We start from the raw sequence: 115,343 nt of genomic DNA on the forward strand, positions 1-115,343 counted from the left end.
CTTGCTGAGCATCTTAATCGCTTATGAGCTATGACCTCCTGACGGCATAGAATCTATGCATCTTTAACAGTACCCAAGTATAGAAGCATAGTTTTCAGTAATTATTGAGTATGAAGGACTGATCAAAAGAAACAATATAGGTAATCATCATAAAAGTTATTTCTCTCGAACTAAATAACCGTTATAGACTGAAATCACAGAACGATTGACCGAAGTGAAATCAACATTCAGCAATTCAATTAGCGGGGGAGCGACCATATGGAAATCCACAACCGGACTCCAAATGTATATGACTTGCTTGAAATAAACAAAATCCTACTTTCAACTTCAAATAATGGTGAGTCATTTGAGAAAGACTTACATCTCAATGGATTCATAGAAAAACCATGGGGATATGAGTATAGAGTTTATTGTGATTCTATTTTTGATGTATGGCGCCTTCATATATCAAAGAATCAATCCACTTCAATGCATTGTCATATACTGAAAGACACCGTCCTTATATGCCTACATGGTGATGGCGAGACCAGATTTCTTGATGGTACACATCAGGCGTTAAAATCTGGCGACAGCATATATATTGCAAAAGGTGTATTCCATCAGACTATTTCGGGAAAATCAGGTATCGAGTTAATTGAAGTTGAAAATCCAAGAAACAAATTCGACTTACTCAGACTTAAAGATAATTATGGCCGGCAAAATATGGCATATGAAAAGAAATCACAGGAACATGATCTTTTACCTCCTTTGCAACAGATAGCTGCAGGCACATTGATCAGAGAACATGACCTACACAAATTAGCATACTTTTCCGTCAAAAATCTTGATAGAAAAATGTTGAATGACGAGGATGATTTTATTTTTATTTCATTAGATGTAAAGAGCCACCTAATGGGAAAGATTCATATCCTACGAGCTAAAGACGCCATCTCAGAAATGTACTGTGGTCAGAATGTATTTTTAATTAACGTCCCGTAACGCAATAAGAAGGAAAATAACATGTCTAATCCAACACGAGTAGTGATAATCACTGGTCCAGGTTTTCAGGATCACGATGTAGTTTATACTTACTATCGTTCTAAAGAGGAAGGATACGATATATCTATTGCAACAAAGGATGGAAGTGCAGTGACAGGGAAATATGGCATCACTGTTCCTATGGATAAAAGATCCAAAGACAATATTAATTTCGATCAACTCAACGCCATTGATTTTGATGCTGTTATTCTCACTGGCGGTCATGAAGCGCCTGATAGAGTTCGCCAAGACCAGAGAGTTAAAGATTTTCTAAAGCAGATGGTAACACAGGGGAAAGTTGTGGCTGGGCTCTGCCATGGTCCATGGATTATGATTTCTGCCGGTATTCTAAGAGACAAACTCGCCTGCGCTTACGTTGGTCTGAAAGACGATATGGTTAATTCCGGCGCCAATGTAATTGAAGCAGATGTAGTTGTCGACGGGAATATCATAACTTGCTCCTATTATGCCGAATGTGGAAAATTTATGCGTCAGACATTCGATGCAGTAGATAGATGGAAGCGCGGCGAAACTCTTAAAGAACCGCTGGTGGTATAATTCGATGTTAATAGCAATGGATTTCGACGGTGTCATGGTTGATGGAGTAGACGAATGCATGCTAATTACATGGAATGTATTACATGACAGACCTATAAGTGATTTTAACCAAGATGTACTTCAAAACATCCCACGCCTGATGGCTAAACGGTTCAGGAAATTAAGGAATTTTGTACGCCATGACGGTCACTTTATTGCCTCATTCACTGAATTTGGTAATGAAGCTATAGATAATGACAGATTCACTGCTATATATGAATTAATTCCAACTGAAGATAAGAAAATATTCAGGGATAAGTTCATCCAGTATAGGAAGCTGGCAAGAAGTATCTACCCTAGTTTTTGGGCTGAACTACACCGTCCGCTATTAGATGTTTCAAATTTATTTGAAACATCTAATGATATCTATATTGTATCAGGAAAGGATGAAGAGTCTATATCATTCATTCTAAGTAAATATGGTGTAAACATATCTGTGAATAAAATATATGGGAGGATGACCGACAAAAACAAGACTCTTACCTTGCTAAAATCAATAGCCTTCGATAAAAACGAGGATATTCTATTTATTGATGACAATATCCAAAATGTTATTGATGCATTAGATCATGGCATTCAATCATTTTGGGCTAATTGGGGATACAACATCCCTGAGCATAAATTAATGGCCCTTCAAAAAGGAATTAATGAATTAGATACCGAGGCTCTCTTGAAATTAGTCAAGAAACCCTCTTAACGCAATATTATTTCAATTTTTTCTGTATGAGGAGTAATAACTCATGGCGAAAGAAATACTATGTGGTTTTGGAGTGGGTGTAGATGCCGTTGCAGGCTGGCTATCTTCTTATGGGGGGGAAGATTCTCCAAGCGATATATCTCGCGGTATGTTCGCTGGCGAAGTAGGAACTCCACGTCTTCTGAATCTATTTGACCAGTTTAATATCCCCACCACCTGGTTTATGCCTGGTCATTCCATTGAAACCTTTCCTCGGAAAATGGAAGCAGTTGTCAATGCTGGACATGAGGTAGGGGTTCATAATTACAGTCATGAAAACCCAATATCTATGTCGCCTGATCAAGAAAGAGAAGTCCTTCTAAAAGGCATTGATATGGTCACAAAATTAACAGGGAAGAGACCTACTGGGTATGTCGCTCCATGGTGGGAATTTTCTCCTGTAACCACAGATCTTCTATTAGAAAATGGCATCAAATATGACCATTCACTAATGCATCATGATCATCAGCCTTATTATGTCAGGAAAGGTGATTCCTGGACCAAGATAGATTATTCCAAGACACCGACCGAATGGATGAAACCGCTGGTACGCGGAGAAGAGACGGACCTTATTGAATTACCCGCCAGTTGGACAATCGACGATATTCCCCCTTTTATGTTCATGAAAACAAAACCCAACAGCCAAGGTTTCATGAATCCCAGGGACATCGAACAGTTGTGGAGGGATCAATTCGATTGGGTCTACCGTGAGCATGAATATGCGATCTTTACTTTCACGATTCACCCGGACGTATCTGGACGCCCGCACGTATTAATGATGCTCGAACGCCTCTTAACTCATATGCTTGGTCATCCAGGGGTGAAATTCCTAAAATTGAATGACATTGCAGATGACTTTGTCAAGCGATCGCCACGGATAAAATAATGACACGGCAGCCGATAAGGCTGCCTGTTTTATGTATCTCAAACCATAAATCCGCTATTTTTTGATAGTTCGAGAATTCTGTCTCTGATTCCTGAAACGAGTGGGTTACGTAATGAGCTATCAATCCATACCAAATAGATTGAATTTATGGGGAGTCTCTCATGGACATTGACTTCAACGATCTGACCTCCTGCTATGCTTTGGGCGCATAAATACTCAGGCATCACAGTCCAACCAATATTTTCTCGAATCATTCTTTCTAAAATCCGCAAATCCGGTACAGTAATAGACGGACGAAGCAGTGCAAAAAATCGCGAAGAATCCTGGAAAACCTCCCTTATCAATGGTAACTGTTCATCGTAAGCTATCAGAGGAAGCTTCGACAGCGTATCAATCACGTCCTCGTTTTCTTTGAAGTTGTCTGCTATAAGTGACGCTACCACAACTATTAACTTTTCCATTCCAATTTCAGCATATCCAAATTTTTGTTTATCCGGCATAGAAGTTGTGAAACCTAGTTGACAACTTCCGTCCAGAAGACAGCTGTATATGCGCTTCCTATTTCCTGTCAAAACTTTAAATTTAATACCTTCATTGAATAGTATTTTCACCAAGTACGGTAATTTTGACCACATTAATTCTGCTGGCCCGATGAAAGATACTGTCCCCGAGGACTTTCTTGTACGTGATCTAAGCATCGACAACTTCAGTTCAATCGTTTCTAAATCTGAAGCCACCAATCTCGCCAATTCCTCCCCATCCACTGTAGCCACCACACCATGTGAACGACGAGTAAAGAGAACACACCCGGTAAAAGCCTCAAGTGAATGAATGTGGGCAGACATTGCAGGCTGGCTTATGCCCAACCGCATTGCCGCTTTTGAAATCGAACCAGCTTTGTATACTTCAACAAAACTTCGTAACTGAACCAGATAGCTCATACTGCGCACCCTTAAGAGCTTGAAGCTCTCCGATTACGACATAAAATCGAAAGCCTGCACAGTATTATGTTATAAACATGTTTCGTTAATGCTTCTACACATATTAACTTATTTTAACAATTAAAGGATCTTATAGGGCAAGGATAGCATATAGCAATATAACCAATTGATATTATTATATTTTATGTGTTTTATATCTGATTAGCATTAAGTTTTCACGGATGCCATAAGGTTCGGATTGGCGTGTTATTTTCTATAAAATACTCTGGGGATTGATAGTAGCTAAACCTTTAAATTGGCTAAACAATCATTGTATTTTTATCTATTAACGTTGACAACCTCAACTCAAATCGAGTTATCACAAATTCCGTTGGTCAGCGAAGCGGTTAGCTTCTGTTAGACCGGTTCGGACTACCTTTCGGAACATTAATCATCATCCCATGGTGCCCGTTTCCATTTTTCAGTCATGAAATCGATAAATACACTTAGCCTACGGGGTATAGGTTCTCGCCGCGCCCGGACAACACTGATCTGAGATGTGTTTGCTTCCCAATCAGGCAGAACTCGGCAAAGTTTCCCAGCCCTCAATTCATCATGAATATCCCAAGTTTCTCGAAGAGATATGCCAAGCCCCGCCAAACTCCAGGCATGCAATACATCTCCGTTGTCACTGATAAGGTTGCCAGTAACGCTGATGCTTCTTTCATGACCGGCTTTACGTAACGTCCATGAATTGTGTAAAAAACCCGGGTAAGCGAATACTAAGCAGTTGTGATTTAAAAGATCTTCTGGTCGCTCAATGGGTGGATGATTCTTCAGATATTCGGACGATGCGATGAGAATACGTCTATTATTTGCTATTTTTCTGGCCAGAAGGCGAGAATCAGCCAGATCCCCCATACGAATAGCCAGATCGAAATCACCACTGTAAAGATCCTGGATTTGGTCAGACAACCTTAAATCAAAGCCCACCCTCGGATGTACTTGGCAGAATGCAGCGATCGCAGGAGCAACATATTTTCGGCCAAACGGTGCGGGCGCAGTCAAACGAATATTTCCGCTTAACTCCTCACTATCCCCTCGGGAAAGTTCCTTCATCTCATCCAGAACGGCCAACGCTACGCGAGCCCTCTCAGCTATAGCTCTACCCTCGTCTGTAATACGTAGATTACGGGTGTTTCTTTCAAAAAGTGTAGTGCCAAGTGCAGTTTCCAGCCTGGCTATCTGCTTACTCACCATCTTGGGGAGTATCTGTAGGTCTCGTGCTGCGGCAGAGAAATTGTTTCTGTCGACGACGTGTAAAAACACTTCAAGGTCGTCATTTCTCAAGTTTATTTTGTTCATTTTGGGGTAAGTGTTTGTCCGTTTAGGTCTATTTAAAGGATAAATAGATTGTTCCACAATAAGACTCAATATGACAAGTCTGTTATGTCGCATGCAGTCAGAAGAATTTTGCTTTAAGTCCCCCCATATAGAGGAAGTTAAAATGCCTAAACGTATCCTGTTTGTATTGACCAGCCATGACCGTAAAGGTCAAGCCGAGAGTGAAGATGCCGCACCCAGTGGTTTCTATCTTTCTGAGGTGTCTCATCCCTACGATGTACTCGCAAAAGAAGGATATGAAATTGATTTCGTGAGTCCCAAGGGGGGCAAGACACATGTTGACGGTTTAGACCTCAGCGATCCGGTTAACGCCTCCTTTTGGAATAATGATTCCTTACGCGAGGCAACTAAAACCACATTAAAACCCTCGCAGATTGATCCTGACGTCTATGACGCCGTCTTCTATGCAGGAGGGCATGCGACGATGTGGGATCTCCCTGACAATATAGAGTTGGCGGGTGTTTCATCACGAATTTATGAAAAGGGTGGAGTTGTCGCTGCGGTTTGTCATGGCCCCGCCGGATTGGTGAATATTCGGCTTTCCGATAATGAATATCTGGTTGCGGGCAAAAAGGTGTCAGCTTTTACCAACGATGAAGAACGTGCTGTAGGGTTGTACGACATTGTTCCATTCTTACTTGAAGACACGCTGAAGCAAAGAGGTGCAGAGCATCTTGCAGCCGCAAATTTTCAGCCACAGGTGATTGTCAGCGAGAGATTAGTGACTGGACAGAATCCCGCTTCCGCAAAAGGAGTCGCTGAGGCAATGCTGCCTTTGTTGGCTACTATTGAAAATAGAAGAGCCTGAGTTATGAAAGAACGCATGCCTTTTGTTATATATGTCTTTGCACTCTGCGCTTTTGCTTTGGGATTCACTGAATTTGTCACGATTGGCTTAGTTTCCAGGATATCAGCTGATCTAAACGTCAGTGTCAGTCATGTAGGTACAGCGGTGACAGCCTACGCCCTTGGTGCCGTAATTGGTGCTCCGGGATTAACTGCGTTGGCAACACGATGGCCTCGTAAAAGATTATTACTTGTTGCTATGGGCCTGTTTACAGTTGGCAATGGTATCGTCAGTGCGTCTGAGTCCCTAACGCCTATGTTGATTGCACGATTTGCTTCCGGTTTAGGGCACGGAGTGTTTCTTGCTGTTGCTTCAAGTGTGGCAACCCAACTGGCTGGGCGACATCGTGCTGGCGCCGCTGTTTCGGTCGTTTTTGGCGGTCTTACAATTGCGTTGGCATTAGGCGTACCACTTGGTACCTACATCGGTAGTCTGTTGAGTTGGCAGTCTATATTCATGGCAGTAACGGCAAGTGGAGCAATCGGTTTCATTGGATTGGCAATGCTGATGCCCACGGATCAAAATGATCCCTCCTTGCAAGCAAATGCCATGGACGGTTTAAAAGCCATGTTCAACCCACTACTGCTTGCGGGAGCAGGAATTACAGTTTTGGCCTACGCAGGATCTTTTGCCCTCTATACGTATATTTCCCCGATTCTACTTCAGGTAACGCATGTAGACGAGCGTACGAGTAGTTTGCTTATGTTGGTCTACGGCGTGATGGCCGCTATCGGGAATGTCTGGGGTGGTCGCCTGACTGACAAGCAAGGTGCAGACCGTGCCGTGATGACAATTCTTATTGGTCTGGCGATCGTCCTCTTTGCTATGTGGTTCTCTGTCTCATCCTTAATGTTAATGGCACTGTTTATTGGGTTGCTTGGAGCATTGACATACGCAGCGGTCCCCTCAATGCAAGCAAGAGTGATAGGGCTATCTCACATACATGCACCTGAAGCTCCAGCTGTGGCAGCAGGACTGAATATTGCCGGTTTTAACGGAGGAATTGCATTAGGGTCGCTATTGGGGGGGGTAGCACTGGATGTTACTGGTCTTACAAGCCCTACTTGGGTTGGAGGCGGAGTAGTAATCGTTGGTATTTTGTGGATGTTATTACAAATAAATTCGAATAAAAGACGCACCACCTCCGATTACTCATGATAGTAAACATAGCATTTAAAATGGCTCAGTGAACACCAAATCACTGAGCCATTTTATTTTACCTCTTTGAAAAATGTCACAACCAAACACAGGTTATTTTTTATTTTATAAAATCGGCCCATATCATTCTGATCTATTTCATATCAATCAGAATTTTAAACATCTTTCAAAAACACAGCGAAATTCATCAGCAATATCATTGTGTGAAAGGAGATGTATTATGTCAGACAATTCAACTTGCCTAAACATTAGAGATGGAATTCCAGACTGGATAACTATCAGGGAGGCGGTAAGACTTCTCAATGGATTGAATGGGTGTAAAATAAGAAAAAGTGATTTTTATCGATTTGCTCTGCAAGGGAAAATTCGGTTTTCAATATATTTTCAATCCCCAATAACATTGAGGAAAATTAAATCACGAAATCATAAATTAAAGCTAAGACCAATAAAAAGTTCGTCAACGATGAAATCATTCATGCTTGCCGAAAGTTCCTTTATCAGCGAAAACAATTTAGCTTTCAGTACTGAAGGGAGATATATCCACCCTGTGCAAAGAGTCATTGACACAACATTGCTCGGCTATGAATATGTCCTTATACAGCGTTTACTTGCACATTCATTAAAGATACCATCACCTGTAACAGGAGCAAAGTCGTATAATTATGGCATTACCGTTTTTTTATTGGGGGAAACGTTTCAACTTTTCGAAAAGATGACATGGCATGAAAGAATCGAACGACACGTAAAAAGGCTACCTAAAGATATTTCATCAGATGATTACGAAGATATGATACTAAACGCTACAAAGAAAGATTCGCATAAATATTATTTTCCTATGCATGAATTACCGAGCGATGCCTGCTTTGTCCTCAGAAAAAGTGAACTTGATAAGTTGATCAACAAACCGATCGAAAAAGAAATACTTCAACCGTCTCCAACTCGAATATCCACCCCTCTATCACGCCTCTTCTGGCTTGCCTGCAAAAATAATGAAACTATCAGTCCGTTAATCATGCAACCGTATAAACTATTGTCCATTTTTGAACAATGGGCATCTGAGGAAGGCATTACCGATCGATTCAGTGGCGACACACTGAAGACTGCGCTTGAGCGCGGCTCGCCCCCTTCCCTACCAACACAAAAGTAAGATGATGCCCTTCGCTATGAAAACCCGTATTAAGGATTGTATTTTCCGTAATACGGGCTCATCAGCTTTCTCCACACCACTATTTTGTGTTGTCGTGTGTTCTCCCGGCTAGCGCTATATCTCCACAGGAGAATACCGTGACATCTCATCAGTTATTACGTCTGAAACAGGTTGAAGAAAAAACTGGCCTGAAGCGCTCTCAAATCTATCTATATATGAAAGACGGCACCTTCCCCCGCTCAATCAAGATTGGTCCGGCCAGTGTCGCCTGGCTCGAATCGGAAATTGACGAATGGATCAATATCAAATTAGTCCGACGCTCAATAGGCTGAAGGGAGAAAACACCATGATTATCCCGTCACTTAATTACGCCGTATTAACCGATGCCCTACATGCATTAAAGGATGGCAACATTCGTTACTGTGAATCGCTAGGATTCACTTTCGACGAAATGAATGCCCTCAACCAGTTGTCGCTAGACGAGCTGTTTATCATCAGTCGTGAGTCTGCGCAGTTTTTGGCTGTGACGGTTCATCATGACGCGTTACGCCTGCTTCTGGCAAAATCCCACGAGGAGGTTCTGCAGCAACAGCGTATCAACGACGCCATCCGGCTGGGGGGGTCAATTGCGCTACTCAACAAGTATTTTGGCCTCACCTCCAACGAAGTTTGCCTTCGCCGCCGGTTACTGGGCGTCAGTGTGCCTTATGGCCGGACGCCAGAGCCGGACGAAGAGACGGATGCGGCCATCTGGCGGCAATGGCAACAATGCCGGGTGGCCAACCTGGAATCGACCGATGCGCTGGCCGCCATGATGCAGGTAACGCAAACCCTGCTGCCGAAAGTCGAAGGCTTGTCACTGACCATCGTCTGGAAGCGTATCGCACTTTGCGAACAGGAGGCGTCAGACCGGAGGGCCGCACATGCCAGATGAGATCGACCGCGATCAGGAATTTAATGAGCAACGACTGGAGGAGATGATTGAACAGAGTCGTTTTAAGCCAGGATCTACGCCATCATTATTCCATTGCCGTGTATGCGGAAAGCCCATTCCTGAAAAGCGACGGCAGGCACTGCCGGGCATAACCACCTGCACGGAATGTCAGGAAAAGCTTGAACGTCGAAGACGTTAATAATAGCCACAGAGACATGCAGCAATATTTCCCCTGCATGTCTCTATCATTAACTATAAATACACAGTCGTCTTTATTAACTATTTCACTTCCTTTTATTTACCTCAAAGCTTATCCCATTCCACCACTAATTTATCTCTCTCATTTTAACTTTGAATTTATCGTGTATATGCCGCCCCGGATATCTGATCCTGAAAACGTCATTACAGAATGGTTGCCCGAATGGTCGTTAATTTCCCCAGATCGGGTATTGCTCTTTAAAAATAAGGTTCGGGCTGTCACGAAACCACAATTCAGGGTGCCGCTGAATGTTCTCGCTGACCCGTTAAAACCGGAATGCAGAATTGGGATGTGACATTCATTTAACTCATTGTTGTTTTTATTAGAGGAGGCGTCATGCGAAAACCCATTTACCACGTATTTGTCACTCAGGAAAGTCAACCCGATGCACAGGGCGAAATAAACACGTATTGGACCAGGGTTGGCGTGGCGTTCGCTCATAACGGTAAGTCTGGCCTGAATATCATGCTGACACCCGGTATTGCTATCTCCGGCAAGTTAGTGCTCCTTGAGCCCAGGGATGACGGCGGCGCGACACAGGATACTCAGTCCTTTTAACCGCCCTTCCCCCCTTTTCCCGGCCCTGTGCCGTCTGATGGCGGTACGCGTTGCCCGGTTTACCATTCCGAGGCCATCATGCTTTCCAGCACCGTATTTCTGGCGGCGGCTATGCAGTGCGCCCCCAGCATTCACCCGTCCACGGCGCTTGATGTGGCGCGGGTCGAATCCGGTTTGAATCCGTATGCCATCGCTGAAATTCTGCCCGGTGGCAAAGGCGTGATTTCACATTTCCCCACGAGCAGGGATGAGGCCATCAGCCTCACCGGATGGCTGGCAGCACAGGGCCGACGCTATTCGGTCGGGCTGATGCAAATCACCAGCACCAACTTCCGTCATTACGACGTGACCGCCCGTGACCTTCTTGACCCCTGTACCAACCTGTCCGTGTTTGAGCGCATCCTCACCGACTGCTACCGCCGTGGCCGTTCCCTCAAGCGTGCGCTCAGTTGCTACTACTCAGGAAATTTCAAGACCGGCCAACAGCCGGAATCCGCGTTTAACCAGACCAGCTACATCCAGCGCATCGGCTACGCCGTACCGTCAACGCGGGAAGACCGGCAGCGACCAGCCGCCGAAAAGCTCGTGCCTGAAATCCGTTACCCCACCGCCGTCATGCGTGGGGAGCTTACCGATAACGCCACGTCAGTTCTGACATCCCTGCGCTACCCCAATGCCGTGATACGCGGCGCGTTACCCTTTCCCGGCCCCCAGGAGGAACAATGATGAAACGAAAACAAACTGACTGGCCCGTCCTCTCTTCCTTGTTAATAGCAAGCCCTGTGCTGGCAGCAGACAGCGGATTTAATAAAGCCAATGAGACGCTGAGCAACACCTCCACAGGACTGCTCGGACTGGCCGCCGTCACCATCACGCTCGCCACCATGTGGGTGGGATACAAAGTCTTGTTTGACGGCAAGAGCCTGCATGACATGCGCAACGTCATCATTGGCGCCATCCTTATCGTCGGCGCGTCAGGTTTCGGTGCCTACTGGGCATCATAAGTGAGGTAACGATGGCTACGCTGAACAAAGCGCTGACGCGGCCTGCCGCCATAGCCGGCATTCCCCTCGTGCCGTTCGTGATGGTCAGCGGGGCCATCGTCCTGCTGGCGGTCTATGTCAGCTATTACCTGATATTACTGCTTATCCCTGCCTGGCTGGAGATGAAGGCAAAGGCCAGAACCGATATTCACTATTTCGGGCTGCTCTGGCTGGCCTTTAAAACCCGTGGCCGGTTTGGCACCAATAAACATTTTGGTGCCAATGCCCTGCTGGCAAACCGCTATGACGCCGTCGACGTCTCGGAGTTTATTGAAAAAATGAAGTTAAACGAGCGCGTTACGCTGGAGAAATACATTCCGTATTCCTCCCATATTCACCCGCACGTCATCAGAAACCGCCAGGGTGATTTGGTTGCCAGCTGGGAACTGGAGGGCACCGTTTTTGAATGCGAGGATGAACATCACCTGACGTTAATGGCGACGCATCTCAATAACGTTATTCGTGCGTATGAAGGCCTACCGGTTACCTTTTATCTTCACCGTATCCGGGAAAAGTACCACGATGCCTTTGACGCGAATTCAGGTATTCCCTTTTCTGATGAAGTGACCCGGCTGTATTACCAGCCGATCAGCGAAAAACCGTTCTGGCGGCACCGGTTGTTTTTCACCCTCTGCTACGCGCCCTTCTCTCCGCTGGAGAAAAAGGCCATGAAGGCGCAGCCGTCCGGTAAACGCAAAGCGGCGCTGGATGATGCTCTGAAAATGATGCTGGAATACCGGGATGCGCTGGCTTCCGCGCTGTCCCGCTATACGGCGACGCCGCTGGGGATGTATGAAGAAAACCGGCGGGTGTATTCCGCCCAGCTGTCCTTGTATCACCGCCTGCTCACCGGCCAGTGGCAAAAGGTCGCGGTCACGCGTGCACCGTTTTATGAAACGTTAAGCACGCCGGATGTCTTTTTTACCGCCGACACTGCCGAGTGCCAGACGGTCGGCGGCTCCCGCTTTTTTCGCAGTCTGGAAATCAAAGATTACTCGCCTGAAACCGCGACCGGCCTGCTGGACGTGCTGCTGTATGCCGAAAGCGAGTATGTGCTGACGCAGTCCTTCACCTGCATGGCCCGTGATGAGGCGCAGAAGCATATTCGTCTGGCGGAAAAGCGCCTGACTTCGGCGGATGACGACGCCATTTCGCAGCGCGAAGAGCTGATTGTGTTGCGTGACCTGCTCCAGTCCGGGCATGTCTCCTGCGGAAAATACCACTTTTCCCTGCTCGTATCCTCAGACAGCGCCGACCAGGTGGTGAAGGATACCAACGCGCTGGCGCAGCCCTTCGCCGATCTCGGCATCATGACGACGCTGTCGACGCTGTCGCTGCCCGCTGCGTACCTGGCGCAACTGCCGGGTATCTATACGCTGCGCCCCCGTCTGGTGGCCGTCAGCAGCCAGAACTTTGCCGACCTGGCGAGCCTGCACAATTTTCATCCTCATAAACGAAACGGCAATCCCTGGGGCGATGCCATCGCCATCCTCAAATCCCCTGGCGGTGGCGGGTATTGCCTGAACCTGCACGACAGCCAGAGCGGACGGGATGACTTCAACGAAAAAACGCCGGGTAACACGGCGATTATCGGTAAAACCGGTTCAGGGAAAACGATGCTGATGACCGTCATGCAGCAACTGATGCAGAAGTACCGCAATCCTGCGACGTTCAGCACCTCAGCGACAATCCAGCGGTTCACAACGGTGTATTTCGATAAGGACCGGGCGGCGGAGATGGCGATACGCCAGATGGGCGGACGCTACTTCCGTATCCGTACCGGCACGCCCACCGGGTTTAACCCGTTTAAGCTTGCGCCGACCCGGCGGAATATCAGCTTTATCAAACGGCTGGTGCGCATGCTGTGCGGCCGCAACGGCAAGCCGCTCGATCCGCGCGATGAGGAGCGGATCAGTGCCGCCGTAGATACCATCATGCTCGACTACCCGCCCGAATACCGCAAGTTCGGGATCACCCGGCTGCTGGAAGTCCTGCCGGAGCCACCAACCCCCGAAGCCCGCATCAACGGGCTGCGTATTCGCCTTAAACAGTGGGCGCAGGGCGGCGAGTTCGGCTGGGTATTCGACAATGAGGAGGACACCTTCAACATCAGCAACATTGATAACGTAGGTATCGACGGTACGGAATTTCTCGATGATGACGATATTCGCGGCCCCATCACGTTTTATCTGCTTTACCGCGTTACCAGCCTGCTGGACGGTCGCCGGCTGGTGATGTTCATGGACGAGTTCTGGAAATGGCTGGCCGATATCGAATTCTCCCGCTTCTCGCTCAATATGCTGAAAGTGATCCGCAAGCTGAACGGCATCTTCGTCCCCGCCACCCAGTCGCCTGACGAAATCGTCAAGCACCCGATTGCCCCGGCGATTATCGAGCAGTGCAGCACGCAGATATTTCTTGCCAACCCGAAGGCCAGCCGGGCGGATTACGTGGAAAAGATGAAAGTGCCGGAAAGCGTGTACGACATCGTCAGAAACCTCGATCCGGGGGAGCGCTCTATGGTGGTCCTGAAAACGCCGTTACGCGCGGGTGAAACCCGGCCTTTTGTGGCGATGGCGAAAATGGATTTAGCGGGCCTCGGGAAACTCACCAAAATGCTGAGCGGCAGCGAAGACAACCTGAAACTGTTCGACACCCTGTATCAGGAAGGAATGCAGCCTGAGGACTGGAAAGCCGCCTTCCTTGAACAAGCCCTGTAATATTCATGACGGAGGTAATGAGAATGCGGTTCAGAGATATCATACTGGCGTTATCGCTGTTTATTTCTACCCAGGCGATGAGCGCCGGAATACCGGTATTCGACGCCGTACAGAATACCGAATCCATGAATCAGTGGATCCAGAAACTCCAGCAGTGGCAGGAAACCGTCACCCATTACAGAAGCGAACTTGATGCCTACAAGCAGCAATTAGCCACCGCGACGGGCGTGCGGGACGTTCAGGCATTTCTCCGCGAGGCCAAAAGTCTGAAAACCGATATCGATAATCTTCGTCAGAACGGTATTTCACTGGATGACCTGCTGAGCAACCAAAGCGGGTCATATTCGTCTGAACTGAATAGCTTGTATAACAAATATAAAACGTTCGATACCTGTAACCCGTCCAGTTCCTCACAGCGTTATCTGGACAGTTGCAAACAGATGATCCTGAATCAGGCTGTAGCAATAGAAAATACGTCCGAGGTTGAAAACAAGATCACGGGCACGCTCGGTGATATATCAGATTTATCAGACCGTATTGCTAATGCGCAGGATTCGAAAGAGTCACAGGACCTGGCTAACGCCATCGCGGCCAAAAGCGTACAATTGAATGCGCTGACCAGCCAGTGGGAAATGTCAGTCAAACAGACTGAACAGCGAGCAACGCTGCTGGAACAGCAAAAACAGAAAGCCTTTGAGCAACAGCAATTAACTGCGCCCGTTGCTGATCTGAACTCTCTATAGGGAGGTTAACATGTTAAAACCTGTATTAACCTTATGCGTCATGTCAGGCATTCTCGTCTTATCCGGTTGTAAAGAGACGAAATCAGAAGCCTGGTATAAAGAACATCCCGATGAAACCTATAAGGTCTATAAGCAATGCCTCAGGGATGGCGAGGCAAGCGACAACTGCGAGTTTGCACACCGGGCAGCACTCATGTTTGCCCAGACAGGCAAACCCGGCATCAGGGAAAAATTCGAGACGCTGTTTCAGCAGGAAGCCCAAAAAAGAAAATCCGTCACTCAGTAAGATCCCTGCCAACAAAAACAGGGATCCCTCCCTGTTTTAATCCCCTGTCTGTTCCTGACTAATGAGAGGCACCATGTCCGGTGGTATTTTTGTTGGTATGGACAAAAACATCATGGATGGACTCAATGCCGTGTTAGAGGGTCAGTCTTCTACCTACGGCACCCTAATCAGTGTGATTATCGTCAGTTCTTTCACCCTGTTTATTACGTATCGCGGGTATCAGACGCTGGGCGGCAAACTCCAGACACCGGTTGAGGATGTTGTCTGGGATGTGGGCCGCATGTTGCTGATCACCACCTTTGTTTTAAACCGCGAGGGCTGGCTGAATGCCATCATTGCGGCCATTGAAGGGCTTAATGACGGCATCAGTGGCGATGATAATGTCTGGGCGCTGCTCGACACGGTGTGGGAAAAGGCACAAGCGCTGGGGCAAACGCTGTTTAATCTCGATACCGCCACCTACGTTAAAGTGAATGGCGGCTTTGCCGAGGTGCTGGTCTGGGGCGGTGCAATCGTTCTGTTACTCGCTGCAACCTTTGTCAACCTGCTCGCCGAAATCACCATTCTGTTAATGACCACCACCGCCCCACTCTTTATTTTCTGCCTGCTGTACGGTTTTCTTAAACCCATGTTTGATAACTGGCTGAAAACAATATTTACCGCAATCTTAACGATCATGTTCTCTGCCCTGTCTGTCCGGATCGCCATCAACTACCTGAATAAAATACTGGATGCAGCGACAGCAACGTCTGCTGAAAGCAATATGGTGACCCTTGCGGCGCAATGTTTGCTGGCCGGGATTGCCGCAGGCGTCGTGGTGTATTTTTCAGCGAAAATAGCCACTGCGCTGAGCGGTGCCGCCGTACAGGCCGTGTTACAGGGTGCAGCCATGAGCGGACTGAGCGGGCTGGTGAGCCAATCTGCCGACGTCGCCAGACCCGGCATAAAGGCCGGGGGCCGACTGACCGCCAAAGGTGGCATGGCCGCAGCAGCGACAACCGGCAGGTTCATTGCCGCAGGGGCGGGCAAAACCGTGAGCGCCTGGCAGAAACGTGCCACCGCCATTGAAAGCATGAAACGCCAGAATCAGCAGCGCCATCGTTAATCCTCCCGACCGCTAATTTCTTTTCTCCGTCACGCCGTGGCCTCTGCCAGCTGTGAGGCCTTCCTGCATTAATCCGATAAGAGGCTTCCATGAAATTCAGCATCTTGCTTCTGGTGCTGTGCGCGCTTACGGGCTGTGCGCAGCATCAGGGCGACCTCCCGCCGGTGTCCGGCGATCCCCAGCTGGTTAATTCCCCCGCCATGATCCAGGAGCTGACTCACCATGTCTGATATTCAGCGCATCATTAATGTCTCGCGCTCTTTTGAATCCATCCTGCTGGAAAAGGAAGAGCGCTCCCGCAAAACTGCCTGGCAGGTGGCCGCTGCCGGGCTGATTCTGGCTGGACTGGCAATTACGGCCATGATTATTCTGCTGCCGCTGAAAACCACTGACATTGAATTGTGGTCGGTGGATAAACAGACCGGTCGTTATGAGTATATGACCCGCATTAAAGAGCGGGATATGGCGTCTGAAAAAGCGCTGGCCCACTCACTGGCGGCACACTATGTCAGTCTCCGCGAAGGGTATAATTACTTCTCCCTCCAGCGTGATTACGACGACGTACAGTTATTTAACAGCGACACTGTGAACCGGGATTATCTGGACGGGTTTAACGGCGACCAGGCTCCGGACGTTATTTTTAATAAAGCCGAATGTGTCGTCTATATCGACATTATTTCTAATGTGCATGCACCTGCCACCGGACCCGATAAACTGGCAACACTGCGTATTAAGCGCACCCTCCGTCGTATTTCTGATAATTCAGTGAAAACGGACTTCTGGAATATCCGCCTCACTTACCGCTATGTCCCGCATCAGCAACTGACGGACAGCCAGCGGGAAGTGAACCCGCTGGGCTTTATCGTCACCAGCTACCAGCGCGATAAAGAACTGAGGAGCGAATGATGCTGAAAAACATCCTGCTCCTGACGGGCTTAATGGTGTCATGCGCGGCATGGAGCGCCGCCACCCCGCGCGGCAGCGGCTATGACAGCCGGATGCAGAACGTATCGTATAACAGCCAGAACGCCACCGTGGTGAATACCCGTCCCGGCTACGTCACCACGCTGCTGTTTGACGACGATGAAACTGTGATTGATGCGCAAGCGGGTTTTCCAAAAGGCTGGACGGTCACGAAAAGTGATAACCGGGTCGGCGTCAGCCCGAACCCCATCACCCAGCCGGTGACGGACGCCAGCGGCAACAACGTCAGTCAGGTATTTTTGCCCACGGCAAAGGACTGGAAGACCAACCTCTTCGTGGTGACCTCAAAGCGTGATTACAGCCTGGAGCTGAACGTGCTGGACCACGATTCCCCCGCGCAGGCGTTCGTTATCCGTTACCACTATCCGGCCGAGGTTCGCCAGCAATCTGCCGCCGCCAGCGCCGCGCGTCAGACGCAGCAGCGGGAAAGACAGGAGAAGCAGCAGATAGCGGCAGCATTCGGACAGGCCAGCACGCCACGCAACTGGCGCTACACCAAACGGGTCGCCGCCGGTTCGGCCTCCATCGCACCGGATTTTGCCTGGGATGATGGTCGTTTTGCTTATATCGGTTTTTCCCCCATCAAAACCCTGCCGTCTGTTTTCCGGGTGGTTAACGGACGGGAGCAGGCGCTCACGCCCCGGACAGTTAAGCAGGGTAATTACATTGTGATGGTGGTGCCGGCAGCGCCACAACTGGTGTTGCGTTACGGCACCTCGGTGGTAGGGATCGAAAACGACGGGTTCGGGCGCATCGCGATAACCCGCAGCGACACCGTTTCACCGTCCGTTACGCTGGAGGCCAGATGACCGATAAACCTGTCCCGGACGAGCCGGAAAAAACCACCGCAGAGCGGGAAGCGGAAGCCCGCGAACGCGCCCGTGCGGCAATGGCGTATCAGGAGCCGGAGCAAAGAACACCGCCCGGCCAGCCGGAAGTGACCCGTTTTCATAAGGTATCCGGCCGCCGCACGCTGATCGTCAGCCTGCTGAGTCTGACTCTGGTGATCGTCCTGGCATCCGGCGGCGATCGTCTTTTCAGTGCATTGAAAGGGGGTAATGAGAAAGAAGCCGACACCGCGCCGCCGCCCTCCGCCGGGAAGACGCTGCATGAGCGTCAAAATCTGGGGATGGACAGTAACCCGTTTGGCCTGTTCGGGCCGCACACACAGGACGGAACGGCCCCTGTCAGCCAGACCGTCTCCTCCGCACCCACCCTGCCACCAGCCCCACCCGCCCTGAACAAGGCAGTTGCGCTGGCTGACGGGCTGAACAACGCCCGAACAATGCCGGGCGATAATACACGCACGTCCCCGGGCCAACTTCGCAGCAACGCAGAAACGTCCGACAGTCGGTCATCATCCACGACATACACATCCTGTCCGTCAGTACTGACCAGAGGTAAGGATGGCCGCCTGCGCTGCCCGGAAACTGCCGCGCCGGAAACGGGTAACAACGACAATCCAGACGTCGCCCGTGTCACCGGCGTCAGACGGCTGGGTCTCGATCCTGATCTCTATATCCCGGTGGACCGCTATATCCCGTGTTCGATGATGTGGCGCTTCGTGTCCGATGTCGGGGGGCATATTTCCTGCCTGATCAGTGAAGATGTTTACAGCGCCAGCAACCATGTGACGCTGATCCCGGCGGGAACGGTCGCCCGTGGCATCTACCGCACCGGGGCACTGCAACACGGACGCAGCCGGATGTTTGTGCTGTGGACGGAGCTGCGCACGCCTGAGCCCGGCAGCCTGCAAATCCCGCTAAGCAATACGCAGGCCAGCGGCCCGCTCGGCGAGGCGGGGATCTCAGGCTGGATCGACAATCACTTCTGGGAACGTTTCGGCAATGCCCTGATGCTCAGTACGGTGCAGGACGTGGCTGCGGCGGCGTCGGATGCTGCCCCGGGGAAAGACCGCAATACCGACTACACCGAAAACACCCGCGCCGCCACGGCGGAAATGGCGAAAACGACGCTGGACAACAGCATCAATATCCCGCCCACCCTGTACCTGAATCAGGGTGATGTCATCGGCATCATAACCGGCACCGATATTGATTTCTCATCCGTCTGGCAGCTGCGACTGAAAAAGAGGTGGTATGAACGCTGAAAACCTGTCGCTGGATTTTATGAAAAACCAGCTGTTTGGTGATTTTATTGCGCAGGACGGCCTGACGGAAATTGCCGTTAACCGGCCGGGTGAACTGCATACCAAAATCCGGGGGAAATGGCGAAGACATGAAGCCCCGGTTACGCTGCGCCAGTGTTACGCCTTTGCCAGAGCGCTGGCGTCCTGGCAGGAAGATAATATCGACGACACCTCGCCGATCCTTTCCGCCACGCTTGAATCAGGCGAGCGCATTCAGGCCATTATTCCCCCGGCCTGTGAGCGTAATACCGTGTCTATTACGCTGCGCAAGCCCTCATTCGGGCAGAAAACGCATCAGTCATGGATTGATGCGGGATTTTATAACCGGGTAAGCGGTAAGGAGCGAACGGAAGGCAAAGATGTTGAACTGACCCGCTACTATCAGAGTGAGGATATGCCCCGCTTTATAGAAAAGGCGGTGGAATATGGCAAGACGATTTTTATCGTCGGTGAAACCGGCTCCGGTAAAACCACCTATATGAAAACGCTGCTGCACTATATTCCCCGGCACCTCAGGCTGACCACCATCGAGGACAACCCCGAAATCCGGTTCTATCACCACACCAATTATGTCCATCTCTTTTATCCGGCGGATTCCGGGGATAATGCCATTGTCACGCCAGGCAGACTGATACGCGCCAATTATCGTATGAACCCTGACCGGATCTTACTGGCTGAAATTCGCGGGCGGGAAGCCTGGGATGCGCTGAAAATCGTCGGTTCCGGACATGAGGGATTAATGACCTCCCTGCATGCGGGCAGCCCGGAAGAATGTATTGAAGGGTTAATTGACCGCTGCTATGAAAACCCTGACTGCCGGAACATCCCTTTCGACGTGCTGTTACGCAAGGTGCTTAAGAGCATTGATGTGATAGTCAGCATTGACATTCACGGTGACATACGCCGGATGAGTGATGTTTATTTTAAACCCCTTCATCTTAATGGCATGAGAGGTGTATTCAGTAAAGGACTTCAATAAATAACTTATCGAATTACGCAACACTCGTTTGAATATGAAGGTGACCGAAATGAAAAAAGTAATACCCTCCGCATTATTACTCAGCGCTATGGCGTCATATTCAACCTCCGTCATGGCCGCTGACGCCTGTGAAGTGGTGTTATGCATGTACGGTAAAGCCACCGGGAACGGCGGCGGCAATGAATGCCATTCTGCTGAACGTGCATTCTTTAATATCGTGAAAAAGAATAAGCACGGGTTTCTGCCAGACCATACTGCCGATGCCAGAAAATCATTTTTACTTGAGTGTAACTCGGCAGACCCGGCAATTATCAGCCAGATAATCAGTAAATTTGGCCGCATGCGTGGTTAATTAACGGAGGTAGTCATCATGACAAAACCGGGTTTTATTCAGCATCCCTGGACACGTCAGCCTGGGGATTCCATGAGCGCAGCCTGTGTTATTGAGCACATTGAAAATGAGGCGATGCACGGATGCGGCCTTTATTATGAAATTTATCACTACCGGGTTGTCTGCCGGTTATTGCAGTTGCTGCAAACGCTGAACGCCACCGACAGAATAACGCTGACAGATGAAGCTAACCGGCGAGGATTTAAGCTTGATAAAACCAGCATTAAAGAAAGTCGTCAGTGTTATTCCGACATCATCAGCGAAATCCGCGAGAGCCACTATTAATTCCTGCCTTAATTTTATTCTCAGGTCCCCTATAGCGCCGGAATATTTTAGCCGACTCCTGCTTAAGGCGTGGCAGTTTTCAGGTTTTTACGGCCCGGCACATTTTTCACGAATTAAGGCGTGAAAAATGCGGGCCGTAAAAATGAGGCAGCGGACAGAATTATTTTCGCGGGTTAAGGAGCGAAAATAGTTCAGGCACCGCGCCTCACCGGCAAACAGCCGCGCCCACGCGGATTTTGCCGGCCGGGGGGAGCCAAATAAATTTCGCCGCCCCAGCGAGCGAAAAGCTGTCGCCCACGACAGCGGTTTATTTGGGGGGCATCGCCCCGCACACCGTCGCAGCTAAGTCTCCGGCCCAAAGCCGGTAGCGTGGCGCGACCACCCTCTTTAAAGGTCAGCTTCCCTTTTATTCCCGCTGCGAGGAACGAGCAAAGGGAATAAAAAGGCGAAAGCGACCGTCTTAAAGGGGGTGGTCGCGCGTAGCGGGCGACGGTGTGCCGCCGTTGACATTGGGGGTTTTGGCGTGGCGTCCAGCTGCGACATTACCCCCATGTGACATTACATAAGGGCGTCCAGCCCGCATGTAATGGTGCACGCCGTTTCGTGCAGGGAGGCATGCTTTCCTGCACATGGTCGCATAGCGGCCACCTTCTCCGTCCCTGACGTTCGCCCCGCCTTTTCGCCCAACACCGTGGGGCGAATTAATGGGGCGACGTCATGGGGCCAACTGCTGACGAAGGAGGCATCGTGATTTTGAATAAGCTGGCCGTTTCACTGTCGCCGATAGTGAATGGCGCGCTGAACTTCATGGCTTTTATGCAACAGCATCAGCTGATGCTGGCGCTGTTATCGGGGCTGACGATGCCGTTTTTCGCGTCGATGAAAAGCGATGAACGGCAAAAAGCCCCGTTGTGGCAAAAGCTGATTATCGCTTTTTCCCTGCTGTGTTTTCTTTCCGGTACCATGGCCCCGGTTGTTATCTGGATTTTCCAGTGGCTTTATAAAGGCCGTGTAGTCGCCAGCATTCCCGTTCTGGCATTGCCGGTGCTGATTGCCTTTACCGTAACGGGTTTTATTTTGCATATTCTGCTGCGAAGGGTATTAACCCCTGAATTAGACAAAATAAAGAAACGCCTCGTCAGAAAAACCACGCTTGAACGGGAATTGCGCACCGATGTCCGCACGGTAAAATCCCTGCTGCCGGAAACGCTACATTATGACCCGCTGGATTATATCGACCTGAACAAAGGGTTATTTATCGGCATTGACCGAGATATTCAGCCGATGTATTTGCCGTTAAAAGACTGGCAAAAACAACACGCGGATATTATCGGCACCACCGGTGCCGGTAAGGGCGTTGCCACCGGGATATTACTTTATCAAAGTATTCTGGCCGGTGAAGGCGTATTTGTGATGGACCCCAAGGATGATGAATGGGCTCCGCACCTTTACCGCAAAGCCTGCGAGGATGCCGGTAAACCTTTTGCCCTGATTGACCTGCGAAAACCCCAATACCAGTTAAACCTGATTGAAGAGATCACCGCCGATGAACTGGAAGAGCTTTTTGTTGCCGGTTTCAGTCTGGCGGAAAAAGGCCAAGAGTCGGATTTTTACCGCATTGACGACCGGAAAGCGGCCCGGATAGCCGCACAATTTGTCACCCGTAATACTGCCTCAACCATTCGTGATGTTTATAACGGCGACTACGTTCAGGGTATTGCAGATAAGATAAAAGCCTTTTTCGGGAAAATTGAGGAGCTGGCCCTGCTCAATGCCATCAATGCGCCGACTGGATTTTCGCTTAATAAAATATTTGAGGAAGGCGGTTGCTGTTATGTGATTGGCTCAATGCGCAACAGCAAAATCATTACCGCTCAGCGCATGCTGCTGGTTCGCCTGTACCAGTTGGCAGAAAGGCGCGAGCGGGTGAAAGACGTGCCCCGCCCCATTGCTATTTATCTTTCCGAACTGAAATACCATTTATCCAGGCCCGCGCTGGAAGGTTTAGGCGCGGCACGCGATAAAGGCGTGCATATTATTATGGACCATCAGTCGATTGCCGATTTAAAAGATTGTCCGGCAGATTTGAAAGGCGACGCCGTTGTCGGCGCGGTCGTTGAGAACGCCAAATTCAAACTGGTTTATCGTGTCATGGATCCGGACACCGCTGAATGGGTGGCCAGAATGTCCGGTACTATATTAGTCGATGATGAGGTCCGCAAAGCGAAAACCGACGCCGTGCTGACAGAGACTATCGACAGTGAACGCACCATCAGGCAGGCCGAGCGTTTCTTTACCGACAGCAATATGATCCTGAACTTACCGGATTTTGTCAGCTTCATTTTTACGACAAAAGCACTCCCGGCTGCTTCTCTGATTTCGCCCATCAGGGTGAAAAAACGCGAACTGGAGATCTGTGCCGTGTCGCCCGCGATTGCCGCCACCGCAGCAACAGTAAACATCACCCTGGATTTTAGCGAGGAGGAAACATCCTCCGTATCCGTATCAATGCCGGATATCACCACAACGCAGCCCGATCTTTTTTTTGATGAGATGGGCGAAAAAAACACGACAACACCGAATACCAACAAAGAAGAAAACCCGTCATGGCTGGATTTTTAAAGGGGAAATGATGCTCATCACCGCATACAGCGAACGCCAGACGCGACACCGCGAAAAAATACAACGACTGCTGAATTTCCTGAAGGAAGAAACGTACAGTGACTTTAAAACACTGATGCTGCTGTTCGGGTTCAGAGATCATAAATCGCTGTATTCCCTGCTTTCAAAAGTCGAGGACATGGGGTTAATACAAAAATACGTCCTGGTATCACGCACGATGAAAATTTCATTATGGGGCATTACCAGTGACGGACTGGCCGTAGTGTTAACCCCCGACGATGCACTTTTTCCGGCGCGGTTTGAGCCTTCAAAAATCACCGGCTGGACGCTGGAGCATCACCTTGATAATCAGGCGGCCCGGATTATCCTTGAGCAAAAAGGCGCATCCGGATGGATAAACGGCGACCGCACAACTTTCCTCAGCCGGTATCAGGTCAGTCACCGCCCGGACGGGTTGATCACCCTGCCCGGCGGCACCGTTATCGCCATTGAAACCGAGCGCCGCTTGAAAACCCGAGCCCGTTATCAGTCGATCATTGCCAGCCACCTACTGGCCCGGACCCGCAAGCAGTGGATTTACGTTTTTTATGTTGTGCCCGATCCACAGAAGAAGCGTGCGCTTGAACTGCTGTTTGACAGCATCAGGCATGTCATCATCAACCATCAGCACGTCCCGCTGGAAGAACGCCACCGTCGGGTGTTTCGCATTTATACCTTTGATGAACTGAAACACCTGTCATTAGGCAGCTATACGTAAGCTTTTACTCAGGCCATCTCGATGGCCTCACCGGCCTGGCGGCGATACCGCCAGGCCGGACGATTTTTTATTCCACTGCGAGGCGTAGACTGTTCGGTACTCGCTGTGCTGCGTTCCGCCTCAGTCTGCGCCTTGCAGCGTTGCCGGTTAAAAACCATGTAACCGCATTCCCTTGCGGTTGTTTGATTCCGGTCTCAGAGTTTATCCATCAGGTAACGATGTGCTTTGGAGGCAGCGCTGGCCGCTTTGAAAATATAACGCTTGTCGTTTTTCAACGCTTTCAGCCAGGAAGCAATATAGCTTTCAAGTTGTACCTCTCCCTCAATGCCAAGATCAGCCATCAGAAAGGCACTTCCCAGTTCCGCGACAAGTTCTTCCTCTGCATAATCCGCATTGCCAAACTTCCCTTTCATTTCACGGTTCAGACGTTTTTTGCCACCACTCCAGTGAACCAGCTCATGCAGACCTGTAGCGTAGAAATTAGCCGCATCTGAAAACAGATGGCGCTCAGGTAGCCAGACTTCATCTGTTGATGGAATGAAAAAGGCGTTTTGTCCTTTCTCGATGATGTTTGCGCCACTCTTCCGTAACAGGTTCTCAGCCTGCGGCACCGGGTCAAAGGTTGCTTCCGGGCTAACAGTTTCTGTGGTCAGAGTTAAACCGTCGATTTGCTGAACGTTAAACACGGTGAAAGTTTTCAGCATAGGGATTTGTTCAACTTCTCCGGCGTCGTTTTCCTTCTCCAGCGTGGTATAGAAAATAGCTGTTGTGCCATGCTCACCCTTGCGAACCTGTCCACCTGCTACCTGTGCCTGTTTGTAGGTCATCCAGCGGGAATCGCTGAAACCCTGTTTTGATGCACTGCACCACAGCAACATGATGTTCATACCGCTGTAGGCTACGCCGGTGGCGTAATTCGATGGCAAACCAGACATGCCAGATACACGCTGCCACGGGCAAGACCAGGGTTTCACACCGGCTTCCAGCACTGCAATGATGCTATCGGTAACGGTCTGATAAATATCCGTTCTGGTTTTAGAAAATTTCGTTTTTGAGGAGCCTGACGGGTCCAGCGGGGATACGCTGGTCGCCGCTGCGGTGTTAGGGGCGCTTGTCCGGGTGGTGCGCAGGGAAATCGTCATGTTTTTTCTCCGTCAGTGGTGTGATTTTCGTCTTCGTATCGCCTGACGGTTCGCTTTCCCGGCATCGTTCCGGCACGCAAGGACGCAGAATGCGTGCCATTTATCCTTGCTGGACGGGTTGTGCTGGGAAACGATTAACCGAAAGCAGATATGGAGAACGGAAAGCACACGGAAGAAAAAACTGCCCCTGCATAGCCGGGCTTAACGCCCCTTACTTCGCAGTGGTGAAAAGCAGACTGGTGGTGTTGAGTCGGAGACTGGCACTGACAGGAACTTCATGTAGGTGTTAGCATGCTTTCCTGCCGGGCGAGGCGATCCAGCTAACCGGAGGCGGTTTGTTCTTAAATTGTCTCGTTCCGACATCAATCACAACCAAGTCTGTGCTGTCTCCTTATTGAGCGCCGCATACAGTCTATCTACCATCAAACGGATTCGGGGTGAGAGATTTCTTGAAAAAGGCCACAGCGCCGTAACCGTCGCATCCTACTTGGGGTCTCAACGGGTATTATCCTCAATTCCCCGCGCCGGATCGTCGGTTTTATCAGAGTTTCGGCGAAGAGCGCCATACTAGGTCAGGACGGTGAAATTCGTAGCGGAGTTGAAGAGAATGGACTTTAGCCGTGCGCGCGACACAAAAAAGCACTAACGCCTTATGTCGTCGATGGAGTTAGTCAGGAGGCCAATCCCGACGCCTGATTTTGCAGGCGCGGGGTAAGGAAACAGCGATTGATGATGAGCGGCAAGAAAATTACTGGAAAGTGGATCGCAGAAAATAAAAAATCCATCCATAGAGTATATAATAATTATTCTGTCTGTTAAGCATTCTTAATAAACCTCTCTACTTTCCTCTATTATTTTTCGAGACAATATTTAGTGGTTTTTCTTCCATTGCAGGAAAAACTGAAATGCCGATCTTCTGGGTTCCTGAGTATCCACAACATAAAAATTTCGTGGGATATTGTTCTCCGAACTAGCGCCAAAGACATTCAATCCATACAGAGTAACGTCGCAACCTATCATCTCATTAGACTCAGGAATAAATCGAGTCGGAATATGAAATACTTTTGCCATATAACCATCAGGAAGTAGGAGTCGTAGAGTCGTAAAATTATTATCCATCTCAACCTCCAGTAATCGCCCATGAATATCGATGTTAAAATGACGATCGTCAGGGCAGGATTGTTGCCTGAAATGACATGAATTTTTTGAGTAAATCGGGCACGAGCAACGGCCAGCACACTGAATACAATGTTTACCCGGCCGAGCTATATTAAGCGCAGAAAAAGAAGTATTACGAGGTAATATTTCATTAAATGAGACAAGAACACGATTGACGCATTCTTGCAGGCTGTTATCCAATACACCGGTCCAGCTACCCCCTACTCCGGCTAGTTCCAGTTCAATATTAATTTCAGGAGCTAGCTCTTTTATCATCATGCCATATGCCGCTATTTGTAACAAATATTCTTCTTTCGGCTGATTTTTTTCGTCTCTCACTTCGCCGGTTTTAAAGTCAACAACCCGTATCTGCCCGGTTTCTTTTCTGTAAATGAGATCGGCACGTCCCTGCATATCGAAACAAGTACTTTTCAGCAGTTTTTCCCGACCTACCGGAATAACACTTTCCCGCATTTTTATCATATCTGGCAAATGTCCACCCCGTTCATCAACCGGAGTAACAAGAGATTTGGCGTAACGAATGTATTTGATCAACGCCTGACGCGATACTAATCCAGCAATGCCATAGCGTTCCCAGACCCATAGCGCCAGTGCTCCTTGCTGAGTCTTTATCAAGGTCGCCACAAAGTCGTTTTCAAGCCTCTGTATGATTGATTCAGGACTATTCTCGCCACTTTTTTGCAACGTGTTTGCCAGTCTGTGCACGGCACTCCCCAGAGCAGCCTGAGGAGGCAAAGGCAAACACAGGAAAGAATGCTGCTCGCTTTCCAGCAAGTACCTCATTGGGCAGGTAATAAATACGCCCAGCTTTGAGGGGAGCACCGGGCGGGTACGCTCCAACGTCATTATATTCATTTTTCGCTCGAACGAGGTGGTGTGCACAGTTTTGCCATCACAGTTCCCATACGGCGAGAAAGCTCAAAGGTGTTTGTAAATACGATATCTTCCTCAAGCGAGAGCACCTCAAGTTCAGGATTAGCTTTAAAAACCCCGTCATAACTCCAGAAAGGATGCAGTACTGCCGCCCAGCGTTGTGGGCTAATACCTATCAGCGGGATATTTCCCACGATTTTTACTTCACTCCCCTTAAATAAAGACGATGCTTCTTCGGCCAGTCGTTTGGCATTAACCGTCCAGTCAATTATGCCGGGGGATGAAAAATCTCCACGTAGTCCGGCATCATAGGTTTTATCCAAAAGCAATTGAATGACATCCAGTCCCAGACGCCAGTCGAGCAAGCCATGATAAGCCTGATTACCGTATCGATGCAGGCAGTAATAACATGCCTGAAAACATACGTCGCGATGCTGTGGTTCTAAAAACTCTTTTAGTGGATAGGATCTTTCGTCATTGATAATCTCATTCATCACTTCAAGAACAATCGGAGAGCCAGAGCTCCCGATCTGCTGTAGTCGCTCGCATAATCCAGAACCATTAACCAGACGATCGGCCATTTGTAATATCGGTGCAGAAATACCGTTTTTTAAAATTTGTACGCGAGGCTCCAGAATTTCAATTTCTTCCGGATCAGTATCAAGTAGCTCTTTCGAAGCATAGTTGACGATGATAAAAGAAGCAGATAGCGCGGCCGCCCGAAATGCAGGAGTCAGTGCGCCTTGCAAGTACTGTAACTGGAGGTCCACCGGAGTATCCACCAACATCAACGCCAGTAAATCGGTTACTTTAGGTGCCGAGAGATAAAACGATTCTCGGCTTTCCTGCATAGGGGTAAAGCGGTTTTTAAGTGATAAATCAGCCTCAAGAAGGTTACTGTCTAACCATACGTGGTTTGCCCATAGCGGCTGATATACTCCCGCCTTTCTGAATGGAACCCGTAGATTGCCTTGTATCGCATTGAAACCACTCCATGTTTTGTCCGCATAAACACCACGATTTAACCTGTTAAGGCAGGTTTGGGATTTTAGCTGGATGGCAACATTAGAGTCAGGTACAGATACTGCATTCTCAATTGAGTAAGCTTCAGCAATAGATACTCTGCTGGCCACCGTCAGGGTTTGGTCAAAGTCTTCTTTTGCAGATTTATCTTCAAGAGTGGTAATAAATCCGTTGGGTACGTAACACGAATATTGCTCAGCACCATCCATGACCCCACCGCAGGCGCTGCATACAGCGGTCATCGAGCCCACCAGTACCCAGACTTTGCACACCGGGCAAACGGTCATCGCCCTGCATTCTCCCGGTTCGTCAGCTTCAGTGAAAAATTCGGCCGGGTTTTTGTAGCTTTGCTTCAGCATTCCGGCATAGCCTGCGGTAAAGTAACGGCGCTTGTCCTGTACCAGATATTTTCCCGGTGCAAATTCCTGAATCGCAATATCCAGATCGCGATCCATGCTGGCGAACTGTACATCATGTTCGTCCGTACTCACCGGCCTTGTCAGCAGAAGTCGTGTTCGGGTTGGCATACCGTACATAGGGAATTTTCCCTGTTCGGCCAACGCTTCCGCCAGTCCCTTTCCTGCCATAGCGTCGTCGTCCAGTACTGATTTAATATCTTGTATTAGACATTCCGGCGTCAGAGGGTGGATTATTGTACGGTAGAATATTTCATCCTGTTGCATACACGCTTGAGCAAACTCATCACGCGCGTTGATGGTTTCTTTCAGCGCGTTACGAATGCGCGGCAACCAGTTTGCCTGATTTTCTTTTAGCCAATGAACCTGAAAAAACTCTCCGTGATTGTCGGGTTTATGTCTGTCACCATCAACAGGCCACGACTGCCCCGAATCCACTACTTGCTCTCTGAGCCACTTAAAAGCGGCCACCAGCCAGATTTTGCGCACTAAGCGCTGGCAGATCATTTCCAGTTTAGTAGTTAAGAAAGGTGGCGGAGGGAGATCGCCGGTGATCTTTTCCGGGTTACGGAAGTAAAATAAATCATGGCTCTTGCTGCGACATGCCGTTAATACAAATGCAAAAGCCTGCCCACGTCGTCCCGCTCGCCCTACGCGTTGCTGGTAATTAAAACGTTGCGGCGGCATGTTAGCCTGAAAAACTGCGCGTAGATCGCCAATATCAACCCCCACTTCCATCGTGGTGGTAACAGAGAGTACATCCACCTCTCTGGCGGCTCTATCCAACTCAGGATGAGGTTCGAAGTCCTCCAGCCCTTTTGGCAATATGTCGTCATCATCAGCAATGAGGATACTTTTAAAACGGCGTAATCTCGCTGCCGGATTCCCCGTCATGCCCGTGAGTTCTTCAGAACGCATTCTACTGATACGGGAAGCATACGATATACGTTTACCGAGATAGTTTTGGGTTTGTAATTCCCCCGCGTTACCAGAAGATGTTTCAGGTAGTGGCGCATAACAGCGGGTGCAAAGTTTTGCCCCCTTGTGCAAATGGACGCGGCCACAGTGACTACAGCGCCAGAAAGGAGCGGTAGCCTCTACTAAACGAAAGTGCACTTTTCCAATGTCAATAATGCCGCCCTGATGACCAGAGCGTTTGAGGTGCACCAGAAAGTCCCCAATCAGCGATAATGTCTTGGCTCTGGAGTGGTTACAAAGCTCATCGCTAAAACGGCGCAACCGATTTTTAGGCTTCACATCCTCTGCAACATGCCAGCGCGTTTCTGTTGTTGTGTACTGGGACGGTGCGACTCGATAGGCATCCGCCAATACGCGAAGCATAGCGTCATAGACAGCCAATTGTTCCCGCGAGCAGTTGTTAGCCAGAGGAAGACAGGGATAACCCCATCCTGCTTCTTCCAGCGCAAAATAGGTTTTACTGAACACGCTTTCCCCGACCAGTTGTTTTAGGTCGCGGGAGATTTCCTTCCGGGCAACGTCCAGATTATCCTCATAGGAAGGATGTTTCTTCCAACACCATTTGGTCTGTTTGTTTTTTTCAAATAATTGCTGCCATGCAAAAGTGATAGTTTCTTCATCATGTTTTTGTTTTGAGGGCTCAGGGACAGGAGATATCCCCGTTCGATCGGTAGGATGAATACCCGCGTCAACTAATGTTGCCAACAGAGGATTAAGGACGTTGCCTGCGATTGGTGCTTCAGGCTCCAGTATGCTGCTCAGCGATACGCTGTCTGCCTGTGGCAGTAGCAATAAGTCACTCAGCCGCTCTTTTTCGCCAAAAAGCTGTCCTAATTCTTTGTCTTCATCCGCAGAGAGCCGCCCCTCTTTAATCTCTTTGCTAATTAGTTCTTTTCTGCGTTTATTAAGTTGTTCTAACTGTATGGTCACTTCTTTATGGGAGCACTGACTCGCTGACAGTTCCTTCAGCGAGCGCACAACAATCTCACGGCGAACATCATCATGGTGACCTGACTCCAAATCGAGCGCCGCATTGGCAGCATCCTGCCGACTGTCAGAAAATGTGACCAGCCGTTCCCGATCGCCAGAGCGTTGTAATTCAGCCATCAACGTACTGGCCAAGAGCTGCGTGGTTTTCGCAAAGCCGACTCGAAAACTGCGGATAGGTGATAGTTTACCTTTACCGTATTTATATGATGTACCACATGCCGGACACTGGAAAGGCAGCGCACTCCCCGGTGACTGGCTGGACGACTGGCCTCTTTTCCTAGTGGAAAAATCACCCGATGGGACATAATAGAACCAGCCTGCAATATGAGTTTGTTCAATCGATCTTATAGGCGATAACGTGTGTTGAATCGCCGCAGTAAACGGATCGTAACCAGCCTTAATCCACTTCCCAAAAGAGTCCTCATCGGCTGGAGTTCCTTCTCCTCTAGGCCAGAATCGATCGACGGTCGGCATAAACAACGCATATTCTTCGGCGGAACGTCGTTCAACCATAACCGATTTCGCATGTTCAGGTAGTTGATCAATATCGGGATCGTTGGGTAAAAGCTCTACGCGGCTATCCGTTGCCGAGAAAGAAGAGGGTTTGCCGCCAAAAAATAGTGTGGCGCAACACTCACAGTAGAGTAATTCTACGCGTCGTGATTTTTTGTTGTCATAGTGACGCTCGCCATAACGCAGGCCAGACTCAACCGTCAGATCGGCAAAAAAGTGCTGATCTCTTTCTTCTGTTGATGCACTTGAGGGGGAAGGTAGCGGTGCTGCATATAATCCTTCCAGAGCCCGTAAAAACGCATGGGCGCGAAAACGTGGCAATGGAATATCATCGGGAAAGGGATGTGAAAACCACTCAGGCCAGCTATCTGTAGCAGCACGTAACCATATTAATGCACGAATCCCCTCACGTCCTGCGGAATGGGAGGGAAATATACGCTCTGCCAGAGCAGTTATTGATGTAGCACGCAGAGACTTTTCACATGTATAGCAACCTTTTTCAAGCATACAGGCGGCCTGCACAACAACCCATTTAGCCAGTTTTTCCATACACTGCTCGTCATGATAGCCCCCCATACTTCGGGCAACGTTTGACCAGTGTTGCAAAGATGGCAGTGAGGATCCCTGTAGCTGTCTTACCGTATTGCAGAAGTCGTTGAGGTCTCCGTGGAAATGCAACGTATTATCCTGTGCTGGAGAAACCATGGCACCATTCACCACGCAATCTGCCCAGTCTTTAGCTGCTGCACTCACAGGCAGTCCTCGCTGACCGAACATCCCCCATAAATACTCAACGCTTTTCTTACCTTCAGGGCCATCAACGGGCAGTGAGGCACTGGATGCCAGAATACGGAGCTTATGTCGGTGCTGTTCCTGATCCAGCCCCAGACGGTTTATGAGATGTTTGAGCAAATAACTGACTTCGGTCCCTGCTGTACCGCGCTGAAGATGCAGTTCGTCAAGGACAAGATAAAAATAGGCATCAGGATCGTGTTCAATCCATTCTCGGGTTTGGTCAAAAATAGGATCGTCAATCTCCCGTACCAACATCGTGGAAAGCATACTGGTGTTAGTAATCAGTATATCCGGAGGTGATTTTTGCATTTCCCAGCGGCTAAGCATTTCTCCGCCTGATACACTAGGGAAATTGAATTGCAGGTTATCATCATGATCCCGAATCCCCTGCCGCACAGCTTCCCGATGAGTGTCTTCCACGGATTGAAGATATTCGCGCAATTCAGTGATTTTACCAGCGACCCGTTTTTTCTCTTTTTTCTCTTTTTCCTCGCTCCCCGGTCGGGGATGGTTTAACCAGCCAGTGACTTTCGTTGCGCCAGTATAACGACCAAAAAAGATACGGTTGCCACCCAAGTGTAAATCCATCGCTTCATGTGCTTCTCGGGAATCAAGCGCCCGACGCATACGCACCATTTGATCTTCAACCAGTGCGTTCATTGGATACAAAATTAGCGCTCGTACGGCTTTTGGCCGTGCTGATGCTTCTGCCTCACGCATAAACGTAGGCTGAGTATTTACTCCACTATGCCACCACGGCTGCCAGCATTTAAGCGAAGGACTTTTCGGCCAACCACTCGCTTCTTTCACAATTTGAGCCAGAACTGGCAGCAGAAAAGATTCTGTTTTACCTGACCCTGTTCCTGATGTAACGATACCCGGCATTGCGGGCTGTACACCTCTTTTCAGCATGTCTAGCTGGTGGGTATAAAGTTTAAAACGTCCTTTGGTGGAATCGGCTTTATCGCGAGGCAAAAGCCCTCCCAGACAAAGATCGATAAATGCGTCCCTTTGTTGCTCGGAAAACCCTGGCAGCCATTCCTCACCTTCAGCCACATTACGTAAATCACTGATGGTTAAACCATAATCCTGATATCTTGGCATTGGTTCCAGAAAAAGATCTGCACATAATGTACCTTGCTGTTCCAGTAAGCTACGTCGATATGCCTGAATATCGGGTGAACCTATACGAAAAGCAGTTTCAAGATAGGTGATGTAAAAATCCCTTATTGATTCAAATGATTCCAGTGGGTTATTCATAAAATGCCCTTGTTTATTTATAGCTGGAACAGATGATCAAGCACGGTTGCAGATGCACCGTGAGTGATTTCCTGAACATAAGGTATCAATGCAGGAGCCAATGGCTCAATTTCTGCGGTTATTTTTTCTGTGGTACTGCGCCCAATAGTGAAAGCCAGCATTGCCAGCGCCTGAGATTTTTCGTCGGAATAACCCAATGCGTTTAACACCGCCCGCATAGTTTGCTGCTGATTATCTTTAGGGTGAGCATCGGCGTATAACGAAGACCATAATTTGGAGGCCACGCACGCGGGCGCAATATCTGAAGTATATTCGGCTGGTGAGTATTCAGTCTGCTCAACCTGTGTACTGCTATATTCGGCCATAAATACGGGCAACTGATTAGCAACTGGCTCCTGTAGTGGGAACGTACTTTTACCAACGGTAAACGTCAATACAAACAATACAGGGTAACTTAACGAAAGGTGCCGCAAGGTATTATTTTGATCCTTCCAGCATAGTCCCGCAGAATATTCACTGCTAAACAGGCATTCGTTAAGTTCGGGAAGTAATGTTTCCGGCGGCATTCGGTTAAACCCACGTAGTTTTACTATCGTCATTAACCCGCTTGATTGTTGGTGCGCTAAGAAGTCACCCAGCGTCATAGAGCTCGTGCTATTTGTACTCCTGATTAGCACAGGCGATTTCATTAAGTCGCTGATACTAAAAAGATCACCATGAATAGAGACCTCCCCCCATATGCTTCCCGACAGAATATTGGCTAAAGAAACGACAGTTTTCTGGGCGTATTTTCCTGTTAATCCGACAACTGATACAACACTTGCGGCAGCAATCAAACTGAACAACAGATTTTCGCTTAGTCCGGTAATCGCTGCCTGTTCTTCGATCGCGGCCTGTAGCACTCTTTTGCTGTTTATTTCATTTACTTCCGGCGGTAGTAAAGACTGAGGTAACGGAAGGCTCAAGGCGGGTTCGGTGATTCGTTCTGATGGTATAACGGGTGTGGGTGTGGCCGAACCAGCGATCATCGTTCGCAACAACGCCGTCTGTGCCAACGTTTCTATACCCGCCTGAGACGCTTGCTCAAAGGTTTGCCTGATTCGTGAATCCAGCTCAGCTTCCTGCTGGCGTAGCGCTTTTTTTATACGGTTTGTTTCGCTTTTTAGCGTCTTTTCCTGTCGGTTAATTTCTGCATCCAACTGCGCCTTCTTATCCATCAGTGATGCAATCGTCTGTCTGAGTTGTTCCTGCTCACTTTCATACTGAGCCAGTATTACTTGCTTCTCTGCATAGATTTGCGTCTTTATTGTCGGCAACGTCAACAGTTGTTGAATGCTACCGTCCAGAAATTCTCTTGAAACCGCAACCTTCTCAAGTTGCGTCAATGCACGTAAATACGCACTTCGATTATCTGACTCATATTCAGCCATAAAGTGAGCTAAACGCTGTAAGTGTGATTTGCTGAAAACAGGAAAATCTGTCGATGAATAGTCTAACTTTAACAGCCGTTTTATCCATGTAATGGCAGGCGCACAATCATATTTTTCGCTCAATCCGGGGAGTTGAGGCACTATAGTGATTGACTGAGAGCGCAGTTCCACACAACTTAATTCCCGATAAGAATCCAGAGGTACGTCAAAATCATATTTTTTAGGATCAAGAATGTCTCCGGGTAATCTTAGCGCCAGACCATCGGTTAAGAAGAAGATAGTAGGAGATTTATCTTGAGGTTGGTAACAGGTTAATAGCCATTCACGAATCGCATCCGGTTCGCCAGAATCATAGGGGATTTTGACAACGGAATATACGCGAGACTGGTACTCAGTCAATGCACACTGGGCCGTTTTATCGGATGGCTTGTGTCTCGCTTGCCATATGCCTAATTCCCCATGGGTCACATTATTTGTAAAATGATTTAAAAATCCTATAACTTCGCCACGATCGGGATAGAGCATATGGCTGTGAGCATCTGAAAGATCCCGCAGTTCATCGCCAATAAACAGGCCAACGGGCGAAACAAAGAATACGCCAGAGGGAAGCACTTTCGTCACTTTACCGACAAAGGACACTCCATCGATATCGCCATTGATATCGTCTGGCGCAACAGGCTCTGCCAATAATACTATTCCGTTGTCAGCCTCTTCCTGAGGACGAACGACGCCAAACGTTGAGATGAGCCTACCAAATTTTTGCCCCAGAGGCAGTGAGTGATTGGATAACTGTGACACCCACTGACCTGCAACTTCCGTTTCCCCCTTCAACGTAGCAACAAGCCCAGCAACGAACGCCGGAATTATTCGATCTGAAGGAGATATGTCACGTCCCTGACTTACGAATAGACACTGCTCGATATCTTCATCAGTAACACTAATCGTTGACTGCTCAGGTAATCTATCGCTGGACTCATGAGGATCATCATTATGGAGTAGTGTAATTTCTTCACCGCGAAGAAATTGTGCGACGATGTTAGGGCAAGGCTGAGTGACGTAGAACCCAAGGATTGCGCGCCATAGCGGTTTTGGTGATGAGATATCTTTATCGTTATTTTCTGCGAGCAGAATCTCATGAATGATTTTTTGGGGATCACCTTGTTCTGGAAATTGTACGTGAGTACGAAACCAGGTTAGCACAATGGAATGGGCCTTAGGTGGTAATGCGCTCAAAAAATGTAAAATCTTGTTCGGAACCTTTGGCAAATTGTCCGCTTTAGCACCAGCCATGATCAGCTTTTGCTGCGATTCTTTCAGGCAGTTCATCAACTCAAAAGGCTCTGCACCAAAGAGATACATCTGCCTCAATCTTTCTTTAATGATATGTTGTTTTTTAGACACCCTGAGTGAGCTCCTTGGTGATTGATTTAAGAGATTAATTGATGCTGCTTATCCTGCGTAGCGCCAAAGCTCTCGCCCGCCGAGTGACTGCTCGATTAACCGGGAAAACAGCATTATCATCACACTCAACGCCTCCCCACAATTCATCCCCTCTACCAGCAAATATTATCCTTCCGTCATCACTGACGGTACAACAACCGCCGGCGAAATGTAACCACCACTGAGTGACAGAAATCGGTAAAGTAATTAGTGACTTAGACCAGAAGAGATCGCCATAGTGACTTTGAGTACCAAGCGTTTTTTCCGACCTCATGACGTGAGCCATTAACGCCCAGGCAAAGCTATCAGTTTGCCAGTACCCCGTATCTGCCCGAATAAAATAACGATTACGTTGCTTTTCCCGACAGCGCATTAACAGGTCGCTATTTGTTGGCTGGATTTCTTCTGACCATTGGTTTTTTTTTGTCTGCCAGAACGCCACATAAATATCGGGTGGCAAAGCTGGAACTTGCTTTATTTGAGTCATGGATAACAGCACGCCACTTAATGGGCCAACAGAAAAATCTTCTCTGGCTAGAAACTGCCAATTGAACTGTTCAAGCAAATCTTTTACGCGATCGGTTCCTGACAAAATCAATTCAATACTGCCAAGTGCAAAATTATTATCCACTGTTGACCAACGTCTTACCCGTTCACTCTCTTTCAACAAACCTTGCAGATGATGACGCTCGCTTTTCGTCAACATACCGCCAACTCGGGCAGTGAGTCCTTCTACCTTCTCACAAACAGACAATGTACGTTTTGCCAGTGATACCACCGGATACGGCGCATGTCGTCTTTCTATTACGCAAAGCCAGCCTGAGGCAAAAAGCAACCGGCGCAACCGCCATGCAGGTATACCTGTCGCTAGTGATACGGGCGTTAAATGTGTATTAAGCTCATCAAATGGTAGCGTACTGCGTTTTTGAAAACGCAGTGCCAGTGCTTCAGCTAACCAGTCAAATGCGGCAGGAAGCATGTGCAAATCAAACTGTTTACTCTCTACAGGCACACGTTCATCAAGTCGCCATATCGACCATGATCCGCCTAGTGAGGTAGTTTTTTGGTTTTTCAGACACTCCATTGACTCAACATTGTTTAATGGCACTAATGTTCCCCGTTGACCATCAATAAGCCAGTCATGTTGTTCGGCAACTTTACGATATGGAGCATCCGGCGCATGATCGAGGACGTGAATGTCAAAAACCAACGGTTCAACCTGTTTCTCAAGCGTTAACCGATAGCGACAAAACGCCTGTCCTGATAATGAAGTGAGTTTTTCCGGAGAAATAAATAGTCCTTCACCACCTTGTGTTGGTGTTAGTATGCCGCTGACCAGTTCTATATGATTGGAATCTCTGATTACATATTCCCCGCCAATGGCACCCACCATATGAATAACCGGCGTACTGGCTGGGTTAAGTAATATTGACTGTCCAAAACGGGCTGCACCTGTGATATAAGGTCGAGCAGGTATCCAACTCTGAACCATAAATCTACGAGCAGCACCAGGAAGTAATTTGGCAAGTTCGGTTAATTCCTGTCTACTCATCGTATCAAAGACGAGAACTTCCCAATCTTCAGAACCTGTATTTTTTCCTAGCGTCATAACAGTCAGGCCAGTATGTTCAAACATGGTGCGGATATGTACAGCATATTCATGACGAATAATCAAACAAACCAGACCATCGTCAAAATAATGACCATCCGAACTGATAAACCCAGAATCATCCCTGAAAAGGGGTAAACAACCAGCATGTAGCGCCATGCCAACCCGCGATCCAGTTAAGCCTTTTTTTCTTTTTTGTAGAAATGGAAGTAAACTCGTTAATGTAGCATTAACGTTGGTCTGATAATAAATGCTACTGTAATTTCCCAATTTTTCTGGTAACGATTCAGTTTTAACGGTATCCAAAGTCTGAGCACCAACATCATCCATTAACAGATAAAGTTCTGGAAGTTGCGGATCGGTAGCGTCTAAGTGAATGCAGAAAAGCCCATTCTCTCTGGCTTGTTGATTTTCTTCATGCCGCGTAATATCCCTCACAGCCCCCCAGAACGGGCTACTATATGCCTGCTGCATGGCTGCAGTTGATAATAGCGTATAGAATTCTTTGAATTCACTGACGAATACTTCACTAAAATCATCAATTCTCTGGTGTATTACTTTATTAACAGATTCAAATGTTGAATGGCTGTCCAGATTATTACGAACCAGTATGGCTCGCAAACGAATTTCATCTCTATAACAAGGAAAAGAAAGCCTCTTAGAATACCCAATCAGCTTTTCATTTTGGGGATGGGGTAAAAATAACCGAGAACAACCCTGTTTACTTTGACTCCATTGTTCAACTCTTCGCCATAAGCTAGGCAGTTCTCTAAAAATAAATTTCTTATTCCTATTCAGTCCCAATAATACAGAAAATCTAACCCTAAAGTCTCCTTCATCATGAGTTTCATTATCAGCACTGGCGGCAAGTAACGTTAAATATAGAATAGAAAAATGAGGTGGGATGCCTTTTATTCGAGTCAGACTATCAAGCGTTGAATCATCTCTGAGATAACGTTGTATTTTTCTTTCATCCTTACCAAATGAATCAAGAAAGCTTTGCTTAGCTTCTTCTTTACTACGAGAACCAGCCAATTGCTCAAAAATTCTTCCAGTAGTATCGATTCGACTCAAAAATACACCTGCACGGGAAGGCTCAAAAAAAACGGCGTTAACTAGTGCTGCATTCCACTCTTCTAAAGAAATAGGGAAAGATATACTCATGATTTTTATTCGCCCTTCCTCAAATTCATTTTCAACCCATCACCAGAAAATAGATGTTGAAAAATGATTTCGGCCAGTAACGGAGGAACTGCATTGCCTATCTGAGTAAATCGAGATTCAATATCACCAATAGGCTCAAAATCATGACGAAACGTCTGTATTCTGGCACATTCCCGCCATGACAAACGCCTAGCCTGTTCCAGCTTAGGCCGGGTTGAATCAATAGCAACATGTTCATATTCTTCAGAAAAATCCCAGCGCTGCTTCCAGCCGTCCTCAAGATTTGACCATGTTAACTTCATCATTGGGCTGGCTGGATGCAACGTCACATGTCGCCAGTTCGCTACGACGGTATAAGCAGGACTATCCCATTTGGCCTTACGATTTCTGGACATAAAGTACCATGAGAAGTGCCCCTCGGGATCGTGAGGTCGTTCGTAAAACTCACCCTCTGGCCATAATGGCAAATCGCGGATAGCCTCACCATGGGAAACATAAGGTTTTAAGTGCGGGTTCTTTAAGGTCGCTTTACCATGCGTTGCTGCCGGAAATTCAAAATATTGCCCCAGATCGTTTCTGACACCAATAATAAACAGGCGCTTGCGTGACTGTGGAACACCGTAAGATTTTGCATTAACAAGATGGTGACTAACTTGATATCCTGCATCCCGATAGGCGTTAACTTGTTGTTCTAAAAAGCTACCTGCGCCCAACTGCTGTAATCCTGAAACGTTTTCAGCCACAAAATACTTAGGTCGAACGATATTCAATACCCGAAGAAATTGCTTATAAAGATTGGTCCGCGCATCGTCGCTGGGCTTTCTGTTACCAGCCATCGAAAATGACTGGCACGGGTAGCCACCAACGACAACATCCACAGATGGAAAAGTTTGAATTTGAGAGATATCGCCATGCTTAACATCAGTATCAGGAAAATACTTGGCTAATGTTTTACACGCGTTTTCAACGATATCGTTAGCAAAAACAATCTTTCCTCCGGCAGATTCAATACCAAAGTCCATCCCTCCACAGCCAGAAAATAGTGAAAGAACCCGGATTTCGTCTCCTTCTCTTGCAAAAATACTATTCATATCACCATACCAGATGTCATCATTTTACTTGACCACACATATGATTTGCCTGAAATGGCAACTATTTTGTTCGAAAAATCATAGAATAAGATTATACCCCTGCATAATGGCATCGATCACTAACTATGTTATTTTTTTGAAAGTGTTTTCACCAGCCAAAGCCCCACCCACAGTCCAGCATCTAGTACCAGTACTCGGCTTACACCCCAACTTTGAAGCGGCTGATCTGTAAGCAACCCGGTAAACCGGGCCATTTACTTTTAGAGATCTTCCGGCATACTGACTATGTCCCTGGATGAGATCACCATGCGCAAAGCCGGATTAACCGAACACCAGATCATCGCTGTTATGAAGTCCGTCGAAGCCAAACGTACCGTCAAGGATGTCTGCCGCGATGCCGGGATCTCTGAGGCCTTGTACTATAACTGGAAAGCGAAGTTCGGCGATATGGAAGTCTCTGATATCAAAAAGATGAAAGAACTTGAGGATGAAAACCGCCGACTGAAACAGATGCTTGCGAACCTGAGTCTCGAATGCCGCGGAGTGAAAGACGTTATTGAAAAAAGCTTTAAAACCAGCGATAAAGCGTGAGTTGGTCCATCGATTTTATGCACTATGCGCTGGTGTGCGGCAGGCGCTTACGGACCTTCAACGTAGTGGATGGTTTTAATCGCGAAGCGCTGGCGATCGAAATTGACCTGAATATCCCGGCGCAGCGGGTCGTGAGAGTGCTGGACAGGAACGTGGCAAACTGCGGATACCTGCTGAAAATGCGGATGGATAGCGGCCCGGAGCTGGTCTAGCTGACGCTGGCACAATGGGCAGAAGAGCATGGTGTGATGCTGGAATTTATCAGGCCCGGCAAGCCCACGCAGAATGCCTTTATCGGACGGTTCAACCGGACGTACCGGACAGAAATATTGGATTTTTATCTATTCAGAACCCTGAATGAAGCACGGGAAATTACATAGCGCTGGCTGGCTGAATATAACGGCGAGCGCCCTCACGAGTCACTGAACAACTTGACACCTGAAGAGTACCGGCTGATGGCTGAAATCCCATAAAGTGCGGGGAACTAAAACCGGTGCACTTACAGTCATTTTTGAAACATTGGCCAAACTTCTAGGTGTATCTCCCAATGTTAATTTTTCCGATTATTTTAAATAACATGATGGATAAATGGTAGTTCAATAGAGAAGATAAGAAATCCGCCAGTAATTCACTTGCAAAAACTCATGAAGAGGGGAACTTCAATAAATATGAAAGTATAATTTTTTAATACCAGTGAAACCCAATTAGTTATACACTTTCAGGCTCCCGAAAAACTAATAATTCGGTTGTAGATGAAATTACAAAAGAGCTTGAAAATCAAACTAAACAACCATCACATGGTGATATAAAAACTCTCACTTGTCATTCTCTTGATAATTGAAAAACAAAATTAGATTAACAATATTTCTATTTACTTACCATCAATAAATATCATTTTCAAGACCAGATACCCCCCACCTATCCAAAGCATCCATTTTGCAATGCTATTAACTTTTTCCAACCGTTCTTTTGCATTATCTATTTTATGATAAAGCTCTAATGAGATTTTTTTGGCTGCATCCCTAACTTCCACCCCTTCATCAAATTTAGAATACCTTGAAAAAGAGTCATTAAGACTATTTTTTAAAGTTATATAGGACTCATATAAAACTTGGTTGGACATAGAAGTTATGTAATATACGAGAAAGAGACCTATAAAAATCAATAAAGAATCCCAGAAGCCGCTGGCTTTAGCTAATCCACCGATCGCAATCAAGGCCCCAGGAATTGCAAAAGCTTTTGTCTGACTAGATGAAACAAAATCATTTATTTTGGTTGTATACTCAAGGTTTTTTTGTTCCAATTCAGACAATAGTTTGTTAACGGAGAATCTATTAGTATATAACTCCAAAAGATCGTTATACCGGTTAAAAACCCTCTCGCTTATTGTGATTAGCGCTGAAACATCTTTACTCTCAATGTTATTAATCAAATCATATATAGCAGTACGAATAATAGATTTTCTTTCGGGAGACTGAGCATCCTCGACATCAAGTACCTTTATTATTTTATCAACTGAGTCTACAGCGACCTTGCTATAGGGAGCTTTTATAATATAGTCCAATCTTTCGTAGGAATTAATAACTAACTCCTTACCACCATTATCACTTGGTATATAGAGTATAAACTTCCCTCCAATTTGATGATTAGCAACACTGGATAATACTGAAGTCCATTTTAAGTAAATATCAATACTACCAATTTTATCATCAATTAATAGTGAAGAAATCTTCTCAGTGAGAATAATAAAATCATTAGGAACATAACCTAGAGAAATACATGTTCTCAAAAAGGAATCTAGCGTACTATATATATTTGAATCATCTCGAAATGCCCCAGAAGACAACGGGAAAATAATTTCTTTACTTTCAACTTCAGGTTCTACGGCTAAACCATAATCTTTGATTAACTTAGATATTATATTAATATCAATTGATTGGTCTTCAAATTCGAGCAACATATAGCCACTATCGACTTCAATTTTTGCCGATAAGATAGCATTTACTAATGTTTCAAAACCATTCATGTCGCTCATCACTTCTCCTTGTAAATTTAACCAACTATTTTCTCGATTTCAGTTACTGCATTATGCGACAATCGTATTATTAATTGGCCATTAGCTCTATCATATATAACTTTTGCATTTGATGTATCATCCTCGCTAATTGCATCAACAGATATTTTACATTCATATTCCTGTTCCGCATCAGAAATCTTTATTTCTCCAAAGCTACTTCCAGAAAATCTACTTGGTTCGAAAAAATCATCAATAACATATTCATTAACATCCGCGAACTGTACAAACTTCCCTTTTAATTCTTTATTTTCAGGAAGGGTTTTCTCTATACAATTCCCTATATCTTCAATCGTTAACTTTCTATCATTGGGATCTTTTGCTTTTGATTTCATCAAAGCTTCGACTGCTTTCTTTACTTTAACTCTATCGATGTGCTTTAACTTCATTACCTTAACAAAATCATCAACAGCTCTATTTGTTTCATCAATACTTCTATTATTATCAATTTTTGGGTTACAACCCAATGCTCGCTTAAAGAATTCGCTACTAGATCGACCAGATATAAAGTGCAGATAAGGGTCGCCATTATTTTCTGGGTAGCTTGCTTTGAATAAAGTCAAATCAACAAGGACAGCTTGTCGCAAGGAATCTATATCTATAGATGGTAATTTCTCTGGAATAAGATTTTTATCGAAATTAAAGACTCCCTTTCTATCCACCATGATAATAAAAAGACGACCACTACTTTCTTTATCATTATCTACATTGTAATGAATAAATATTATAGCCCCACCAGAAAGCCTTGATTTGTCATTATTCGCTTCACCTCTCATTCTATCCATCATTGACTGAACAAAAGATTTAAAATCTATATTTTGATTTAGATATTTACTGAAAGAAATAGGTGCACTTAATGGCATTTTATTTTCATCGATTACACCATGAAGTTTCCTTTTAAGTTTAAATTTTTTCTCGATTTGTTTAATAAAAAGCTGAACGTCTTCTGTATCTAATGTCCAAACTTCACCTAAAGACTCTTTAAATATAGGGCCGGAGTCCCCTGACACTTTATCCAGAGTTGCTGTCAATGCAAACTGAGGGACATAACTTTCCTCCTGCACATCCAAGCTTGAGTCATAGCCACAAGCACACACTTCATCTGAATCAAGCATGCTACCGCATGAGGGGCAATTATTATTTAAATGTTCATTACTATCAGCCATGTATGGTCCTTATTCAAAATCATTCCAACCGAGAACATATAAAAACTACATAATATATTATATTCTTATATTTACTTGCTAGTAATCATTGAAGTATACAATCATGTATATAAAAACAGTATATTACAATGACATTAAACAGCCAAAAGGTTTTACCTATTAATATATATAATTCTACGATTTTTTCTCTCTGAGGAAGAAGACATCCAAGAGATATCCCCCTTTATCGATAGTATATAACTTTGCAGATGCAGATAAGATCTATTGGTGGTCATTCTGGTGGTCTTGACAGAACGGCAATTCAGGTTTAGCTTACATATTAGCCAGTTACTGGCAAAGGCGATCCCAGTCAGAGGAGCCAAATTTAGAGAAGCCCGCTTAAGGAAACTTAAGCGGGCTTTTTGTTTTTAGCATATTGCGTGCTTTGATTCACTCCGTTGATGAACGCTGCGCGCTCGTTAGCAGTGCCGGCAACTCTTTTTTCAGTTCTTCAATCAAGGCTCTCACTTTAGGAAGCACCACATGAGTCCTTGGCCATATTGCTGAAATGGGGGTAGGCGGTGCCTGAAATGAAGGTAAAATTGTAAGAAGCTGCCCCTTATTAATTGCATCACCGCACAACCAGTCAGGAAGTTGCGTCACCCCACATCCGGCAATAGCAGCCTCCAGCATGGCTTGGCCATTATTGAAACGGTAAGCTGAGGAAACGACATGCCTTACAACGAGCTCTTCTTTACCCCGGATTAACCAGTAAGTTTGCCCTTCTGAGGGCAACCCTGAAATGCAGCTGTGCGATGAAAGCCCACGAAGGTCCACGGGGGTGCCTGCCCGCTTCAGATAGCCCGGAGAGGCGCAAATAATAAACCTTTGCTCGCCCAATCGGGTGGCTACCAAATCACCTGAGTCAGGCAGGGGGCCAAGTCTCAGGGCCAGGTCAAAGCCGTCTGTTGCCGGGTCACGAACCCGATCGCTGAAATCCACTTCGATATTCAAAGCCCGGTATTTTAAGGCCATAATATTGAGTAAGGGCATAATGAAAAGGTGCCCAAAGGCCACGGGTACTGTCAGGCGCATCAGTCCGGAAGGTTCCACTATCCCCGCCTCTATTCTGTTTTCGGCATCTGAAATCATATCCAGCGCATCATTGCAGCTATTGAAATAGATCTCACCCTCCGGTGTCAGTGACAGGCTGCGCGTACTGCGGTTGAGTAAGCGAACCCCCAGACGTGTTTCCAGACGTTTGATGCTTTTGCTGAGTGCCGAACGCGTCACGCCTAAACCGTCAGCTGCAGCGACGAAACTGCCTTTTCTGACGACTTCAGTGAATTCTTGTACACCATTGAGTTGTGCCGTCACAAATATTGGTTCCTTTATATCAACACTGAGGGGCTTTTTGACCGGCTAATCACGGCCTTAAAATAAAGATAAGATCCCTGACAATACATTTTTACCATGAAATGTCTTCAGGAGACAGAATGAGCGAATTATTGAATGTCTACACAATGAATGAAATAAGTCTTAATAATCGTGTTGTTATGGCACCAATGACCCGATCGCGAGCTTACAACCTTGTTCCCACTGACAGTATGGTCACTTACTATCGACAGCGCGCCACAGCAGGTTTAATTGTTTCCGAAGGTTCACCAGTTTCAATGGAAGGTCGTGGACAAGCTTACACACCGGGAATTTATACTGACGAACAGATAGAGGGGTGGAAGAAGGTTACTGAGGCGGTACATGGGCAAGGCGGGAAAATATTCATTCAGCTTTGGCACGTAGGACGTTCCTCACACATTGCTCACCAGCCTGATGGACAGGCACCGGTCAGTTCTGTCTCGCGTATTGCAGAAGGCTGTACAACTCACATTCCCGGGGATAACTATCAGTCTGTGCGCGCATTTCACAGCCAGCCCCGCGCATTAACAACGGATGAAATACCTCGGGTGACGCAAGATTTTGTCAAGGCGGCTAAAAATGCCATTGAGGCGGGATTTGACGGTATAGAGATCCACGCTGCTAACGGCTACATCTTTGAGCAATTTATCAACGGTGGACTTAACGACAGAAAAGACCGTTATGGCGGTAATATTGCCAATCGCCTGCGATTTACGCTGGAAACTGTGGATGCGGTCTCTGCCGCCATCGGGAGTCACCGGACAGGTATCCGTATTGCACCTTTTGGCCGCCTGCAGGATATGCATGGCTTTGATGATGAGGAGGATACCTGGTTAGCTTTGGGTATTGAAATGCGTCGCCGCCAACTTGCTTATGTGCATTTGAGCGATCAGGAATCTCTGGGAGCGCAGGCCATTCCTGCCGGTTTCCTGACAAAGTTTCGCGAAACCTACGAGGGAACCCTCATCATCGCGGGCAGCTATACACAGGAGCGTGCAGAGCTGGCACTCAGGGAGGGTATTGCCGACTTAATCGCATTTGGGCGTCCTTTCATCGCCAATCCGGACCTCGTGAAACGCATGAAGAACGGTTGGCCTATTGCTGTTCCTGACAAGAATACGTTCTACACCGGGCAAGATGGAGGTTATATAGATTATCCCACGTATAACGTGGATTAAGCTTCCCTGAAACAGCAATGCATCTGGAATGCATCCGTAATTCATCTAAACCAATAAATGAAAATACGGTTAATAAGGCGCTGCGGTTGATGGAACTGTATTCAATGAATGTTGATGGAGCTACCTTTTGCAAGCGCCTGATTCTAATGCGTTCAGTGTTTCTTTTATATAAAGTACCGAATCATGAGCGCCGGAATTCACCCCCTCTTTAAATCAACGGCGTCGCCAAAAATTCCGGTCGCTGTTCGGCCAGCAATCTAAATCTGGCCACTTCCGGATATCGCGCACAGTTCACGGTATCCGGCAGCATCAATTCTGTAAAACTCCAGGCCACTGCGATACTGATACCGGCCACGGACAGCATCTCAGGATGACCTTCCCGCAGGCCGTTCTCCAGTGTCTGCCATGCGCCGTGAAGCTGTTGAGTCACGCGAGTCACCCAGGGCTGATGCTGTTTTTCTTCTGGCCTGAGACGCTGCTCGTAAACAAGCTGTACCGCTTTCTCGCAGGCTGCCAGGGCGAATCCCGTAAGATGCAGATCCCGCAATTCTTCCGCTTCGGACGATGATGCCGGTGCAGCAGAATGAGTGGAATATTTTCCGAGGTAATGAATGATCAGTGTTGAGTCGATCAGTACCTGATTATCATCTGTGATAAGGGTTGGAACTTTGACTGCCGGGTTAATTTTTGTGAAGGCATCAAAATCGCTGAATACCGAAAGCGGTCGATGTTCAAATTCAATACCCATTACTTTCATATAAATAGCCACCCGTCTGACATAGGGTGAATCCAGCATTCCGATCAGGATCATGGCTCTACCTCATATTATGTTGATTAACAAAATCAATTAACTGTGCGGCGACAGGTAAGGGTACATCTTCCATTAAAAAATGTCCGGCCTGTTGATAGATATGCAGCGTGGAAGAGACGATATCGCGCTGCAAACGCTTTCCATACTCAACGGGTTGCCATTCATCTTCCGCGCCCCATAAAATCTGCACAGGTAACCGGAGTTGCGGAAGTTTTTCTGCAAAATCAGCGGTGTAACAGGCATTATAGTGCGCAACCTGATGCTGATAGAATGAAGCCTGGCCCACCACACCGCAAAGCGGCGCGAGATAACTTTCCAGCCGCTTCTCTGTCATAAGATGCTTATTAAAAACGGCCATCTGCAACTGGCGGGACATTGCGCGGTAATGCTCAGTGGCAGGTATTCGCGCATAATCCGCATAGTTATCCCGCATATCTTTCCATGTGGATGAAGGCCAGGAGTCGTAGCTCGGAATATCTGCAAGTGTAAGTGTCTGCAGAAGGGATGGCCTGTCGAACGCCAGCCGGAGCGAAATTGCCCCGCCGATATCGTGACCAAAAAGATGCGTTTTTTCGAGTTGCCAGTGTTCAAGCAGCTTCAGCAGAAAACTCACCTGTGAGGCAACCGAGGTATCAGCCGTCAAAGGGCGCTCGGATGCGCCAAACCCAGGCAGGTCATAAAGGTGAACGCGAAACCCCGCATCGACAAATACCGGAACCAGTGTCTGCCAGATTACAGAATGTGCGGGAGTACCATGCACCAGCACCAGAGGTGTACCTGAACCATGGATCCCGGTCGCAATGCGGCAACCCTTTATCAAAACGTCGCTATTCAGTAATGCATTATTAGCGGGCATAAGCTTTCTCCGTTGTGCTCGTTTCAGTCAGGCTATCCGTTGACTGAATATGACACCAGTGACATTCTTTCCCGATGTAAACCAACTTTTGTCATAAAAAATGAATAAACGACTCTCCGTTGATTCGCTCAGAGTTTTCAGAACTGTGGTGCAAACGGGCAATATGAGTAAGGCTGCATTACTCCTCAATCTGAGCCAGTCCGCCGTAAGCTGGAAGCTCAGACGGCTTGAAGATCATCTTCAATGTCAGCTATTTACGCGCATCGACGGTAAAACCGTTCCGACGGAAAAAGGCAGCGTTTTATTGCGCCATGCGGAAAATATACTCACGGAGCACGATAATGCCGTGGCCTATTTTTCTCCTTCTGCACTCCGTGGAAAGCTGCGAATTGGAGTCACGGAACACATCTCAATGACCGAAATATGTGGGGTTATCTCAACCTTCACGCACCACCATCCTGAAGTGGATATACAGCTGGTTGTTGAGCAAAGTCATCTCCTTCGTCAGCATTTTTCTGAAGGAAGTCTGGAAATCATCTTACATCAGGATTTCACGGGCACGGCATCGCCGGAAGACCAGGTATTATGGAGTGAAAAGTTATACTGGTGCGCAACGCCTGCGTGGCGGTATGAATCTGATAAGTGCCTGAAGCTTATTACGTGGGGACCGGATTGCTATTACCGTAGCCTGGCCGAGGAAAAACTTCGTCAGTCAAAAATTCCGTTTACTGTGATGCTGGAGTGCCCCTCGGTAGCGGGTATGCTTGCAGCGATAACGACTGGCCTGGGTGTGGGCATAATCAATCAATACAGCATTGATAAAGCGGTTTGTAACGTGTCCGGGTTTGAGATGATGATGCCGCTGCCGTCGGTAGATTGCCTGTTGCGCGTGAACGAATACCGCTTTAATCCCGCAAGCGAGGCCTTCTGCCAGATGCTGACCAGGGTGATGCATAAACAGCGGTAGTGAACTGACAGGCTTTTAATTGATTAATACAATGATTGTCATCAATGTCCGCTTCTGACACAAAACCGTCCGCAAGAGATTTTAATGAGCAGCAAGAAGCGGACGTCAGCCAGAACGCAGGCCTGATTACCGTCGGTCCCCTGCCCGGCCGACAGTAACTCTTATTTTAACTCATCTCTTTCACCCGGGAAGCGTCATACATTTCCTGGGCCCGCTCCATTTCTGCTCCATGCTCCAGCGCCCATTCGTACAGTGCAATAAACGGTTCCTGTAGGGTCCGTGCCAACGCGGTAAGACTGTATTCCACACTCACCGGCGAAGTAGGAAGTACCTTGCGGTATACCAACCCATTACGTTCGAGACGCTTAAGCGCATCGGACAAGGCTTTGTGAGTGATCCCCTCTAACCGGCGACGGAGTTCATTAAAGCGGGATGGTTTAGTGCAAAGCACCGTGAGAATTAAAATCGACCATTTGTTAGTGATGTTCTCAAGAACAGGACGGGTTTTTCCTACATCTCTTAAGTCACTGCTATCGATCTGTGTCATAGCGATATACTCCGGCATACTTAGTTTACGTAAAGTGCGTAATTGTTATTAAGTATAAAAATTATATCATCTCTTTTCCATTCGAACAGGAGTAAGCAGATGAGAAGATTAGACAACAAAGTGGCCCTGATACTGGGCGGAGCAAAAGGCATTGGTCTTGCAATCAGTCAGAGATTTGCCCGTGAAGGTGCGACAACCTGGTTCACATCCCGGCGGGATGAGGAGTTAGACGCCGCCGGTCACACGATAAAGGGCAACGCCAGACCGCTACGTGCTGATGTCAGCCAGATAAGCGAACTGACACGGATCGTTGATTTGATCGAGACAGAGTCCGGCCAGATAGATGTGCTGGTCATTAATGCCGGAATGGCAGAATACTCGACAATTAATGACGTCACCCCGGCACATTTTGATTCTATTTTCGGCCTGAATGTGCGCTCACCGCTTTTCGCTATGCAGGCAGCACTTCCCCTGTTGAAAAAGGGAGCGAGCGTCGTTTTGATAGGTTCGATTGCCGATGTGATTGGCACGCCGGGATATGGTGTATACGGTGCCAGTAAAGCGGCACTTCGTTCTTTTGCCCGCACATGGACACATGAACTCTCCGCCCGCGGTATTCGAATTAATGTGGTCGCCCCTGGCCCTGTCGATACGGAAATGATGCTTGCAGCCTCCGAAGAACTGCGTAATGGGATAATCAGCGCAATACCGTTAGCAAGAATGGGCAAACCTGAAGAAGTCGCAAACGCCGTACTCTTCCTGGCGAGCGATGAAAGCAGTTATATCGCGGGAGCAGAAATCTGTGTGGACGGTGGGCTGACACAGGTTTAGTTGTAGCGCTTGCCTCTGGCACTAAACTGCCCACAAAAAGGATTTCGTTGGGCAGCCAGCTGTTCTTAATTTTGGCCGATCACATTGGAGAAGAAAGGCAGGTTTGGCTATGGGACTGGCAACATCGCCTTTTCAACATGGGTCATTGCTGCCAATAAAAAACCCGCCGGGGCGGGTTTTAATGTTTGCGGCAAACTGCAGATTAAGACTGCGGATCCACCGGCTGAACTTCAAGCGAAACCATACCGATGCCCAGCTTACGCGGCTGGAAGCCACCGCTGGTCCCTTCGGTGGGCTCAGTCGGCTCCGGCGGCGTGATCACGATACTCTGCTCCGCCCCCGGGTTGGTGAACTGTACTTTCACGATGCCGTCAGTATCACCAAAGGTCACAAACTGTTCCTGATCCCCGACGCGGACAGAAACCGGCTTATCAATATTATTACCGTAAGCACGTGCGCGGATCACCACATCAAAAGTAGCGGGCAGCGGTTTGACATAATCAATTTTCACCGACGGTGCCAGATTGGCATCTGACCAACGTCCCCAGTTTTCAACGGCAGACACACCGGTAATCGCTTTTACCTGCTCCGGCAATCCCGGCACCATAAAGGCAATGGCTTTCGACTGGTAGGTAGTGGCCGCATCGTCAATGTTCAACGCATTCAGGGTTTGCTGATAAATGGCGTTACTGCCCGACGTGTCTTTCGCGAAGTCTACTTTACCTTTGAAGGTATCGCCGGTGGCCTGCACAATTGTCGGCTTCGCCCCGAGGTTGCCCGATGCAACACACAGGCCGGTATTGAGCGACAACTCCGGTGCCCACACACGGCCCATTTCGTAGCATTTATCGACCCAGACAAAGTTATCGCTGGTCGCCAGTCCGGCCAGCTGTTTTTTCAACGGCGTTGACAGATAGACATCGAACATCGGTTCAATTTTGTCTCCCGTGACCTTCAGAATAAACGGCGTTTTGATGGTCATGCCGGAGAAAGTAAAGGTACTGTCTTTGGTATTCACCGCATAATTTTTGATGCTGTTCGGGAAGCCCCATTGTTTGATGACCGCCGGTTTCCAGGCATTCACTTTGTCATCAATATTCAGGAACTGCGCGGTCATCGAGGTCGCAGAAACACCGCTGCGGCCGAGACCGATATAGTTATCGCCGCCCATCATATCCAGTATGGTCGCACCATTATCCAGCGTACTGCGTTTCGCCGCATTGAGCTCACCCACCGGATGACGCCCGTCAAGGACGAAGAACAGGTCTTTACGGTTCTGTTTAGTCAGAATGTTGTATGCCGTGTTGTTCATTGCCAGATGGTCGGAAGACACCACAATGACGGTGTTATCAAAATAACCGGACTTTTTAATCTTATCGATAAAGGCGGCAATCAGTTCCTGACTACAGGACACGGCACTCAGTGACTGGTTAGCTTTACCGTTCACTTTATATTCCTTGCGGGTACAACCCCGGGAAATAAAGCCATCAGGATGATGCGTGTCAACGGTCAGCGTGAACAGTGAAAATGGCTTACCTTCCTGACTCAGCGTGATGAACTTTTTATACACTTCATCCAGCAAGGTGTCGTCATACCAACCCCAGTCGTTTTTGTAAGACGGATCCGCCACGGTCGGACGCAATTCGTTGTAGCCATAAAGATGGTCGAAACCATGGGATTTCAGGAAAGTACCTTTACCTGCGAAAGCCAGTTCTGCGCCCTGATAGAAATAGTTGGTATAGCCGGCACCTTTGAGCACGTCGCCAAGACACACGTTTTCCGGGTAGAAGGTCGCCAGTGCACTGGAGGCATTGCCATCAAACGGCGCAAACAGCGGGATCCCGCACTGGGAAGCCACCATACCGGCGATGGTATAACCCGTGCCCGGCAACTGTTTGGTATTAGTGAAATCAGTGCTCTGCGCTTTATGGCGATTTAATTCGGTCGTCAGGCCGGGGAAAACCTTGTCATCAAAATAAGTGCGTTCCAGACTCTCGCCATAGATATAAACCAGGTTAGGTTTTTTCGCGCCCTTGATGACTTTTTCGGGCACTTTGTAATAGGTATTAAAATCTGCGCCGTTGCCGGAAATTTGCGTTTTGACCAGCCGGGAAATGTTCTGGAATGCCTGAGTGGAACCCACGGAAAAGACCGCCAGTACCACGGCCAGTGCGCTGTAGACGGCACTGCTGTTTTTAGCACGACGCTGTTTCAGCCCCCACGCCAGCAAAGCAAATACGGCAATCAGCCCCGCCAGTAAACCGATAAACGGCAGGATATATTTATTGAGCCCCGCCCCTTTCAGGCTGCTGGTAACGGTATATAACACGGCGTCCGTGATGCCTTCGCCGGTGAAATAATTGCTGCCGATCAGGATGACATTCAGAATGACGTAAAGCCCGAGGAAAAACAGCACCAGTGAAAACCAGACACGGCTGGACGACGCCCGCGTGACGTAGAGAAAAATAGAAGAAAGAAATAATACAAATGAAATTATCTCAGAAGCCATTTCAGCACCCTGTCTGATTAAAACAATAAACTCTACGACCCATTTCTGCTGTTTTGCGAGCAGCGCCGACGGTTCAACTCATCGAGCGAATGACCTGGATCATTCACTTCATCCCTGAGACAGGAAAATTCATGCCAAAAACGGATAGCGCTATATAGCCTGTTGAGCCTGAACGGGTCAACGCCTTCACCCGGCTTCAGGTCACTGATTTCGCCTAAAAAAATGGTATTTTACAAATTTTTGACGGCTGATTTCGCATGATAACCCAGAAATTTAACTTTATGGTCACTTTTCAGTAAGAATCTTATGATAGCGGAATACTGTGAGTGAAATGTGGAGGGCGGTTGAAAATTAACAAATTCGGAATAAACCTTATTAGAGGTGACTGGCTGAGATACCCGTAATTACTGACGTTAAGCCCGGCGAGCAACGCACAATGCGCAGACACAATTGAGTGATTCAGATAAGAGAGTGCAGCCAATACAGCTGCAACTTCAGGGAGACGGGGCTCAGATCCCACCTAAGTAGGCTTTGCGCACCTCCTGATTATGCAAAAGTTCTTCTCCCGTCCCACTCAGGCGAATTTGCCCGTTGACAATAACGTAACCCCGGTCAGACAGCCTGAGCGCATGATGCGCATTTTGCTCCACCAGAAAGATCGTCATGCCACTTTTCGCCAGTTCACGCAGGGTCTGGAAAATTTGTTTCACGACAATGGGTGCCAGCCCGAGACTCGGTTCATCGAGCAGTAACAGCTTCGGACGACTCATCAGCGCACGGGCAATCGCCAGCATTTGCTGTTCGCCACCGGACATGGTCATCGCCCGCTGTTTACGGCGTTCCTTCAGGCGCGGGAATAACGCAAACATGGTTTGCAGATCTTCTGCCGCATGCTGATTCCCGACAGGAATGGTGCCCATCAGTAAATTTTCTTCCACGGTCATATCCGGAAAAACGCGCCGCCCTTCCGGCGATTGTGCAATTCCCGCCGAGGCCACAAAGTGTGTCGATTTGCGGCTGATATCTTCTCCGCGAAACAGGATTTGCCCGCTCTGTATGCGTGGCTGACCGAATATCGACATCAGCAGCGTTGATTTTCCGGCACCATTGGCGCCGATCAGCGCCACGGTTTCTCCCTGATTCACCTTCAGAGACACCTGCTGCAATGCCTGAATCGCCCCGTAATACACATTCACATCGCGAAATTCCAGCATCGTGTCGCTCATAAGCTGACCTCGTCATCTTCATCAGCACCCAGATACGCGGCGATGACCTTTTCATCATTCTGAATAACCTGCGGTATGCCTTCGGCAATCACGTCGCCGTGGTCGAGCACGATAATATGGTCGGAAATTTCCATTACCATGCCCATATCATGTTCTATCAACAGGACGGTAATATCGTGATGATCGCGAAGGAAACGGATAATTTTACTCAGCGTACGTGTTTCCACCGGATTCAGACCGGCAGCCGGTTCGTCCAGGCAAATCATTTCCGGCGCGGTACACATTGCACGGGCGATTTCCAGCCGCCGCTGCTGACCGTAAGACATCTCCCCCGCCAGCCGGTTGGCGCAATCGACCAGTTCCACCACCTCCAGCCAGTAAAATGCGCGGTCAAGCGCCTGATTTTCAGCCCGGCGGTAACCGGGTGTATTGAGCACGCCCGCAATCAGGTTGCGGTTAGTCTGCATGTGCTGCGCCACCAGCAGGTTTTCAACCACCGACATTTCACGAAACAGCCGGATGTTCTGAAAAGTTCGCGCCAGCCCGGCGCGGTTGACCAGGTGCGTACCACCGAACATTTTGTAGAAAATACGTTTGCCCAGCTGCGCCGGTTTAATCCAGTCATCCGGCTGAAATTTCTGTCCGAGCACCTGGATCACATTGGTGGTGCGCCGGCATGTATTGAGCAAAATATTGCCGCCGGACGCTTTATAGAAACCGGTAACGCAATTAAATACCGTGGTTTTCCCTGCCCCGTTCGGGCCGATCAGCGCGGTAATCGAACCGCGTCTCACCGCAAGATTCACATCGTTCAGCGCCTTGATACCGCCGAAATGCATACGCAAATGTTCAACACTGAGGATATTGTCATCGGCTAACGCTTCGCTCATGGTGCGACTCCTTTGCGCACGGCAAACCCGCTGCGGCTGATGCGGATTAAGCCGCGCGGCCGCCAGATCATCATCACCACCATTAATACGCCAAACAGCAATACGCGATATTCAGCAAAGCTGCGTAACAGTTCCGGCGCGACGGTCAGCACAAATGCTGCCAGTACCACGCCGATGGTTGAACCCATACCGCCCAGCACCACAATCGCGAGGATCAGGGCAGATTCGAAAAAGGTGAAAGACGTCGGGTTAACGAAACCCTGATACGTGGCGAAAAACACCCCCGCAATACCGGCAGTGGACGCGCCGAGCGTAAAGGCAGACAGTTTGACCAGCACATGATTGAGCCCCATCGCACGGCAGGCAATTTCATCCTCACGCAACGCTTCCCACGCCCGGCCAATCGGCATGCGGGTCAGCCGGTGTTTGATAAACAACACCAGCAACACCACCAGAACCAGCACGGCATAGATGAAGATAAATTTCATGTTCGGGTTATAAGTCAGATGAAAAAACTCGTGGAACGGCACGCCGCCTTCCTTCGCCCGCCGGCCAAATTCCAGACCGAAAAAAGTGGGTGGAGGGGCAGATATCCCGTTAGGGCCACCGGTGAAAGATAACCAGTTGGTCAGCACCAGCCGGATAATTTCACCGAAACCTAACGTCACGATCGCCAGGTAATCCCCGTGCATACGCAGCACCGGGAAACCCAGCAAAGCGCCTGCCAGTGCGGCCATCACCGCCGCCAGCGGCAGCATCGACCAGAACCCCAGCCCGAGGTACTGATATCCCAGCGCCAGTCCGTATGCACCAATGGCGTAAAACGCCACGTACCCTAAGTCGAGCAAACCAGCCAGACCGACCACGATATTCAGTCCCAGGCCGAGCAGGACATAAATCAGCCCCAGAATGGCAACCGTCAGAATATATTTGGTGGCGACGAACGGAAAGAAAATCGCCAGCACGAGGAGCAGTGGAATAATCCAGCGCAGATTGCTTTTGTCATCCGGCGCGCGGACATACACACCCGCGCTGTCAGATTCGAAACGCGCACGCATTTTCTGTCCGGCCCTCGTTTCTAAAAATACACTGAGCAGGAAGCGGCCGGACATCACCGCCACAATCATCCAGACCAGGCGCTGACTATGGAAATTAAAACTGTAGCCATCGAGCACCACGCCAACCACCGGCCCGAAAATAATCAGCGCCACCAGCCCGGCAAAAATGGCATCCAGCAGACAGCGTTTCAGTGAAAAGCCACTGTTCACAGCAGTTTGTGACATCATTTTATTTTCCTCACACTTTCGTCACGACCGGACGGCCCAGCAGGCCCTGAGGGCGGAAAATGAGGATCACCACCAGCAATCCAAAGGAGAATACGTCTTTATAATCGGAATTCACCATGCCTGAGAACTGCGCTTCGGCGATCCCCAGGATCAGCCCGCCGAGCATCGCGCCCGGTAATGAGCCGATCCCGCCAAGCACCGCGGCGGTGAAGGCTTTGATGCCGATGATGAATCCGGCATAGAAATCGAACGTGCCGTAGTTCATGGTCACCAGCACCCCGGCCAGCCCGGCCATCGCGGCACCCATCATGAAGACCAGCGAAATGATACGGTCAGTATTAATGCCCAGTATCGAAGCCATTTTTCTGTCCTGCTGCACGGCGCGACACATCCGCCCGAGTCTGGTGTGGCTGATAATCCACGATAAAACCAGCATGCCCACCAGTGATGCCAGCAGGATGAAAATTTTGGTGTAGGTCATCTGGACAAAACTTTCGCCGATATGAAAACGGAACGCGCCATCCAGCAGGGTCGGAATACCTTGCTGCCGCGGCCCCTGACTGATCTGGGCGTAATTTTGTAAGATAAGCGACATGCCGATAGCAGAAATCAGCGGTGCAAGGCGGGTCGAATTACGCAACGGCTTATAGGCAATGCGCTCAATTGCCCAGCCGTAAACGCCGGTGACCACGATGGTGAACACCAGAGTGCCCAGGATCAGTAGCGGAAAAGAGTGAAGTCCGAAGAAAGAGAGCAGTGCCAGCGCAATGGCGCAGAGGTAAGCTGAAATCATATACACTTCGCCGTGTGCGAAGTTAATCATGCCGATAATACCGTAAACCATGGTGTAGCCGATGGCGATCAATCCGTAAACAGCACCCAGCGTGATGCCATTAAATAACTGTTGCAGAAAGAATGAATCCATAAATACGCAGTCTCTTTTTGTGACCGCGCCCGGCTAAGGCGCATTCATTAAAGCGAATAAAACATTATCGCTACAGCCGTCCGGACCCGGTCAGCGCACAAGAACCGTCGCGTACATAGAATACGTAAGGTCACTGAGCACTGCCCGGGTTCAAATGGCAAATAAGCGTGCTTTATTCTTTCACTTCCTGATATTTGCCTTTGTCATCCCACTTATAAACCACGTAATCCGAAACTTTCAGATCGCCTTTGCTGTCCCAGGCTTTTTTGCCCATGACAGTATCCACGCTGTTGGCTTTCAGCCATTGGCTGGCTTTGGCGGAATCGCTGCCGCCGGTGGCTTTGAACGCTGCGGCAATGGCCTGAACGGAGGCATAGGAATAAAGGGTATAACCTTCCGGCTCAAACTTGCTGGCACGGAATTTATCGATGACCGCTTTACCTTCCGGGATCAGGCGCGGGTCTTTACCAAAGGTCATCAGGATGCCGTTGGTGTATTGCGGGCCACCTGCGGCGGTGACCATTTCTTCGTTCACGATGCAGTCACCGGAGAAGAAGGTGGCCTGCACGCCCTGCTCACGCATCTGGCGCACCAGCGGACCGGCCTCCGGATGGCAACCGCCGAAGAACACCACATCCGGTTTCTGCGCACTGATTTTGGTGACCAGCGCGTTAAAATCTTTTTCACCTCGCGACAGCCCTTCGTACATCACTTCCTTCACGCCACGCTTGTTGAGCGCCGCTTTGGTGGCATCCGCCAGCCCCTGCCCGTAGGTATCTTTATCATGGATAATGACCACTTTTTTGGCTTTCAGCTTGTCAATGATGTAATCGCTGGCAACCTGCCCCTGCTGGTCGTCACGTCCACACATGCGGAACATATCGCTCATGCCACGTTCGGTGATTTGCGGGTTGGTTGAACCCGGTGTGATGGCGATAATTCCGGCATCGTTATAAACCTCGGACGCTGGCATGGTAGAAGATGAGCAAAAATGCCCGACAACCGCCTGCACTTTATCCTGATCAACAAGACGGTTCGCCACCGCAACGGCCTGTTTCGGTTCGCAGGCATCATCACCCTGCACTAGTTTGATTTTCTCGCCGTTAATTCCGCCTGCGGCATTAATGTCATCAGCGGCCTGTGTGGCACCATGCCAGTACTGATCGCCATAGGTGGCATTCGGGCCGGTGAACGGGCCGGCGACGCCAATCACGATATCCGCACGCGCAGAAAACGCCGTGACCAGACAGCCTGCCAGCAACAAAGAAAGAGGACTTTTAATAAATTTCATCGACATCATCATGATCCTTAGGACTGAGTTAATGCAAAACGGGTGAAGGAAAACGCATGTAGCAAAAACACCAACACGAAGTCGTCATCTGAAAATGTGAAATTTAATGCTTAATCTTGAGACTGAGGATTCCCCGCTTATCACCAGGGGTGAAAACATCAAAGGTAAGAGACATAAGCAAAATATCTGCCAGTGTTACAGAACCTTTGAGAATGTTACGGGTTATGTGAGTATAGATAGCGGCGCAAGAGCGTTACGAACAAGTCACAGAAACAACGACGGGATCACATCGCACCGTGCTGGTGCACAATCGCGGTTTTGCACGCACTATTACGCTTAGTGACATTTTTATTCTTTGCTTCTTACGGCAGTTTGTTTTGTAATGCCGGCAAATGATTGCAACAGGAACCTGCTGAACAATGAAGAAATTATTCTGCCTGACGGCCGGGGTTCTGGCCCTGGCATTAACCGGCTGTGCCAGCGATTATGTGATTAATACGAAATCCGGCGACCAGTTTTTCGCCCACGGTGAACCGGATCGTGACCGCGATACCGGTATGACCAGCTATACCGACATGAACGGCGATTATCACCTGATGAACACCAATGATATTGCGGGTATTGTGAAAAAGTAGGTAAGACGGGGCCAGTCATCTGACACGAAGGCAAAATGTGGCCTGCCAGTGACAGGCCCGTTTTATTTAATAATATTGGCTCTCATGGCTTTCATTATCACCTGCACTCTATTTTTAGCCCCAAGTTTGGTCATGCAATTGTTAATGTGAAATACTGCTGTTCTTTCTGAAATTGACAGAATCCGGCTTATTTCCCAACTGGTTTTCCCTTCCGCAAGCCAGACCAAACATTCACGTTCTCTTGAAGTCAGTATTGCTGGCGGCGTTAAATCACCTATCTTATCAATAAGTTTATTATTAAAATCCATTAAAAATTGATTATTAAGTTTGTGCAAATACACTGTAATCATTCCAATAATATTCATGGATTCCTTTTGCGAAACAAATATATCTTCTTTTCGTGCCACACTGAGCACGCCTATATACTGGTCATTTATCGGTAAAGACATGGAATATCCATACCGGATACCATGCGCCTTCGCACAATTTAAAAAGCGATCACTTCCCGAAAGCGACACACTGCTCCATATATGAGCTTGCTGATAACTCTGAGCCTTATTAATAATAGGGTCTATTTTATGAAACCCATTTTCCATATATTGCCGGCGCCAGCTGGCGTTAAAACCTTCAAGAATAAAAAAATCATCGAAGCCTTTTCTCGGCGTTATAACATAAGCATAGCTGTCGAATCGAATTGAGTATAACCACTTATCCAAAGTTAATTTTATCTGGTCATCCATACAATAATTTAAGTCGCTGAATTTCGTGCAAATGCAATCTCCAGGGAACATTTCCCTCTCCTCATCCAAACACAGCGTTGCAATGATTATAGGAAGGCTCGATTGCCTGTCAATTAAACTGCCTGCAATACCTGTAATAAGTATCAGGTTTTTGATTTTTTTTAGTTTATTTAATTTAACTTATTGAAATTAAAAAATAAAAAATTAACAGGCCAATTTGCACAACACAGAATTACAGCCAAAATAATTCACGTTCCAAGACGAAATGCTGTTTCAGATTTATATCATGCTGATAATTCAGAATGCTAACTGTTAAGGAAAATTTATGTCTAAAATTACAAAACCCGATGCCGCGACAACTGAATCTTATCTGATCGACGGATTTGATCCCGCCGTTGATACCGAAAAATTCAGTTATACCGCAGCCCGCGTAGCTAAACCGGTATATAACAAATACAACACTGCAGGTCGCCCAAAAGTCTTTGGTTATTACACCGACTGGTCACAATATGATGGCCGCCTGCAAGGCAGCCAGCAACCCGCAGATCGCGGCCGTGGCGTTGACCTGGCACTTGTTTCGCCAACGGCATTCGACAAATTAATTGTGGGTTTTGTCGGCATTCTTGGTGATTTGGGTGAGAAATCTGCAGCCATCTCCAGCGGGGCAGCAGCATTTGGTATTCACGATCAGGACGGCTCTGTTACTTTCCTCGATGTCTGGGGTGATACCCAAACCTACGTCAATAATGGCTTCCCGAGTTATAAAGACATCACCATGCCTGACGATTTCCAGCAGGAAAAAGTTCAGGGGATTTTAGGCGGTCTGCGGGATTTGCAGAAAAAAGCAAAAACACTCGGTCATGATCTGGTTCTCTCATTTAGCGTGGGTGGGTGGACCATGAGTAACGGTTTTTACAACATGTCACGCGATGCCCAACAGCGTGTTCGCTTCTGTGCCAGCATTGTGGATATCTTCAAACGTTTCCCGATGTTCACAGAAGTCGACATTGACTGGGAATATCCGGGAGCAGCAGGCAATAACAACCCTTATGGCGATGACGACAGTGTTTACTATGTCATTTTAATGAGAGAGTTGCGGGCAGCTTTCAACAATGCCGGATTGCCAAACACCAGAATCAGTATCGCCTCTTCAGCCGATCCGGCGGTTCTGGCGAAAGCCGACATCCCGGGTCTGCTGGCTGCAGGTCTGAACGGAATTAACGTGATGACCTACGATTTCTTCGGTACGCCATGGGCTCCGGCACTGAATCATCATACGAACCTGCATAAAACAGAACAAACCAGCTATGGCGTGGATGCCGCAGTTGACTATCTGATTTCAATAGGTGTGGCGCAGAGTAATATTAACATTGGCTACGCAGGTTATACCCGTAATGCGCGTAATGCGGCGATCTCTCAACTGTCACCTTTGGTCGGTACCTATGAACCAGGTGCCGCAACGACAACGGGGACTTTTGAGTCAGGAAGCTCAGAATGGTATGACATTATTTATAACTATCTGGATCTGGAAGCGCAAAAAGGGAAAAACGGCTTCGAACTCTATACCGATGAAAAGGCTGACGCAGACTATCTGTACAGCTCGTCTTCTAAATTATTTATCTCTCTGGATACGCCGCGTACCGTAAAAGCGAAAGCTGAATATGCCCGCTCAAAAGGGCTGGGAGGCGTATTTACCTGGACTGCCGATCAGGATAACGGTCTGCTGGTCAATGCTGCGCGTGAAGGGCTGGGTGCCCCGATAGTGACACAAGCCATTGATATGGCACCTTTTTACTTTAAAGGTATTAATGCCAGCGTTGATCCGCTCGATCGCGCACCGGTCGCGCAAATCGTGGGGCCAAAAAGCCCGGTCTCTCCGATTACCCAACTTACCTTTGATGGCAGTCATTCCTACGATCCTGACGGTGACCCGATCACTTATCAGTGGAATGTCCCGTCGGGCTTAATTGTCAGCGGCAGCCTGACAGACCCGATTATTCACCTGCGGGTGCCTGCCGCAGGGTATCAGGCCAGTTATACCGTTTCACTTACCGTCTCTGATGGCAGCAAAACCGGTACTGATACCTATACCTTCCTGGTCGCAGGTGGCGTGAATGAGCCTCCGGTGGCGGCAGTCTCCGGCAGTAAAACAGTCAGCAGCGGCGCAACGGGTACACTCAGCGCGGCAAACTCGTATGACCCTGACGGCGAAGTGTTGAGCTACTTCTGGAGTTTACCAGCAGATGTCACTGCCACATCCGTGACCGGTGAAACGCTGACTTACACCGCGCCAACCGTGCTGATTAATCATTCACTGGTGTTCCAGTTGACCGTGACTGATATCAGCGGAGCGAGCGACACTGCGGCTTACAATGTTACCGTTCAGGCGGCAACCGGGTATCCGCAATGGAGCGCCACGGAGACTTATAATGAGGGCGACCGTGTTAGCTGGGAGGGCAGTAATTATGAAGCGAAATGGTGGACTCAGGGAACAGAGCCAGGCACGTTGGATGAAGCCGGCGGGGATCCATGGTTGAAATTAGGCTCCGGCAATGTCGGAGGTCAACCAAACTGCCCGGGCGTGAGAGGGGGATGCTGCGCACCACGCGGGCGTAATCCGGGTCGTAATATGTAGCGGATTTCCCGCTATTTATCACTGACTATCAGTGCAGGCGGTGATTAGCCTGCACTGATTATTAACGAATGAGTATTGAATATGAGCCAAGCCGAAATTATCACGCCGGAGAGCATTTTTCATTCCGACAATACAGATATTGATATAACAGACCCACGCCTTGTTTCACATGCCGTACTTCACGGATGTATTTCCGGAAGCAGAAGAAATCAGACGCTCTTATTATCGATGTTTCAACTTCGGCATCGTGTATTTAAACAACGGTTGAAATGGGATGTAGAAAGTTTCAATGAGCAGGAAACAGATCGTTTCGACACTATCGACACTGATTATATTATTACTACCGATATTAACAATAACGTCAAAGGCTGTGTGCGCCTTTTGCCCACCACGGCCCCTTATATGCTCAGCGAAGTTTTTCCTGATTTGTGGCAAAGTCAGGCTCCCCTTCCCTGTTCTGCATCAGTCTGCGAACTTTCACGTTTTTCCTTTGAAAAGAGTCATGACGCCGGGGGATACGGATTCTCTGGCCCGGTAGTCCGGCTCCTGCGTAATTTAGTTTTATATGCACAACGCAACCAGATTTCACAATATGTCTTTGTCACCACTGCTGCCATTGAACGCTTACTGGTGATCCAGGGAGTTTCGATTTACCGGGTGGGGAATGTAGTCAAAATAGGCAGCGCACAAACCGTGGTTATTTTTATGAATATCAATCAGCAAACGGAGGAAGCCCTTTTTAACCATTCCAAATGAAGCGCCTTGCTATATCCGTGAACAACCGCAGTAGATAAACCCTGACTGTTAATCCTCAATCCCTATTAATTTATTAAGGAAATATCATGTCAAATTCTTATTTACCTTTTATTGACGTCACTATTAATGCGTTGTGGAGTGACTGGCAACAATATCCGAATGGCAGACCTAATCCCATTTATTACGAACAGGCCCTCAGGTGGAAAATTGACGGGTTAATTTTTGGGTTTCTGACACTGGATACGGAAACCAATACCCCGTGCTGGGCGGCAAGTTCTGCCATGCCTTTAGAGTGGGCACTGCCGCTGGCGGATGAGCTTAACAGCGCCGGGCTTTCTGTCATCATCTCATTTGGCGGGGCCGCCAATTCCGATATCTCCACCCATTTCAGTATCGTGGAACTTGAAGAGATCTACATTGCCACTATAGATATGTACGGAGCCAAAGGGCTGGATTTCGATCTGGAAAACGGGCTGTTTGATGCCGCTAAAATATGTGCGGCTCTGAAAAGAGTTGTCAGCCTCAGACCTGACGTTGCCATCAGTTTTACCCTGCCGACCCTGCCTACCGGCCTGAATCTGAGCGGTGTGGAGATCCTCAGGCTGGCAAAAAATGCGGGTCTGGAGTTTAGTGTCAATGGTATGGCGATGGATTATGGCGATCCGGATAATGACCCGGCAACACAAACGGATATGGGCAGAGCTGCTGTAGAGGCGGCACTGAGCATCAGTACACAATTGCTGCTTCTTTACCCTGATCTTTCCGAAGCCCGGCGCCTGGCCAAAGTGGCCGTTACGCCAATGATTGGTCTCAACGATGATGCCAGCATGTTCAAACTGGACGATGTCAATACCCTAACACGGTTTGCTAAGCTTAACCCGTTGAGTTTTATCGGTATATGGTCATTTAACCGTGATCATCCATCCGGTTATACTTATGTTGATCTCGAAACCAGCAGTAATCCTGAACAGAGAGTGGCAGGCGAATATTCACAGCTGTTTGTGTTGGGTTTAACACCGGCCACCACCGCGCCGGGGACAACCCTTCACAGTGGTAGGGTCTGGTTCGAGTCCCACCCGGCAACCAAAAACCGCAGATTCGTATGCCCTTCCCGTTAAGCTTTTGTAATGCAAAAAACCGGGCGGAAGCCCGGTTTTTCGTTTGAAGCATAAAAAGAAATTACAGCCCGTTTTCAGCAATATCCATGGCAAAATAGGTCAGGATAATATCTGCGCCTGCACGCTTGATCGCACCAAGACTTTCGCGCACCACGGCACGCTCATCGATAGCACCGGCTTGTGCGGCGAACTTGATCATCGCGTATTCACCGCTGACCTGATACGCCGCCAGTGGCAGACGGGAGGCTTCACGGATATCACGGATCACATCCAGATACGCGCCAGCCGGTTTCACCATCAGTGCATCTGCACCTTCCTGCTCATCCAGCAACGATTCACGCACGGCTTCGCGGCGGTTCATCGGGTTCATCTGATATTGCTTGCGGTTGCCTTTGAGCACGCTGCCGCCCGCTTCACGGAAAGGTCCGTACAGCGAAGACGCGAACTTGGTGGAATAGGCCATGATCGAGGTATCGATAAATCCGGCTTCATCAAGCGCACTGCGGATGGCCTGCACCTGACCGTCCTGAGCGGCGGATGGCGCGATGAAATCTGCCCCGGCGGCGGCGGCTACCACCGCCTGTCTGCCAAGGTTGATCAGGGTTGCGTCGTTATCCACACCGTGGTTATGCAGCACACCGCAATGGCCATGTGAAGTGTATTCGCAGAAACAGGTGTCGGACATGACGATCATTTCAGGCACGGTGTCTTTGCAGATACGCGCCATACGCGCGACCAGACCGTTTTCATTCCAGGTATCACTGCCGGTGGCATCCATGTGATGCGAAATACCAAACGTCATCACCGAGCGGATACCGGCACGGGCGTAGCGTTCGATTTCAAACGCCAGACGGGATTCAGGGATGCGCAGTACGCCGGGCATGGCTTCGATGGGTACGTATTCAGAGGTTTCTTCTTCTACGAAAATCGGCAGTACCAAATCATTGACGCTAAATTCGGTTTCCTGAAAAAGCGTGCGCAGGGATTCGGACTGTCTCAGGCGACGAAGGCGTGAGCTCGGGAACTGATTCGACATGAAAACTCCTAAAAATTAATCTGTTGCACTGATATTTTTGAGAAACAGGAGCGCAGACAGTTCAGACGGCAGGAGGCAATGCAGCGCCGTCAGACGATGGAGCCAGTATTTTATAATAACTTTTAAACAAATGATGAACTTTCCGTGAGCAGATGTAACACCGGCCGCAATTTTATCTCAGTAATCGGCCGGTTCACTGAATCCTCCCGTTCGCATCAGGGCGGCCCGGAGGATGACGGATTCCTACCCCAGTTTTATCTCGCGATCGGCTGAGGCAATGGTAGAAGGCCGGTGCGCGATAAATATCCGCGTAATATCCAGTTCACTGATCGCCTGATTAATCCGCAGTTCGTTATCCAGATCCAGATGGCTGGTCGCCTCGTCGAGAAACAATATCGCCGGACGACGGTACAGTGCACGGGCAATCAGCAAACGCTGTTTCTGCCCGCCGGACAGGCTGCCACCCAGTTCACTGATCAGCGTTTCATAGCCCATCGGCATCCGTTCGATATCGTCGTGAATATTACAACGGCGTGCACAATCGACAATACGCGCCTCATCTTTCTGTTCGTCAAAGCTGGCAATATTCTCGGCGATAGATCCGGCGAACAACGTATCATCCTGTAATACACAGGCGATGCAGCTGCGGTAATTGTTCAGCCCGGCTGTGGTGATATCCATGCCGTTGATCAGGATCCGCCCTTCGGTCGGCGTGAGCAAACCGGTCATAATTTTCATCAGTGTAGTTTTACCCTGCCCCGACGGCCCGGTAATGGCCACGCTTTCACCGGCCGCGACTGACAGGTTCAGTCCGTTGATCAGCGGCGCGGAAAGGCTGTCGTACTGGAAAACCAGATCCCGCACCTCCAGCGACGCTGCCTCGCCCGCGCGCAACAATTCGCGCTCCGGCAGCGACTTTTCGGTGTCGGTCAGCGCAATATCGGCGATACGGTCGCGGTGCAGGGAAAGCATCCGCAACTGTAATACCATGTTCAGCAGATTGGCCGCACGTTCGGAAAACTGACCGCGATACGTATTGAACGCAACAAACATCCCGAGCGTCATATGGCCGTCGATGACCTGCGTCGCCCCAAGCCACAGCAACGCGACCTGATCGAGGGTGGCGATCAGCGTGTTGCCGCCGGTAAACATCATTTCAAACTTGGTTTTGCGCACCGTCGCATTGGCGTTATCAATGTTCAGATTCAGCCAGAAATTGGCGCGGGATTTCGATAAACCGAGCGCTTTCAGCGTGCTGATGCCGTACAGGGTTTCCATAAAGTGCGAACCGGCACGCGCACCTTTTACAATCTGCTCTTCTGAAACCTGCCGGTATGCGTTGTAGGTTGCCAGGCGGAAAACCACATAAATCGCGGTAAAACCCAGGATCACCCAGATCAGCCAGCCACCGTACAGCACCATCATGACAATTAATCCGACCGACATAATGCCGTCAATAATACTGTTCACCACATTGGTGGTCAGCGTGGTACGCAGCGTGTCGAGCGAAGTAAAACGCGACTGAATGTCACCGAGTTTGCGTTTTTCGAAATAATCGAGTGGCAGTTTCATCAGATGGTCAAACAGCCGGGCTTTCCATTGCACATCAATCAGCGTACTCATCACCAGCGATGTCCAGGCACGTAACATACTGACGCCGGTGCGGAAAATGATGAAAAACAGTAAGCCGAGGCAAATCAGTGTCAGTAAATCCGGGTCTTTGGCCGGGATCACATGGTCCATTACCAGTTGCATCCCGACCGGCAGCAACAGATTGACCGATTCGATCATCAGCGAGAGGCAGAAGATTTTGGTCAGCGCCGGAATAAGCCCGCTGACGTTGCCCATCATTTTGCGCAAATCCAGTCTGACGCGTGGTTTCTCCGAGGTAAAACCGTTGTCCGGCCACAGTTCCAGCGCCACGCCGGTAAAATGTTCAGACACTTCACGCATGCCAAGCGAACGACGGCCAAAGGCCGGATCGTGAATAATCACTTTGCCCTGTTTCACACCAACCAGTACCACGAAGTGATTGAGATCCCAGTGCAAAATACACGGCGTTTTCAGCGCATTCAGCTCATCGATATCCAGCTTTAGTGCGCGGGACTTCATCTCATTGGCCGTGGCGATATCCATCAGCGTACGCAGCGTCGCGCCGCGTGAAGAAATGCCGTAACGCTGTCGCAGACTCTGTAAATCAACGTGTTTGCCGTGATAGCCAAAGACCATCGCCAGACTGGCCAGCCCGCACTCGGCAGCCTCTGTTTGAATAATCTGCGGCACACGGTGACGCCAGCTAAAGTGCAGGCGGTCAGCCAGCTCCCGTACGTTATCGAGATTCATTGATTGGCCCCACCACGCTCTTCTTCATGCTGTAATACGGAGACAGCATCCATTGATACAACGGCCTCTTCTCCAGGAATAATGTCGATTCGGCTTTCATGCCGCTGGATAAATTCAGCGTCTCGCCGTGCCAGTTCATGGCTTTTTTATCCAGTGAAACAATCACTTTGTAATACGGCCCGCTGACCGTACCGTTAGGCGTTCGCGGCGCGCTGGCGTAGGAATTCAGTTCCTGTTCAGAAACCGGTGCCGAAGAAATCGACTGCACCGTGCCCGGGAACTGGCCATATTTTTCAAACGGATAAGCTTCATAGCGAATATTAATGTGCTCGCCCGCTTTCACGTAAGGCACGCTTTCATTGGGCAGCCAGGCAACGAGGAAGAACGGGGAATTACTGGCTGGTACCAGTTGCGCAAGGCTGTCGCCCGCGTTAACCATCTGGCCGGGCGTGACGCTCAGTGAGGAGATTTTGCCGGAGGTCGGCGCGGTGATCAGCAAGGAACCTTTGGCATCGGCCTGTGCCAGTTGTCGCTCAAGGTCATTGCGCTGGTAGCCGTATTGCGAAATCTGGTTATCGAACTCCGCTGCCCGCGTGACCAGCTCACTGCGCAGATTGGTAATCTGCAACGCTTCCTGAATCGCCTGGGTATTCAGGCTCTGAAACGATGTCTGTTGCTGATAAAACAGGTAGCGCTGATTATTCAGCTGATCAGTATTGATCAGGCCCTTCTTCTGATATGCCCCGTAGTTCTGCATACTTTTTTTCATGGCATCCAGCCCTTCCTGAGCCGAATCCACCATGCTTTGTGAGACTTCATGTGCTTTCTGATACTGATCGAGTTGCTGTTGCAAATTTTGCAGCGTTTCCTGCTTATTGTGTTCCAGCTGAGCGATAATGGAATCTATCTGTTCGCGCTGCTTTTTAATCGCGGCAAGTGTGGTGGTGCTGACATTCCCCGCCTGTGTCACGCGGCTGACATCGATCTCATAGAGTGGCTGGCCCTTTTTTACGGGTTTACCGGTGTCGACATATAATTTTGTCACCACGCCCTGCTCAGGACTGAATAAATTAATGCTGTGCGGCTGAGTGATGATTTCACCGCTGACGTTAATGCGGCGTGTATAATTTGCAAAGATAAGGAACATCAGTAAAGCAAACAGGAAAAGGGCGGTAAGTGTCGTCACAATCCATAAAGGCCACCCTGCGAGTAATAAAGCCTTGCCCGCCCAGTGGCTTTGCTGATGTTCATTCACCTCTTTACGAAAGAGCATATTTACGTGTTCCAGAATAACCAGCTGTAAAAACAGAATCTTTGAAAGATAGCAGCCTGTCATCACGCTGCCACCGCGATTACTCTGAAACACACGACAAATTTATTTCCGCACCGCAACAATGATGTAGAAATATTAATTTTCAAGCATTCTCTGAAATAACCAGTCGGCCGTAAATCTGATTAATTTTCGTTCGTTAAATAAATCACTCCGGTTAGATTATATTTAAATAATCAATAAAAACAAATTGTTGAAAAGAAAATCTCACTTAGGAGATTATTCCTAGACAAATTCAGCACGCAGTACTCTAGGCTTAATCCCTGTGAAGACATTGCGTAGAAATTATCTCCATAGACTTACTCAATGTTTTCATCGCCCCCGGTATTAAAGGGGACTTGCTTTAACAGATTAAAAGGAAGGCCTAAGATGAAACAATTAACAGAACGTGATATTGAAATGGTTAATGGTGCAGGTTGGTCGGAAGATGTTAATAAAGTTGCCGATCGCCTATCAAGCTTTGGTCAGGACGCGGTAAGTGACACCAGTAATGCGGTGAACAAGGCGTATTCACAAATTTCCGATGGTCTCGCTAAAGCACAGAACTATCTGACAACCTAGTTTTCAGTCTTAAAGGTTAATCAGAGTAATTCGAGCCCCCATTTATTTGGGGGCTTTTTTATTGTCGCTCAAAACTGACGTAATATCACACGCCTGTTTTTGTTTTCTCGCTTTTCACCATGCTGTTCTTCAGCTTGCCGATAAGCTCGCGGCGAAAATCACCGAGTTTCGGTTTATCGCCTTCCAGCCACGGCAGCGGACGGCATAACTCCATGGTTTTGATGCCCAGACGCGCGGTCAGCAAACCGGCCCCGATCCCTTGTGCAGCACGGGCAGAAAGCCGGGCGGCCAGATCCTGTGACATCCAGTCCATACCCACCTCACGCACCAGTTCAGATGCGCCGGCGAACGCCATATTGAGCAATACCAGACGGAACAACCGGATACGGCTGTAATAGCCGAGTTCAATGCCATAAAGTACCGCGATGCGGTTGACCAGTCGCAGGTTACGCCAGGCAATAAATGCCATATCCACCAGAGCCAGCGGGCTGACGGCAATCATCAGCGCGGATTCGGCGGCTGAATGACTGATTTCACGCCGTGCCTGCACGTCGAGAACCGGCTGAACCAGACGGGCATACAGTTCGACCACTTCGCGGTCATTCTGGGTTTCATGCAGTGAGGCCTTCCAGCGTTGCAACGCCGGATGGCTGTTATCCAGGCCAGCCTGTGCTGCCAGTTTTTCGCAGAATGCACGCCCCTGCCCTAACCCGTGGCTGTGCATTAATTCGCGTGCCGTATCGCGCTCACTGGCCCGCTGACGCAGGCGGTACAAACGCCGCCATTCGGTGGCAACAGACCCCACGCCAGCGACAATAATCAGCCCACCTGCGGTGCAGGCACCGAGCGCCACCCAGTCCTGTTGGATCCAGGCCTCATGAACCCGTTGCATGCCCTGTGCCACGACGCTGATACCCAGCACCGCCACGCCGAGGCGCACAATTTTGCCCCATAAACTGCGGCGGGGTTTCAGCGCGCGGTTAAGCACCGCTTCGGCTTCGCCCTCCTCCTGATGTTCATCTGTCTCGGCGGTAACCGGAATAAAGCGCTCTGAAATCTGCGCGTCAAAGGCCACAGCCGGTTTGATCAGCGGCTCCGCCGGCGCTGTTAATTCCGTTTCAAAATCGATACGCGGTTTTATCGGTTCGCTCATCGCATTTTATCTCCCAGTAAAAACTCCATCACCGCATCCAGACGGATGTGCGGCAACGGGGTGTCCACACTCATTTCGCGCGGACGAAACTCGTCAAAATGAAAACCCTGTTTTTGCCAGAACGCATGCCCCGGCAGGCGCGCAGGCACTTCGCCGGGGAACACGGTCAGCGGCGCACCATCCTGTAACCGGTGTCCTTTCAGCGCGGGCAAACTTTGCCCCTGATATTCCACCATGCCCGTTTCCGTCGCCTGTACCGAAGCCAGCCCGGCGCAATCCATGCTAATGCCTTCGAACGCAGCATTCTGCCAGGCTTCCTGCACCAGTTGCTGTAACAGTGATACCAGATTAGCGTGCTGATCGCCGGTGATGTGGTCGGCTTTAGTGGCGGCGAACATCAGTTTGTCGATGCACGGATTAAACAGACGGCGGAACAGCGTACGTTTACCGTAGTGAAAACTTTGCATCAGCTGAGTCAGTGCCAGGCGCATATCGTTAAACGCCTGCGGCCCGCTGTTGAGCGGCTGCAGGCAATCGACCAGCACAATCTGGCGGTCGAACTTCACGAAGTGATCTTTATAAAAACCCTTCACAATGTTCTGGCAGTAATAATCGAAACGTGCGCGCAGCATACCAAAATTGCTGTTTTTATCCGCCTGTGCCAGCTGTGCATCCGAATAACCATTCAGCTCGGGCCACGGGAAAAATTGCAGCGCAGGCGCACCGGCCATATCTCCCGGCAAAACAAAACGCCCCGGCTGGATAAAATGCAAACCTTCGTTTTTGCAACGCACCAGATAACCGGTGTAAGCCTGGGCAATCGCGCCAAGCAAATTTTCATCCGCCGGTGCCAGCGGATCGCATTTTTCGCACAGCGTCAGCCACGGCTTTGCCCATTCTGCGCGATCGCCCTGTAACAGCCCCGCCATCTGGCGCGACCAGTCGGAATAATTTTGCTCCAGCATCGGCAGATCCAGCAGCCATTCGCCAGGATAATCGACGATCTCCAGATAGAGCGTGGAGGTATCTTTAAAGTGACGCAGCAGGGAATCATTGGAGCGGTAACGCAGCGCCAGGCGGATTTCGCTGACGCCGCGTGTGGGCGTGGGCCACGCAGGTGGCGTGCCATAAAGTGATGCCAGACCTTCGTCATAGGTAAACCGCGACACGCCCAGATCACGTTGGGGGACGCGTTTCACACCGAGCAGCCGCTCTTCGCGGGCCGCCGAAAACAGCGGTAAGCGGGCGCCGCTGTGCATGTGTAATAGCTGGTTAACGAAAGCGGTAATAAAAGCGGTTTTGCCACTGCGGCTTAAGCCGGTGACAGCCAGCCGCAGATGCCTGTCCATGCCGCGATTGATCAGTGAACTAAAGTCGCTTTGTAGTCTTTTCATTGCTCTCCCTGGCGTAGCGCCCAAACAGCGCGGTCAAAATACGTTTGAATAACGGTTCTAATAATAGTGCTAAAACATACCGTAGTGGCCCTTTTCCCACTACGCCCAGCACACGCGCCGCCAGCCCGGCAGGGCCAAAAGTCAGCGCCAGCGTCATCATAACGCTGAAAATTTTCGAAAACAGGCTGCGCTTACCCGGCAGCGAGGAATTCAGGGAACGGGTCATAAAGATTCCTTCAGCGGGAGGTGAGAGGGAAAATGGCAGCCGGAGCCATGTCCGGCGGCCAGAGGCAAGGCGGTGAAAATGATTAAAGCTGGCGGAACCGGCTACGTACACCGAAAGTTTCCGAAGTCACATAGCGTTCGACCTGGCGTAAACGTTGCTCGCTGGCTTTCAGTTCACGGTCAGCCTCTTCCAGCAAATTTCTCGGCGATGGCGCAGTTTCCTCCTCATATTCACTGGCCGGTACAGGATCCAGCACGTAGCTGAGAATGATGTACGCCACCAATGTGAACATGAACAACCCAAAGAAAACCGACAGTACAGCCATAATACGCAGCAGTTTTACCGGCACGCCCAGATAGTGCGACAACCCCGCCAGCACACCTTTTACCACGCCCTCTTCCGGCACACGGTACAACTTTTTCTCAGACAGGCGATTCGCCATTATGATTGCCTCCAGCCCGGATGTTCGGCATCGAGTATTTCTTCCAGCGCCTGAATGCGTTCACGCATACGCTGCGCCTCTTGGGTCAGACTGCTGAGATTTTGCATCTCATGCTGACTGAGCTGACTGCCATTTTGCTGGCGATTGCTGTAGTGAAGCCACAACCAGACGGGCGCCACGAATAAGACGAAAATGGTCAGCGGGATGGCTAAGAACAGGAAGCTCATTACATCACTCCTAGATTTTGATGAGTCTTATTAATTTGTTAACCCTGCCCAACCTGCCGGTGAACAGGCAGGTTGGGTAGCAAATATTACGCGTCCGGAGTGCTGTTCATTTTCGCTTTCAGGGCAGCAATCTGTGCGCTGATTTCATCGTCGGCTTTGAGTTCAGCGAATTGCTGATCCAGCGATTTCTTTTTACCGATGCTGACACTTTCTGCTTCCGCTTCCATATGATCAATACGGCGTTCAAACTGCTCAAAACGCGCCATGGCTTCATCAATTTTACCACTGTCAAGCTGACGGCGAACGTCACGGGAAGACGCCGCAGCCTGATGACGTAAGGTCAGCGCCTGCTGGCGGGCACGGGTTTCGGTCAGTTTGCTTTCCAGCTCGCCAATTTCTGACTTCATCCGGTCCAGGGTTTCTTCTACCACGGCCACTTCGTTTTTCAGCGTAGTGACTAACTCGGACAATTTTTGCTTTTCGATCAACGCCGCACGCGCCAGATCGTCTTTATCTTTACGCAGCGCCAGTTCAGCTTTGTCCTGCCATTCAATCTGCTGGGATTCACCCTGATCGATACGGCGGATCAATTGTTTCTTTTCTGCCAGCGCACGGGCCGAGGTAGAACGCAGCTCCACCAGCGTGTCTTCCATTTCCTGAATCATCAGACGAACCAGTTTTTGCGGATCTTCTGCTTTATCCAGCAAGGTATTGATGTTGGCGTTAATGATGTCAGCGAAGCGAGAAAAAATACCCATAATCGAAATTCCTCTTTGTTTCTGTTTGGTTTCCGGCCAAATGATTACCGGTTAAAGCCGCAGGTAATTTTTTCACTGCAGTGATAAACCTATATCAGGATCCGTGCCAACTTTTTTAAATTATTATCTGCATGAATAAATTGAATTTTTTAGCGCTGCCTCTGCTATGCTTATTTTTCGGGATGACGATTTTCACTAAGTGTTAGTGTTTTTCACCACACAAGGAAAGCCAAATGACGGATAACACAGACAATTTACTCGGCGAAGCCAACGCCTTTATTGAAGTGCTGGAACAGGTTTCACAACTGGCGAAGCTGAACAAGCCGGTTCTGGTCACCGGCGAACGCGGCAGCGGTAAGGAACTGATCGCGCATCGTCTGCATTATCTTTCACCCCGCTGGCAGGGGCCGTTTATTTCACTTAACTGTGCGGCACTCAATGAAAACCTGCTGGATTCTGAACTGTTCGGCCATGAAGCAGGCGCGTTTACCGGTGCGCAGAAACGTCATCTCGGGCGCTTTGAACGTGCGGATGGCGGCACGTTATTTCTTGATGAACTGGCGACAGCCCCCATGCTGGTACAGGAAAAACTGCTGCGCGTGATCGAATACGGTCATCTGGAACGCGTCGGCGGCAGCCAGCCGTTGCAGGTGGATGTCCGTCTGGTGTGTGCGACGAATGATGATTTGCCGAAGCTGGCCGCTGAAGGGAAATTCCGCGCTGACCTGCTGGACCGGCTGGCGTTTGATGTGGTGCAATTACCGCCCCTGCGCGAACGTCAGCAGGACATCATGTTACTGGCCGAACATTTTGCCATCCAGATGTGTCGTGAACTTTCCCTGCCTTTATTTCCCGGATTTACAGAGTACGCCCGGGAGACGCTGCTGACGTATCAATGGCCGGGCAATATCCGTGAGCTGAAAAATGTGGTGGAACGTTCGATGTACCGCCATGGCACCAGTGATTTTCCGCTTGATAATATCATTCTGAACCCGTTCACACCGCGCAACGGCGCTGCGGAACCGGCTGATGACAGTAAGCACGAAAACCTGCCGACACTGCCGCTGGATATTAAGCAATGGCTCACCGGGCAGGAAAAAAATCTGATCGGACAGGCTTTGCGGCAGGCGCGGTTTAATCAGCGTAAAGCCGCTGAGCTGCTGAACGTGACGTATCATCAGTTACGCGGGATGTTGAAGAAACACGGGATACAGGTGAACTCGCAGGAAGCGGCTGAATAACAGGCAAAAAAAAAGCCAGCACCCGAGCTGGCTAAGTCATACTGGAAGCAATGTGAGCAATGTCGTACCTCGCGATTAACGTCCCTGGCGGGGCATTTCTCGTCCGGTGAAAAGATGATAATGGTTCTCAGTATCGTCTGTAAAGTACTTTGTTGAGAATATTTCTCATTACCACAATGACATTATGGCTACTTATTGAACAACCCTACCCTCCCTAAGGACTACCATGCCGGGAACGGATCAGCCATGTTCACCCAGTGTTCAATACCTTCTGCCATCTGTTCTTCGCTAAGCAGGCACGCATCCAGCCGCCGGATAATCTCTTCTTTATTCATGTGCTGACCGATAAAGACCAGTTCCTGTCGCATATCTCCAAACGGCTCTACCCATTTTTCCAAAATGTGTTCACGGGTTTCATCATCCTCCGGCCAGTCGCTTTCCGGCAGAGAACGCCAGAAAATACCTGCCATGCCATAACGCGCAATCCCCCCCGCCTGACTCCATTGGCCGGCAAAACGCGGACGCGACGCCAGCCAGAAAAAGCCTTTGGAGCGCAGTAAAGTGCCGCCGCCCCAGTCACCATGCACCACGCGGTAAAATTTATCCGGATCAAACGGCCTGCGCGCCGTGTAGACAAAACTGCTGATGCCGTACTCTTCAGTCTCCGGTTTATGTTCACCACGTAACTCTTTCAGCCAGCCCGGCGCCTGTTGTGCTTTGGCGAAATCAAACCGGTGTGTATTCAGCACGGTGTCCAGCGGCAGGCTGCCAGGGGAAATCGGAATAATGTGCGCATCAGGATTGAGGCTTTTCAGCAACGCAATCACTTCGCGCTGCTGCCGGCTGTCGAGAAGATCGGTTTTACTCACCAGCAACACGTTACAAAACTCTATCTGGTCGATGAGCAGATCCGTCACGCTGCGCTCATCGTCCTCACCGAGACTTTCACCGGCCTCCTGCACACTCCGTGCTTCCTGATATTGCTGCATAAAGTTGACGCCATCAACAACAGTCACCAGCGTATCCAGCCGCGCAAACTGCGATAAACTTTCACCGTTTTCATCTTCAAATGTGAACGTTTCTGCCACCGGCAGCGGTTCTGAAATACCACTCGATTCAATCAGCAGATAATCAAAACATCCGGCCTGTGCCAGCCCGCGCACTGAAATCAGCAAATCTTCCCGCAACGTACAACAGATGCAGCCGTTGCTCATTTCCACCAGTTTTTCCTGCTGACGGTCAAGGGTAATTTCGTTAGTGATCAGCGCGGCGTCAATGTTCACCTCACTCATATCATTGACGATAACCGCCACACGCAGTCCCTGACGGTTGTTCAGAATGTGGTTGAGAACGGTAGTTTTGCCTGCGCCAAGAAAACCGGACAGCACGGTAACGGGGAGTAAGGACATCATTAACCTCATCGCGAGAACAGTGCAGGAATTTTTCGCCTGCGTTTATTGTTATAATATAACATAACAATAGCATTCCGATTTCAAGGGTTTTATTTACAGATGGCCAGTTTTTGCGCGAAGTGCCGCAGGATCATGCGCTGATTTGCTCAATGGATTGGGGTACCTGGCAGAGTGCGATACACTGACGGTATTGCACCTTAACTTTGAAGCCTTTATGCGCCGTCTAACTTTGTGGATGCTTTTACTGAGCGGCTTGTCCACTGCAGTCTTTGCTGAAACTGCCCCAACACACGCCAGCCCGTCAGAGGTCAGTGCGCCGGTGAAAGATATTCGCCAGAGCGGCTTTGTCTATTGTGTTAACGGCATGATCAATACCTTTAACCCGCAGAAAGCCAGCAGCGGGCTGATTATTGATACGCTGGCCGCACAGTTATACGACCGCCTGCTGGATGTTGATCCTTATACCTATCGCCTGATCCCCGAACTGGCGCAAAGCTGGGAAGTGCTGGATGATGGCGCAACCTACCGTTTTCATCTGCGCAAAGATGTACCTTTCCAGAAAACCGGCTGGTTTTCGCCATCGCGTAAAATGAATGCTGACGACGTGGTATTCAGCTTCCAGCGTATTATCGACCCGAATAATCATTACCATGCTGTAAACGGTGAGGAATACCCGTATTTTGACAGTCTGCAGTTTGCCCGGGCGGTGAAAAGCATCAAAAAACTCGACGACTACACTGTCGAGTTTCGTCTGAATAATCCTGACGCCTCATTCCTGTGGCATCTGGCGACACACTACGCACCGGTGCTTTCCGCTGAATATGCCGCGAATTTGACAAAATCCGGCAACGAAGAAGAGATTGATCGCCAGCCGGTCGGCACCGGCCCGTTTCAGTTAGGCGAATATCGCACCGGCCAGTATGTACGCCTGGCGCGCAACGGTCAGTACTGGAAAGGGACGCCGCGCATGGCGCAGGTGGTGATTGATATGGGCGTTGGCGGCACCGGGCGTTTGTCGAAACTGCTGACCGGTGAATGTGATGTGCTGGCCTATCCGGCAGCCAGTCAGCTGTCCATATTACGTGAGGATCCGCGTTTGCGTCTCTCCCTGCGTCCGGGGATGAACGTTGCGTATCTGGCTTTTAATACCAACAAAGCCCCGCTCAATGATCCGCGTATCCGTCAGGCAGTCGCGCTGTCGATCAACAATCAGCGCCTGATGCAGTCCATATATTACGGCACTGCTGAAACCGCTGCGTCTATTCTGCCGCGTGCGTCCTGGGCTTATGACAGCAACGCGCAGGTGACGGAATACAATCCGGATAAAGCGAAACAAATCCTTAAAGACCTCGGACAGGAAAACCTTAATCTGCATTTATGGGTGCCGACGGCGTCACAGTCATTTAACCCCAGCCCGCTGAAAACCGCTGAACTCATTCAGGCAGATTTGGCGCAGGTGGGGATTAAAGTGACGATTGTCCCGGTCGAGGGACGTTTCCAGGAAGCAAAGCTGATGGAGATGAATCACGACCTGACGTTATCCGGCTGGTCAACAGACAGTAATGACCCGGACAGTTTCTTCCGCCCGATGCTCAGTTGCGCGGCGATTCATTCGCAGACCAACTATGCTCACTGGTGTCACCCGGAATTTGATGAATTGCTGCGTCAGGGGTTGCTGTCACAACAACTTTCTCAGCGCATTGAGTTTTATCAGCAGGCGCAAAAGATACTTGAGCAGGAGCTGCCGGTGTTGCCACTGGCCTCTTCCCTGCGCCTTCAGGCTTACCGTTACGATATTAAAGGGCTGGTATTGAGCCCGTTTGGCAACTCCTCTTTTGCCGGCGTGTTTCGTGATGATGAAAAGAGCCGTGATGACGAAGGAAGGAAAGCCCCATGATCATCTTTACGCTACGCCGTATTTTGCTCCTGCTGGTCACGTTGTTTTTTCTCAGCCTGGTGGCCTTCAGCCTGAGTTATTTCACGCCGAATGCGCCACTGCGCGGTGCCTCTTTATGGGATGCCTACCGCTTCTATTTTGCGGGTCTTTGCCAGTTTGATTTTGGTGTGTCGAGCATCAACGGCGAAGGCATCACTTATCAGCTGAAAGCGGTTTTCCCGGCCACGATTGAACTGTGCGTTCTGGCCTTTGCGCTGGCGTTAGTCGTCGGCATCCCGCTTGGCATTCTGGCGGGAGTGATGCGCGGAAAATGGACGGATGTGGCCATCAGCAGCATCGCCCTGCTCGGTTTTTCCATCCCGGTGTTCTGGCTGGCGGTGCTGCTGATGCTGTTCTTCTCGCTGCAACTGGGCTGGCTGCCGGTCTCCGGTCGGCTGGATTTACTCTATCAGTTGAAAACCGTCACCGGCCTGACGTTGGTTGATGCATGGCTTTCTGATTCGCCATACCGCCATGAGATGATCATGAGCGCCATCCGCCATATGATTTTACCGATCGCCGCACTGGCCGTTGCACCGACGACTGAAGTGATCCGCCTGATGCGCATTTCTACCGATGATGTGCTGGAAAAAAACTACGTGAAAGCTGCCGCAACCCGGGGTTTATCACGCTTTACGATTATCCGTCGTCATGTATTACACAATGCATTGCCACCGATAATCCCAAAACTCGGCCTGCAATTTTCGACCATGCTGACACTGGCGATGATTACCGAAGTGGTGTTTAACTGGCCGGGCATCGGACGCTGGCTGATTAACGCCATCCGTCAGCAGGATTATGCGGCGATTTCAGCCGGTGTGATGGTCGTTGGCTCGCTGGTCATTGTGGTCAATGTGCTTTCAGACATTCTGGGTGCACTGATGAATCCATTGAAACATAAGGAATGGTATGCCCTTCGATAATGTATACCGCGAAAAACAGGTTCCGAGCCCGCTGCGCCACACCTGGGGGATTTTCTATCGCGACACGCTGTCGATGATTGGTTTCTACGGTGTGCTCGGTTTGTTATTGCTGTGCATATTTGGCCATTTATTAGCCCCTTACGCGCTCGATCAACAATTTCTTGGCTATCAGCTGTTGCCGCCATCCTGGTCACGCTACGGCAATGTGTCGTTCTTTCTTGGCACAGACGATCTGGGGCGTGATTTACTTAGCCGGATGTTAACCGGCGCGGCACCGACGATTGGCGGCGCGCTGCTGATCACGCTGGCCGCGTCATTATGTGGCGTCATTGTCGGTGTGCTGGCAGGGATCAGCCGTGGCCTGAAATCGGCCATTCTGAACCATATTCTCGATACACTGCTGTCGATCCCTTCCCTGCTGCTGGCAATTGTCGTGGTCGCGTTTATTGGCCCGAAGCTTGAACATGCGATGCTGGCGGTCTGGCTGGCCCTGTTGCCGCGTATTTCCCGCACCATTTACAGTGCCGTGCATGATGAACTGGAAAAAGAATATGTGGTTGCCGTGCGTCTCGATGGGGCCTCTACCTGGCAAATCCTGCGTTTTGCCGTTTTGCCGAATATTGTCGCGGTGCTGGCCACGGAATTTACCCGTGCCCTGTCTATGGCGATTCTGGATATCGCCGCGTTAGGTTTTCTGGATCTGGGCGCGCAACTGCCTTCACCGGAATGGGGTGCCATGCTCGGCGATTCGCTGGAACTGGTGTACGTTGCGCCGTGGACAGTCATGCTGCCGGGTGCCGCCATTCTTATCAGCGTGCTACTGATCAACCTGCTGGGTGACGGTGTGCGCCGGGCGATTAACGCGGGGGTGGAATAATGCCGTTACTCGATATCCGCAATCTGACCATCGAATTTATGACCGCCGAGGGCCCGGTCAAAGCCGTCGACCGCGTCAGTATGACGCTTAACGCCGGTGAAATTCGCGGGCTGGTAGGGGAATCCGGTTCGGGTAAGAGCCTGATTGCCAAAGCGATTTGTGGCGTTACCAAAGATAACTGGCGTGTGACGGCTGACCGTATGCGCTTTGATAACATCGACCTGTTGCAACTGACGCCCCGTGAGCGGCGCAAACTGGTCGGGCAAAACGTGTCGATGATTTTCCAGGAGCCGCAGTCCTGTCTGGATCCTTCGGAAAGCATTGGCCGCCAGCTGATTCAGGCGATCCCCGGCTGGACCTATAAAGGCCGCTGGTATCAGCGCTGGAAGTGGCGGAAAAAACGCGCCATCGAACTGCTGCACCGCGTCGGCATTAAAGATCACAAAGATATTATGGCCAGTTATCCGTATGAGCTGACTGAAGGCGAATGCCAGAAAGTGATGATCGCCATCGCGCTGGCAAATCAGCCACGCTTGCTGATTGCTGATGAGCCGACGAATGCCATGGAGCCGACTACGCAGGCGCAGATTTTCCGTCTGCTGGCGCGGCTCAATCAGAACAATAACACCACCATTTTGCTGATCAGTCATGATCTGCAAATGATGAGCAAATGGGCGAACCGCGTCAATGTGCTGTACTGCGGGCAAACTGTTGAAAGTGCGGTGTGTGAAGAACTGCTGGCCTCGCCACATCATCCTTATACACAGGCACTGATCCGCGCGATGCCGGATTTCGGCCGTTCATTACCGCATAAAAGCCGTCTGAATACCTTGCCGGGTGCCATTCCTTCGCTGGAACATTTGCCGATTGGCTGCCGCCTGGGACCACGTTGCCCTTACGCGCAGAAAAAATGTATTGAAACACCGCGTCTGCGTCTGGCTAAAACCCATGCGTATGCCTGCCATTTCCCGCTGAACATGGAGGAGCAATAATGGGCGAAACTCTGCTCGAAGTCCGTAATCTGAGCAAAACGTTCCGTTATCGCACCGGACTGTTCCGCAAGATGAATCTCGAGGCAGTGAAACCGGTCAGTTTTACACTGCGCGAAAAACAAACGCTGGCGATCATCGGCGAGAATGGTTCGGGCAAGTCGACGCTGGCTAAAATGCTTTCCGGCATGGTCGAGCCAAGCGGCGGCGAAATTCTCATTGATGAACATCCGCTGGCGTTTGGTGATTATCGCTTTCGCAGCCAGCAAATCCGTATGATTTTCCAGGATCCGAGCACCTCACTTAATCCGCGTCAGCGTATCGGGCAGTTACTTGAAGCGCCACTGCGTCTGAACAGCGAAATGGATGCACAACAGCGCGAACAACGCATCAACGAGACGTTGCGGCTGGTCGGGATGCTGCCCGATCATGCTAATTATTATCCGCATATGCTGGCGTCCGGTCAGAAACAACGCGTGGCACTGGCGCGCGCGCTTATCCTGCAACCCAAAGTCATCGTGGCCGATGAGGCACTGGCGTCTCTGGATATGTCGATGCGTTCGCAAATCATCAATATGATGCTCGAATTACAGGAAAGACAGGGCATCTCGTATATCTATGTGACTCAGCATCTGGGCATGATGAAACACATCAGCGATCAGGTACTGGTGATGCACGAAGGCGAAGTGGTGGAGCGTGGGAATACGGCCGAAGTGCTGGCAGCACCGCTGCATGACCTGACCAAACGGTTGATTTCCAGTCACTTCGGTGAAGCGCTGACGGCTGATGCCTGGCGTCGGGACGGTAATTAATCCCTCTGCAGGGTAATAGACGGGCAGATTCTCCCCCTAAACGGTGTCAGGAAACTGTCACCGTTTTCTTTTTATGCAAATTCACCCCCTTCTATTCCTTTTAGATATGATTTATCGCTTAACATTATTTTATATCGACAGCGGTATCGGCAACGATAGGGTCTGATAATTTGCCTGAGTAACAGGCTTGAAGAAAGGACCCGTTCATGGAACAACAACGCAAGGCCGCACACAGCGGCTGGTATCATGAAACACAATCCAGCCAATATGGTCATCTTCCGCTCGATCCCCACGCTGCGTTGGTACAGGATCGCTTTCTGCTGGGCCTTGATGTTCAGCTCGACCCGACGCTTCGCCAGTTGCTTAATGAACGCCAGCGACTGCTTCGGGCATCCCGGACCTGTTATGAGGTGCTGTTTCCTGACACGCTGAAGGTTTCGCGTACTGAAACATTATCATTGTATGACCGTCTCAGTAGTGCTCTGACAGTGGCACAGGTTACCGGCGTACAGATACTCTGTAGCCATTACGCTGCCCGACTCGCTCCGCTACCCAGCCCTGATGCCTCCCGTAAAAGTAACATCCGCCAGACCCACATTACCCAGTTCGCACGACTCCTAGCTACCCAGCCAACACTGATTACGGTGCCGATGTTGCATCAGCTTTATGATGTCGGTTTCAGCACGCGCGATATCGTGACCTTTACGCAGCTGATTGGCTTTGTCAGCTATCAGGCGCGCGTTCTGGCGGTTCTTAATGGTTTACGTGGACGCGCTGCCGCCGTCTTGCCGGGGTTTCCTTCACCGGAAGGATGTGAGCAAAAAGGATTTTCACTCGCAATGTTGCAATGGACGTCACGATTACCTGAAGTGGTGCCGGAAGATGCCAGCCAGCATCAGCAGGATGTGCTGGATTTAATCGCACCTGATGCCCGCTCTTCGTCTTTCTATACTTTGCTGGTACATGATGCCGACGCGCTGAGCGAATTTTCTGCAGTATTTAACAATATTATGCAGGCAGGTGCGGATCCGGTCGCTACATGGCGTGAGCTGGCTGCCGTCACCACGTCACAGCTGAACGGTTGTTTGTATTGCGCCGGGATCCACGGCCGTTTGTATCTCGAAGCGGGCGGTAATGAGAGGCTGATTAATGACTTATTCGCAGAAAATCACCGTGATGATGCCATCGATACGCTGTCGAAAAATCTGCAAGACAAAAAAGAGACTGCCTTGCTGGAGGCGGTGGTCACCCTGACACGGACGCCGGAACGTTTTGATGCGCGCCAGCTGCATGGTTTGTCTGATGCCGGGTATTCAGCAACACAATCTCTGGATATTCTGCTGACAACGGCACTGTTCAGCTGGTCAAACCGGCTGATTCAGACGCTGGGCGATACCCTGAATCAATAGTCCTCCTTTTTACTCTCCTTGTACCCCCTCATTCCGGCAGGATATTCACCTGCCGGTGATGCCAATTGTAAACCCCTGCACCACCTAACCGGCATAAGTCGTATTAATCTTATTTTCAATCGGAAATTTAGTGTTAAAACGAGAAGCTGATCACATTACACTGTGCGGCGTGGCGGGTAGATCTCCAGCAGTAAATTATTTATTCACAAATCACTTCATAAACCCCGTCAACATAGAAACATTCACTATTTATTCACTCCATGGCAGATGATAAAACTGATTAATCATTTCATCGTAAAACAATGACAATGTAAAAACAGAGACTATAATTCATACAACATATTCATATTGCCTATTTAGAAAACATAAACATTAATTCTGCATAACATTTCGAACACAGATTAATCACGCCGGATAAGTTAAATGTAACGGCATATGTCAAACTCCTTGCCACATTTACGAAGATAGTGAACATTACTTGCCGTCATCCCATCTTATAACAATGCAAAGGGTGCTTATTTCGCGCCACTTATGCGTTTCCGCCCTCTATGGCCGGAAGGAATAAACAGAGGTACGAGTGTCAACTGCAAACAAAACACCAAACAATGAAAGCGTGAGTCTTAACGCCTTCAAACAGCCAAAAGCGTTTTACCTGATCTTCTCCATCGAATTATGGGAACGTTTCGGTTACTACGGCCTGCAAGGGATCATGGCGGTTTACCTGGTCAAAATGCTTGGCCTGAGTGAAGCCGACTCCATCACCCTGTTCTCCTCATTCAGTGCGCTTGTGTATGGCTTTGTAGCTATCGGCGGCTGGCTGGGTGATAAAGTGCTGGGCTCAAAACGCGTGATCGTGCTTGGCGCGATTGTTCTGGCGTTAGGTTATTCATTCGTTGCCTATTCCGGCCACGAAATCTTCTGGGTCTATCTGGGTATGGCGACTATCGCCGTCGGCAGTGGCTTGTTTAAAGCAAATCCATCCTCATTGCTTTCTACCTGCTACGAAAAAGATGATCCGCGTCTTGATGGCGCATTCACCATGTATTACATGTCGGTGAACATTGGTTCATTCTTCTCCATGCTGGCAACACCGTGGCTGGCTGCAAAGTATGGCTGGAGCGTCGCGTTCTCCCTGAGCGTGGTGGGTATGTTGATCACTATTGTGAACTTCCTGTTCTGCCGCAAATGGGTCAAACGTCAGGGTTCGAAACCAGACTTCGCGCCGCTGCAATTCAAGAAACTGTTGATGGTGCTGGCCGGGGTCGTGGCGCTGGTATTCCTGTCAAGCTGGTTACTGCATAACCAAACCATTGCACGTATGGTTCTGGGTGTGGTTTCCGTGGGTATCATTATTGTCTTTGCAAAAGAAACCTTCTCAATGCAAGGCATTGCACGCCGGAAGATGATTGTGGCGTTCCTGCTGATGATGGAAGCGGTGGTGTTCTTTGTGCTGTACAGCCAGATGCCAACGTCGCTGAACTTCTTCGCTATCCACAACGTAGGTCACGACCTGCTGGGTATCAGCTTCCAGCCTGAGCAGTTCCAGGCGCTGAATCCATTCTGGATCATGGTGGCCAGCCCGGTTCTCGCAGCTATCTACACCAAGGTCGGCGACCGCATGCCAATGCCACACAAGTTTGCGATGGGTATGGTGTTATGTTCCGGTGCGTTCCTGGTGCTGCCGTGGGGTGCGAGCCTGGCGAATGAGCAAGGCATCGTGTCAGTAAACTGGCTGGTACTGAGCTACGCGCTGCAAAGTATTGGCGAGCTGATGATTTCCGGCCTGGGTCTGGCGATGGTGGCTCAGCTGGTTCCACAGCGTCTGATGGGTTTCATCATGGGTGCCTGGTTCCTGACCACCGCAGCCGCGGCGATTATCGCAGGATATGTTGCCAACCTGACAGCCGTGCCTTCTGACATTGATGACGCCCATGCCTCACTGGCCATTTACAGTCACGTCTTCCTGCAGATTGGTATTGCGACAGCTGTGATTGCTGTGCTGATGCTGGTGACTGCATCTAAACTGCACCGCATGACGCTGGATCGCGAAACTGACGAGAAGCAACCTGAACTGGCTTCTGCTCAGTAAACACAGAAGCCTCTGCCGATAGTTTATCAACGCCTCCTCCGGGAGGCGTTTTTGCAACATAATCATCCAAACCTAAGAAACGCCGATCTGTACAGACTTTTACCCTAAATAATATCGCCCTTTCCCACTTTGTTTTGCGCGGTACATCGCGGCATCGGCCCGTGCCATCAGCGTATCCGGCAGCAAAGGCTGGCGTGCGCGGCCTATCGCCACACCGATACTGGCAGACAATGCCACCGGGACGCCTGCGACATGCTCGATTGAGTGCAATGCATTCATCAGACTGACGCAAATGCGGCTGACGTCATTTTCAGTATTGTTCAACTGACTCAGCAAAACGGTAAATTCATCTCCCGCCAGACGTGCCACAATATCTTGCGAACGCAGATTATCGCGTAAGGTATGACCGAAAAACTTCAGGATCAAATCACCAAATTCGTGCCCGTAGGTGTCGTTATAGACTTTAAAATTATCAATATCCAAAAAGAGCAATGCGATGTCGGTTTCTGCTTTTTCCTGATGTCCGGCGGTATAACTCAATGATTGCTGGAAGGCGCGCCGGTTCGGTAATCCGGTCAGCGGGTCGTGATTTGCTTCAAATTCCAGCTGAGCCTGCAGCGCTTTTATTTCGCTGATATCGGTTGAAAGGCCGTAATAACCATTACGGATATCGTCGCAAGGGATCAGCGTGGTATGCAAAACGCCGCCTTTGCCATGGCGGTAATAATCCGGCAATTCGATTTCGTAACTCACCGTCATGCCCTGCAACACCTGATGAATATAGGGTTTAATCTTGTCATAACTGTGCTCCCCCACGACCTCCCTGACCTGCTTCCCGCAGACCTGTGTCTCTTCGACGCCATACCAGTTGGCGTGGAAATGATTCACAAACGTGTATTGCTCATTCGCATCAACATGGCAAATCAGCGCGGGGATATTATCAGTGATGGCCCTGAGGCGTTTTTTGCTTTCCGTCAGCTCCTGTTCACGGGTCAGACGCCGCGCAATTTCCTGATGGAGCTGTTCCATTGTCACCTGTAACTCATGCGTGCGGTCAGCCACACGGCGTTCCAGATCCTCCTGCAGCGAATACAGCGCCTGTTCGATATGTTTACGCTCAGTAATGTCACTGATAACAACAATGTAGTGATGGGCTTCGCCGGTCACATTACGCACCAGTGAGGCCGTCAGCGTCACCCAGAGCGTACTGCCGTTCGCCCGCTGTAAAAGTTTTTCTACGCTGAAGCTGTTGATTTCACCGGAAAGCAGACGGGGAATCAGCACGTTTTCGGCATAAAGATCATCGCAATGGGTCACGTCCTGCAACAGACAATCACGCAACTGATGTTCGGCATATCCCAGCATATTGCATACCTGCGGATTGATGCGCAGCCAGCGCCAGTCGAGTCCGACTAAGGAGAAGCCAACGGCAGCGTGAGCAAATGTCTGTTCAAACAAAGCTTCACTTTTCGCCAGATTGTCTTCTACCCGCGCCGTATACTGCCGGTTTTCGAGGTGCAAAATATAACTTTGAACCAGCGCTGTCATATCCAGCAAAGTTTGCTGATCTTCCTCACACCATTCCCTGGGGCGGTCATCAACCAGACATAATGCCCCCAGCGCCACCCCTTCTTTCGAATGCAGGGCGCAACCGGCATAAAACACGATATGGGGATTACCGGTGACCAGCGGATTATCGTGGAAGCGCAAATCGAGCCGGGCATCCCTGACAATCAGCGGGCCGGATTCGAGAATGGTATGACCGCAAAATGAGATATCACGGTGAGACTGTTTAATGTCAACGCCGGTGTGTGAAAGGAACCACTGCCGGTCCGCGTCAATCAATGAAACTACAACAGCCTTAGCCTGAAACTGCCGGGCAGCCATCCGGGTAATACGGTCAATCTCCTCAATTCCGGGAGAATCCAGGATGCCCAGGGAAGCCAGTATGGCAAGACGAGCCGGTTCATCAACTGCCGGTTGAGGGAATAACATAATGCACTCTCAAAGATTATTGATGACTATTCCACCGAGTCTACGCGTTTGGCTGGAAAAACGGCTCTGATTCCGCCCTGCGGAGGAAAAAATCAGAATAGTGACAGATCACTAAACACGTAAATATTTAACACTTTCTGAGCAATTATTGGCAAATCAGATCATTAAAGCGAAGCCACCCAATTCACATGGGTGGCATCTATCTGCCCGAGTTGTTCAGCATCACGGCGGAATTTCTCCCGCATTTCGGAAGGCGTTGCGCCATAGAATTCATGGAAATAGCGACGTAAGGCGCTAAGTTCCAGGCCACACTGTCTCGCAATAGCAGCCAGACTTTGATCAGACATAGAAGAGGTACGCAGGAGTCGCTTCGCCAGCAATAACCGACGGCTGCGAATAAACTGCGCGATACCACCAAGCGGTTCAAACAGGCGATATAACCCGGAGCGCGAAATAGCAAAATTTTTGCACAGAATATCAATACTGATCGGTTTGCCGAGATGCTTTTCGATATACAGACAAATGCGCTCAAGACGTGCACTTTGCTCAAACGGATGTTCCACCTTTTTCCCCGCCACCAGGTGCAGGGTTTGCAGGAATACCGACGCCGCGCCCTCACCGGTGCTCAGCACTTCCTGTTCGGTCATCTGATCAAAAACCTGCACCATCGTCGCAAAATGGTTGCGCAGAATAATGTTCACCGGAGAGGCAGCAGGAATGCGCTTCCCGTGTAACGAGGCGATATCAACATTAAAATGCAGGCTGTGCTTGGGCATAATAATGTATTGATATGAACCGAGACGCGGTTTCTGCTCGCCCGGATACACATGGATTTTAATCGGCTGGGACATATCCTGGATCAGAATATCCCCCTGATTCAGCATGAACCGCTCGCCGAAGCACTGACACGCCATCCCGCCGACGATCACAATGAAAATGACGATATGATCAGGCATTGAGAACAGATTGCCGTACTGACGGTTGATATCATGCTCACTGACAGTCAGCACACCGCCAATCACCCGACCGAAATTGTAGCCGGTGACACCCCAGTCAAACTCTTCCCGGTGGCGATCGGGCAGTTCAAGTTTGAAACCTGCGCTGGACATTCCGTCTTCCCATTCGTAAAAACGGGTATCGAAATCCTGATAAATGTTCGCACTATCAACGATCTTTCGTGATGATGAATCGCCCATTTTCTCACCGAAAATTAAGATAATTCCGAAACGATAATCCACTACAGGCTGTGAAATCAATCCTCAGCAGCAATTGGTAATACTTTTACACCAAAAAAAATCTATTTTTGAGTGGGTGCTGGCGTTCTAAAAGTGTGCAAAAACAGCCAGTAAACCGTGCTATTTGACGAATCAGACTGACATGTTGTTCGCGATAATAATTCCGGGATCAGTTAATATTACGCAGCAGAAACCCGTTTTCTGTTTGCTATTCTTAATTAATTGTCAGTCACATTATTGGCTCAACTCAAACCGGGGGCGTGCGATGGTAAAAAGAAAAGTCCTGGATGAGGGACGCCAGCTAAAAAGAATGAATGCAGAAACCCGCAGGCAGTCGCACATGCATAAATGGTTCGCGATTGTGGCGGCTCTCGACTGTGTGCTGGTCATTTTTTATGATCAGGATATGCGTAACATTGTTTTCTCAGCGGGCGTCTGTGTAGTGTGTACTTTCCTCTGGCTGAAAGGTCGTAAACAATCCCGCAGTTACCGACGCGAATGGGATGAAAAATTTGGGACTAAAAAGCATCTCTGATACTTCATTCCAGGCTGTTTTTATTTCTCCGTTTCACCGTTTATAAAGTCGTTCCTCAATAGGATAAAAGTGCCTCTGTCCGGTCCCTATGCTTGTTCAGAATAACCGCCTGCATACCTGTAATATTCTTTCATTGCTTATTTCTGACACACTTGCTCAGCGAATTTTTGCGGGATCTTAACTGACGACATTTTCGCCCGCTTCTATCAGCGTTGGTTAGCCCTGAATTCGCAGCATAATATGCTGGTAACGCTCAGTATCAGTATGGCATCCGGTGATACCTGAACAGGATGCGAGCCCGCACTTATTCATTCAGGCAGATCATGCTTTGTAACTGCTAAAATTCGTCGCTAAAAAACGCATTGAACTAAGTTGATCGTTATTCACCCGAATAATATATCGAATACCTTACTTAGTGCGTGATAACCAATTGAATTTTAAAATTTAAAAACAACGGTAATATTCTCATCCAATTGTGAGTAATAATTGGAAAAAACAATCTTATGAGTTTACTGGTTAACATACAGTGCCACATCACACTCATTTTCTGCCCGGGGTATTTAACTCATGCTTACAGATATTGCGATATGCCAGGCAGTTCTTGATGCGCTTCCCGAAGCAACAGTCCTTAAAGATAATGAGCGTAAACTGGTATTCCTTAATCAGAAAGCCAGCGAATTTTATGGGCGTTCACGGGAAGAATTGATTGGTCAGGAGGTTTCTTTTTTTACGGATCCTGAACAAGCGGCACGGCAGCGTGAACGCGATATCGAAGTTCTGGAAACCGGCGAAAAAACGGTCAACGAAGAAACGCTGGTTGACCCATCAGGTAACCGCCGCAATGTGCTGGTGCGTAAATCGCGCGTTACGCTGGAGGCACGGCATTTCATTCTGACCTCCATTATGGATATTTCGCTTTTGCGCAACTCAGAAGCGCAGATCCGCTACCTTGCCCGTCATGACGTATTGACCGGCCTGCCCAACCGGACGGCGCTCAGTGAGGAGCTTAGCCAGATTGCCGCCCAGCGCATGTATCGCCCTGAACCTCACGCCCTCTTCCTGCTTAATCTCAACGACTTCAATTACATCAACGACACATATGGCTATCAGGCAGGTGACGCCATTCTCTGTGAATTCGGCCAGCGTCTGCGTAATGAAGTCGGCAACAGCGGAACGGTTTCGCGCATTGGTGGTGATGAATTCTCGATTATTCTGCGCAATAGTCCGACCAGTGAAATGGCCAATAATCTGGCGCTGGAAATACTGGTGATGATGCGCCAGCCGTTTACGCTGACGCGGGCCAATCCGATGATGACAATTTCATTCGGCATTGTGATGTTTGGCGCAGAGAATATTACCGCCGGCGAGATCATGCGCCGCGGCAATACGGCGCTGCTGGAAGCCAAGCAGCGCGGCAAAAATATGTTTTCGTTTTATTCTGAATTACTTGATGCCAGCAGCGTCAGTAAACGCATTATGGTGAAAGCGCTGGCGGAGTCGCTGGCCAGAGAAGGCGATCTGACCTGCGTTTATCAGCCTATTTTGCGCAGCCGTGATGAGAAGGTCGTTTGCGTTGAGGCGCTGGCACGCTGGAACCACGGCGTGCTCGGACAGGTCTCGCCGGTACAGTTTATCGCTCTGGCCGAAGAAACCGGGCTGGTGATTCAGCTCGGTGAAATCGTTTTGCGTCAGGCATGTCGCGATATCAGAAATTTTGAGCGGCTTAATCTGGCGATCAATGTTTCAGCCGTTCAGCTCGGTGAACAGGATTTCGGGCCGCGTATTCTGGCGGTTTTGGCTGAGGAAGATTTCCCGCCTTCTCGACTCGAACTTGAACTGACCGAAACGTCCGTCATGAATGCCAACGAGACCAGCCTCAGCCATCTCGCTAAATTACGTAAGGTTGGGGTTAAGGTTTCGCTGGATGATTTCGGTACGGGTTATTCCAGCCTCAGTTTGCTGAAAGATATTTCGGTAGACAGCGTGAAAATTGACCGTTCATTTGTGCAATATGTCACAGAAGTGAATGATACCGCCGCGATCGTTTCTGCCGTATCCCAGCTTGGTAATAAAATGCATCTCAACGTCATTGCCGAAGGCGTCGAAAATCAGTTGCAGAAATCCTTTTTAGTATCAGCAGGTTGCTCACATCTCCAGGGCTATCTGTTCTCCCGCCCCGTGCCGGTTGATGTGTTAAAAACTTTACTGAGCGATGAAATGAACATGTTATCCCGTATCTGGCTCAACGATTTATAAGCACCATAGATAACTCAAAACACCTTATTAATTCATTCAATTGGCGCTCGTCCCTGTTTTACTGACATGATCCGAGGCTGATAAATCACGCCGTTTAAGGAATCACATCATGTCATCGTTTTCAGGTATCTGGGTCCCGCTGGTCACGCCTTTTCATCAGGGTGAGATTGATTTTACTGCGCTGAAATCATTGTGCACCCGGCTGCTCAAACGGGGCGTTGACGGCGTCGTGGTGTGTGGTACAACCGGTGAGGCCCCTATGCTCACCAAAGAAGAACAACTGCAGGTTCTGGATGCGGTGCTGGAGGTAGTGCCAGCCCGCCAGGTGATCATGGGACTATCAGGCACGCATATGCCCGTTATCCGTGAAATGCAGGAGGCGATTTTACGCCGTCCGGTTGCCGGTTTACTGATCCCCGCGCCCTATTATATTCGTCCCTCTCAGGCCGCGCTGGTCGCCTGGTTTACAGAAATTGCAGATCACGCCACAGTGCCGGTGGTGCTTTACAATATTCCTTATCGTACCGGCGTACAGATGGAGCTGGACACATTCCGCCAGCTGGCCAAACATCCCCGTATTACAGCCGTCAAAGATTGCGGCGGGAGCATAGATCTGACGCTTTCGCTGATTGCTGACGGAGAACTTGACGTGCTGTGTGGCGAAGACGTACAGATATTTTCCACCCTGAGCCTGGGCGGTAAAGGGGCGATTGCCGCGTCGTCACATATCTTCCCGGAAGAGTTTGTTCAGCTGATAAAGCAGTTCAAAGAGCAGGATATGGCTGCAGCGCGTAAAACCTTCTTTAGCTTACTGCCGATGATCCGGCTGATGTTTTCTGCTCCCAATCCGGCGGCCATCAAATACGCGTTATCACTGGACGGGTTAATGGATAACGAACTGCGTTCTCCTATGCTGCCTGCACCGGAAAATGTTGAACTGGCGGTGCGGGACTTTCTGAATCAGCACTCGCGCTGAGAACTGACGGTTGAGTTCATCAGAAGATGAATCACCGGACGCACTGTCACAATTAAAACGCTGACTTTTGCTCCCGCCGGTTCTAGGATAGAAGCAGTTTTTATATAGCCCTGTTGCGTCCCTATGAAACTGCGGGGTGAGATGTGTTGCCCATTCAATGGAGTGTTTATGAAACTGTATTATAAATCCGGTGCGTGTTCCCTTTCCCCCCATATCGTCTTGCGTGAAGCGGGTCTGGACTTCAGCATTGAGAAAGTGGACCTGGCAACCCGGAAAACCGAAACCGGTGATGATTTTCTGGCAGTGAATCCAAAGGGGCAGGTCCCCACTCTGTTGCTCAATGATGGCAGTATTCTGACCGAAGGTGTGGCTATCGTGCAGTATCTGGCAGACCAGAAACCAGACCGCCAGCTGATGCCGGAAGCCGGTACACTGGCCCGTTATCACGCGCTGGAATGGCTGAACTACATTGCAACTGAGCTGCATAAAGGTTTCTCGCCATTGTTTAATCCCAAAACGCCGGAAGAGTTCAAGACATTAACCCGCGAAGCACTGAGCAAAAAATTTGCTTACGTGAATGCCTGCCTGAAAGACAATCATTTCCTGCTGGGTGCGCGTTTCAGCGTGGCAGATGCTTACCTGTTTACCGTGATGGGCTGGGCCAAAGCGCTGAAATTTGATCTGAGCGCACTGACTGAACTGAATGCTTATCTCGAACGCGTTGCCGCACGTCCGGCTGTTGATGCCGCGCTGTCGGCTGAAGGCCTGAAATAATCGCTTTCGCGATGTGATCACAAAAAACGCCCCGGCTGCAACAGCACGGGGCGTTTTTGTGTATTCAGGAAAAGAGGTGTTCAGGCAGTGCTTACAGTTTTACCGCCGGGAAGTGATGCTCAGGTTTAACCATTTTGTCCTGCGCCGCCACGATTTGCAGCTCGTATTCACCCATTGCATGCGTGGCAAGCATGACTTCATAAACAGCAGCGGTCACATGCTCCAGCGCTTTATCTGGTGCTTCACCTTTGAGCAGATTCACCAGCAATAAACCACTGGTCAGATCGCCCACGCCAACCGGCTGACGGACACCGAAATCAACCAGCGGACGGTCAATATGCCAGGCTTCATCTGCAGTCACCAACAGCATTTCAAATCGGTCACTGTGATAGCCTGCACGACTCAGGTGTTTCACCAGCACAATTTTCGGGCCCTTGCTGATCAGCTCCCGCGCGGTGGCGACGGCTTCGTCAACGCTTGCCACCGCGTGGCCGCTCAGCAGTTCAAGTTCCAGCAGATTTGGGGCGATTATGTCGCAGTTAACCAGCGCCTGGTTGCAGTGGAACTCAGCAACGCCCGGCGCCACAATACATCCCTTTTCAGGATGTCCCATCACCGGATCGCAAAAATACCAGGCGTCCGGATTCGCAGCCTTCACCCGACGGACAATCTCAAGAATGCTTTGTCCTTGCTCCGGTGAACCGATATAGCCGCTCAGTACCGCATCACAATCCTTCAGACGGTCAATTTCTGCAATCCCCTGCGCGATTTCGGTCAGATGGGCGGCCGGCATCACGCAGCCGGTCCAGTGTCCGTACTGCGTATGATTAGAAAACTGCACAGTATTCAGCGGCCAAACGTTTGCGCCCATACGGCGCATAGGGAACTCCGCCGCGCTGTTACCTGCGTGTCCGAAAACCGTATGTGACTGGATAGAAAGAATGCTTTTCATGAAGAACTTCCGATTGTAACGTCATCGGGGAGATGGCGGGATTACTGATATCAGTGAACGAAAGCGGGAGGCCTCACAGCCCCCCGTTCTACCGACCGGAGGCTTATGCCCAGAGCAACAGTGTGTAGTTCTTTTTACCGCGACGCAGCAAAGTATAGCGACCAAACAGGCGGTCACTGTCAGCGAAGCTGTATTCTGTATCCGTCTGCTTTTCGCCGTTTACAGAAACCGCGTTAGACGAAATCAGGGTACGTGCCTGGCCTTTCGACGGTGCCATACCGGCGATGACCAGCGCCTGTTGCAGATCCGTATCGCGTGGCACTTCAAACAGCTCCAGACCATCCTGCGCCAGCTGGCCGAAGTCGACCTCTGTCATTTCGCTCAGGGAGCCGGAGAACAGGCTTTGCGTGATGCGTTTTGCAGCCGCCAGACCTTCTGCACCGTGGACCATACCGGTCACTTCTTCGGCCAGAACGTACTGCGCGCGTGGCGCTTTGCCGCTGGTTTTGTCTTCTTCTTCCAGCGCATTGATGTCTTCAATGCTCATGAAGGTGAAGAACTTCAGGAAGCGGTAAACGTCGGCATCTGCGGTGTTGATCCAGAACTGGTAGAATTTGTACGGGCTGGTTTTCTTCGGATCCAGCCAGACTGCGCCGCCCTCGGTCTTACCGAATTTGGTGCCATCAGATTTAGTGATCAGCGGAACGGTCAGGCCGAACACTTGTTTCTGGTGCAGACGACGGGTCAGATCGATACCTGACGTGATGTTGCCCCACTGGTCTGAACCGCCGATTTGCAGCTCAACTTTGTGCAGATCGTAAAGGGATGCAAAATCGTAACCCTGCAACAGGTTGTACGAGAATTCGGTGAAGGAGATACCGCTGTCATCGCGGTTCAGACGCTGTTTCACCGCTTCTTTGTTGATCATCTGGTTAACAGAGAAGTGTTTGCCGATATCACGCAGGAAAGTCAGCACGTTCATGCCGCCGAACCAGTCGTAGTTATTGGCAGTGATAGCGCTGTTATCGCCACAGCTGAAATCCAGGAACGGCGAAACCTGCTGACGGATTTTTTCCACCCACTCGTTCACGGTTTCATTGGTGTTCAGCTTACGCTCGGTGGCTTTGAAGCTCGGGTCGCCAATCAGACCGGTGGCGCCACCCACCAGCGCCACAGGCTTGTGGCCGTTCAGCTGGAAGCGTTTCAGGCAAAGCAAAGGCACCAGATGTCCCAAATGCAAGCTGTCTGCGGTAGGATCGAAACCGCAATAGAGTGCAATTGGCCCTTGCGCCAGTCGCTCTGCTAACGCTTCTTCATCCGTCACCTGGGCAATGAGGCCCCGCTCTTGCAATTGTTTAATCAGGTTGCTGCTCGCCATCAAAGACTCCGTTTGTTTGTACTCAGAAATAGGTACTGAATGTGTGCAGATTCATGTCTGACATCATGCCGCGCATGTGCCCTTTCTCTCACCTTTACGGGAAACGACATAGAATAAAGCGCTCGTCGCCCGAGCGCTAGGGAATCGCGTGTTTTTTCGTGGTTAAGGTGCGAGGCGGTCTATTTTCCAGCCAGTTTCTGTCTCAGCTTCATCACGCTGATAAATGAACCGGTCGTGCAGACGATGTTCACCGCCCTGCCAGAACTCCATCGAATCCACTTTGACGCGAAAACCACCCCAGAAACTTGGCAGTGGCACTTCCCCATTGCTGAATTTCTGTTTCAGTTCGAGGAATTTGCTTTCGAGTACACCGCGCGCCGAAATACGACTGGACTGCTGCGATACCCACGCGCCGATCTGGCTATCTTTCGGCCGGCTGGTGAAATACTTCATCACTTCCAGCGTCGACAGACGTTCGGCCTGACCGAGCACAATGACCTGACGGTCCAGCATGTGCCACGGGAATAACAGGCTGATGCGCGAGTTATTCGCCAGTTGCTGCGCCTTACGGCTGCCCAGATTGGTGTAAAATACCAATCCTTTTTCGTCGTAGTGCTTGAGCAGCACAATGCGCTGGAAAGGTTGTCCGCGCTCATCAACCGTCGCTACCACCATCGCCGTCGGGTCAGCGAGACGGGCATCGCAGGCCTGTTTCAGCCAGTGTTCAAATAAAGGCAGGGGTTCAGGGGTTAAATCAGCACGACGCAGCCCGCCACGGGTGTATTCGCGGCGCGAGTCCGCAATATCAAACTCTTTGTTATCAGGCATATGGATTCAGTTGCGTATCTTAGGAAGGTAAACGCATTGTGCACCCGCCGCGTCAGGATCTCAATGTTCCTGATGCAGCGAAGAGAAAGGAAGGCTATCAAAAATGACGCTGCCCACGATAATGCAGCAAGGCGGCAAAGTGGGGATCCCCGGGAGCACAGATAACTATGTGACCGGGGTGAGCAAATGCGGCTAACGCATCTGCAGTCTGAAATATAACGGATAGGTTTATTTTTGAACGCAATCGTCGATGATGACGTTCTCACCGCGCTGCACAAAAGCCTGATCGCCTTTAGACCAGAATGTGTAACGGCCATCGCTGTATTGCGTGCCGGAAGCGGCGTCAATCTGTTTCAGTTTCAGCTGTTCACCATCGAGAACCATATTGACCTGCTTAGCCGGTTTATCCAGCGTAACCGTTAACGGTAAGGTGCCGCACTGGTAGTGTAATTCTTCAGTGGGACTTTCGGTCTGGTGGCTGAACTGGCTGCATCCTGCCAGGGTCAGACCTGCTAACGTCGCGATAATTGCCTTTTTCATTCGGTGCTCCCGGGTGCTCTTGATTTATCCCTTTTATTTACCATGCCAGCGCACGCAACACATTGAGATAAAACCGAGAACGCATCAGGGACGGGTTGAAACAACCGGATAAATCGCACCAAGCAGGGTTTCACGACTTGCGCCAGTGACCGATGGCAGATTCCCCGGCTGACCCGATAACGTACGGAATGCCAGCCAGGCAAAGGCCAGCGCTTCCATGTCATCACCGCTGATACCACAGGCATCGGTGGTGCAAACTTCCGTGCCCGGCAACATGGCGGAGAGCCGCGCCATCAGTAACGGGTTACGCGCCCCACCGCCGCACACCATCAGCCGGTCACATCCACCGGCCAGTTGCACCTGCTCGGCGATACTTACCGCAGTCAGTTCAGCCAGCGTCGCCTGCACATCCGCCGGGGAGATTTCACAAGCACGCGCCAGTTGTTTTTCCAGCCATCCCATATTGAAGTATTCACGACCGGTACTTTTCGGTGCCGGTTCGGCAAAGTAAGGATCAGACAGCATCTGCTGAAGCAAACGTAAATTCACCCGCCCCTGATGTGCCCATTCAGCCCCTTTATCATAGGGCTGGGCGAGATGGCGCCAGATCCACGCGTCCATCAGCATATTGCCGGGGCCGGTGTCATAACCCCGCACCGGCTGGCCCGGCAGTAACATTGAAAGGTTGGCGATGCCACCGATATTGAGGATCATACGGCGCTCGGCCGGGTCGGCCAGCAATGCCTGATGGAAAGCAGGCACCAGAGGCGCGCCCTGCCCGCCCCATGCCATATCCCTGCGACGAAAATCGCCCACGGTAGTAATGCCGGTCATGGCTGCAATACGGTTATTATCCCCCAGCTGCATGGAAAAGGTCGCCTCCCCTTTTGGCTGATGCCAGACCGTTTGCCCATGGCAACCAATGGCAGTCACTTCTTCCGGCGAGACTTTGGCGCTTTTCAGCAGACCTAAAACCGCTTCACCGAACAAAATTCCCAACTGGGTATCCAGCGTCCCGACCTGCTCAAGCGTGACCTGTTGCCCCTGACACATGCCAAGGATGGCGTTTTTCAACGTAAGAGGAATAGGATGTGAATAGCTGGCCTGCTGCGCGACCATGTGCTCATCTATGGCGGCCAGCACCACGTCAACACCGTCCAGACTGGTGCCGGACATCACACCGATATAACGACCTGACTTCATAGATAACATCCTTAACTCTCCGGGAAAATTGTCAGACAAAGTAATCACCACAGAGTAATCGGTATTTGAAGGGCAGCGCCATGTGTAACTGAATTTTTATTACAGCGTGTGATGACTTCGTGTTTTTCTTGTTACGTTTTTTATCACTGAAAATATCTGTGTACTAAAAGCCACCAATAACAACATGACATGCCGGTATTTTGATTGAGCCATTCGCTGTCTAAAACGTAAACCTGCGTTTATTATTAGTTGAACAGGCCTTCTGTATACTAGGTGAAAGTGAAACAAATATGTTATATGACACCTTCGACACTGATGTTGAACTTGTGTACTGTTTTTTCTCTGTTGGTGCCGCTACTCTGAAACGTGTGCAGCAGCATAATAAAGGAGCTATTTATGATTAAGCGTTTACTCGTCATCGGACTTGCCGGCGTTTCCCTTGCTGGCTGCGTCAGTGATAACTCTCTGTCCGGCGATGTTTACTCCGCATCCCAGGCGAAGCAAATTCAACAAGTGACCTACGGTACCATCGTGTCCACCCGTGCAGTGCAAATCCAGGGAGGAGATGATTCAAATATCGTTGGTGCGCTCGGAGGGGCTGTATTAGGCGGGTTCCTGGGCAATACCGTCGGTGGTGGTACCGGCCGTAGTCTGGCAACTGCGGCAGGAGCAGTCGCCGGTGGCGTAGCAGGTCAGGGGGTGCAAAGTTCGCTTAACCGTTCTAACGGTGTAGAACTGCAAATTCGTCGTGATGACGGTACAACCATTCAGGTGGTTCAGAAAGCCGGTCCAACCAAATTCAGCGTCGGCCAGCGTGTGAGCATGGCCAGCAGCGGCAGCACCATTACGGTGTCCCCTGGCGCCTGATTTTTACAGCCTCAATGCAAAAACCGAAGCCACTGGCTTCGGTTTTTTTATGGGTAATTCTTTTCAGTCCGATCAAAAACAACGCTGTGTGACGTAATAAAAAATCGATTTTTATGATTTGCTTTGCAGGGAAGCAATATTTTTTTCCAGCCGGGACAACATTCCGCCCAGCAGTTCGATTTCGGAAGAAGACATGCCGGATAAAATTTCTTTACGTGTGGAATCAATAACGGATTCCATTTCATTGATGATCGGCGCTGCTTCTTCAGTCAGTCTGATACGCTTGGCACGGCGATCACTCGCACAAGTCTGACGGGTAATCAGCTTCTTTTCTTCCAGCTGATCGAGTGTACGGACCAGAGACGGTTGCTCAATTCCAATGGCTTTCGCCAGCTGAATCTGAGACTGCTCCGGAGGTAACATATTGATATTATGAAGTGTTACCCAATGTGTTTGCGTGAGTTCCAACGGTTTTAGCCGATCGTCAATCAACGCACGCCAGGCACGAACTAATCGTGCGAGATCTGATCCCAGATTCGATTCCAATTATCCCCTCCTTATAATTAGCATGCTAAGATAACTCCCCAGAGTTTAGCTTAGTTTTAGGAACATTAATTGAGAAATTACAATTCTATATATAATGATAGGTACTATTGCATCCGGAAGCAGCGTCTTTGCTTCCAAAGGTAAGCTTGTTTATAACACAATCACCGGCAGAGATTAATATTGTGAATGCGCAAATGTTTCACTCAGGCTTCCCGCTACCGGATCTGGTCCTGGGTGCCTCACTTTATTTCCCCCCGATGTTCAAAGCATTTTTACTGGGGTTAGTGTTCTGGCTTTTGATACATCGCCTGCTGCGTGACTGGATTTATTCCGGTGAAGTCTGGCATCCCACTCTGATGGATTTATCTCTTTTTGTGATCTCTATTTGTGCCGCCCTGATGCTGATGGTGACCCTCTGAAATGAAATTTAAGACACTGAAATACTTCTCTACCGTACTGGTTTTCGCGGTCGCCATTTGCGCAGGCTGGTGGATGTGGAATTATTATATGCAATCACCCTGGACGCGTGACGGCAAAGTCCGTGCAGAGATTGTCAATATCACGCCGGAAGTGTCCGGGCGCATTATTGAAATAAATATCCATGATAACCAGTTTGTTAAAAGTGGAGATCCGCTGTTCAGTCTGGATCCTGTGCCTTTTAAAATCGCGGTAGATAATGCCGAAGCTGCGGTAGCTAAAGCCGCGGCCGACCTGGCCAAAGCCAGTCACGAAGCCCGGCGTCGCAGAGGGCTTGGCACCAATGTTATTTCCGCCGAATCGCTTGATGAATCCAATATCAACGCCAAAGCCATGCAGGCGGCTTATCAGGCGGCGCAGGCGTCATTAGAACAGGCCAAATGGAACCTGAGTAAAACCACTCTTGTTGCACCGGCCGACGGTTATATCACCAATCTGCAAACCCGCCGCGGAGACTATGCCACGTCCGGAACGCCTCTGGTCGGGCTGGTGGATATTCATTCTTTCTACATTCTGGGATATTTCGAAGAAACAAAACTCAAAAATATTCGCGAAGGCAACGTGGCGGATATCACGTTATTTAACGGTAATATTCCTTTGCAGGGGCGGGTCGAAAGTATTGGGCGGGCTATTTATGACCAGAGTCTCGATACCCCTGAAGATTTGCTGATGAATGTGAAACCGAACGTGCCATGGGTACGTCTGGCACAGCGTGTGCCCGTTCGGATTAAACTTGAAAATGTGCCGGAACATGAAGTGCTGGTTGCCGGTACGACCTGTACCATTTCGATTCGCAATTAAGGCTGCGCAGTGAATCTTTCCTGGCTGGAATGGAAAAATACCCCGTGGGGAAAAGCCACATGGGGACAATGGCGCTACGCCCTGCGTAACTCCATCGCAATGATACTTGCGCTTTATATCGCTTTTGAATTTCAGATGGACGAGCCTTACTGGGCCCTGACCTCGGCGGCGGTGGTGAGTTTCCCAACCGTGGGTGGCGTTATCAGTAAAAGTATCGGGCGGATCATTGGCAGCCTGCTGGGCGCGGCGGGCGCGGTGTTTATTGCCGGACATTGTCTGAATGAACCCTGGCTCTTCACGTTTTCCATTGCCGCATGGCTGGGGATTTGTACGTATGTCTCCAATCATTATCAGAACAATGTCTCATATGCTTTTGCGCTGGCGGGTTACACGGCAGCCATCATCGCGTTCTCCACCGTAGACGTCACCGATACGACACAAATTTTTGATATCGCGCAGGCGCGTGTCGGTGAAGTTATCACCGGTATTTTGTGCGGTGGTTTTATGATGATGGTGCTGCCCAGCACCTCCGACGGCGACGCCCTGCTCACCTCGCTGCGCAAAATGCATACTCAGTTGCTTGAGCATGCGCAATTGCTGTGGCGGACAGAAATTTCTGATCAGATCAGAACATCCCATGAAGGGGTGATCGGACAAATCCTGACCATGAATCTTTTACGTATTCAGGCATTCTGGAGCCATTACCGCCTGCGCCGCCAAAATAATGTGCTCAATTATCTGCTGCATCAGCAATTACGCATGACCAGCTACATTTCCAGCCTGCGCCGGATGCTGCTGAACTGGCCCCATCCTCCTGAAAACTTACAGGAGGTACTGGCCGTTTTGCTTAATGAACTGCGTAAACCGGATACGGATAAGTACCAGCTGTCCAGAATTTTGCTGCATATTCAGCCGCATGATACTGCTGACTTCCGCCATCAGGCTTTCTGGCTACGTTTACGCGATTTTTGCTGGTTGTATCTTCGCAGCGAACGTTGGTTACAGCGGGTAGAACATGCCAACGTGGCAGAAGCCGAAACACTACAGACACCGAAAATCAGCCGCCTTGCCCAACACACCGATACCCTCGAGGCTGCGTATAACGGGCTGCGGACGTTTTTGTGTATTGTGACCGGTTGCGCATTCTGGATGACGACACAATGGGATGCCGGTGCCGGTGCGGTGGCGCTGACTGCCGTCAGCTGCGTACTTTATTCCTCTACGGCCTCACCGATCAGCAGCGTCACGCTGTTAATAAAATCACTGGGATTATTATTTGCTGGCTGTTTCCTGCTGAAGTTCGGGCTGATGGTACAAATCGACAATTTTTGGGTGTTCTGCGCCTTCTTCCTGCCGATGTTGGTGACGATGCAGATGATGAAACTTCAATACAAACAATATGCAGGTTTATGGGGGCAGATGATTGTATTTATGGGATCATTTTTAGCGGTTACGAACCCGCCGGAGTATGACTATCAGTCCTTTATGAATGACGGCGTGGCAAAAATTGCCGGTGTCATGCTGGCAGGGATTGCCTTCCAGGTGTTAAGGCCAAGCTCTGATAAGCGTAAAAGCCGCCGCATTATTCGCGCCCTGCGTCGTGATTTTATGGATCAGCTTAGCCGCAGACCCTCGCTGAGCCATTTTCAGTTCGAATCCCTGATTTATCACCGGATGAACCAGCTCAATCAAAGTAAAGATCACATCTCGCGAACCTGGTTATTACGCTGGGGTGTGGTGCTGCTCAATTGCAGCCACATTGTCTGGCAGTTGCGCGAATGGGAAACCCGTTCAGATCCCCTGTCTGCGGTACGGGACGTGTGTATTCATTGTCTGAAAGGGGTGATGACGGAGCGCGGCGTCAGCCATGAAAATCTTGACGCCACACTGGCTGAACTCATGCGGATGAGCAATTCACTGGCGCACCATCCGGAACCTGCGGCGCGTGAACTGGCGGGCGTGATCTGGCGTTTATACTGCTCGCTTTCACAATTACAACAGGCCATCTCAACAGAAGACGGCCCGGCGGTCAGTACCACAAAACCCGCGTAAAGGCGTTAAGGAACATCAAATCCTAATGCTGCTTTACGAATGCGGAACCATTGCTGACGGGTCATTTCCAGAGACAATGATTTCAGCGCTGACCGAACACGCTCAATTTTACCCGAGCCGATGATCGGCAGCGGCTGAGACGGCAGGCGCATGACCCAGGCGTAAACCACCTGTTCAATGGTGTCTGCACCCATTTCATTCGCAACAGCCTGAAGTTCCTCACGCAGCGGCTGGAATTGCGTCTCGCTAAACAAACGCCCGCCCCCCAGACAGGACCAGGCCATCGGTCTGATACGCAGCTGCTGGCAAAGATCCAACGTGCCGTCAAGGATGGCCGGCTGATGGATCGGGGAAATTTCTATCTGATTAGTCACCAGCGAAAAGGGCAGACGCGACTGCAACAGGCTGAACTGCGCCGGGGTGAAGTTAGACACACCGAAATGTTTTACTTTGCCGCTTTTGTGCAACTGCGTAAACGCTCCGGCGACTTCATCCGCATCCATCAGCGGATCCGGACGGTGGATCAGTAATAAATCCAGATAATCGGTACGCAGATTGCGCAATGATTTCTCCGCCTGCCCCACGATGTACTGCGTATCCGTAATGTAATGGCCAATTTTGTTGTCGGGGTCTGCCGTGGTGGCGATACCGCATTTACTGACCAGTTGCATTTGTTCCCGCAAAGAGGGTTTAAGGCGCAATGCCTCACCGAATGCCGCTTCGCACTGATAGCCGCCATAAATGTCTGCATGATCGGCCGTTGTAATGCCCATCTCAATGTGCTGTTCCATGAACGCCAGAACCTGCTGCGGCGTCATGTTCCATTCCATCAGTCGCCAGTAACCACAAATCAGCGTGGAGAATACCGGCCCTTGCGGAGAAATCGGGGTACGTGCTTGCATTATAAATCCCTTATGTTTTTGATTTTCGACCCACAGAATACACAACGCCTGTGGCGCTGTATTGATGCGATGCGCAAGAATAGTAAAGAAGCGAACCGCCGTCACGACAACGGTAAAAGACAGGTGAAATCAGAACAACTCTGGTTGCTCCGGTGAGGATTCGTCCGGTTGTTTTCCTGTGCGTTGCTGGCGCAGCAGGCGTTGCTGACATAACCGCAGCACATGGCGTTTTTCTGCGTCAGTCATTTTCATCCAGCCGAAACGCTCCTCGCGGCTGCGCAGACAGCCGCGGCAATATCCGCGTTCATCCGCCTGACAAATGCCACGGCATGGACTGGGGATGTCAAAAAATTCGAGTTGCTGAGCCACATGCCCTCCGCAAATAACGGTGAATATTTATTCAAGACGCTTTCCTGCTATCCCGCAAGTTGATTTGCGCCTCAATGTTTCATCCTTCAAATATCTGCAACACAGACCTGTTACCCTTCCTTTCGCCATTTTCACCTGTCGGAAAATGGCCCTACTGTTTCGCAAGCCTTCACCAAGAAAACAGATGTTTGCCCTCACCTCAGCCGGCACCCGCCGGCTCTTTTTCATTTTTTTCTGTCCGTTAAGTATGGATGCAAAGCTGAAATCAGACTGTGTTTCGCGAAAAAGCACCGTGCGCGTAGTCACAGGCAGGTCAGATGCGATAGAAAGGTGGCATTAAGAAAAGGTCGTCTGACGTGAATATAATCCCTGAACGTCTTACCGATCAGCCCATTAACTTCGGAGTTACTGAAATGACCAAGCTTTTCACCCCTATTGTTGTCGGTAAAAACACGCTACCTAACCGTGTTTTTATGGCTCCGCTTACCCGTCTGCGCAGCATCGAACCCGGTGACATCCCGACACCGCTCATGGGCGAATATTATGCACAGCGCCACAGTTCTGGCCTGATCATTACTGAAGCCACTCAGGTTTCATTCCAGGCGAAAGGGTATGCCGGTGCACCGGGCCTGCACACGCCGGAACAAGTTGCTGCATGGAAAAAAATCGTGGACGGCGTTCATCATAAAGACGGACGCATTGCGGTTCAGCTGTGGCATACCGGACGCATTTCACATAACAGCGTTCAGCCCGACAACCAGACACCCGTTGCGCCTTCCGCCGTCAATCCGAACACCCGCACCAGCTTGCGTGATGAACAGGGGCACGCCATCCGTGTCGATTGTCCGACACCGCGTGCCTTAGCGCTCAGCGAAATTCCGGGGATCGTGAACGATTTTCGTCATGCCGCCGCCTGCTCCGCTGAAGCCGGTTTCGATTACATTGAACTGCATGCCGCGCACGGCTATCTGCTGCACCAGTTCATGTCTCCGGCATCAAACCTGCGTGAAGATGAATACGGCGGCAGCATTGAAAACCGTACCCGTCTGACGCTGGAAGTCGTGGATGCCGCCATTGACACTATCGGCGCTGATCGTGTGGGCATACGTATTTCACCTATGGGACCCTTCAACGGGCTGGATAATGGTGAAGACCAGGAACAGGCTGCGATTTATCTGCTCGATGAACTGAACAAACGCAAACTGGCGTACCTGCATATTTCCGAACCGGACTGGGCGGGCGGCAAACCTTACAGCACAGAATTCCGTGCAGTGATCCGTGCGCACTATCAGGGCGTGATTGTCGGTGCTGGTGCTTACACCGCAGAGAAAGGCGAAGAGCTGATCGAAAAAGGTTATATCGATGCCGTGGCATTTGGCCGCAGCTATATTGCAAACCCTGACCTGGTTGAGCGACTGAAATCTCACGCGCCGCTTAACGAACCCAAACCGGAAACCTTTTATGGCGGCGGTGCTCAGGGTTACACCGATTATCCGACACTGTAATAATTAAAAAAGAGTCATTGACTCCTTGCAGCAGAAGTGGCCCTCCTTCTGCTGTTTTTTTTGGGTCAGTCATTCAACAATCGGTTGCCCTTTTACAGACAAAGTGGCTGCTATCAGTTAGTCTTGACCCGTTAATTCTCATCCTGCAAATAAAGAGGAACCTATGCGTTTACTCCACACCATGCTTCGCGTTGGCGATCTGCAACGTGCTATCAGCTTCTATACCGATGTTTTAGGTATGCGTTTGCTGCGTACCAGCGAAAACACTGAATATAAATATTCTCTGGCTTTCGTCGGTTACACCGAAGAAAGTGAAGGTGCAGTGATCGAACTGACCTATAACTGGGGCGTCGACAGCTACGACATCGGCACCGCTTACGGTCATATCGCATTGGGCGTTGATAACGTTGCGCAAACATGTGATGACATCCGTAATGCGGGTGGGAAAGTGACCCGTGAAGCGGGCCCGGTCAAAGGCGGCTCCACTATTATCGCGTTTGTTGAAGATCCGGACGGTTACAAAATCGAACTGATCGAATCCAGACACGCAGGACAGGGGCTGGGTAATTAAATTTCCCCGACCACCGACTGGGGCGCAATCGCGCCCTTTTTTATTGCCTGATTTTTGCCACAACCCTGCAAGCGGCGGCAAAATTTGTCATAATGCGCGCTGAATTCGATGAAGATAAGAAACTAATGGCCGAGAATAGTGACATTAACGCCCTGAGAGGCCGTTTTCGTGGTTTTTATCCCGTGGTTATCGATGTAGAAACCGCCGGATTTAATGCCAGAACCGATGCGCTGCTGGAAATTGCAGCGATCACGCTGAAGATGGATCAGGACGGCTGGCTGCAAAGCGATGAGACCGTGCATTTCCACGTCGAGCCTTTTGAAGGTGCGATACTGGTGCCGGAAGCGCTGGCATTTAACGGTATCGATCCGACCAATCCGTTACGCGGCGCAGTCAGTGAATATGAAGCTCTGCATGAGATTTTCAAAGTCATCCGCAAAGGAATGAAAGAGCAGAACTGTAACCGTGCGATCATTGTGGCGCACAACGCGAATTTTGATCACAGTTTCCTCATGGCAGCGGCCGAACGTGCCGGGCTGAAACGTAATCCGTTCCACCCTTTTGCTACGTTTGATACTGCCGCGCTAAGCGGGCTGGTACTCGGGCAAACGGTGCTGGCAAAAGCCTGTATCAGTGCGGGTATCGATTTTGACAGCAGCCAGGCACATTCTGCGTTGTATGATACCGAGCGCACGGCCGAGTTGTTCTGCGAACTGGTAAACCGATGGAAACGCCTTGGCGGCTGGCCTCTGGTGCTTTCAGACGAACAAGCCGAAGACGAAACGGCGTCTGAAGAAAATCAGTAATGACGACTTTCCGGCGGACTGAAAACAAAAAAGAGCGACATCATGTCGCTCTTCATATTTTCTGGTCGAAAAGCCGGTGATCTTCCGTAGTATTACTCTTCAGAAGATTTGTATTTCTCAGCAGTTTCTTTGATCAACTGCTGCAACTCGCCGCGCTGGAACATCTCAACCACGATGTCGCAGCCGCCAACCAGTTCGCCGTCCACCCACAATTGCGGGAACGTTGGCCAGTTAGCAAACTTTGGCATCTCAGCACGGATGTCCGGGTTCTGCAGGATATCCACGTAAGCAAAACGTTCGCCACAGGCAGAAAGCGCCTGAACAGCCTGAGCAGAGAAACCGCAGCTTGGCAGTTTTGGCGAACCTTTCATGTACAGCAGAATCGGGTTTTCAGAAACTTGCTTCTGAATCTTTTCAATAGTTGGAGTAGTCATTTCTTGCTTCCTCAAGCCGGTACAGGCTGTCACGATCATTGCTCTTCACGCGCAGCACAAAGAGACGGTGTACAATCACAATACCTTCTATTGTAACGACGGCAGCCATCAGATAAAAACGCCATTTTTTGTGGGGTCTTCCTCAGTGCTGACAATTTATTTAACCATTTTTAGCGGGTGCGCTCAGGCTCACATATTTAAACATTCATCGGGAATAACATTTCCGGCGTTCATCAATCCGATCAAATTTGCAGAATTCCACTGATTAACTCAAATATTAACATCATGAAAAACGGTCATTTTTTTGACTAAAAATGGCGGTTATTTCGACATAAAAAAAGCTATTAACTTTTTCTCACAATATGATCTAGAATCGAGGCAATTCGTGCTTTTTTGTCGGGTTCTTTTAGGCAATACTCTGACATCCCTGATGTTTAACCTACCACTCATGGTAACGAAGCTATGCGCTTACTGTTCACGCTTTTTGTGCTGCTCTTTACCCAGCTGTTTTTAAATATGGCACATGCGTCGCCACAGACTCGTGTCTCTGCCGATCAGCGTAAAAGTCATGTTAATCAGGCTGCGCCGGAAGAACGACGAAAGCGAAAAACGGTTGCTGCGAAAAACAGTAAAAAAACGAAAACCGCGCCCGTCACAGAACAAAAAACTCAGGATAATAATTCGAAGAAGAAAGTGAAAAGCACCGAACTGGTTAAACGAAAGACCACGACGGAGAGAAGCGCCAAAACGCGGGCCGAAAGTAAAAAAGAAAAGACACTCAAGACCACGCGGGCCGAGAGCAAAACAGAGAGACATAGCAAAACCCGTACCCTCGCGAAAAACAGCACGGAAAAGGCCGGTAAAAAAGAAGCCTATGGCCGGCACCGTAAAGGTAAGAAATTCGAAGAAGACAGCAAACCGATTACGCTAAGTGCAACACATAAAAAACGCTATCAGCATGCTCAGCAAACGGCCATGACCAAACTGATGCACCAGGTAGGAAAACCGTATCGCTGGGGCGGAACCTCGCCGAATACCGGTTTTGATTGCAGCGGCTTAGTTTATTATGCTTACAAAGATTTGATCCGTATAAAAATGCCACGTACAGCGAATGAAATGTATCACCTGCGCGATGCCGCTCCGGTCAAACGCGGCGAACTTGAAAGCGGTGATCTGGTGTTCTTCAGAATCAATAACCGCGGCGCGGCAGACCATGTTGGGGTTTACGTTGGCAACGGCAAGTTTATTCAGTCTCCAAGAACGGGCGAAGACATTAAGATTACTTCTCTTGGCGATGATTACTGGCAAGACCACTATGTAGGCGCACGTCGGGTAATGACCCCTAAAACGATCCGATAATAAACAATTCGTTAAGTCTGAAGGTTCGCTAATCAGCCATTGAATAGCATTTAACGAAGCGTTTCTGCAGGGAAGAACATCGGCGGTAACGGTCACTGCGTAACATTGAAAAGGGCGACGCCTGTGACAGGCGTCGCCCTTTTTTATGGCGGATCACTTATTGAATCAGTTCATTATTGCAGTGAAGCTGAAAGCGATAATCATAAGCAAAGCGCATACCGTGGTGATCAACGATAATTTCAGGTTGCTGTCCATCAAACCCCCTTTCGGATCAAATTGTGGCATTTCTTAATACCACACTCATTGTGTGCCAACGCATTTTCTCATAATTAACCTTTAAAATCTTGTGTTGAATGACAATGCGTTCCTGAGAATTTTGCTTCCACTTTCCTGCATTATAAGAGAAAATTGTCGGTTAACACGTCTGTGTGCCGGTCGATTTCACCCGAGAGCATTTCGCGCCTCATTCTGAAGAATCCACCCAATGATTTCACTGCCCTTTGAGAAGCCAGCAGTTAAATCCTCGCAGGCAAACGATTAACATAATGCTAACGTGCTGAAGCACGTGAGTTCAGGAGTCATTGTTTACATGGCAACGATTAAAGATGTCGCAAAGCGCGCTGGCGTTTCCACTACAACCGTGTCGCACGTCATCAATAAAACACGTTTCGTCGCCGAAGAAACCAAAGAAGCGGTTCTCCTTGCAATCAAAGAGTTACATTACTCTCCGAGTGCTGTAGCCCGCAGTCTGAAGGTCAATAACACTAAAACCATCGGCCTGCTGGCCACCTCAAGCGAAGCGCCCTATTTTGCCGAAGTGATTGAAGCCGTGGAAAACAGCTGCTTCTCCAAAGGCTATACGCTGATTTTGTGTAACTCGCATAATAACCTGGAGAAACAACAGGCCTACCTGCAAATGCTGGCGCAAAAACGCGTCGACGGCTTGCTGGTGATGTGCGCGGAATACCCTGATGAATTGCTCAATATGCTCGAAGAGTACCGCTCGATTCCCATGGTGGTCATGGACTGGGGTGAAGCACGCAAGAACTTTACCGACAGCATTATCGATAACGCTTTCGAAGGTGGTTACATGGCCGGTCGTTATCTGATTGAACGCGGTCATCGTGATATTGGCGTGATCCCCGGGCAACTGGCGCGTAATACCGGCGGCGGCCGCTTCCAGGGTTTTGTGAAAGCACTGACTGAAGCCAATATTCCTCTTCGTGACGAATGGGTAGTTCAGGGTGATTTCGAACCAGAGTCTGGCTACCAGGCAATGCATAAGATTCTGATGCAGAAGCATCGTCCGACTGCCGTGTTTTGCGGCGGCGATGTGATGGCAATGGGTGCAATTTGTGCCGCAGACGAACTCGGCCTTCGCGTTCCTCAGGATATTTCCGTGATCGGGTACGACAATGTGCGTAACGCCCGTTACTTCTCCCCGGCGCTGACAACCGTGCATCAGCCGAAAGAACGTCTGGGTGAAATGGCCTTTACGATGTTACTGGACAGAATTGTCAGTAAGCGTGAAGAGTCCCAGACCATCGAAGTGCATCCGAAACTGGTCGAGCGCCGTTCAGTCGCCGACGGCCCGTACCGTGATTACCGTCGTTAACAAATCACAAACGCCTGCCTGTGCAGGCGTTTTTTCTAATCGCGCAGCCATTCCTGATTCATGGTGTCTGTATCGCCCATGTATTCCAACAGCCAGCTCAGTGAAGGTGAAGGATTGCTTTGATCCCACGTCAGGCAGCACGGGCTGTCAGGGAATATATTCTCCAGTGCCAGCACCTGTAATTTTCCCTGTTCAATCCACGGCATGACCCGGTGAACCGGCATCATACCCACGCACAATCCTTCAGTCAGGCATTCCAGCGCACAGGTCCAGTCCGGCACGACCAGACGCCGCTGGTTATCGAGCGTCCAGGTATCACGCTTCGGCAATGTCCGGGAAGTATCTTCCAGGCACAATGCCGGATAAGGTCGCAGTTGATCATCGTTCAGCGCACCGGATAGCTGCGCCAGCGGATGTTGCGGGCTGACGACACAATGCCAGTCCATAAATCCCATATCACGAAAACTGAAGCGCCCGCCAACCGGTATCGCGCGCGTAGCGCCGATCGCCACGTCTGCACGCCCGTCGACCAACGCATCCCAGACACCGTTAAACACTTCCGAGTGAATAATGAGTTCGGTATCTGCAAAATGGCGATAAAAATCGAGCACCAGACGCCGTGTCCGTGCGGGTTTGACAATCCGGTCGACCGCCACACGTAATTCGCCGCGCCAGCCGTTCGCCACCTGCTGACACTGCCGGCGGGTGGCTATCATTTTTTTTGTCATAACCCGTGCTTCATCGACAAAAACCTTTCCCGCTGGCGTCAGCACTACATCACGATGTCGACGTTCAAACAACGGCACGGCCAGCCATTGTTCAAGCTGGCGGACGGTGTAACTGATGGCAGAAGGCACACGGTGTAAGTCCTGCGCAGCTGCACTAAAACTGCCGGTTCTTGCGACAGCATCAACCACTTCGAGAGCGTATTCTGACCACATAATCCAGCCTTCAATTTTTTTGATAGCAGAGTGCAAATATTAACGTTTCACAAGCCTGTTATCAAAGCGTTAAACTCCGCCCCCGGTATGAAATCTGCGTCACATCATCTGCAATAAATAAATTAACGAGACAATAATGAAACCCTCCTTTGGATTTATGCTCTATCTTGCGGGTCTGAGCATGCTGGGCTTTTTAGCCACCGATATGTATCTGCCTGCGTTCAGTGCCATGCAAACCAGTCTGATGACCAGCCCCGGGATGATCAGCGCAAGTCTGAGCATTTTTCTCGGTGGATTTGCTGTTGGTCAGTTGCTGTGGGGGCCACTGTCGGACAGAATCGCCCGTAAACCGGTATTGCTTCTTGGTCTGATACTTTTTGCGTTCGGCTGTCTGGGTGTTATCTGGGTTGAGAATGTACGCGCTCTTCTGGCTCTGCGTTTCTTACAGGCCATAGGCGTGTGTGCTGCCGCAGTCACCTGGCAGGCTATCGTTGTTGACCGTTTTTCTGCCGATGTGGCAAAAAAAACTTTTGCCAGCATTATGCCGTTAGTGGCGCTTTCTCCGGCTCTTGCACCGTTGCTGGGTGCCTGGGTGCTCAATCATTTTGACTGGGAAGCTATTTTTGCCCTGCTGACCGTCGTTGCCATCGCTTTAGTGCTGACGACGCTGACTCTGCATGAAAACAAACCGGCAAAAGACGCAAAGGCAGATAAAACCGGCTTTACGACTTTATTGAAATCGCCTGTTTACAGCGGGAATGTCATGATTTATGCCGCCTGTTCAGCGGGTTTCTTTGCGTGGCTGACGGGCTCACCGTTTATCCTGAGCGATATGGGCTATTCACCCGGTGCCATCGGGCTGAGCTATGTTCCACAGACTATCGCTTTCCTGCTCGGTGGTTTTGGTTGCCGTGTTCTGATCAACAGGCTGGACGGCAATAAAATTCTGCCATGGTTACTGACTGGTTACGGCATCAGTATGGTGGCCTTGTTCTGTGTGGCTATGTTCACAGATGCCGGGCTGACAAGTTTGCTGATCCCTTTCTGTCTGATGGCTTTGGTGAATGGTGCAACCTATCCAATTGTTGTCGCAAATGCATTAATGCCATTTCCTGCTAATACAGGTAAGGCGGCAGCGTTGCAGAATACCTTGCAGCTTGGGCTTTGCTTCCTTGCCAGCATGCTGGTTTCCGCATTTATTGTGCACCCGCTCATGGCGACAGTCACGATCATGCTGTCTACACTATTGTTGGTAGTTTTGGGCCGCTGGCTCTCTTTACAGCATAAAAATGTACGAGACGATGAGCAGCCACCGGAGCAGGAAACTCAGACTCTGCACGCAAATCAACAGTGATAATACCCTAATGTAACAGTCACTTAGCGGGCATTTTCATTGATTACGATTTACTATTGAGAATGCCTGCCAGCGAGCCTATACTCAACAAAACCAAATAAAATAGCATTTTTACAAAACTTTTATTACATACTTAAGCCAGACGCGCGGACGGTGTCACACTTATTTTTTGAATACTTTTCACGGATGATTTTCCTGCCCGTCTTCCAGCGCGCAGGCGTTCTTCTTAATTTCCTCTGTTGGTGTCGAATATCGGGCGAGACGCTAGTCGTCTGTTCTCATAAAGACCTGCAAAAATAGCCTTTGCTTTTCCCGGCAGGTTAATAAGTCAGAAGAGAAAGTGATGGAGAAGCTATGAGTTCATCGTGTATAGAAGACCAAAGCATTCAGGACAATCAATGGTATCGGATCGCCAGTGAGATGCTGGCGATGGCAGATATTCAGGTAAACGGTAATCGTCCTTTCGACCTTAAAGTAAAAAACACTGACTTCTTTAAGCGTGTTTTACAGGAAGGTTCTCTGGGCCTCGGTGAAAGTTACATGGACGGTTGGTGGGAATGCGACCGTCTGGATATCTTTTTCCAGCGTGTTATCCGTGCCGGTTTGGAAAATAAACTGCCCCACCATTTCAAAGATACTTTACGTGTCGCCGCAGCACGCCTGACTAATTTGCAATCGCGCAAACGGGCGTGGATTGTCGGCAAAGAGCATTATGATCTGGGCAACGATTTATTTACGCTGATGCTCGACCCCTACATGCAATATTCCTGCGGCTACTGGAAAGAAGCCACTACGCTTGAAGAAGCGCAGGAAGCAAAACTCAAAATGATCTGCGACAAGCTGCAATTAAAACCGGGACAGCGCCTGCTGGATATCGGTTGCGGTTGGGGTGGGTTATCTGAGTACGCCGCCAAAAATTATGGCGTAAGCGTTGTAGGTGTCACGATTTCTGCTGAACAACAAAAACTGGCTCAAAAACGCTGTGAAGGGCTGGATGTCACTATCCTGCTGCAGGATTACCGTGACCTGAATGATCAGTTTGACCGTATTGTTTCTGTCGGGATGTTTGAACATGTGGGTCCGAAAAATTATCAGACCTATTTTAATGTCGCCAAACGCAATATTAAACCTGACGGTATTTTCCTGCTGCACACCATTGGTTCTAACAAAACAGACCTTAATGTCGACCCGTGGATTGATAAATACATCTTTCCCAACGGCTGTCTGCCCTCTGTTCAGCAAATTGCACATAACAGCGAGTCACTGTTTGTGATGGAAGACTGGCACAATATTGGCGCTGATTATGATCGCACACTGATGGCATGGAATGAACGCTTTCAGAAACACTGGCCGGAACTGGCGGAAAAATACGGTGAACGTTTCCACCGTATGTTTACCTACTACCTGAATGCCTGCGCCGGGGCTTTCCGCGCCCGGGATATTCAGTTGTGGCAGGTTGTCTTCAGCCCGGAAGGCGTTGATGGAGGTATCCGCGTACCACGCTGATGATCTTCGGTTTGCCAATAAAAAAAACCGGACATTTATCGTCCGGTTTTTTATGCACGCCATTTTTTATTCGAATAAAAAGCCTGAGATGCTATTGCGCTTTATCGATCATCGCCTGCGCCGTGGCGATAGCCGCTTCACGGCTGGCTAATACACGTTCTACCGTATCGACAATCGCCTGGGTTTGCGGGTCGATTTCGATATTAATTTTGTCACCCAGACGTTTTGTGCCCAACGTCGTGCGTTGCAATGTTTCCGGAATTAAATGCACACAAAAACGGGTGCGGGTCACTTCACCGATAGTGAGACTAATACCGTCAATACCGATATAACCTTTATGTAATACATATTTCATCAAATCTTCATGCGGCATGCGAAACCAGATCTGACGGTTATTTTCTGAGGTCAGGATTTTTGCCACTTCTGCCGTGCAAATAATATGACCAGACATTAAATGCCCGCCAATTTCATCATTAAATCGCGCTGCACGTTCCAGATTAACCGGATCACCCTCTTTCAGTTCACCGAGATTCGTCAGACGCAAGGTTTCT

General features: G+C 49.4%; 103 protein-coding genes and 1 pseudogene (1 of these 104 only partly in view). 58 read left to right on the forward strand and 46 right to left on the reverse strand.

All coding sequences use genetic code 11. The annotated features are described in order from the left end of the window. The first annotated feature begins 258 nt into the window (after positions 1-258). Genes ETV65_RS03805 through ETV65_RS03820 form a run of 4 tightly spaced genes read left to right on the forward strand, consistent with a single transcriptional unit; the run spans position 259 to position 3,236 of the window. A complete protein-coding gene (locus ETV65_RS03805) occupies positions 259-978 on the forward strand; it encodes a cupin domain-containing protein (RefSeq protein WP_024359926.1) in 720 nt (239 codons plus the stop codon). A 21-nt stretch (positions 979-999) separates the two neighbouring features. Further along, positions 1,000-1,575, forward strand: coding sequence for a DJ-1/PfpI family protein (locus ETV65_RS03810; protein WP_129639811.1), 576 nt, complete (start codon positions 1,000-1,002; stop codon positions 1,573-1,575). Between the two features lie 4 nt (positions 1,576-1,579). After that, the gene (locus ETV65_RS03815; protein ID WP_129639810.1) at positions 1,580-2,311 is read left to right on the forward strand and encodes a hypothetical protein; all 732 of its coding nucleotides are present in this window, start codon (positions 1,580-1,582) and stop codon (positions 2,309-2,311) included. 43 nt (positions 2,312-2,354) lie between these two features. Then, positions 2,355-3,236, forward strand: coding sequence for a polysaccharide deacetylase (locus tag ETV65_RS03820; RefSeq protein ID WP_129951635.1), 882 nt, complete (start codon positions 2,355-2,357; stop codon positions 3,234-3,236). A 38-nt stretch (positions 3,237-3,274) separates the two neighbouring features. Here the strand turns inward: ETV65_RS03820 and ETV65_RS03825 are convergent, their stop codons facing one another. Continuing rightward, a complete protein-coding gene (locus ETV65_RS03825; protein WP_015689822.1) occupies positions 3,275-4,177 on the reverse strand; it encodes a LysR family transcriptional regulator in 903 nt (300 codons plus the stop codon). Positions 4,178-4,603: 426 nt separating this feature from the next. Further along, positions 4,604-5,521 (reverse strand): LysR family transcriptional regulator, encoded by a 918-nt coding sequence (locus ETV65_RS03830; protein WP_032693554.1) that lies wholly within the window; start codon positions 5,519-5,521, stop codon positions 4,604-4,606. A gap of 142 nt (positions 5,522-5,663) precedes the next feature. Between ETV65_RS03830 and ETV65_RS03835 the strand changes: the two genes are divergently transcribed. From ETV65_RS03835 to ETV65_RS03900, 14 genes are all read left to right on the forward strand, one after another. Further along, positions 5,664-6,368 carry a type 1 glutamine amidotransferase domain-containing protein gene (locus ETV65_RS03835; protein ID WP_129639808.1) on the forward strand — a complete coding sequence of 235 codons (705 nt, stop codon included), beginning with the start codon at positions 5,664-5,666 and terminating at the stop codon, positions 6,366-6,368. A 3-nt stretch (positions 6,369-6,371) separates the two neighbouring features. Then, entirely contained in the window at positions 6,372-7,565 is a 1,194-nt protein-coding gene (locus ETV65_RS03840) for an MFS transporter (protein ID WP_129639807.1), read from the forward strand. A gap of 220 nt (positions 7,566-7,785) precedes the next feature. Further along, a complete protein-coding gene (locus ETV65_RS03845) occupies positions 7,786-8,712 on the forward strand; it encodes a hypothetical protein (protein ID WP_129639806.1) in 927 nt (308 codons plus the stop codon). Positions 8,713-8,849: 137 nt separating this feature from the next. Then, positions 8,850-9,044, forward strand: coding sequence for an AlpA family transcriptional regulator (locus ETV65_RS03850; protein ID WP_009635172.1), 195 nt, complete (start codon positions 8,850-8,852; stop codon positions 9,042-9,044). 14 nt (positions 9,045-9,058) lie between these two features. Beyond that, entirely contained in the window at positions 9,059-9,646 is a 588-nt protein-coding gene (locus ETV65_RS03855; RefSeq protein ID WP_129639805.1) for a DUF2857 domain-containing protein, read from the forward strand. Continuing rightward, the gene (locus ETV65_RS03860) at positions 9,636-9,845 is read left to right on the forward strand and encodes a TraR/DksA family transcriptional regulator (protein ID WP_032693551.1); all 210 of its coding nucleotides are present in this window, start codon (positions 9,636-9,638) and stop codon (positions 9,843-9,845) included. Before ETV65_RS03855 ends, ETV65_RS03860 begins: the two co-directional genes overlap by 11 nt. After that, positions 9,826-10,200 carry a hypothetical protein gene (locus ETV65_RS03865; protein WP_129951636.1) on the forward strand — a complete coding sequence of 125 codons (375 nt, stop codon included), beginning with the start codon at positions 9,826-9,828 and terminating at the stop codon, positions 10,198-10,200. The genes ETV65_RS03860 and ETV65_RS03865 overlap by 20 nt, the downstream gene beginning before the upstream one ends. 41 nt (positions 10,201-10,241) lie before the next feature. Then, positions 10,242-10,463, forward strand: a complete 222-nt coding sequence (locus tag ETV65_RS03870; RefSeq protein ID WP_129639804.1) for a hypothetical protein — start codon at positions 10,242-10,244, stop codon at positions 10,461-10,463. 78 nt (positions 10,464-10,541) lie between these two features. Beyond that, the gene (locus tag ETV65_RS03875; protein ID WP_129639803.1) at positions 10,542-11,189 is read left to right on the forward strand and encodes a lytic transglycosylase domain-containing protein; all 648 of its coding nucleotides are present in this window, start codon (positions 10,542-10,544) and stop codon (positions 11,187-11,189) included. Continuing rightward, a complete protein-coding gene (locus tag ETV65_RS03880; protein WP_095101420.1) occupies positions 11,189-11,467 on the forward strand; it encodes a TrbC/VirB2 family protein in 279 nt (92 codons plus the stop codon). The genes ETV65_RS03875 and ETV65_RS03880 overlap by 1 nt, the downstream gene beginning before the upstream one ends. Positions 11,468-11,478: 11 nt before the next feature. Further along, a complete protein-coding gene (locus ETV65_RS03885; protein ID WP_129639802.1) occupies positions 11,479-14,226 on the forward strand; it encodes a VirB3 family type IV secretion system protein in 2,748 nt (915 codons plus the stop codon). 23 nt (positions 14,227-14,249) lie between these two features. Next, positions 14,250-14,969, forward strand: coding sequence for a type IV secretion system protein (locus ETV65_RS03890; RefSeq protein WP_103162490.1), 720 nt, complete (start codon positions 14,250-14,252; stop codon positions 14,967-14,969). 10 nt (positions 14,970-14,979) lie between these two features. Further along, positions 14,980-15,255 (forward strand): EexN family lipoprotein, encoded by a 276-nt coding sequence (locus tag ETV65_RS03895; RefSeq protein WP_129639801.1) that lies wholly within the window; start codon positions 14,980-14,982, stop codon positions 15,253-15,255. Positions 15,256-15,328: 73 nt separating this feature from the next. Next, positions 15,329-16,360 carry a type IV secretion system protein gene (locus tag ETV65_RS03900; RefSeq protein WP_129639800.1) on the forward strand — a complete coding sequence of 344 codons (1,032 nt, stop codon included), beginning with the start codon at positions 15,329-15,331 and terminating at the stop codon, positions 16,358-16,360. A gap of 68 nt (positions 16,361-16,428) precedes the next feature. Here ETV65_RS03900 and ETV65_RS24870 read toward each other — a convergent pair whose 3' ends face one another. Further along, positions 16,429-16,584 carry a hypothetical protein gene (locus ETV65_RS24870; RefSeq protein WP_165383679.1) on the reverse strand — a complete coding sequence of 52 codons (156 nt, stop codon included), beginning with the start codon at positions 16,582-16,584 and terminating at the stop codon, positions 16,429-16,431. Here ETV65_RS24870 and ETV65_RS03905 point away from each other — a divergent pair. The 8 genes from ETV65_RS03905 (at position 16,583) to mobC (ending at position 24,527) form a co-directional block, all read left to right on the forward strand. Beyond that, positions 16,583-17,266, forward strand: a complete 684-nt coding sequence (locus tag ETV65_RS03905) for a type IV secretion system protein (protein WP_129639799.1) — start codon at positions 16,583-16,585, stop codon at positions 17,264-17,266. The genes ETV65_RS24870 and ETV65_RS03905 overlap by 2 nt on opposite strands. Further along, positions 17,266-18,153, forward strand: a complete 888-nt coding sequence (gene virB9 / locus ETV65_RS03910; RefSeq protein ID WP_129639798.1) for a P-type conjugative transfer protein VirB9 — start codon at positions 17,266-17,268, stop codon at positions 18,151-18,153. The genes ETV65_RS03905 and virB9 overlap by 1 nt, the downstream gene beginning before the upstream one ends. After that, on the forward strand, positions 18,150-19,454 hold the full coding sequence (gene virB10 / locus ETV65_RS03915; RefSeq protein ID WP_129639797.1) for a VirB10/TraB/TrbI family type IV secretion system protein: 1,305 nt from the start codon (positions 18,150-18,152) through the stop codon (positions 19,452-19,454). The genes virB9 and virB10 overlap by 4 nt, the downstream gene beginning before the upstream one ends. Beyond that, entirely contained in the window at positions 19,444-20,472 is a 1,029-nt protein-coding gene (gene virB11 / locus ETV65_RS03920) for a P-type DNA transfer ATPase VirB11 (protein WP_129639796.1), read from the forward strand. The genes virB10 and virB11 overlap by 11 nt, the downstream gene beginning before the upstream one ends. A 49-nt stretch (positions 20,473-20,521) precedes the next feature. Beyond that, on the forward strand, positions 20,522-20,824 hold the full coding sequence (locus ETV65_RS03925) for a TrbM/KikA/MpfK family conjugal transfer protein (protein ID WP_129639795.1): 303 nt from the start codon (positions 20,522-20,524) through the stop codon (positions 20,822-20,824). Between the two features lie 18 nt (positions 20,825-20,842). Then, on the forward strand, positions 20,843-21,148 hold the full coding sequence (locus tag ETV65_RS03930; protein WP_129639794.1) for a hypothetical protein: 306 nt from the start codon (positions 20,843-20,845) through the stop codon (positions 21,146-21,148). 747 nt (positions 21,149-21,895) lie between these two features. Beyond that, complete coding sequence (locus ETV65_RS03935) at positions 21,896-23,770, forward strand: type IV secretion system DNA-binding domain-containing protein (RefSeq protein WP_129951637.1); 1,875 nt, start codon at positions 21,896-21,898, stop codon at positions 23,768-23,770. Between the two features lie 10 nt (positions 23,771-23,780). After that, a complete protein-coding gene (mobC, locus tag ETV65_RS03940; protein WP_129952127.1) occupies positions 23,781-24,527 on the forward strand; it encodes a MobC family replication-relaxation protein in 747 nt (248 codons plus the stop codon). 194 nt (positions 24,528-24,721) lie between these two features. Here mobC and ETV65_RS03945 read toward each other — a convergent pair whose 3' ends face one another. From ETV65_RS03945 to ETV65_RS03975, 6 genes are all read right to left on the reverse strand, one after another. Further along, positions 24,722-25,669 carry a zincin-like metallopeptidase domain-containing protein gene (locus tag ETV65_RS03945; protein ID WP_129951638.1) on the reverse strand — a complete coding sequence of 316 codons (948 nt, stop codon included), beginning with the start codon at positions 25,667-25,669 and terminating at the stop codon, positions 24,722-24,724. Positions 25,670-26,539: 870 nt separating this feature from the next. Then, positions 26,540-27,694, reverse strand: a complete 1,155-nt coding sequence (locus tag ETV65_RS03955) for a PD-(D/E)XK nuclease family protein (RefSeq protein ID WP_158613265.1) — start codon at positions 27,692-27,694, stop codon at positions 26,540-26,542. A 5-nt stretch (positions 27,695-27,699) separates the two neighbouring features. Then, positions 27,700-33,696: a DEAD/DEAH box helicase gene (locus tag ETV65_RS03960; protein WP_129951640.1), complete on the reverse strand. Its 5,997-nt coding sequence runs from the start codon at positions 33,694-33,696 to the stop codon at positions 27,700-27,702. A 17-nt stretch (positions 33,697-33,713) separates the two neighbouring features. Next, positions 33,714-36,527 (reverse strand): kinetochore protein, encoded by a 2,814-nt coding sequence (locus tag ETV65_RS03965; protein ID WP_129951641.1) that lies wholly within the window; start codon positions 36,525-36,527, stop codon positions 33,714-33,716. A 34-nt stretch (positions 36,528-36,561) separates the two neighbouring features. Further along, entirely contained in the window at positions 36,562-39,339 is a 2,778-nt protein-coding gene (locus tag ETV65_RS03970) for a hypothetical protein (RefSeq protein WP_123755003.1), read from the reverse strand. 5 nt (positions 39,340-39,344) lie between these two features. Next, on the reverse strand, positions 39,345-40,430 hold the full coding sequence (locus ETV65_RS03975) for a DNA cytosine methyltransferase (protein WP_045338337.1): 1,086 nt from the start codon (positions 40,428-40,430) through the stop codon (positions 39,345-39,347). Positions 40,431-40,736: 306 nt separating this feature from the next. Here ETV65_RS03975 and ETV65_RS03980 point away from each other — a divergent pair. Continuing rightward, positions 40,737-41,494, forward strand: a pseudogene (locus tag ETV65_RS03980) (integrase core domain-containing protein). 398 nt (positions 41,495-41,892) lie between these two features. On the opposite strand, the gene ETV65_RS03985 reads toward ETV65_RS03980, so the two are convergent. The 3 genes from ETV65_RS03985 to ETV65_RS03995 all read right to left on the reverse strand — a co-directional run bounded on the left by ETV65_RS03985 (position 41,893) and on the right by ETV65_RS03995 (position 45,617). Continuing rightward, a complete protein-coding gene (locus ETV65_RS03985) occupies positions 41,893-43,056 on the reverse strand; it encodes a hypothetical protein (RefSeq protein ID WP_120763976.1) in 1,164 nt (387 codons plus the stop codon). Between the two features lie 17 nt (positions 43,057-43,073). Then, on the reverse strand, positions 43,074-44,261 hold the full coding sequence (locus ETV65_RS03990; protein ID WP_090049498.1) for a nucleoid-associated protein: 1,188 nt from the start codon (positions 44,259-44,261) through the stop codon (positions 43,074-43,076). A 429-nt stretch (positions 44,262-44,690) separates the two neighbouring features. Continuing rightward, complete coding sequence (locus tag ETV65_RS03995) at positions 44,691-45,617, reverse strand: LysR family transcriptional regulator (RefSeq protein WP_129951642.1); 927 nt, start codon at positions 45,615-45,617, stop codon at positions 44,691-44,693. A 119-nt stretch (positions 45,618-45,736) separates the two neighbouring features. Here ETV65_RS03995 and ETV65_RS04000 point away from each other — a divergent pair, with 119 nt between their 5' ends. Continuing rightward, a complete protein-coding gene (locus ETV65_RS04000; protein WP_129951643.1) occupies positions 45,737-46,834 on the forward strand; it encodes an alkene reductase in 1,098 nt (365 codons plus the stop codon). A 208-nt stretch (positions 46,835-47,042) separates the two neighbouring features. Here ETV65_RS04000 and ETV65_RS04005 read toward each other — a convergent pair whose 3' ends face one another. Next, complete coding sequence (locus ETV65_RS04005; RefSeq protein ID WP_129951644.1) at positions 47,043-47,645, reverse strand: glutathione S-transferase; 603 nt, start codon at positions 47,643-47,645, stop codon at positions 47,043-47,045. A 4-nt stretch (positions 47,646-47,649) separates the two neighbouring features. Beyond that, positions 47,650-48,501: an alpha/beta hydrolase gene (locus ETV65_RS04010; protein ID WP_165383689.1), complete on the reverse strand. Its 852-nt coding sequence runs from the start codon at positions 48,499-48,501 to the stop codon at positions 47,650-47,652. A 100-nt stretch (positions 48,502-48,601) separates the two neighbouring features. Between ETV65_RS04010 and ETV65_RS04015 the strand changes: the two genes are divergently transcribed. Continuing rightward, positions 48,602-49,468 (forward strand): LysR family transcriptional regulator, encoded by an 867-nt coding sequence (locus ETV65_RS04015; RefSeq protein ID WP_129951645.1) that lies wholly within the window; start codon positions 48,602-48,604, stop codon positions 49,466-49,468. A 166-nt stretch (positions 49,469-49,634) separates the two neighbouring features. On the opposite strand, the gene ETV65_RS04020 is transcribed toward ETV65_RS04015, so the two are convergent. After that, positions 49,635-50,015, reverse strand: coding sequence for a helix-turn-helix domain-containing protein (locus ETV65_RS04020; RefSeq protein WP_129951646.1), 381 nt, complete (start codon positions 50,013-50,015; stop codon positions 49,635-49,637). A gap of 99 nt (positions 50,016-50,114) precedes the next feature. On the opposite strand from ETV65_RS04020, the gene ETV65_RS04025 reads away from it, so the two are divergent. Next, positions 50,115-50,846: an SDR family oxidoreductase gene (locus tag ETV65_RS04025; RefSeq protein ID WP_129951647.1), complete on the forward strand. Its 732-nt coding sequence runs from the start codon at positions 50,115-50,117 to the stop codon at positions 50,844-50,846. 202 nt (positions 50,847-51,048) lie between these two features. Here the strand turns inward: ETV65_RS04025 and opgB are convergent, their stop codons facing one another. From opgB to ETV65_RS04055, 6 genes are all read right to left on the reverse strand, one after another. Next, positions 51,049-53,355 carry a phosphatidylglycerol--membrane-oligosaccharide glycerophosphotransferase gene (opgB, locus tag ETV65_RS04030; RefSeq protein WP_129951648.1) on the reverse strand — a complete coding sequence of 769 codons (2,307 nt, stop codon included), beginning with the start codon at positions 53,353-53,355 and terminating at the stop codon, positions 51,049-51,051. A gap of 509 nt (positions 53,356-53,864) precedes the next feature. Further along, a complete protein-coding gene (locus ETV65_RS04035; protein ID WP_129951649.1) occupies positions 53,865-54,581 on the reverse strand; it encodes an ABC transporter ATP-binding protein in 717 nt (238 codons plus the stop codon). Continuing rightward, positions 54,578-55,471, reverse strand: coding sequence for an ATP-binding cassette domain-containing protein (locus ETV65_RS04040; RefSeq protein WP_129951650.1), 894 nt, complete (start codon positions 55,469-55,471; stop codon positions 54,578-54,580). Before ETV65_RS04040 ends, ETV65_RS04035 begins: the two co-directional genes overlap by 4 nt. Continuing rightward, positions 55,468-56,754 carry a high-affinity branched-chain amino acid ABC transporter permease LivM gene (gene livM, locus ETV65_RS04045; protein ID WP_205951568.1) on the reverse strand — a complete coding sequence of 429 codons (1,287 nt, stop codon included), beginning with the start codon at positions 56,752-56,754 and terminating at the stop codon, positions 55,468-55,470. Before livM ends, ETV65_RS04040 begins: the two co-directional genes overlap by 4 nt. Positions 56,755-56,767: 13 nt before the next feature. Continuing rightward, positions 56,768-57,682 carry a branched-chain amino acid ABC transporter permease LivH gene (locus tag ETV65_RS04050; protein WP_129951652.1) on the reverse strand — a complete coding sequence of 305 codons (915 nt, stop codon included), beginning with the start codon at positions 57,680-57,682 and terminating at the stop codon, positions 56,768-56,770. 172 nt (positions 57,683-57,854) lie between these two features. Beyond that, positions 57,855-58,979 carry a branched-chain amino acid ABC transporter substrate-binding protein gene (locus tag ETV65_RS04055; RefSeq protein WP_129951653.1) on the reverse strand — a complete coding sequence of 375 codons (1,125 nt, stop codon included), beginning with the start codon at positions 58,977-58,979 and terminating at the stop codon, positions 57,855-57,857. A 413-nt stretch (positions 58,980-59,392) separates the two neighbouring features. Between ETV65_RS04055 and ETV65_RS04060 the strand changes: the two genes are divergently transcribed. Further along, the gene (locus ETV65_RS04060) at positions 59,393-59,608 is read left to right on the forward strand and encodes a YgdI/YgdR family lipoprotein (RefSeq protein WP_129951654.1); all 216 of its coding nucleotides are present in this window, start codon (positions 59,393-59,395) and stop codon (positions 59,606-59,608) included. A 62-nt stretch (positions 59,609-59,670) separates the two neighbouring features. Here the strand turns inward: ETV65_RS04060 and ETV65_RS04065 are convergent, their stop codons facing one another. Next, a complete protein-coding gene (locus ETV65_RS04065) occupies positions 59,671-60,399 on the reverse strand; it encodes a LuxR C-terminal-related transcriptional regulator (RefSeq protein ID WP_129951655.1) in 729 nt (242 codons plus the stop codon). 274 nt (positions 60,400-60,673) lie between these two features. On the opposite strand from ETV65_RS04065, the gene ETV65_RS04070 reads away from it, so the two are divergent. The 3 genes from ETV65_RS04070 to ETV65_RS04080 all read left to right on the forward strand — a co-directional run bounded on the left by ETV65_RS04070 (position 60,674) and on the right by ETV65_RS04080 (position 64,857). Next, on the forward strand, positions 60,674-62,983 hold the full coding sequence (locus ETV65_RS04070) for a glycosyl hydrolase family 18 protein (RefSeq protein ID WP_129951656.1): 2,310 nt from the start codon (positions 60,674-60,676) through the stop codon (positions 62,981-62,983). Between the two features lie 81 nt (positions 62,984-63,064). Next, on the forward strand, positions 63,065-63,739 hold the full coding sequence (locus ETV65_RS04075; RefSeq protein WP_129951657.1) for an acyl-homoserine-lactone synthase: 675 nt from the start codon (positions 63,065-63,067) through the stop codon (positions 63,737-63,739). A gap of 86 nt (positions 63,740-63,825) precedes the next feature. Continuing rightward, positions 63,826-64,857 (forward strand): glycosyl hydrolase family 18 protein, encoded by a 1,032-nt coding sequence (locus tag ETV65_RS04080; protein ID WP_129951658.1) that lies wholly within the window; start codon positions 63,826-63,828, stop codon positions 64,855-64,857. A gap of 61 nt (positions 64,858-64,918) precedes the next feature. On the opposite strand, the gene hemB is transcribed toward ETV65_RS04080, so the two are convergent. The 3 genes from hemB to ETV65_RS04095 form a co-directional block, all read right to left on the reverse strand. Further along, the gene (gene hemB / locus ETV65_RS04085) at positions 64,919-65,893 is read right to left on the reverse strand and encodes a porphobilinogen synthase (RefSeq protein ID WP_129951659.1); all 975 of its coding nucleotides are present in this window, start codon (positions 65,891-65,893) and stop codon (positions 64,919-64,921) included. Positions 65,894-66,136: 243 nt separating this feature from the next. Next, entirely contained in the window at positions 66,137-68,236 is a 2,100-nt protein-coding gene (locus tag ETV65_RS04090) for a peptidase domain-containing ABC transporter (RefSeq protein WP_129951660.1), read from the reverse strand. Beyond that, positions 68,223-69,509: an HlyD family secretion protein gene (locus ETV65_RS04095; RefSeq protein ID WP_129951661.1), complete on the reverse strand. Its 1,287-nt coding sequence runs from the start codon at positions 69,507-69,509 to the stop codon at positions 68,223-68,225. Before ETV65_RS04095 ends, ETV65_RS04090 begins: the two co-directional genes overlap by 14 nt. 426 nt (positions 69,510-69,935) lie before the next feature. Here ETV65_RS04095 and ETV65_RS04100 point away from each other — a divergent pair, with 426 nt between their 5' ends. Continuing rightward, positions 69,936-70,127 (forward strand): chemotaxis protein, encoded by a 192-nt coding sequence (locus tag ETV65_RS04100; RefSeq protein ID WP_129951662.1) that lies wholly within the window; start codon positions 69,936-69,938, stop codon positions 70,125-70,127. Positions 70,128-70,212: 85 nt separating this feature from the next. Here ETV65_RS04100 and ETV65_RS04105 read toward each other — a convergent pair whose 3' ends face one another. From ETV65_RS04105 to pspA, 6 genes are all read right to left on the reverse strand, one after another. Continuing rightward, the gene (locus ETV65_RS04105) at positions 70,213-71,280 is read right to left on the reverse strand and encodes a YcjF family protein (protein WP_129951663.1); all 1,068 of its coding nucleotides are present in this window, start codon (positions 71,278-71,280) and stop codon (positions 70,213-70,215) included. Then, on the reverse strand, positions 71,277-72,674 hold the full coding sequence (locus tag ETV65_RS04110) for a YcjX family protein (protein WP_129951664.1): 1,398 nt from the start codon (positions 72,672-72,674) through the stop codon (positions 71,277-71,279). Before ETV65_RS04110 ends, ETV65_RS04105 begins: the two co-directional genes overlap by 4 nt. Next, positions 72,649-72,900 (reverse strand): phage shock protein PspD, encoded by a 252-nt coding sequence (locus tag ETV65_RS04115; protein WP_129951665.1) that lies wholly within the window; start codon positions 72,898-72,900, stop codon positions 72,649-72,651. The genes ETV65_RS04110 and ETV65_RS04115 overlap by 26 nt, the downstream gene beginning before the upstream one ends. An 82-nt stretch (positions 72,901-72,982) precedes the next feature. Further along, on the reverse strand, positions 72,983-73,342 hold the full coding sequence (gene pspC, locus ETV65_RS04120) for an envelope stress response membrane protein PspC (RefSeq protein WP_129951666.1): 360 nt from the start codon (positions 73,340-73,342) through the stop codon (positions 72,983-72,985). Beyond that, entirely contained in the window at positions 73,342-73,569 is a 228-nt protein-coding gene (gene pspB, locus ETV65_RS04125; protein ID WP_129951667.1) for an envelope stress response membrane protein PspB, read from the reverse strand. The genes pspC and pspB overlap by 1 nt, the downstream gene beginning before the upstream one ends. Positions 73,570-73,655: 86 nt before the next feature. Then, a complete protein-coding gene (gene pspA / locus ETV65_RS04130) occupies positions 73,656-74,327 on the reverse strand; it encodes a phage shock protein PspA (RefSeq protein ID WP_129951668.1) in 672 nt (223 codons plus the stop codon). A 233-nt stretch (positions 74,328-74,560) separates the two neighbouring features. On the opposite strand from pspA, the gene pspF reads away from it, so the two are divergent. Further along, the gene (gene pspF, locus ETV65_RS04135) at positions 74,561-75,568 is read left to right on the forward strand and encodes a phage shock protein operon transcriptional activator (RefSeq protein ID WP_129951669.1); all 1,008 of its coding nucleotides are present in this window, start codon (positions 74,561-74,563) and stop codon (positions 75,566-75,568) included. 221 nt (positions 75,569-75,789) lie between these two features. On the opposite strand, the gene zigA is transcribed toward pspF, so the two are convergent. Further along, complete coding sequence (zigA, locus tag ETV65_RS04140) at positions 75,790-76,977, reverse strand: zinc metallochaperone GTPase ZigA (RefSeq protein ID WP_129952129.1); 1,188 nt, start codon at positions 76,975-76,977, stop codon at positions 75,790-75,792. Positions 76,978-77,194: 217 nt separating this feature from the next. Between zigA and sapA the strand changes: the two genes are divergently transcribed. The 7 genes from sapA to dtpA all read left to right on the forward strand — a co-directional run bounded on the left by sapA (position 77,195) and on the right by dtpA (position 86,015). After that, positions 77,195-78,877, forward strand: coding sequence for an ABC transporter substrate-binding protein SapA (gene sapA, locus ETV65_RS04145; protein ID WP_129951670.1), 1,683 nt, complete (start codon positions 77,195-77,197; stop codon positions 78,875-78,877). Continuing rightward, positions 78,874-79,839 (forward strand): putrescine export ABC transporter permease SapB, encoded by a 966-nt coding sequence (sapB, locus tag ETV65_RS04150; protein WP_129951671.1) that lies wholly within the window; start codon positions 78,874-78,876, stop codon positions 79,837-79,839. Before sapA ends, sapB begins: the two co-directional genes overlap by 4 nt. Beyond that, a complete protein-coding gene (gene sapC / locus ETV65_RS04155) occupies positions 79,826-80,716 on the forward strand; it encodes a putrescine export ABC transporter permease SapC (RefSeq protein WP_129951672.1) in 891 nt (296 codons plus the stop codon). Before sapB ends, sapC begins: the two co-directional genes overlap by 14 nt. Continuing rightward, complete coding sequence (sapD, locus tag ETV65_RS04160; RefSeq protein WP_129951673.1) at positions 80,716-81,708, forward strand: putrescine export ABC transporter ATP-binding protein SapD; 993 nt, start codon at positions 80,716-80,718, stop codon at positions 81,706-81,708. Before sapC ends, sapD begins: the two co-directional genes overlap by 1 nt. Beyond that, positions 81,708-82,517 carry a putrescine export ABC transporter ATP-binding protein SapF gene (gene sapF / locus ETV65_RS04165; RefSeq protein ID WP_129951674.1) on the forward strand — a complete coding sequence of 270 codons (810 nt, stop codon included), beginning with the start codon at positions 81,708-81,710 and terminating at the stop codon, positions 82,515-82,517. The genes sapD and sapF overlap by 1 nt, the downstream gene beginning before the upstream one ends. Before the next feature lie 206 nt (positions 82,518-82,723). Then, on the forward strand, positions 82,724-83,926 hold the full coding sequence (locus tag ETV65_RS04170) for a peroxidase-related enzyme (protein WP_129951675.1): 1,203 nt from the start codon (positions 82,724-82,726) through the stop codon (positions 83,924-83,926). Positions 83,927-84,503: 577 nt separating this feature from the next. After that, complete coding sequence (gene dtpA, locus ETV65_RS04175; protein ID WP_129951676.1) at positions 84,504-86,015, forward strand: dipeptide/tripeptide permease DtpA; 1,512 nt, start codon at positions 84,504-84,506, stop codon at positions 86,013-86,015. 99 nt (positions 86,016-86,114) lie between these two features. Here the strand turns inward: dtpA and ETV65_RS04180 are convergent, their stop codons facing one another. Continuing rightward, positions 86,115-88,010, reverse strand: coding sequence for a diguanylate cyclase (locus tag ETV65_RS04180; RefSeq protein ID WP_129951677.1), 1,896 nt, complete (start codon positions 88,008-88,010; stop codon positions 86,115-86,117). A 164-nt stretch (positions 88,011-88,174) separates the two neighbouring features. Next, entirely contained in the window at positions 88,175-89,206 is a 1,032-nt protein-coding gene (locus ETV65_RS04185) for an AraC family transcriptional regulator (RefSeq protein ID WP_129951678.1), read from the reverse strand. 304 nt (positions 89,207-89,510) lie between these two features. Between ETV65_RS04185 and ETV65_RS04190 the strand changes: the two genes are divergently transcribed. The 4 genes from ETV65_RS04190 (at position 89,511) to gstA (ending at position 93,786) form a co-directional block, all read left to right on the forward strand. Continuing rightward, positions 89,511-89,780: a hypothetical protein gene (locus ETV65_RS04190; RefSeq protein ID WP_129951679.1), complete on the forward strand. Its 270-nt coding sequence runs from the start codon at positions 89,511-89,513 to the stop codon at positions 89,778-89,780. A 567-nt stretch (positions 89,781-90,347) separates the two neighbouring features. Further along, entirely contained in the window at positions 90,348-92,036 is a 1,689-nt protein-coding gene (locus tag ETV65_RS04195; RefSeq protein ID WP_129951680.1) for a GGDEF domain-containing phosphodiesterase, read from the forward strand. 109 nt (positions 92,037-92,145) lie between these two features. After that, complete coding sequence (dapA, locus tag ETV65_RS04200) at positions 92,146-93,012, forward strand: 4-hydroxy-tetrahydrodipicolinate synthase (protein WP_129951681.1); 867 nt, start codon at positions 92,146-92,148, stop codon at positions 93,010-93,012. 168 nt (positions 93,013-93,180) lie between these two features. Further along, positions 93,181-93,786, forward strand: a complete 606-nt coding sequence (gene gstA, locus ETV65_RS04205; protein WP_129951682.1) for a glutathione transferase GstA — start codon at positions 93,181-93,183, stop codon at positions 93,784-93,786. Positions 93,787-93,877: 91 nt separating this feature from the next. Here gstA and pdxY read toward each other — a convergent pair whose 3' ends face one another. From pdxY to anmK, 5 genes are all read right to left on the reverse strand, one after another. After that, positions 93,878-94,738: a pyridoxal kinase PdxY gene (gene pdxY / locus ETV65_RS04210; RefSeq protein ID WP_129951683.1), complete on the reverse strand. Its 861-nt coding sequence runs from the start codon at positions 94,736-94,738 to the stop codon at positions 93,878-93,880. 103 nt (positions 94,739-94,841) lie between these two features. Beyond that, a complete protein-coding gene (gene tyrS, locus ETV65_RS04215) occupies positions 94,842-96,116 on the reverse strand; it encodes a tyrosine--tRNA ligase (protein WP_129951684.1) in 1,275 nt (424 codons plus the stop codon). Between the two features lie 162 nt (positions 96,117-96,278). Further along, the gene (gene pdxH, locus ETV65_RS04220) at positions 96,279-96,944 is read right to left on the reverse strand and encodes a pyridoxamine 5'-phosphate oxidase (protein ID WP_129951685.1); all 666 of its coding nucleotides are present in this window, start codon (positions 96,942-96,944) and stop codon (positions 96,279-96,281) included. A 228-nt stretch (positions 96,945-97,172) separates the two neighbouring features. After that, positions 97,173-97,484 carry an MliC family protein gene (locus ETV65_RS04225; RefSeq protein ID WP_129951686.1) on the reverse strand — a complete coding sequence of 104 codons (312 nt, stop codon included), beginning with the start codon at positions 97,482-97,484 and terminating at the stop codon, positions 97,173-97,175. A gap of 84 nt (positions 97,485-97,568) precedes the next feature. Continuing rightward, positions 97,569-98,687 carry an anhydro-N-acetylmuramic acid kinase gene (anmK, locus tag ETV65_RS04230; RefSeq protein ID WP_129951687.1) on the reverse strand — a complete coding sequence of 373 codons (1,119 nt, stop codon included), beginning with the start codon at positions 98,685-98,687 and terminating at the stop codon, positions 97,569-97,571. A 396-nt stretch (positions 98,688-99,083) separates the two neighbouring features. Between anmK and ETV65_RS04235 the strand changes: the two genes are divergently transcribed. Continuing rightward, positions 99,084-99,554 carry a glycine zipper 2TM domain-containing protein gene (locus ETV65_RS04235; protein WP_129951688.1) on the forward strand — a complete coding sequence of 157 codons (471 nt, stop codon included), beginning with the start codon at positions 99,084-99,086 and terminating at the stop codon, positions 99,552-99,554. Positions 99,555-99,665: 111 nt separating this feature from the next. Here the strand turns inward: ETV65_RS04235 and slyA are convergent, their stop codons facing one another. Continuing rightward, complete coding sequence (slyA, locus tag ETV65_RS04240) at positions 99,666-100,100, reverse strand: transcriptional regulator SlyA (protein ID WP_129951689.1); 435 nt, start codon at positions 100,098-100,100, stop codon at positions 99,666-99,668. 194 nt (positions 100,101-100,294) lie between these two features. Between slyA and ETV65_RS04245 the strand changes: the two genes are divergently transcribed. Genes ETV65_RS04245 through ETV65_RS04255 form a run of 3 tightly spaced genes read left to right on the forward strand, consistent with a single transcriptional unit; the run spans position 100,295 to position 103,430 of the window. Beyond that, positions 100,295-100,519: a DUF1656 domain-containing protein gene (locus ETV65_RS04245; RefSeq protein WP_129952130.1), complete on the forward strand. Its 225-nt coding sequence runs from the start codon at positions 100,295-100,297 to the stop codon at positions 100,517-100,519. A gap of 1 nt (position 100,520) precedes the next feature. Continuing rightward, on the forward strand, positions 100,521-101,378 hold the full coding sequence (locus tag ETV65_RS04250) for an HlyD family secretion protein (protein WP_129951690.1): 858 nt from the start codon (positions 100,521-100,523) through the stop codon (positions 101,376-101,378). Between the two features lie 9 nt (positions 101,379-101,387). After that, the gene (locus ETV65_RS04255) at positions 101,388-103,430 is read left to right on the forward strand and encodes an FUSC family protein (protein ID WP_129951691.1); all 2,043 of its coding nucleotides are present in this window, start codon (positions 101,388-101,390) and stop codon (positions 103,428-103,430) included. Positions 103,431-103,435: 5 nt separating this feature from the next. Here the strand turns inward: ETV65_RS04255 and ETV65_RS04260 are convergent, their stop codons facing one another. Both ETV65_RS04260 and ETV65_RS04265 read right to left on the reverse strand, forming a co-directional pair. Then, positions 103,436-104,332, reverse strand: a complete 897-nt coding sequence (locus ETV65_RS04260; RefSeq protein ID WP_129951692.1) for an aldo/keto reductase family oxidoreductase — start codon at positions 104,330-104,332, stop codon at positions 103,436-103,438. Between the two features lie 129 nt (positions 104,333-104,461). After that, a complete protein-coding gene (locus ETV65_RS04265; RefSeq protein ID WP_129951693.1) occupies positions 104,462-104,701 on the reverse strand; it encodes a DUF1289 domain-containing protein in 240 nt (79 codons plus the stop codon). 413 nt (positions 104,702-105,114) lie between these two features. Here ETV65_RS04265 and ETV65_RS04270 point away from each other — a divergent pair, with 413 nt between their 5' ends. From ETV65_RS04270 to rnt, 3 genes are all read left to right on the forward strand, one after another. Continuing rightward, positions 105,115-106,206: an alkene reductase gene (locus ETV65_RS04270; RefSeq protein WP_129951694.1), complete on the forward strand. Its 1,092-nt coding sequence runs from the start codon at positions 105,115-105,117 to the stop codon at positions 106,204-106,206. Positions 106,207-106,369: 163 nt separating this feature from the next. Then, positions 106,370-106,777 carry a lactoylglutathione lyase gene (gene gloA, locus ETV65_RS04275; RefSeq protein WP_015697791.1) on the forward strand — a complete coding sequence of 136 codons (408 nt, stop codon included), beginning with the start codon at positions 106,370-106,372 and terminating at the stop codon, positions 106,775-106,777. A gap of 92 nt (positions 106,778-106,869) precedes the next feature. Continuing rightward, complete coding sequence (gene rnt, locus ETV65_RS04280) at positions 106,870-107,583, forward strand: ribonuclease T (protein ID WP_129951695.1); 714 nt, start codon at positions 106,870-106,872, stop codon at positions 107,581-107,583. A gap of 92 nt (positions 107,584-107,675) precedes the next feature. Here rnt and ETV65_RS04285 read toward each other — a convergent pair whose 3' ends face one another. After that, entirely contained in the window at positions 107,676-108,017 is a 342-nt protein-coding gene (locus tag ETV65_RS04285; RefSeq protein ID WP_015697793.1) for a Grx4 family monothiol glutaredoxin, read from the reverse strand. Next, on the reverse strand, positions 107,998-108,126 hold the full coding sequence (locus tag ETV65_RS25300) for a hypothetical protein (RefSeq protein ID WP_258453180.1): 129 nt from the start codon (positions 108,124-108,126) through the stop codon (positions 107,998-108,000). Before ETV65_RS25300 ends, ETV65_RS04285 begins: the two co-directional genes overlap by 20 nt. 353 nt (positions 108,127-108,479) lie before the next feature. Here ETV65_RS25300 and ETV65_RS04290 point away from each other — a divergent pair, with 353 nt between their 5' ends. Together ETV65_RS04290 and purR are read left to right on the forward strand one after the other, a co-directional pair. Beyond that, on the forward strand, positions 108,480-109,376 hold the full coding sequence (locus ETV65_RS04290) for a C40 family peptidase (protein WP_129951696.1): 897 nt from the start codon (positions 108,480-108,482) through the stop codon (positions 109,374-109,376). A gap of 589 nt (positions 109,377-109,965) precedes the next feature. Beyond that, positions 109,966-110,991, forward strand: a complete 1,026-nt coding sequence (gene purR, locus ETV65_RS04300; RefSeq protein ID WP_129951698.1) for an HTH-type transcriptional repressor PurR — start codon at positions 109,966-109,968, stop codon at positions 110,989-110,991. A 35-nt stretch (positions 110,992-111,026) separates the two neighbouring features. Here purR and punR read toward each other — a convergent pair whose 3' ends face one another. Continuing rightward, entirely contained in the window at positions 111,027-111,932 is a 906-nt protein-coding gene (gene punR, locus ETV65_RS04305; protein ID WP_129951699.1) for a DNA-binding transcriptional activator PunR, read from the reverse strand. Between the two features lie 136 nt (positions 111,933-112,068). On the opposite strand from punR, the gene punC reads away from it, so the two are divergent. Then, complete coding sequence (punC, locus tag ETV65_RS04310; protein WP_129951700.1) at positions 112,069-113,286, forward strand: purine nucleoside transporter PunC; 1,218 nt, start codon at positions 112,069-112,071, stop codon at positions 113,284-113,286. 354 nt (positions 113,287-113,640) lie between these two features. Beyond that, positions 113,641-114,792 carry a cyclopropane fatty acyl phospholipid synthase gene (gene cfa / locus ETV65_RS04315; protein WP_129951701.1) on the forward strand — a complete coding sequence of 384 codons (1,152 nt, stop codon included), beginning with the start codon at positions 113,641-113,643 and terminating at the stop codon, positions 114,790-114,792. Positions 114,793-114,883: 91 nt separating this feature from the next. Here the strand turns inward: cfa and ETV65_RS04320 are convergent, their stop codons facing one another. Further along, positions 114,884-115,343, reverse strand: the 3' portion of a protein-coding gene (locus tag ETV65_RS04320) for a riboflavin synthase subunit alpha (RefSeq protein WP_129951702.1). The gene runs 194 nt beyond the window's last position; only the last 460 of its 654 coding nucleotides appear in the window; its start codon lies beyond the right edge, outside the window — the gene reads right to left on this strand; the stop codon is at positions 114,884-114,886.

This window comes from Rahnella sp. RFA10(1/100), assembly GCF_004195115.1.
GTDB lineage: Bacteria > Pseudomonadota > Gammaproteobacteria > Enterobacterales > Enterobacteriaceae > Rahnella > Rahnella perminowiae.

What these genes read in the sequence shown, in the direction of transcription:
- ETV65_RS03805 (WP_024359926.1), top strand. Translation starts at nt 259, where the DNA reads ATGGAAATCCACAACCGGACTCCAAATGTATATGACTTGCTTGAAATA.
- ETV65_RS03810 (WP_129639811.1), top strand. Translation starts at nt 1,000, where the DNA reads ATGTCTAATCCAACACGAGTAGTGATAATCACTGGTCCAGGTTTTCAG.
- ETV65_RS03815 (WP_129639810.1), top strand. Translation starts at nt 1,580, where the DNA reads ATGTTAATAGCAATGGATTTCGACGGTGTCATGGTTGATGGAGTAGAC.
- ETV65_RS03820 (WP_129951635.1), top strand. Translation starts at nt 2,355, where the DNA reads ATGGCGAAAGAAATACTATGTGGTTTTGGAGTGGGTGTAGATGCCGTT.
- ETV65_RS03825 (WP_015689822.1), bottom strand. Translation starts at nt 4,177, where the DNA reads ATGAGCTATCTGGTTCAGTTACGAAGTTTTGTTGAAGTATACAAAGCT.
- ETV65_RS03830 (WP_032693554.1), bottom strand. Translation starts at nt 5,521, where the DNA reads ATGAACAAAATAAACTTGAGAAATGACGACCTTGAAGTGTTTTTACAC.
- ETV65_RS03835 (WP_129639808.1), top strand. Translation starts at nt 5,664, where the DNA reads ATGCCTAAACGTATCCTGTTTGTATTGACCAGCCATGACCGTAAAGGT.
- ETV65_RS03840 (WP_129639807.1), top strand. Translation starts at nt 6,372, where the DNA reads ATGAAAGAACGCATGCCTTTTGTTATATATGTCTTTGCACTCTGCGCT.
- ETV65_RS03845 (WP_129639806.1), top strand. Translation starts at nt 7,786, where the DNA reads ATGTCAGACAATTCAACTTGCCTAAACATTAGAGATGGAATTCCAGAC.
- ETV65_RS03855 (WP_129639805.1), top strand. Translation starts at nt 9,059, where the DNA reads ATGATTATCCCGTCACTTAATTACGCCGTATTAACCGATGCCCTACAT.
- ETV65_RS03860 (WP_032693551.1), top strand. Translation starts at nt 9,636, where the DNA reads ATGCCAGATGAGATCGACCGCGATCAGGAATTTAATGAGCAACGACTG.
- ETV65_RS03870 (WP_129639804.1), top strand. Translation starts at nt 10,242, where the DNA reads ATGCGAAAACCCATTTACCACGTATTTGTCACTCAGGAAAGTCAACCC.
- ETV65_RS03875 (WP_129639803.1), top strand. Translation starts at nt 10,542, where the DNA reads ATGCTTTCCAGCACCGTATTTCTGGCGGCGGCTATGCAGTGCGCCCCC.
- ETV65_RS03880 (WP_095101420.1), top strand. Translation starts at nt 11,189, where the DNA reads ATGAAACGAAAACAAACTGACTGGCCCGTCCTCTCTTCCTTGTTAATA.
- ETV65_RS03885 (WP_129639802.1), top strand. Translation starts at nt 11,479, where the DNA reads ATGGCTACGCTGAACAAAGCGCTGACGCGGCCTGCCGCCATAGCCGGC.
- ETV65_RS03890 (WP_103162490.1), top strand. Translation starts at nt 14,250, where the DNA reads ATGCGGTTCAGAGATATCATACTGGCGTTATCGCTGTTTATTTCTACC.
- ETV65_RS03895 (WP_129639801.1), top strand. Translation starts at nt 14,980, where the DNA reads ATGTTAAAACCTGTATTAACCTTATGCGTCATGTCAGGCATTCTCGTC.
- ETV65_RS03900 (WP_129639800.1), top strand. Translation starts at nt 15,329, where the DNA reads ATGTCCGGTGGTATTTTTGTTGGTATGGACAAAAACATCATGGATGGA.
- ETV65_RS03905 (WP_129639799.1), top strand. Translation starts at nt 16,583, where the DNA reads ATGTCTGATATTCAGCGCATCATTAATGTCTCGCGCTCTTTTGAATCC.
- ETV65_RS24870 (WP_165383679.1), bottom strand. Translation starts at nt 16,584, where the DNA reads ATGGTGAGTCAGCTCCTGGATCATGGCGGGGGAATTAACCAGCTGGGG.
- virB9 (WP_129639798.1), top strand. Translation starts at nt 17,266, where the DNA reads ATGCTGAAAAACATCCTGCTCCTGACGGGCTTAATGGTGTCATGCGCG.
- virB10 (WP_129639797.1), top strand. Translation starts at nt 18,150, where the DNA reads ATGACCGATAAACCTGTCCCGGACGAGCCGGAAAAAACCACCGCAGAG.
- virB11 (WP_129639796.1), top strand. Translation starts at nt 19,444, where the DNA reads ATGAACGCTGAAAACCTGTCGCTGGATTTTATGAAAAACCAGCTGTTT.
- ETV65_RS03925 (WP_129639795.1), top strand. Translation starts at nt 20,522, where the DNA reads ATGAAAAAAGTAATACCCTCCGCATTATTACTCAGCGCTATGGCGTCA.
- ETV65_RS03930 (WP_129639794.1), top strand. Translation starts at nt 20,843, where the DNA reads ATGACAAAACCGGGTTTTATTCAGCATCCCTGGACACGTCAGCCTGGG.
- mobC (WP_129952127.1), top strand. Translation starts at nt 23,781, where the DNA reads ATGCTCATCACCGCATACAGCGAACGCCAGACGCGACACCGCGAAAAA.
- ETV65_RS03945 (WP_129951638.1), bottom strand. Translation starts at nt 25,669, where the DNA reads ATGACGATTTCCCTGCGCACCACCCGGACAAGCGCCCCTAACACCGCA.
- ETV65_RS03955 (WP_158613265.1), bottom strand. Translation starts at nt 27,694, where the DNA reads ATGACGTTGGAGCGTACCCGCCCGGTGCTCCCCTCAAAGCTGGGCGTA.
- ETV65_RS03960 (WP_129951640.1), bottom strand. Translation starts at nt 33,696, where the DNA reads ATGAATAACCCACTGGAATCATTTGAATCAATAAGGGATTTTTACATC.
- ETV65_RS03970 (WP_123755003.1), bottom strand. Translation starts at nt 39,339, where the DNA reads ATGAGTATATCTTTCCCTATTTCTTTAGAAGAGTGGAATGCAGCACTA.
- ETV65_RS03975 (WP_045338337.1), bottom strand. Translation starts at nt 40,430, where the DNA reads ATGAATAGTATTTTTGCAAGAGAAGGAGACGAAATCCGGGTTCTTTCA.
- ETV65_RS03985 (WP_120763976.1), bottom strand. Translation starts at nt 43,056, where the DNA reads ATGAGCGACATGAATGGTTTTGAAACATTAGTAAATGCTATCTTATCG.
- ETV65_RS03990 (WP_090049498.1), bottom strand. Translation starts at nt 44,261, where the DNA reads ATGGCTGATAGTAATGAACATTTAAATAATAATTGCCCCTCATGCGGT.
- ETV65_RS04000 (WP_129951643.1), top strand. Translation starts at nt 45,737, where the DNA reads ATGAGCGAATTATTGAATGTCTACACAATGAATGAAATAAGTCTTAAT.
- ETV65_RS04005 (WP_129951644.1), bottom strand. Translation starts at nt 47,645, where the DNA reads ATGATCCTGATCGGAATGCTGGATTCACCCTATGTCAGACGGGTGGCT.
- ETV65_RS04010 (WP_165383689.1), bottom strand. Translation starts at nt 48,501, where the DNA reads ATGCCCGCTAATAATGCATTACTGAATAGCGACGTTTTGATAAAGGGT.
- ETV65_RS04015 (WP_129951645.1), top strand. Translation starts at nt 48,602, where the DNA reads ATGAATAAACGACTCTCCGTTGATTCGCTCAGAGTTTTCAGAACTGTG.
- ETV65_RS04020 (WP_129951646.1), bottom strand. Translation starts at nt 50,015, where the DNA reads ATGACACAGATCGATAGCAGTGACTTAAGAGATGTAGGAAAAACCCGT.
- ETV65_RS04025 (WP_129951647.1), top strand. Translation starts at nt 50,115, where the DNA reads ATGAGAAGATTAGACAACAAAGTGGCCCTGATACTGGGCGGAGCAAAA.
- opgB (WP_129951648.1), bottom strand. Translation starts at nt 53,355, where the DNA reads ATGGCTTCTGAGATAATTTCATTTGTATTATTTCTTTCTTCTATTTTT.
- ETV65_RS04035 (WP_129951649.1), bottom strand. Translation starts at nt 54,581, where the DNA reads ATGAGCGACACGATGCTGGAATTTCGCGATGTGAATGTGTATTACGGG.
- ETV65_RS04040 (WP_129951650.1), bottom strand. Translation starts at nt 55,471, where the DNA reads ATGAGCGAAGCGTTAGCCGATGACAATATCCTCAGTGTTGAACATTTG.
- livM (WP_205951568.1), bottom strand. Translation starts at nt 56,754, where the DNA reads ATGTCACAAACTGCTGTGAACAGTGGCTTTTCACTGAAACGCTGTCTG.
- ETV65_RS04050 (WP_129951652.1), bottom strand. Translation starts at nt 57,682, where the DNA reads ATGGATTCATTCTTTCTGCAACAGTTATTTAATGGCATCACGCTGGGT.
- ETV65_RS04055 (WP_129951653.1), bottom strand. Translation starts at nt 58,979, where the DNA reads ATGTCGATGAAATTTATTAAAAGTCCTCTTTCTTTGTTGCTGGCAGGC.
- ETV65_RS04060 (WP_129951654.1), top strand. Translation starts at nt 59,393, where the DNA reads ATGAAGAAATTATTCTGCCTGACGGCCGGGGTTCTGGCCCTGGCATTA.
- ETV65_RS04065 (WP_129951655.1), bottom strand. Translation starts at nt 60,399, where the DNA reads ATGTTCCCTGGAGATTGCATTTGCACGAAATTCAGCGACTTAAATTAT.
- ETV65_RS04070 (WP_129951656.1), top strand. Translation starts at nt 60,674, where the DNA reads ATGTCTAAAATTACAAAACCCGATGCCGCGACAACTGAATCTTATCTG.
- ETV65_RS04075 (WP_129951657.1), top strand. Translation starts at nt 63,065, where the DNA reads ATGAGCCAAGCCGAAATTATCACGCCGGAGAGCATTTTTCATTCCGAC.
- ETV65_RS04080 (WP_129951658.1), top strand. Translation starts at nt 63,826, where the DNA reads ATGTCAAATTCTTATTTACCTTTTATTGACGTCACTATTAATGCGTTG.
- hemB (WP_129951659.1), bottom strand. Translation starts at nt 65,893, where the DNA reads ATGTCGAATCAGTTCCCGAGCTCACGCCTTCGTCGCCTGAGACAGTCC.
- ETV65_RS04090 (WP_129951660.1), bottom strand. Translation starts at nt 68,236, where the DNA reads ATGAATCTCGATAACGTACGGGAGCTGGCTGACCGCCTGCACTTTAGC.
- ETV65_RS04095 (WP_129951661.1), bottom strand. Translation starts at nt 69,509, where the DNA reads ATGCTCTTTCGTAAAGAGGTGAATGAACATCAGCAAAGCCACTGGGCG.
- ETV65_RS04100 (WP_129951662.1), top strand. Translation starts at nt 69,936, where the DNA reads ATGAAACAATTAACAGAACGTGATATTGAAATGGTTAATGGTGCAGGT.
- ETV65_RS04105 (WP_129951663.1), bottom strand. Translation starts at nt 71,280, where the DNA reads ATGAGCGAACCGATAAAACCGCGTATCGATTTTGAAACGGAATTAACA.
- ETV65_RS04110 (WP_129951664.1), bottom strand. Translation starts at nt 72,674, where the DNA reads ATGAAAAGACTACAAAGCGACTTTAGTTCACTGATCAATCGCGGCATG.
- ETV65_RS04115 (WP_129951665.1), bottom strand. Translation starts at nt 72,900, where the DNA reads ATGACCCGTTCCCTGAATTCCTCGCTGCCGGGTAAGCGCAGCCTGTTT.
- pspC (WP_129951666.1), bottom strand. Translation starts at nt 73,342, where the DNA reads ATGGCGAATCGCCTGTCTGAGAAAAAGTTGTACCGTGTGCCGGAAGAG.
- pspB (WP_129951667.1), bottom strand. Translation starts at nt 73,569, where the DNA reads ATGAGCTTCCTGTTCTTAGCCATCCCGCTGACCATTTTCGTCTTATTC.
- pspA (WP_129951668.1), bottom strand. Translation starts at nt 74,327, where the DNA reads ATGGGTATTTTTTCTCGCTTCGCTGACATCATTAACGCCAACATCAAT.
- pspF (WP_129951669.1), top strand. Translation starts at nt 74,561, where the DNA reads ATGACGGATAACACAGACAATTTACTCGGCGAAGCCAACGCCTTTATT.
- zigA (WP_129952129.1), bottom strand. Translation starts at nt 76,977, where the DNA reads ATGTCCTTACTCCCCGTTACCGTGCTGTCCGGTTTTCTTGGCGCAGGC.
- sapA (WP_129951670.1), top strand. Translation starts at nt 77,195, where the DNA reads ATGCGCCGTCTAACTTTGTGGATGCTTTTACTGAGCGGCTTGTCCACT.
- sapB (WP_129951671.1), top strand. Translation starts at nt 78,874, where the DNA reads ATGATCATCTTTACGCTACGCCGTATTTTGCTCCTGCTGGTCACGTTG.
- sapC (WP_129951672.1), top strand. Translation starts at nt 79,826, where the DNA reads ATGCCCTTCGATAATGTATACCGCGAAAAACAGGTTCCGAGCCCGCTG.
- sapD (WP_129951673.1), top strand. Translation starts at nt 80,716, where the DNA reads ATGCCGTTACTCGATATCCGCAATCTGACCATCGAATTTATGACCGCC.
- sapF (WP_129951674.1), top strand. Translation starts at nt 81,708, where the DNA reads ATGGGCGAAACTCTGCTCGAAGTCCGTAATCTGAGCAAAACGTTCCGT.
- ETV65_RS04170 (WP_129951675.1), top strand. Translation starts at nt 82,724, where the DNA reads ATGGAACAACAACGCAAGGCCGCACACAGCGGCTGGTATCATGAAACA.
- ETV65_RS04180 (WP_129951677.1), bottom strand. Translation starts at nt 88,010, where the DNA reads ATGTTATTCCCTCAACCGGCAGTTGATGAACCGGCTCGTCTTGCCATA.
- ETV65_RS04185 (WP_129951678.1), bottom strand. Translation starts at nt 89,206, where the DNA reads ATGGGCGATTCATCATCACGAAAGATCGTTGATAGTGCGAACATTTAT.
- ETV65_RS04190 (WP_129951679.1), top strand. Translation starts at nt 89,511, where the DNA reads ATGGTAAAAAGAAAAGTCCTGGATGAGGGACGCCAGCTAAAAAGAATG.
- ETV65_RS04195 (WP_129951680.1), top strand. Translation starts at nt 90,348, where the DNA reads ATGCTTACAGATATTGCGATATGCCAGGCAGTTCTTGATGCGCTTCCC.
- dapA (WP_129951681.1), top strand. Translation starts at nt 92,146, where the DNA reads ATGTCATCGTTTTCAGGTATCTGGGTCCCGCTGGTCACGCCTTTTCAT.
- gstA (WP_129951682.1), top strand. Translation starts at nt 93,181, where the DNA reads ATGAAACTGTATTATAAATCCGGTGCGTGTTCCCTTTCCCCCCATATC.
- pdxY (WP_129951683.1), bottom strand. Translation starts at nt 94,738, where the DNA reads ATGAAAAGCATTCTTTCTATCCAGTCACATACGGTTTTCGGACACGCA.
- tyrS (WP_129951684.1), bottom strand. Translation starts at nt 96,116, where the DNA reads ATGGCGAGCAGCAACCTGATTAAACAATTGCAAGAGCGGGGCCTCATT.
- pdxH (WP_129951685.1), bottom strand. Translation starts at nt 96,944, where the DNA reads ATGCCTGATAACAAAGAGTTTGATATTGCGGACTCGCGCCGCGAATAC.
- ETV65_RS04225 (WP_129951686.1), bottom strand. Translation starts at nt 97,484, where the DNA reads ATGAAAAAGGCAATTATCGCGACGTTAGCAGGTCTGACCCTGGCAGGA.
- anmK (WP_129951687.1), bottom strand. Translation starts at nt 98,687, where the DNA reads ATGAAGTCAGGTCGTTATATCGGTGTGATGTCCGGCACCAGTCTGGAC.
- ETV65_RS04235 (WP_129951688.1), top strand. Translation starts at nt 99,084, where the DNA reads ATGATTAAGCGTTTACTCGTCATCGGACTTGCCGGCGTTTCCCTTGCT.
- ETV65_RS04245 (WP_129952130.1), top strand. Translation starts at nt 100,295, where the DNA reads ATGTTTCACTCAGGCTTCCCGCTACCGGATCTGGTCCTGGGTGCCTCA.
- ETV65_RS04250 (WP_129951690.1), top strand. Translation starts at nt 100,521, where the DNA reads ATGAAATTTAAGACACTGAAATACTTCTCTACCGTACTGGTTTTCGCG.
- ETV65_RS04260 (WP_129951692.1), bottom strand. Translation starts at nt 104,332, where the DNA reads ATGCAAGCACGTACCCCGATTTCTCCGCAAGGGCCGGTATTCTCCACG.
- ETV65_RS04270 (WP_129951694.1), top strand. Translation starts at nt 105,115, where the DNA reads ATGACCAAGCTTTTCACCCCTATTGTTGTCGGTAAAAACACGCTACCT.
- gloA (WP_015697791.1), top strand. Translation starts at nt 106,370, where the DNA reads ATGCGTTTACTCCACACCATGCTTCGCGTTGGCGATCTGCAACGTGCT.
- rnt (WP_129951695.1), top strand. Translation starts at nt 106,870, where the DNA reads ATGCGCGCTGAATTCGATGAAGATAAGAAACTAATGGCCGAGAATAGT.
- ETV65_RS04285 (WP_015697793.1), bottom strand. Translation starts at nt 108,017, where the DNA reads ATGACTACTCCAACTATTGAAAAGATTCAGAAGCAAGTTTCTGAAAAC.
- ETV65_RS25300 (WP_258453180.1), bottom strand. Translation starts at nt 108,126, where the DNA reads ATGGCTGCCGTCGTTACAATAGAAGGTATTGTGATTGTACACCGTCTC.
- ETV65_RS04290 (WP_129951696.1), top strand. Translation starts at nt 108,480, where the DNA reads ATGCGCTTACTGTTCACGCTTTTTGTGCTGCTCTTTACCCAGCTGTTT.
- purR (WP_129951698.1), top strand. Translation starts at nt 109,966, where the DNA reads ATGGCAACGATTAAAGATGTCGCAAAGCGCGCTGGCGTTTCCACTACA.
- punR (WP_129951699.1), bottom strand. Translation starts at nt 111,932, where the DNA reads ATGTGGTCAGAATACGCTCTCGAAGTGGTTGATGCTGTCGCAAGAACC.
- punC (WP_129951700.1), top strand. Translation starts at nt 112,069, where the DNA reads ATGAAACCCTCCTTTGGATTTATGCTCTATCTTGCGGGTCTGAGCATG.
- cfa (WP_129951701.1), top strand. Translation starts at nt 113,641, where the DNA reads ATGAGTTCATCGTGTATAGAAGACCAAAGCATTCAGGACAATCAATGG.